The sequence below is a fragment of the Bacillus sp. IT-79MI2 genome (assembly GCF_949768135.1).
GTDB lineage: Bacteria > Bacillota > Bacilli > Bacillales > Bacillaceae_G > Bacillus_A > Bacillus_A pseudomycoides.
In genome coordinates this window covers 1-115343 of sequence record NZ_CATKPV010000033.1, presented here as the reverse complement: position 1 = coordinate 115343, position 115343 = coordinate 1, and the positions used below count along the sequence as shown (strand labels likewise).

105 protein-coding genes, 5 pseudogenes, 3 riboswitches and 1 other annotated feature (1 of these 114 running past the window's edge) are annotated in these 115343 nt (G+C 35.3%); of the genes and pseudogenes, 29 read left to right on the top strand and 81 right to left on the bottom strand.

The genetic code is table 11. The features are described 5' to 3' along the window. The 4 genes from pflB to nagE all read right to left on the bottom strand — a co-directional run. A protein-coding gene (gene pflB / locus ACM6HU_RS02615; protein WP_016132376.1) for a formate C-acetyltransferase crosses the window boundary here: on the bottom strand, positions 1 to 682 show its beginning. Its footprint begins 1568 nt before the window's first position; the window shows 682 of its 2250 coding nt (coding positions 1–682); its start codon is at positions 680 to 682; its stop codon lies beyond the left edge, outside the window. Between the two features lie 451 nt (positions 683 to 1133). After that, the gene (locus tag ACM6HU_RS02610; protein WP_016112975.1) at positions 1134 to 1949 is read right to left on the bottom strand and encodes a hypothetical protein; all 816 of its coding nucleotides are present in this window, start codon (positions 1947 to 1949) and stop codon (positions 1134 to 1136) included. Between the two features lie 92 nt (positions 1950 to 2041). Beyond that, a complete protein-coding gene (locus ACM6HU_RS02605; protein ID WP_414847977.1) occupies positions 2042 to 3265 on the bottom strand; it encodes a serine hydrolase in 1224 nt (407 codons plus the stop codon). A 260-nt stretch (positions 3266 to 3525) separates the two neighbouring features. Then, a complete protein-coding gene (gene nagE / locus ACM6HU_RS02600; RefSeq protein ID WP_016112973.1) occupies positions 3526 to 5019 on the bottom strand; it encodes an N-acetylglucosamine-specific PTS transporter subunit IIBC in 1494 nt (497 codons plus the stop codon). A gap of 501 nt (positions 5020 to 5520) precedes the next feature. Between nagE and glsA the strand changes: the two genes are divergently transcribed. Next, positions 5521 to 6450 (top strand): glutaminase A, encoded by a 930-nt coding sequence (gene glsA / locus ACM6HU_RS02595; RefSeq protein ID WP_016112972.1) that lies wholly within the window; start codon positions 5521 to 5523, stop codon positions 6448 to 6450. 176 nt (positions 6451 to 6626) lie between these two features. Next, on the top strand, positions 6627 to 6968 hold the full coding sequence (locus ACM6HU_RS02590) for a DUF3969 family protein (RefSeq protein WP_016112971.1): 342 nt from the start codon (positions 6627 to 6629) through the stop codon (positions 6966 to 6968). Positions 6969 to 6989: 21 nt separating this feature from the next. Here the strand turns inward: ACM6HU_RS02590 and ACM6HU_RS02585 are convergent, their stop codons facing one another. Together ACM6HU_RS02585 and ytaF are read right to left on the bottom strand one after the other, a co-directional pair. After that, complete coding sequence (locus ACM6HU_RS02585; protein WP_016112970.1) at positions 6990 to 7148, bottom strand: hypothetical protein; 159 nt, start codon at positions 7146 to 7148, stop codon at positions 6990 to 6992. 117 nt (positions 7149 to 7265) lie between these two features. Next, positions 7266 to 7874, bottom strand: a complete 609-nt coding sequence (gene ytaF, locus ACM6HU_RS02580) for a sporulation membrane protein YtaF (RefSeq protein ID WP_016132526.1) — start codon at positions 7872 to 7874, stop codon at positions 7266 to 7268. A 136-nt stretch (positions 7875 to 8010) separates the two neighbouring features. Here ytaF and ACM6HU_RS02575 point away from each other — a divergent pair, with 136 nt between their 5' ends. Continuing rightward, a complete protein-coding gene (locus ACM6HU_RS02575; RefSeq protein WP_414847976.1) occupies positions 8011 to 8664 on the top strand; it encodes a DUF1232 domain-containing protein in 654 nt (217 codons plus the stop codon). A gap of 174 nt (positions 8665 to 8838) precedes the next feature. Here the strand turns inward: ACM6HU_RS02575 and ACM6HU_RS02570 are convergent. The 3 genes and pseudogenes from ACM6HU_RS02570 to ACM6HU_RS02560 all read right to left on the bottom strand — a co-directional run. After that, positions 8839 to 9026 (bottom strand): annotated as a pseudogene (locus ACM6HU_RS02570) (acetylornithine deacetylase); the annotation flags it as partial. Positions 9027 to 9094: 68 nt separating this feature from the next. Continuing rightward, positions 9095 to 10516 (bottom strand): amino acid permease, encoded by a 1422-nt coding sequence (locus ACM6HU_RS02565; protein WP_414847975.1) that lies wholly within the window; start codon positions 10514 to 10516, stop codon positions 9095 to 9097. Between the two features lie 230 nt (positions 10517 to 10746). Beyond that, the gene (locus ACM6HU_RS02560; protein WP_003194859.1) at positions 10747 to 11001 is read right to left on the bottom strand and encodes a hypothetical protein; all 255 of its coding nucleotides are present in this window, start codon (positions 10999 to 11001) and stop codon (positions 10747 to 10749) included. A 280-nt stretch (positions 11002 to 11281) separates the two neighbouring features. On the opposite strand from ACM6HU_RS02560, the gene ACM6HU_RS02555 reads away from it, so the two are divergent. Further along, positions 11282 to 12697, top strand: coding sequence for a sigma-54 interaction domain-containing protein (locus ACM6HU_RS02555; protein ID WP_016132372.1), 1416 nt, complete (start codon positions 11282 to 11284; stop codon positions 12695 to 12697). 64 nt (positions 12698 to 12761) lie between these two features. Here the strand turns inward: ACM6HU_RS02555 and truA are convergent, their stop codons facing one another. The 3 genes and pseudogenes from truA to ACM6HU_RS02540 form a co-directional block, all read right to left on the bottom strand. Next, entirely contained in the window at positions 12762 to 13499 is a 738-nt protein-coding gene (gene truA / locus ACM6HU_RS02550; RefSeq protein WP_016112964.1) for a tRNA pseudouridine(38-40) synthase TruA, read from the bottom strand. Between the two features lie 224 nt (positions 13500 to 13723). Further along, a pseudogene (locus tag ACM6HU_RS02545) lies at positions 13724 to 13933 on the bottom strand (hypothetical protein); the annotation flags it as partial. Positions 13934 to 14047: 114 nt separating this feature from the next. After that, entirely contained in the window at positions 14048 to 14725 is a 678-nt protein-coding gene (locus ACM6HU_RS02540; RefSeq protein WP_414847974.1) for a DnaD domain protein, read from the bottom strand. Positions 14726 to 15597: 872 nt separating this feature from the next. Here ACM6HU_RS02540 and ACM6HU_RS02535 point away from each other — a divergent pair. Next, complete coding sequence (locus tag ACM6HU_RS02535) at positions 15598 to 17046, top strand: L,D-transpeptidase family protein (RefSeq protein ID WP_016112961.1); 1449 nt, start codon at positions 15598 to 15600, stop codon at positions 17044 to 17046. Positions 17047 to 17264: 218 nt separating this feature from the next. Here the strand turns inward: ACM6HU_RS02535 and ACM6HU_RS02530 are convergent, their stop codons facing one another. The 6 genes from ACM6HU_RS02530 to ACM6HU_RS02505 form a co-directional block, all read right to left on the bottom strand. Continuing rightward, complete coding sequence (locus ACM6HU_RS02530; RefSeq protein WP_077295047.1) at positions 17265 to 18731, bottom strand: WD40/YVTN/BNR-like repeat-containing protein; 1467 nt, start codon at positions 18729 to 18731, stop codon at positions 17265 to 17267. Positions 18732 to 19236: 505 nt separating this feature from the next. Beyond that, positions 19237 to 20622 carry a 23S rRNA (uracil(1939)-C(5))-methyltransferase RlmD gene (rlmD, locus tag ACM6HU_RS02525; protein WP_098116804.1) on the bottom strand — a complete coding sequence of 462 codons (1386 nt, stop codon included), beginning with the start codon at positions 20620 to 20622 and terminating at the stop codon, positions 19237 to 19239. 10 nt (positions 20623 to 20632) lie between these two features. Next, positions 20633 to 21496, bottom strand: coding sequence for a DNA-3-methyladenine glycosylase family protein (locus ACM6HU_RS02520; protein WP_077295044.1), 864 nt, complete (start codon positions 21494 to 21496; stop codon positions 20633 to 20635). A gap of 59 nt (positions 21497 to 21555) precedes the next feature. Beyond that, on the bottom strand, positions 21556 to 22338 hold the full coding sequence (pdaA, locus tag ACM6HU_RS02515; RefSeq protein WP_016112957.1) for a delta-lactam-biosynthetic de-N-acetylase: 783 nt from the start codon (positions 22336 to 22338) through the stop codon (positions 21556 to 21558). Between the two features lie 128 nt (positions 22339 to 22466). Next, positions 22467 to 23990, bottom strand: a complete 1524-nt coding sequence (gene fumA, locus ACM6HU_RS02510) for a class I fumarate hydratase (protein WP_016132368.1) — start codon at positions 23988 to 23990, stop codon at positions 22467 to 22469. Positions 23991 to 24235: 245 nt separating this feature from the next. Next, positions 24236 to 24418 carry an SE1561 family protein gene (locus tag ACM6HU_RS02505; RefSeq protein WP_002174720.1) on the bottom strand — a complete coding sequence of 61 codons (183 nt, stop codon included), beginning with the start codon at positions 24416 to 24418 and terminating at the stop codon, positions 24236 to 24238. 408 nt (positions 24419 to 24826) lie between these two features. On the opposite strand from ACM6HU_RS02505, the gene yfkAB reads away from it, so the two are divergent. After that, positions 24827 to 25954: a radical SAM/CxCxxxxC motif protein YfkAB gene (gene yfkAB / locus ACM6HU_RS02500; RefSeq protein WP_016112955.1), complete on the top strand. Its 1128-nt coding sequence runs from the start codon at positions 24827 to 24829 to the stop codon at positions 25952 to 25954. A 37-nt stretch (positions 25955 to 25991) separates the two neighbouring features. On the opposite strand, the gene ACM6HU_RS02495 is transcribed toward yfkAB, so the two are convergent. Both ACM6HU_RS02495 and cax read right to left on the bottom strand, forming a co-directional pair. Further along, entirely contained in the window at positions 25992 to 26789 is a 798-nt protein-coding gene (locus ACM6HU_RS02495; protein ID WP_077295042.1) for a YfkD famly protein, read from the bottom strand. Between the two features lie 295 nt (positions 26790 to 27084). After that, a complete protein-coding gene (cax, locus tag ACM6HU_RS02490) occupies positions 27085 to 28140 on the bottom strand; it encodes a calcium/proton exchanger (protein WP_016112953.1) in 1056 nt (351 codons plus the stop codon). A gap of 187 nt (positions 28141 to 28327) precedes the next feature. On the opposite strand from cax, the gene ACM6HU_RS02485 reads away from it, so the two are divergent. The 3 genes from ACM6HU_RS02485 to ACM6HU_RS02475 all read left to right on the top strand — a co-directional run bounded on the left by ACM6HU_RS02485 (position 28328) and on the right by ACM6HU_RS02475 (position 29611). Then, entirely contained in the window at positions 28328 to 28744 is a 417-nt protein-coding gene (locus ACM6HU_RS02485) for a pyridoxamine 5'-phosphate oxidase family protein (protein ID WP_016112952.1), read from the top strand. A gap of 152 nt (positions 28745 to 28896) precedes the next feature. Continuing rightward, the gene (locus tag ACM6HU_RS02480; RefSeq protein WP_026008701.1) at positions 28897 to 29043 is read left to right on the top strand and encodes a BH0509 family protein; all 147 of its coding nucleotides are present in this window, start codon (positions 28897 to 28899) and stop codon (positions 29041 to 29043) included. Positions 29044 to 29182: 139 nt separating this feature from the next. Then, on the top strand, positions 29183 to 29611 hold the full coding sequence (locus tag ACM6HU_RS02475) for an EamA family transporter (RefSeq protein ID WP_003194827.1): 429 nt from the start codon (positions 29183 to 29185) through the stop codon (positions 29609 to 29611). Positions 29612 to 29618: 7 nt separating this feature from the next. On the opposite strand, the gene ACM6HU_RS02470 is transcribed toward ACM6HU_RS02475, so the two are convergent. Next, positions 29619 to 30215 (bottom strand): DedA family protein, encoded by a 597-nt coding sequence (locus tag ACM6HU_RS02470; RefSeq protein WP_016132365.1) that lies wholly within the window; start codon positions 30213 to 30215, stop codon positions 29619 to 29621. Positions 30216 to 30648: 433 nt separating this feature from the next. Between ACM6HU_RS02470 and ACM6HU_RS02465 the strand changes: the two genes are divergently transcribed. Then, the gene (locus tag ACM6HU_RS02465) at positions 30649 to 33441 is read left to right on the top strand and encodes a dynamin family protein (RefSeq protein WP_016132364.1); all 2793 of its coding nucleotides are present in this window, start codon (positions 30649 to 30651) and stop codon (positions 33439 to 33441) included. A 60-nt stretch (positions 33442 to 33501) separates the two neighbouring features. On the opposite strand, the gene ACM6HU_RS02460 is transcribed toward ACM6HU_RS02465, so the two are convergent. The 4 genes from ACM6HU_RS02460 to ACM6HU_RS02445 all read right to left on the bottom strand — a co-directional run bounded on the left by ACM6HU_RS02460 (position 33502) and on the right by ACM6HU_RS02445 (position 36617). Next, complete coding sequence (locus ACM6HU_RS02460; RefSeq protein WP_016132363.1) at positions 33502 to 33924, bottom strand: hypothetical protein; 423 nt, start codon at positions 33922 to 33924, stop codon at positions 33502 to 33504. A gap of 14 nt (positions 33925 to 33938) precedes the next feature. Beyond that, complete coding sequence (lepB, locus tag ACM6HU_RS02455; protein ID WP_003194819.1) at positions 33939 to 34472, bottom strand: signal peptidase I; 534 nt, start codon at positions 34470 to 34472, stop codon at positions 33939 to 33941. A 370-nt stretch (positions 34473 to 34842) separates the two neighbouring features. Further along, positions 34843 to 35523, bottom strand: coding sequence for a lysoplasmalogenase (locus ACM6HU_RS02450; RefSeq protein ID WP_016112947.1), 681 nt, complete (start codon positions 35521 to 35523; stop codon positions 34843 to 34845). Positions 35524 to 35666: 143 nt separating this feature from the next. Beyond that, positions 35667 to 36617 carry a DMT family transporter gene (locus ACM6HU_RS02445; RefSeq protein WP_003194814.1) on the bottom strand — a complete coding sequence of 317 codons (951 nt, stop codon included), beginning with the start codon at positions 36615 to 36617 and terminating at the stop codon, positions 35667 to 35669. Positions 36618 to 36886: 269 nt separating this feature from the next. Between ACM6HU_RS02445 and ACM6HU_RS02440 the strand changes: the two genes are divergently transcribed. Beyond that, positions 36887 to 38812: a heavy metal translocating P-type ATPase gene (locus ACM6HU_RS02440; RefSeq protein WP_077295036.1), complete on the top strand. Its 1926-nt coding sequence runs from the start codon at positions 36887 to 36889 to the stop codon at positions 38810 to 38812. Positions 38813 to 38993: 181 nt separating this feature from the next. Here the strand turns inward: ACM6HU_RS02440 and ACM6HU_RS02435 are convergent, their stop codons facing one another. Genes ACM6HU_RS02435 through ACM6HU_RS02425 form a run of 3 tightly spaced genes read right to left on the bottom strand, consistent with a single transcriptional unit; the run spans position 38994 to position 40888 of the window. Then, a complete protein-coding gene (locus ACM6HU_RS02435; protein ID WP_016112944.1) occupies positions 38994 to 39863 on the bottom strand; it encodes a YihY/virulence factor BrkB family protein in 870 nt (289 codons plus the stop codon). Between the two features lie 6 nt (positions 39864 to 39869). Continuing rightward, complete coding sequence (locus ACM6HU_RS02430) at positions 39870 to 40370, bottom strand: DUF4075 domain-containing protein (protein WP_016112943.1); 501 nt, start codon at positions 40368 to 40370, stop codon at positions 39870 to 39872. Between the two features lie 53 nt (positions 40371 to 40423). Then, positions 40424 to 40888: a low molecular weight protein-tyrosine-phosphatase gene (locus ACM6HU_RS02425; RefSeq protein WP_016112942.1), complete on the bottom strand. Its 465-nt coding sequence runs from the start codon at positions 40886 to 40888 to the stop codon at positions 40424 to 40426. A 171-nt stretch (positions 40889 to 41059) separates the two neighbouring features. Between ACM6HU_RS02425 and ACM6HU_RS02420 the strand changes: the two genes are divergently transcribed. Together ACM6HU_RS02420 and ACM6HU_RS02415 are read left to right on the top strand one after the other, a co-directional pair. Next, on the top strand, positions 41060 to 41284 hold the full coding sequence (locus tag ACM6HU_RS02420) for a DUF1128 domain-containing protein (protein WP_003194805.1): 225 nt from the start codon (positions 41060 to 41062) through the stop codon (positions 41282 to 41284). A gap of 194 nt (positions 41285 to 41478) precedes the next feature. Then, positions 41479 to 44145, top strand: a complete 2667-nt coding sequence (locus tag ACM6HU_RS02415; RefSeq protein WP_016112941.1) for a cation-translocating P-type ATPase — start codon at positions 41479 to 41481, stop codon at positions 44143 to 44145. 35 nt (positions 44146 to 44180) lie between these two features. On the opposite strand, the gene ACM6HU_RS02410 is transcribed toward ACM6HU_RS02415, so the two are convergent. From ACM6HU_RS02410 to ACM6HU_RS02365, 10 genes are all read right to left on the bottom strand, one after another. Continuing rightward, positions 44181 to 45263, bottom strand: a complete 1083-nt coding sequence (locus ACM6HU_RS02410) for a toxic anion resistance protein (RefSeq protein ID WP_016112940.1) — start codon at positions 45261 to 45263, stop codon at positions 44181 to 44183. Between the two features lie 18 nt (positions 45264 to 45281). Continuing rightward, positions 45282 to 46913, bottom strand: a complete 1632-nt coding sequence (locus ACM6HU_RS02405) for a YceG family protein (protein WP_414847973.1) — start codon at positions 46911 to 46913, stop codon at positions 45282 to 45284. Between the two features lie 117 nt (positions 46914 to 47030). Beyond that, positions 47031 to 47819, bottom strand: a complete 789-nt coding sequence (locus ACM6HU_RS02400) for a TerC family protein (RefSeq protein WP_088093921.1) — start codon at positions 47817 to 47819, stop codon at positions 47031 to 47033. 72 nt (positions 47820 to 47891) lie between these two features. Further along, positions 47892 to 48470 (bottom strand): TerD family protein, encoded by a 579-nt coding sequence (locus tag ACM6HU_RS02395; RefSeq protein WP_016112937.1) that lies wholly within the window; start codon positions 48468 to 48470, stop codon positions 47892 to 47894. Between the two features lie 257 nt (positions 48471 to 48727). After that, positions 48728 to 49312: a TerD family protein gene (locus ACM6HU_RS02390; protein WP_016112936.1), complete on the bottom strand. Its 585-nt coding sequence runs from the start codon at positions 49310 to 49312 to the stop codon at positions 48728 to 48730. Between the two features lie 23 nt (positions 49313 to 49335). After that, positions 49336 to 49932: a TerD family protein gene (locus ACM6HU_RS02385; RefSeq protein WP_016112935.1), complete on the bottom strand. Its 597-nt coding sequence runs from the start codon at positions 49930 to 49932 to the stop codon at positions 49336 to 49338. Positions 49933 to 50060: 128 nt separating this feature from the next. Further along, a complete protein-coding gene (locus ACM6HU_RS02380; RefSeq protein ID WP_016112934.1) occupies positions 50061 to 50939 on the bottom strand; it encodes an ROK family protein in 879 nt (292 codons plus the stop codon). A 472-nt stretch (positions 50940 to 51411) separates the two neighbouring features. After that, positions 51412 to 52842, bottom strand: a complete 1431-nt coding sequence (proS, locus tag ACM6HU_RS02375) for a proline--tRNA ligase (RefSeq protein WP_016112933.1) — start codon at positions 52840 to 52842, stop codon at positions 51412 to 51414. Positions 52843 to 52886: 44 nt separating this feature from the next. After that, positions 52887 to 53096: a binding site (T-box leader), on the bottom strand. A gap of 104 nt (positions 53097 to 53200) precedes the next feature. After that, the gene (locus ACM6HU_RS02370) at positions 53201 to 53485 is read right to left on the bottom strand and encodes a YesK-like family protein (RefSeq protein ID WP_016112932.1); all 285 of its coding nucleotides are present in this window, start codon (positions 53483 to 53485) and stop codon (positions 53201 to 53203) included. A gap of 165 nt (positions 53486 to 53650) precedes the next feature. Further along, positions 53651 to 53929, bottom strand: a complete 279-nt coding sequence (locus tag ACM6HU_RS02365) for a YesK-like family protein (RefSeq protein ID WP_016112931.1) — start codon at positions 53927 to 53929, stop codon at positions 53651 to 53653. Between the two features lie 147 nt (positions 53930 to 54076). Between ACM6HU_RS02365 and ACM6HU_RS02360 the strand changes: the two genes are divergently transcribed. Both ACM6HU_RS02360 and ACM6HU_RS02355 read left to right on the top strand, forming a co-directional pair. Continuing rightward, positions 54077 to 55390, top strand: a complete 1314-nt coding sequence (locus tag ACM6HU_RS02360; protein WP_098116803.1) for an ectonucleotide pyrophosphatase/phosphodiesterase — start codon at positions 54077 to 54079, stop codon at positions 55388 to 55390. Positions 55391 to 55498: 108 nt separating this feature from the next. After that, the gene (locus tag ACM6HU_RS02355) at positions 55499 to 56782 is read left to right on the top strand and encodes an MFS transporter (RefSeq protein WP_098116802.1); all 1284 of its coding nucleotides are present in this window, start codon (positions 55499 to 55501) and stop codon (positions 56780 to 56782) included. Between the two features lie 268 nt (positions 56783 to 57050). Here ACM6HU_RS02355 and ACM6HU_RS02350 read toward each other — a convergent pair whose 3' ends face one another. From ACM6HU_RS02350 to ACM6HU_RS02310, 9 genes and pseudogenes are all read right to left on the bottom strand, one after another. Beyond that, a complete protein-coding gene (locus ACM6HU_RS02350) occupies positions 57051 to 57302 on the bottom strand; it encodes a helix-turn-helix transcriptional regulator (protein WP_077295032.1) in 252 nt (83 codons plus the stop codon). A gap of 215 nt (positions 57303 to 57517) precedes the next feature. Continuing rightward, positions 57518 to 58759: an MFS transporter gene (locus ACM6HU_RS02345; protein ID WP_016112927.1), complete on the bottom strand. Its 1242-nt coding sequence runs from the start codon at positions 58757 to 58759 to the stop codon at positions 57518 to 57520. A gap of 63 nt (positions 58760 to 58822) precedes the next feature. Further along, positions 58823 to 59407 carry a TetR/AcrR family transcriptional regulator gene (locus ACM6HU_RS02340; RefSeq protein WP_016112926.1) on the bottom strand — a complete coding sequence of 195 codons (585 nt, stop codon included), beginning with the start codon at positions 59405 to 59407 and terminating at the stop codon, positions 58823 to 58825. An 80-nt stretch (positions 59408 to 59487) separates the two neighbouring features. Next, entirely contained in the window at positions 59488 to 59631 is a 144-nt protein-coding gene (locus ACM6HU_RS02335; RefSeq protein WP_016112925.1) for a hypothetical protein, read from the bottom strand. Between the two features lie 102 nt (positions 59632 to 59733). Further along, positions 59734 to 59988, bottom strand: coding sequence for a hypothetical protein (locus ACM6HU_RS02330; RefSeq protein ID WP_016112924.1), 255 nt, complete (start codon positions 59986 to 59988; stop codon positions 59734 to 59736). A 13-nt stretch (positions 59989 to 60001) separates the two neighbouring features. Continuing rightward, positions 60002 to 60298 (bottom strand): annotated as a pseudogene (locus tag ACM6HU_RS02325) (thioredoxin family protein). A 204-nt stretch (positions 60299 to 60502) separates the two neighbouring features. Further along, positions 60503 to 61171 carry a methionine ABC transporter permease gene (locus ACM6HU_RS02320; protein ID WP_016112923.1) on the bottom strand — a complete coding sequence of 223 codons (669 nt, stop codon included), beginning with the start codon at positions 61169 to 61171 and terminating at the stop codon, positions 60503 to 60505. After that, positions 61146 to 62186 carry a methionine ABC transporter ATP-binding protein gene (locus ACM6HU_RS02315; protein WP_016112922.1) on the bottom strand — a complete coding sequence of 347 codons (1041 nt, stop codon included), beginning with the start codon at positions 62184 to 62186 and terminating at the stop codon, positions 61146 to 61148. Before ACM6HU_RS02315 ends, ACM6HU_RS02320 begins: the two co-directional genes overlap by 26 nt. A gap of 12 nt (positions 62187 to 62198) precedes the next feature. Continuing rightward, the gene (locus tag ACM6HU_RS02310; RefSeq protein ID WP_016112921.1) at positions 62199 to 63011 is read right to left on the bottom strand and encodes a MetQ/NlpA family ABC transporter substrate-binding protein; all 813 of its coding nucleotides are present in this window, start codon (positions 63009 to 63011) and stop codon (positions 62199 to 62201) included. A gap of 84 nt (positions 63012 to 63095) precedes the next feature. Continuing rightward, a riboswitch (SAM riboswitch) is annotated at positions 63096 to 63209 on the bottom strand. 239 nt (positions 63210 to 63448) lie between these two features. On the opposite strand from ACM6HU_RS02310, the gene ACM6HU_RS02305 reads away from it, so the two are divergent. Next, on the top strand, positions 63449 to 63766 hold the full coding sequence (locus ACM6HU_RS02305) for a hypothetical protein (RefSeq protein WP_016112920.1): 318 nt from the start codon (positions 63449 to 63451) through the stop codon (positions 63764 to 63766). 98 nt (positions 63767 to 63864) lie between these two features. Here the strand turns inward: ACM6HU_RS02305 and ACM6HU_RS02300 are convergent, their stop codons facing one another. The 5 genes from ACM6HU_RS02300 to ACM6HU_RS02280 form a co-directional block, all read right to left on the bottom strand. Continuing rightward, on the bottom strand, positions 63865 to 65406 hold the full coding sequence (locus ACM6HU_RS02300) for an ABC-F family ATP-binding cassette domain-containing protein (protein ID WP_414847972.1): 1542 nt from the start codon (positions 65404 to 65406) through the stop codon (positions 63865 to 63867). A gap of 496 nt (positions 65407 to 65902) precedes the next feature. Beyond that, on the bottom strand, positions 65903 to 66652 hold the full coding sequence (locus ACM6HU_RS02295; RefSeq protein ID WP_414847971.1) for an ABC transporter ATP-binding protein: 750 nt from the start codon (positions 66650 to 66652) through the stop codon (positions 65903 to 65905). Beyond that, the gene (locus ACM6HU_RS02290) at positions 66649 to 67647 is read right to left on the bottom strand and encodes an ABC transporter substrate-binding protein (RefSeq protein WP_414847970.1); all 999 of its coding nucleotides are present in this window, start codon (positions 67645 to 67647) and stop codon (positions 66649 to 66651) included. The genes ACM6HU_RS02295 and ACM6HU_RS02290 overlap by 4 nt, the downstream gene beginning before the upstream one ends. After that, positions 67644 to 68420 carry an ABC transporter permease gene (locus ACM6HU_RS02285; RefSeq protein ID WP_016112916.1) on the bottom strand — a complete coding sequence of 259 codons (777 nt, stop codon included), beginning with the start codon at positions 68418 to 68420 and terminating at the stop codon, positions 67644 to 67646. The genes ACM6HU_RS02290 and ACM6HU_RS02285 overlap by 4 nt, the downstream gene beginning before the upstream one ends. Further along, positions 68392 to 68712 (bottom strand): MTH1187 family thiamine-binding protein, encoded by a 321-nt coding sequence (locus tag ACM6HU_RS02280; RefSeq protein WP_006093425.1) that lies wholly within the window; start codon positions 68710 to 68712, stop codon positions 68392 to 68394. Before ACM6HU_RS02280 ends, ACM6HU_RS02285 begins: the two co-directional genes overlap by 29 nt. 104 nt (positions 68713 to 68816) lie before the next feature. Beyond that, a riboswitch (TPP riboswitch) is annotated at positions 68817 to 68918 on the bottom strand. Between the two features lie 131 nt (positions 68919 to 69049). Here ACM6HU_RS02280 and ACM6HU_RS02275 point away from each other — a divergent pair. Beyond that, the gene (locus tag ACM6HU_RS02275; RefSeq protein ID WP_016132342.1) at positions 69050 to 69424 is read left to right on the top strand and encodes a hypothetical protein; all 375 of its coding nucleotides are present in this window, start codon (positions 69050 to 69052) and stop codon (positions 69422 to 69424) included. Between the two features lie 277 nt (positions 69425 to 69701). Continuing rightward, on the top strand, positions 69702 to 71015 hold the full coding sequence (locus ACM6HU_RS02270) for an anaerobic C4-dicarboxylate transporter family protein (RefSeq protein ID WP_016132341.1): 1314 nt from the start codon (positions 69702 to 69704) through the stop codon (positions 71013 to 71015). Positions 71016 to 71087: 72 nt separating this feature from the next. On the opposite strand, the gene ilvA is transcribed toward ACM6HU_RS02270, so the two are convergent. The 3 genes from ilvA to thiM all read right to left on the bottom strand — a co-directional run bounded on the left by ilvA (position 71088) and on the right by thiM (position 73901). Next, complete coding sequence (ilvA, locus tag ACM6HU_RS02265) at positions 71088 to 72296, bottom strand: threonine ammonia-lyase (protein ID WP_016112913.1); 1209 nt, start codon at positions 72294 to 72296, stop codon at positions 71088 to 71090. A gap of 123 nt (positions 72297 to 72419) precedes the next feature. Next, positions 72420 to 73076, bottom strand: a complete 657-nt coding sequence (gene thiE, locus ACM6HU_RS02260; protein WP_016132340.1) for a thiamine phosphate synthase — start codon at positions 73074 to 73076, stop codon at positions 72420 to 72422. Between the two features lie 15 nt (positions 73077 to 73091). After that, positions 73092 to 73901 carry a hydroxyethylthiazole kinase gene (thiM, locus tag ACM6HU_RS02255; protein ID WP_016132339.1) on the bottom strand — a complete coding sequence of 270 codons (810 nt, stop codon included), beginning with the start codon at positions 73899 to 73901 and terminating at the stop codon, positions 73092 to 73094. A 69-nt stretch (positions 73902 to 73970) separates the two neighbouring features. Beyond that, positions 73971 to 74080: riboswitch (TPP riboswitch) on the bottom strand. Positions 74081 to 74617: 537 nt separating this feature from the next. Between thiM and ACM6HU_RS02250 the strand changes: the two genes are divergently transcribed. After that, complete coding sequence (locus ACM6HU_RS02250) at positions 74618 to 76810, top strand: DNA topoisomerase III (RefSeq protein ID WP_016132338.1); 2193 nt, start codon at positions 74618 to 74620, stop codon at positions 76808 to 76810. Between the two features lie 34 nt (positions 76811 to 76844). On the opposite strand, the gene ACM6HU_RS02245 is transcribed toward ACM6HU_RS02250, so the two are convergent. The 11 genes from ACM6HU_RS02245 to argR all read right to left on the bottom strand — a co-directional run bounded on the left by ACM6HU_RS02245 (position 76845) and on the right by argR (position 91952). Continuing rightward, the gene (locus ACM6HU_RS02245; RefSeq protein WP_016132337.1) at positions 76845 to 79703 is read right to left on the bottom strand and encodes a YhgE/Pip domain-containing protein; all 2859 of its coding nucleotides are present in this window, start codon (positions 79701 to 79703) and stop codon (positions 76845 to 76847) included. 308 nt (positions 79704 to 80011) lie between these two features. Beyond that, positions 80012 to 80803 (bottom strand): endonuclease/exonuclease/phosphatase family protein, encoded by a 792-nt coding sequence (locus ACM6HU_RS02240; RefSeq protein ID WP_016132336.1) that lies wholly within the window; start codon positions 80801 to 80803, stop codon positions 80012 to 80014. A gap of 3 nt (positions 80804 to 80806) precedes the next feature. Continuing rightward, entirely contained in the window at positions 80807 to 82444 is a 1638-nt protein-coding gene (locus tag ACM6HU_RS02235; protein WP_016112907.1) for a PTS transporter subunit IIBC, read from the bottom strand. A gap of 188 nt (positions 82445 to 82632) precedes the next feature. Next, a complete protein-coding gene (locus ACM6HU_RS02230) occupies positions 82633 to 84297 on the bottom strand; it encodes a glycoside hydrolase family 13 protein (protein WP_016112906.1) in 1665 nt (554 codons plus the stop codon). Between the two features lie 466 nt (positions 84298 to 84763). Further along, positions 84764 to 85426 carry a hypothetical protein gene (locus ACM6HU_RS02225; RefSeq protein WP_016112905.1) on the bottom strand — a complete coding sequence of 221 codons (663 nt, stop codon included), beginning with the start codon at positions 85424 to 85426 and terminating at the stop codon, positions 84764 to 84766. A gap of 138 nt (positions 85427 to 85564) precedes the next feature. Beyond that, positions 85565 to 86254, bottom strand: coding sequence for a Crp/Fnr family transcriptional regulator (locus ACM6HU_RS02220; protein WP_016112904.1), 690 nt, complete (start codon positions 86252 to 86254; stop codon positions 85565 to 85567). A 198-nt stretch (positions 86255 to 86452) separates the two neighbouring features. Further along, positions 86453 to 87415 carry a carbamate kinase gene (arcC, locus tag ACM6HU_RS02215; RefSeq protein ID WP_016132335.1) on the bottom strand — a complete coding sequence of 321 codons (963 nt, stop codon included), beginning with the start codon at positions 87413 to 87415 and terminating at the stop codon, positions 86453 to 86455. 37 nt (positions 87416 to 87452) lie between these two features. After that, positions 87453 to 88868, bottom strand: a complete 1416-nt coding sequence (arcD, locus tag ACM6HU_RS02210) for an arginine-ornithine antiporter (RefSeq protein WP_016132334.1) — start codon at positions 88866 to 88868, stop codon at positions 87453 to 87455. Positions 88869 to 88963: 95 nt separating this feature from the next. Continuing rightward, on the bottom strand, positions 88964 to 89962 hold the full coding sequence (gene argF, locus ACM6HU_RS02205; RefSeq protein WP_016112901.1) for an ornithine carbamoyltransferase: 999 nt from the start codon (positions 89960 to 89962) through the stop codon (positions 88964 to 88966). A gap of 30 nt (positions 89963 to 89992) precedes the next feature. Then, the gene (gene arcA / locus ACM6HU_RS02200) at positions 89993 to 91225 is read right to left on the bottom strand and encodes an arginine deiminase (RefSeq protein ID WP_016112900.1); all 1233 of its coding nucleotides are present in this window, start codon (positions 91223 to 91225) and stop codon (positions 89993 to 89995) included. A gap of 277 nt (positions 91226 to 91502) precedes the next feature. Continuing rightward, positions 91503 to 91952: an arginine repressor gene (gene argR, locus ACM6HU_RS02195; RefSeq protein WP_016112899.1), complete on the bottom strand. Its 450-nt coding sequence runs from the start codon at positions 91950 to 91952 to the stop codon at positions 91503 to 91505. A 396-nt stretch (positions 91953 to 92348) separates the two neighbouring features. Here argR and ACM6HU_RS02190 point away from each other — a divergent pair. From ACM6HU_RS02190 to ACM6HU_RS02170, 5 genes and pseudogenes are all read left to right on the top strand, one after another. Beyond that, positions 92349 to 92471, top strand: a pseudogene (locus ACM6HU_RS02190) (hypothetical protein); the annotation flags it as partial. After that, a complete protein-coding gene (locus ACM6HU_RS02185) occupies positions 92455 to 92532 on the top strand; it encodes a BBE domain-containing protein (protein ID WP_077295055.1) in 78 nt (25 codons plus the stop codon). The pseudogene ACM6HU_RS02190 and the gene ACM6HU_RS02185, both read left to right, overlap by 17 nt. Before the next feature lie 193 nt (positions 92533 to 92725). Then, positions 92726 to 93448, top strand: a complete 723-nt coding sequence (locus tag ACM6HU_RS02180) for an amino acid ABC transporter ATP-binding protein (RefSeq protein ID WP_016112896.1) — start codon at positions 92726 to 92728, stop codon at positions 93446 to 93448. Between the two features lie 146 nt (positions 93449 to 93594). After that, complete coding sequence (locus tag ACM6HU_RS02175) at positions 93595 to 94380, top strand: ABC transporter substrate-binding protein (RefSeq protein WP_016132515.1); 786 nt, start codon at positions 93595 to 93597, stop codon at positions 94378 to 94380. A gap of 115 nt (positions 94381 to 94495) precedes the next feature. After that, a complete protein-coding gene (locus ACM6HU_RS02170; RefSeq protein ID WP_016112894.1) occupies positions 94496 to 95188 on the top strand; it encodes an amino acid ABC transporter permease in 693 nt (230 codons plus the stop codon). Positions 95189 to 95352: 164 nt separating this feature from the next. On the opposite strand, the gene ACM6HU_RS02165 is transcribed toward ACM6HU_RS02170, so the two are convergent. After that, positions 95353 to 96438 (bottom strand): fatty acid desaturase family protein, encoded by a 1086-nt coding sequence (locus ACM6HU_RS02165; RefSeq protein WP_016112893.1) that lies wholly within the window; start codon positions 96436 to 96438, stop codon positions 95353 to 95355. A 623-nt stretch (positions 96439 to 97061) separates the two neighbouring features. Between ACM6HU_RS02165 and ACM6HU_RS02160 the strand changes: the two genes are divergently transcribed. Next, complete coding sequence (locus tag ACM6HU_RS02160) at positions 97062 to 98588, top strand: FAD-dependent oxidoreductase (protein ID WP_077295022.1); 1527 nt, start codon at positions 97062 to 97064, stop codon at positions 98586 to 98588. 28 nt (positions 98589 to 98616) lie between these two features. On the opposite strand, the gene ACM6HU_RS02155 is transcribed toward ACM6HU_RS02160, so the two are convergent. From ACM6HU_RS02155 to ACM6HU_RS02120, 8 genes and pseudogenes are all read right to left on the bottom strand, one after another. Beyond that, a complete protein-coding gene (locus ACM6HU_RS02155) occupies positions 98617 to 99399 on the bottom strand; it encodes a nucleotidyltransferase domain-containing protein (RefSeq protein WP_016112891.1) in 783 nt (260 codons plus the stop codon). Positions 99400 to 99572: 173 nt separating this feature from the next. Further along, positions 99573 to 100682 (bottom strand): PRK06851 family protein, encoded by a 1110-nt coding sequence (locus ACM6HU_RS02150; RefSeq protein WP_077295020.1) that lies wholly within the window; start codon positions 100680 to 100682, stop codon positions 99573 to 99575. 106 nt (positions 100683 to 100788) lie between these two features. Continuing rightward, entirely contained in the window at positions 100789 to 101169 is a 381-nt protein-coding gene (locus ACM6HU_RS02145; protein WP_003194716.1) for a hypothetical protein, read from the bottom strand. Positions 101170 to 101435: 266 nt separating this feature from the next. Beyond that, a pseudogene (locus tag ACM6HU_RS02140) lies at positions 101436 to 102016 on the bottom strand (ATP-binding protein); the annotation flags it as partial. Positions 102017 to 102300: 284 nt separating this feature from the next. Next, the gene (locus ACM6HU_RS02135; protein ID WP_077295016.1) at positions 102301 to 102969 is read right to left on the bottom strand and encodes a DUF2642 domain-containing protein; all 669 of its coding nucleotides are present in this window, start codon (positions 102967 to 102969) and stop codon (positions 102301 to 102303) included. Positions 102970 to 103196: 227 nt separating this feature from the next. Continuing rightward, the gene (locus ACM6HU_RS02130; RefSeq protein ID WP_016112886.1) at positions 103197 to 103652 is read right to left on the bottom strand and encodes a hypothetical protein; all 456 of its coding nucleotides are present in this window, start codon (positions 103650 to 103652) and stop codon (positions 103197 to 103199) included. Positions 103653 to 103674: 22 nt separating this feature from the next. Continuing rightward, positions 103675 to 104211 (bottom strand): hypothetical protein, encoded by a 537-nt coding sequence (locus ACM6HU_RS02125; RefSeq protein ID WP_016112885.1) that lies wholly within the window; start codon positions 104209 to 104211, stop codon positions 103675 to 103677. 485 nt (positions 104212 to 104696) lie between these two features. Further along, positions 104697 to 104936 carry a helix-turn-helix domain-containing protein gene (locus tag ACM6HU_RS02120; protein ID WP_077295014.1) on the bottom strand — a complete coding sequence of 80 codons (240 nt, stop codon included), beginning with the start codon at positions 104934 to 104936 and terminating at the stop codon, positions 104697 to 104699. A 178-nt stretch (positions 104937 to 105114) separates the two neighbouring features. Here ACM6HU_RS02120 and ACM6HU_RS02115 point away from each other — a divergent pair, with 178 nt between their 5' ends. Continuing rightward, positions 105115 to 105483 (top strand): hypothetical protein, encoded by a 369-nt coding sequence (locus ACM6HU_RS02115; protein WP_016112883.1) that lies wholly within the window; start codon positions 105115 to 105117, stop codon positions 105481 to 105483. A 306-nt stretch (positions 105484 to 105789) separates the two neighbouring features. Here the strand turns inward: ACM6HU_RS02115 and ACM6HU_RS02110 are convergent, their stop codons facing one another. Then, positions 105790 to 106839, bottom strand: a complete 1050-nt coding sequence (locus ACM6HU_RS02110) for an NAD(P)/FAD-dependent oxidoreductase (protein WP_016112882.1) — start codon at positions 106837 to 106839, stop codon at positions 105790 to 105792. A 322-nt stretch (positions 106840 to 107161) separates the two neighbouring features. Here ACM6HU_RS02110 and ACM6HU_RS02105 point away from each other — a divergent pair, with 322 nt between their 5' ends. The 3 genes from ACM6HU_RS02105 to ACM6HU_RS02095 are packed head-to-tail and all read left to right on the top strand — an operon-like array spanning position 107162 to position 110166. Beyond that, positions 107162 to 108085 (top strand): iron-hydroxamate ABC transporter substrate-binding protein, encoded by a 924-nt coding sequence (locus tag ACM6HU_RS02105; protein ID WP_016112881.1) that lies wholly within the window; start codon positions 107162 to 107164, stop codon positions 108083 to 108085. A 48-nt stretch (positions 108086 to 108133) separates the two neighbouring features. Continuing rightward, positions 108134 to 109168: a FecCD family ABC transporter permease gene (locus ACM6HU_RS02100; RefSeq protein WP_016132325.1), complete on the top strand. Its 1035-nt coding sequence runs from the start codon at positions 108134 to 108136 to the stop codon at positions 109166 to 109168. Then, on the top strand, positions 109165 to 110166 hold the full coding sequence (locus ACM6HU_RS02095) for a FecCD family ABC transporter permease (protein ID WP_016112879.1): 1002 nt from the start codon (positions 109165 to 109167) through the stop codon (positions 110164 to 110166). Before ACM6HU_RS02100 ends, ACM6HU_RS02095 begins: the two co-directional genes overlap by 4 nt. Before the next feature lie 57 nt (positions 110167 to 110223). On the opposite strand, the gene ACM6HU_RS02090 is transcribed toward ACM6HU_RS02095, so the two are convergent. The 5 genes from ACM6HU_RS02090 to ACM6HU_RS02070 all read right to left on the bottom strand — a co-directional run bounded on the left by ACM6HU_RS02090 (position 110224) and on the right by ACM6HU_RS02070 (position 114931). Next, positions 110224 to 110865, bottom strand: coding sequence for an L-fuculose-phosphate aldolase (locus ACM6HU_RS02090; protein WP_016112878.1), 642 nt, complete (start codon positions 110863 to 110865; stop codon positions 110224 to 110226). A 36-nt stretch (positions 110866 to 110901) separates the two neighbouring features. Beyond that, complete coding sequence (locus tag ACM6HU_RS02085; RefSeq protein WP_033670964.1) at positions 110902 to 111096, bottom strand: hypothetical protein; 195 nt, start codon at positions 111094 to 111096, stop codon at positions 110902 to 110904. A 577-nt stretch (positions 111097 to 111673) separates the two neighbouring features. Then, positions 111674 to 112714: an S-methyl-5-thioribose-1-phosphate isomerase gene (gene mtnA / locus ACM6HU_RS02080; protein ID WP_139350048.1), complete on the bottom strand. Its 1041-nt coding sequence runs from the start codon at positions 112712 to 112714 to the stop codon at positions 111674 to 111676. A 12-nt stretch (positions 112715 to 112726) separates the two neighbouring features. Continuing rightward, positions 112727 to 113956, bottom strand: a complete 1230-nt coding sequence (gene mtnK, locus ACM6HU_RS02075; RefSeq protein ID WP_016112875.1) for an S-methyl-5-thioribose kinase — start codon at positions 113954 to 113956, stop codon at positions 112727 to 112729. A gap of 366 nt (positions 113957 to 114322) precedes the next feature. Beyond that, a complete protein-coding gene (locus ACM6HU_RS02070) occupies positions 114323 to 114931 on the bottom strand; it encodes a class I SAM-dependent methyltransferase (protein WP_016112874.1) in 609 nt (202 codons plus the stop codon). Between the last annotated feature and the right edge of the window lie 412 nt (positions 114932 to 115343).

Here is a 115343-nt window from a genome sequence, read left to right as displayed (position 1 = left end):
CTTGAAGTGCACGCATTTGCTCAGATAACTCTTCACGTAAACGCATTGTCTCTTCGCTCATTACACCGCCAGTTAAATTTAAATCTTCTTTTTTCGCTTCAATTAAACGATCAACACCGTACAATGCAACGCGGCGATAGTCACCAATAATACGGCCACGGCCATATGCATCTGGAAGACCTGTAATAACGCCTGATTTACGAGCTGCTCTCATTTCAGGAGTATAAGCATCGAATACACCTTGGTTATGCGTTTTACGCCAATCTCTGAAAATACGGCTAAGTTCTTTATCCATTTCGTATCCATAAGCTTCACAAGCTTGCTCTGCCATGCGAATACCACCGTATGGTTGTAAAGAACGTTTAAATGGTTTGTCAGTTTGAAAACCAACTACTTTTTCAATATCTTTATTTAAATATCCTGGGTCATGCGATGTAATAGAAGAAACAATTTTTGTATCCATATCAAGGACGTCGCCATTTTCACGTTCTTGTTTTGTTAAATCCATAACTTGATCCCAAAGTTTCTTCGTTGCTTCTGTTGCTTCCTCTAAGAAAGTTTCATCACCTTCATAAATGTTTACATTATTTAAAATGAAATCGCGAACATCAATCTCTACTTTCCACTTTTCACCTTTAAAGTTTGTCCATGAATTTTTTGCATTTTCTAATACTTGAGTCATCCTAATCTCCTCCATTTTTTGATTAGTACAGGACTAAGATTTTTTATATAACAGCTTACACATTTAGAATACTACTTTTTTTTAAAAAGCGAATGAGATAGTTGTGACACGTTTGTGAAATATTGAACAAACCACTATACACATAGTGTTAACTTCATTTAAAGCTCTTTTAAATTAACTCTTTCCTTAATTGTATTTTTTTGGTATTCTTATAAACGAAGCCTATTCTGTAGTATAAAGGGTCATACCCATTTTAAACTGTAATACCCTTACCTCCTATTCTGTTATAGTTTTTTTAGAACAGAATAGAAAGAAGTGTACCTGTTTGGTACACTTCTTTTCATGATTAATTTCCCCTTTACGATCAAGTTGAAACAATTGTAGTTACAACGAAGTTTAATTGTCAACTCTATACTTTTCCAATAAAAGAGGCATCCTACTACGATGTCTTCTAATTTTTAAAGGTTATAATTGTTGTTACCGCATAGTATACCGCTTTTTCAAAATCCGCATGTTCAGATACCGATATCGAAACAAGTGACCCGCCACTTGCTGAAAAATATTGAACTGCTTCTAGTGGAATGCCGTCTTCTTTTACATCAATATAAGTTCCATCTTGCCACTTTCCCTTTTGCATCGTTGTCGATAAATCTCCTGTAATTTTCCCAACTTCCTGTCCATCCACTGATAAAAAACACCATTCCCATTTTGTTAAACTTAGCAATTGGTTCAATTCACCAATTTTCTCTCCCTTTATGCTATGAAATGAATACGAATTCCGTATGCCCCTTTTCTTCTTGACTATTAACAGCTCTTCTCCTAATTCATTACATAAATAAAATTGCTGCTCATGCATTCCTTTAAAGAAAAACGATAAGATACATTTCCATATCTTTTGAATCTGAGAATTATATCTTTCTTTGAGCACTCCTATTGTATTTCCATCTAATCCAAAGTATGTAACTGTCTTAAATATACCTGTTTCTCTACGGATAACAAATCTCCGCTGCTCCAACAATAAGGAGATTTCTTTGTCTTGAATTACCTGCTCTATCCCTTTTGCTCTACTTCTTTCTATCAAACCATAAATTAGTAGAATACATGCTGATAACATAATACTTATTGATTTTAGAGTATCCTTTTCCGAACTAAAAACTGTTCCTTTTCGATATTCCACTACAAATCCAATCGTAATAATAACCCATACAATAATAGCTACAAACAATGTTCGCCTCGCATTACGTGCATGATGCTTATAAATGCTCATAACATCCCCCTTTTTCCATTTTTTTCATTATCTCAATAAATATATCCCTTCTCAACTTACACGAAAAAAAGACTACCTCAAAAGATAGTCTCTTACACTTCAATATGCTGCAACATCGTATAAATATCATTATTAACCGTACCAAATGATTTAATATTATTTTGAATATTAGATAATAAAATAACATACGCATTACCACTTCTACTAAATCCATTTAAACAATTCCATCCCGGCATTACACCGTGATTAGAGTAACTTCCCGGATTTACATACCATCCAAATCCATAATCTTTTTTAAATGCTGTAAACATTTGATTGTAGCTTTCTTTGGATATTAGCTTCCCAGAAAATAGCGCTTCGTTAAATAAGTATAAATCATTTGCACTCGTATATATGTCGCCATTTCCATATAATTGTGACATGCTCGGGATAGCAGGTACTGTCATATTATTATTTACAATCTTGTAACCAGTAGAAGGATACTTTGTTTTCTCTAATTCAGTACCAAAGCCCGAATTTTTCATGCCTACAACATCAAAAATATGTTGTTTAATATATTCTTCTAACGGTTGTCCACTAACTTTCTCAACAATGTAACCAAGTATTGAATAATTGGAATCCGAATACTTCCATTTTTCACCTGGATTAAATAAAGGTTTTTGTTGTCCAATTCGCTTCAACAATTCCTCATGAGAAATATCATCTGCCCCTGCCTCATATTCAGGAATTCCAGATGTATGTGTCAATAGATGAACTAACTTAACTTTGCTACCTCTTGGAAAACTAGGAATATATTTCGCTATTGTATCCTCTGTTTGAATTTTATTTTGATCTTTTAACTGCATAATCGCTGTCGCTACGAATGCCTTTGAAATTGAGCCAATATAAAATGTTGTTTCTGAATTATTTGGTATTTGTTTCGCCTGATTTGCCAGCCCGTACCCTTTATTCAAAAGTACTTTTCCATTTTTCACAACAACTGCTGTTCCACTAAAATTTTTGCTCTTTAAATACTCATCTAATTTGGCATTCTCATTAATTTCTTGTGGTGGTCCTTGGACAGGTTGTTCCACTTCCTTAGCTTGCGGTGGCACTTCCGGAGGCTGTTCTGCTTGTTTTTGTTCTGCTTGTTTTTGTACCGTTTCTTTCTTTACTTCCCTAGTTGCTTTTAACGCATTCTCTTTCTTATTATGTGAAGTAATTTTTGTAAACACAAAATATACAAGCGAAAACAATACAATGAGAATGACCGTTCTTTTTATGTATGTAACCGGTCGACGGGCTTTCATACTGACGCTATCCTTTTCTTCATTCATGGTTCTTTTTTCCCCTTATTTATCAATAATTTAATCCATTCATAAAAAAGATACCCTCTAATTTCTCCTAACTAATGGAAGTTTTGTTTTATACCATCCCTACTTTATCATGTGACGAACGTATTACCAACAAATATGTACAAAAAAGAAAAAGAAAATTTTCAAAAGTAAGATTCCCGATAATATTTCTATAAAAAAAGAGGATGTCCTCAAAAAGATCAACTTTATCGACCTTTTTGAACATCCTCTTTTACAATTATTTATACATGTTTTTTCATATCATCAGCTACAGATTCAACGTTTGTACCTACGATAACCTGCACGCTTGTATTACTTAATTTCATAACACCTTTTGCACCGGCACGTTTTAATGCTGGCTCATTTACTAAGTTTGCATCTTTGACTTGTAGGCGTAAACGAGTCGCACAGTTATCAATAACGGTTAAGTTGTCTTTTCCGCCTAATGCTGCTACGTAAGTTTCACCGATAGATCCTGCAACTGGTGCTTCACCTTCTTCTACTAACTCCTCATCATCTTCACGACCTGGAGTTTTTAAGTTAAATTTCTTAATTAGGAAATAGAATACCACAAAGTAAATTGCTGCATAAATTAAACCAATTCCCGCTAATAATAACGGTTTTGTTGCAATACCTAAGTTTAAGAAATAATCAATCGCACCGGCACTAAATGAGAAACCATCGTGAATACCAAGTTTTGTTGTTACAAATAACGAAATACCTGTTAATACAGCATGAATACCATATAATACTGGAGATAAGAACATGAATGAGAATTCAATTGGTTCTGTAATACCAGTTAAGAACGATGTTAAAGCAAGACCAACTAACATTCCTGTAACCATTTTACGTTTTTCTGGTTTAGCAGCCGCAATCATTGCGAAACATGCTGCTGGTAAACCGAACATCATAATTGGGAAGAAACCAGTCATAAACATACCTGCTGATGGATCTTGCGCAAAGAAGCGTGCGATATCACCATGAACAATATCGCCTGCTGCATTTGTAAAGTCACCAAGTACAAACCAGAAATATGTGTTCATTACATGGTGTAAACCAATTGGAATTAATAGACGGTTTAATAAACCGAATAGACCAGCTCCGATTGCATCTAAGTTTACAATACCGTGTGCTACTGCATCAATACCGCTTTGAATTGTTGGCCAAACTTGACCGAATACTAATCCTAAAAGAAGCATGACAACAGAAGTAATAATTGGCACGAATCGTTTTCCTGCAAAGAATCCTAACCATTCTGGTAATTTAATCTTATGGAATTTGTTATATAATAAGCCAGCGACAACCCCGGCGATAATACCACCAAGTATAGCCATATTTATCTTCGGTGTTAAAGCCGATGCTTTTGAAACTTTTGTCATTGTATCCGCTAACTTACTTGGATCAACTGAACCGAGTAAGTCTTGAACACTTTTTAATTTATCATTTAATTCTGCTGTTGAATAACTAACACTTAAAGTATTAGTTGTATTCTTCATAACTAGATAACCAATCGCACCTGCAAGACCTGCGGCACCACTACCATCAACAGATAAACCGATTGCAACACCAATTGCAAAAATAAGTGCTAAGTTATCAAAGATTGCTGCACCGGCCTGTGCCATAACAGGAATATCAAATACGTCTGGTTGACCTAAACGAAGCAATAATCCTGCTGCTGGTAACACTGCGATTGGAAGCATTAACGCTTTACCAATACGTTGTAGAAACTGCAACATTGTAATTCCCCCTATTCAATTTATGAAATCGTTATCATTATAATTGCACCTTAGAAAACGCTTTCTATTACATAACCATATTAACATATAGTTGTATAGATGTGTAGCTTTTATTTGCAGGCTTTTTATGGATATATTCCCCATTTCCAAACTGTTATATAAAAGGGGAATTCTCCTTTTATTACCGACTAAAATGAAAGATACGGCAACTATACAGCCATTTTGATTTTCCAACATATAAGCCACGGCTATGAAGAACAAAAGGTGACCTGCCCTCGTTTTCTCTTTTTGTTTTACTTGGCATAGGGCAGGAAGAAGATCTGACCGCTTCTATGCATGGCCAGATCCTCTCTCCCAACTAAAAAAGGGGTTATATTGTTTTTTCAATTTTTATTCAAATAGAAGTTTCATTTTATCATTCCACTTTTTCATGTTATTATTTATTTCCAAGTTTATAGGGAACAGTAAACTTAGTGAAAAAGGAACAGGAGCGGTGGTATTATGCAGTGCATCGAAACAAATAACTTACAACAGCTGTTAGAACAAGTAAAGCCATATACAAAAAAAGGGAAACTTGCTACTTATATCCCCGAACTAGGAAATGCAAATCCAGACGATTTAGGGATTGCTATCTACCATAAAGAGACAGAATATATCCATGCTGGTAACTCACAAACACTCTTCACCCTTCAAAGCATTTCAAAAGTAATTACACTTGCACTTGCTCTTCTAGATCGCGGTGAAGAATATGTATTCTCTAAAGTTGGAATGGAGCCCACTGGTGACCCATTCAATTCTATTATTAAGCTAGAAACAACTAGCCCTTCTAAACCTCTTAATCCAATGATTAACGCTGGTGCGTTAGCTATTACAAGTATGCTTACAGGAGATAGTAACGAAGAGAAGATGGAACGAATTCTCCGCTTTGTACGTGATATTACAGACAATCCTACAATTAACTACTCTTCAAAAGTAGCCATCTCTGAACTAGAAACTGCTTACTTAAATCGGTCTCTTTGCTACTATATGAAGCAAAATGGCATCATTGATGGCAATATCGAGAAATTAATGGATTTATACACACGTCAATGTGCTATTGAAGTAAACTGTATTGATTTAGCACGTATTGGTTTAATCTTCGCAATGGATGGCTACGATCCATATAAGAAAAAACAAATTATTCCAAGACATATCACAAAAATTTGCAAAACATTTATGGTAACATGTGGCATGTACAACGAATCTGGTGAATTTGCAATCCGCGTTGGTATTCCCGCAAAAAGTGGGGTGGCCGGTGGTATTTTTGGCTGCGTAAAAGGCGAAATAGGAATCGGTATTTTCGGACCGGCTCTAGATGCAAATGGAAATAGTATCGCTGGATTTAAAATATTAGAGTTACTCTCCGCTCAGGAAAGTTGGAGTATTTTTTAAAAAGGTTTCTTAATGACAGTTTTCTTCATTACCTATACTTAAATTTCAAATTCCACCAAATAAAAAAGTTATCCTGCCCCACTTAAATAGGATAACTTTTTTTATTATGCATATTTGTTCCCCCCTCCCGAATAATATAGTACAACCTAACGCTATACGGTGGAGGTGTAAAAGAAATGAAACTTATTTTTCAAATGGAGGAACAGCCTGTCCTAGAAAAAACCATCCTTCTTTTTATACTCAGTATTGTAGAAAGCTTAAAATTAAAAGTTGTTTCCCCCGATGAGGCTTATCGGTACATATTCAATGTAGAAGTATTGGAATTATTAATGGATCGAAATATTGATGATCAAGTACTAGAGCTTATTCATTTTGGAATGGGACTTGAAGACATTCATCATGTCCTCCCCGAAGAACTTGAACCAAGTATTGAGGAATTAAAATGGCGTTGTATTCAAGTTCTAGGTGAATATGGCATGTATGAGGAATCACAACAATTAATTGAAGACATACGCTAAAAAAGCACCTACATAGGTGCTTTAATGTTTCTTTAAACTATTTTTATACGTTTCAATATTAACAGGTAATTCTTCCTCTTCTAATGTATGCTCATTTACATCTTTATGAATATAAGCACCTTTAGGCGGCTGATGATCATGACCTTTTTTCTTATGATCAAATGCTTTACCACGCCCCATACTCATCCCCCTTTCTTTAAAAGAAATCACTGTTAGTATGAAGAAAAACACGTCGATATATGCAGTACTTTGTTGTATTTCCAAGGAAATATTCGAATATTGTTCTCCCAGCTAAACTTACATCAATTGATCAATTCCAATAAGAATCAGTAACATGCCAGCAATAATTGTTGCCCATTTCCCTAAATATTCCGCTAAAAATCTCTTCCCTATATAGGAAAAACCTCTAATACAAATAAAACTAAATACACCTGAGATAATCGCAGTCCACCAAAGGTTCAAATTGGTTACTCCCGCATCAAATCCCCCTGCAATATTATTAATTGATAATGCAACACCTAGTACAAGTGCTTCAGAAAAACCGATTGTTTTAGAGTCATCAAAGTCAGCATTCTCCGGATTACGTAATATCCCCACCATACTTCCATCTTTCTCTAAAACCTCCTCTTGCTTACTAAGTAAGGGCTGACATAAAACAAACACCCCAATTAGTACAAGTACAAGTGCACCTATTAAATTTGCCATAAAATCTGAAATAAACAATGAAATCCAACTTCCAAAAAAGCCAGCCAATAGAGTAAATAAGAAACCAAAAAAGGCGATGATAAAATTATTAAACCAAGAAATTCGAATCTTGCAAATCCCATACGCAATACCTACACCTGCATTATCTAAATTAGAAGCAATTCCAATCAAAAAAATTGAAAATAAACCCGCCGTACTCATCAACATTCACTCCTTCTGTTCACTTTTCATTGCATATTATGCAAATGTTGAGCAACTGTGACTGTCAGCTTCATATACTTGTAATAAAAAGCTCCACATTTTTTCAACACCTTAGAAAAAAAGGAGTGCCAAAACTATGTCTATTCAAAATCCAAATGATAAACTTGGTACCTTATTAAAAAAATTGTTAAAAGAACGTGCCTTATCTATGCGCCAATTAGGAACACTTACAAGCATTGATCCCTCCACAATTTCAAGAATTATAAATGGTAAACAACAAGCAAAACAAAAACACCTGCAAAAATTTGCAGAATGTCTGCAAGTTCCTATGCAAGTTTTATATGATTCCATGCATACGGATTTTCCCTATGAAAAAAAAGAAAAGACGGATATGTACACATCCATAGATGCAATTCAACAAACATTACAATCATCTAACCTATTTGATTACGACTACACAACAACTCGTGTAAAACAGGAACTCGAAAGTTATGAGCGATACGCTCAAACAACAGAAGGACAAAAACGTATTCATGAAAGCTTCTCAACAAAACTGCAACAAATTGATAGCACAGGACCTTTCATTGAGCAATTAACAGATATGTATCATCAATTTTGCAAAGAATCCATTCCTTTCCAAGAACGTGCTATCATCGGGAGTGCCTTATTGTATTTCGTTTTATCAACAGACATTATCCCTGATTATATATTTCCAATTGGCTATTTAGATGATGCTATCGCAGTGGAATTAGCAAAAGAGAAGTTGGCTGAAATGAGAAAAAAAACGTAGAGGATTTCTTGGAGAACATATGGAACTATTTCGGAAGCTTAGCTTACCTAGATTTTGAAATAGTTCCTACTAAAAAAATCGTACAAACATAAAAGCTTGTACGATTCCACGACAGGTACCTTTCATATTACATAATGTACCTTATCTCTTTATTATGAAAACCTTAATTTTTTCTTATTTTTGTGTATGACACCACTCGTATATAAAAGCCACAATAACTTTCCTAAACTCAATTAACTGGCTAATTTCAACTTTCTCGTTTACAGAATGCGCTTCCTCTAAAGTCCCTGGTCCATAAATGACAGCCGGAATATTGAACTCACTAAACCCCCGCCATCTGTTACTGTTGCTGACATATCTAGAATTTCCCTACGGTTGATTTTGTATAACACTATTACTCATCTACATAAAAATCAAACCTAAAATTCCATCATAAACTTTTTACTTCTATTGTGTCCTTCTTTTCAATGTGTTCCATTGATTTTTTCTTATTTTTTGTAACACGGTAAAACAGTAAACAAACAATCATAAATGGAACACCACAATACAATGCCATACGTTGATCTGGAATAAAAGCCATGCCCACGATTACAGTCATATTTAATCCGAAACAAAGAAGTGGCACAAACGGATACAACGGCGTTTTAAATTTCAAATCCTTAATATCCCCGCCTTGCTTTACGTACATTCTTCTACTAAGAAAATTTGATAAACCAATCGATGCCCAGACTAGTATTCCACCGAATCCTGCAATAGAAAGAAGCCATAAATAAACTGTATCCTCTGCATATATACCAGATAATAAAGAAAGACAACCAAAAATTGTACTTGTAAGTAATGCATAAATAGGAACACCCTTTTTAGATAACTTCCCAAAAATCGGACTAATCATCCCTTGCTTCGACATAGACCAAAGCATACGAGAAGTTGCATATAAGCCCGAATTTGCTACTGATAACACCGCTGTAATAATAACAAAGTTCATAATATCTGCGGCATACGGAATCCCAATTTTATCAAATACAACTACGAATGGACTTTCTACTAATCCCGCTTTTTCCCATGGGAATAACCCAGCGAGTATAAACATAGAAAGTATAAAGAAAATGAATATACGCCAAGCTGTATTTCTAATTGCTTTCGGAATGGTTTTCTCCGGGTTTTCACTCTCACCGGCCGTAATCCCAACAATTTCGGTCCCCTGGAAGGAGAAATTAACGGCAATCATGGTAATTAGAATCGCTTTCAGTCCATTTGGGAACAGTCCCCCGTGATCAGTAAAGTTTGAAAGCATCGGTGCTGCGTCATTTCCTTTCATATGTAAAAATCCAAACATCGCTGCCCCGCCTAAAATAATAAATGCAATAATTATAATTACTTTAATGCCGGCAATCCAAAACTCAACCTCTGCAAAACTCCGTGAGGATAATGCATTAATCGAAAAAAGAAGGACTGCAAACACGACGCACCATATCCAAGATGGTACATGTGGAAACCAGCGCTTCATTAAAATACTTACTGCAATCAACTCAATCCCTATCGTAGCAGCCCAGTTTAACCATGACATCCAACCAACTACATAACCTACCGCAGGCGAAATATACTTTGTAGCATACATTTGATAAGATCCTGCATTCGGCATAGCAACAGCTAACTCTCCAAGACAAAGCATCGTTAAATACATAACAAAGCTCCCAACAAGATACGCTACAATCGCACCGCCTGGCCCTGCTTCATGAATTGTATAACCTGATCCTAAGAAAAGACCTGTGCCAATAACCCCTCCAAGTGCAATCATAAATATGTGTCGACTTTTTAGCTCTCGCTTTAACTCCTGATTTTGCTTTTCCATATGAGCCCCCTAGCAGAAATGTAAACGCTTTAAAAAATAATATAAAAAAATAAAGTGCATACTCATGATTACGATAGACTTGTAACAAGAGGGAGATTTTTCAAAAGAAAATCTCCCAATCCAAGGAAATACTATCACACGATAAATAGTTGTTACTAAAATTTTTTTATAATTTTCCACAATTGTTTAAAAGATCCTTAGAAAACGGTACATCATCCAGAAGGACTATATTAATCACTTCCTGTAATCAATAAATCATCCCTGACTGTTATTAATAATGTTTGCTCCGTGATAACTTGTCCTTCTTCTACTTCTAGCAATTCCACATAACCGCTGATTCCCACTTTAACTTCTACTTTCCGTTCATCCATTGTTTCAATTAAAGCTAATTTCTCCCACTCATATACGTAGGAACTTTCATTAATAAATAATTTTGTAACTCTGCCATAGCAAGGGCTGTACACGTTTTCTATTACTGTTTTCATCTTTTAAACCCCTCTTTCTTATTAAGTGCGCATGTAACTCTTTTCCCCACCTCCAAATTTATAAGATTCAACTACTATTCATGCAAGATATATACCAACCTAATTTCTTACTTAGGATTAAGAGATAGTACTGAAAAAATCTGAATTCCACGCAATATCTTTCTTCTCTTTTAAAGATTTTTCACCTTAAACACGCAAATTTTTTTTGCATACTCGCAAAAATTTTATTAAAATTAAGAAAAATCAGTCTTCATAAGGTATAACAAGGAGAAGATGAAACATGTATACAGAAGAAATCAATTTCAAAAAATTAGTTGAAATGAATATGCTATATGAAACTTTACTGAATGAAATTGATATTGGCATTCACATGATTAACGAAGAAGGTAAGACGATCATTTATAACCGCAAAATGATGGAGATTGAATCGATGGATCATAAAGATGTACTATATAAAAATCTTTTAGAAGTATTTGTTTTTGAAGAAAACCAGAATAGTACTCTTATAGGAGCATTAACACTTGGAAAAGCAAAGAAAAATATAAAACAGACTTATTTTAATAATAAGAGGCAAGAGATTACAACGATTAATGACACCTTCCCTATAGTGAAGAATGGAAAAATCAAGGGCGCTGTTGAAATCGTAAAAGAATTTCCTCCATTAAGGCAAACGAGTAAAGGAGGCGCGATTCGAGGGCATCATACGAAATTTACCTTCAATCATATAATAGGTAATTCAGGTGCGATTCAATCGGTTATTACAGAAGCAAAAAAAGTAACGCGTACCTCTTCCTCTATACTGATTGTGGGAGAAACAGGAACTGGAAAAGAACTATTTGCACAAAGTATTCATAATGAAAGTCAACGTGCTGGAAAACCTTTTATCTCACAAAATTGTGCTGCCATTCCTGAAACTTTAATGGAAAGCTTATTATTCGGTACGAATAAAGGAGCTTTTACAGGCGCAATCGATAAACCAGGCTTATTTGAAGAAGCCCATGGTGGAACTTTATTGTTAGATGAAATTAACTCGCTAAGCCCTGCACTTCAGGCCAAATTATTGCGGGCAATACAAGATAAAACAATACGAAGAATCGGCGGATCACAAGAAAAAGAAGTCGACGTTCGAATCATAACTACCATTAATGAAGATCCGATTGAAGCTATCACGCATAATCGCCTGCGAAAAGATTTATATTACAGACTAAGCGTCGTCACTTTATTTCTCCCACCTTTAAGACAGCGGAAAGAAGACATCTTACCGCTTCTTCATAGCTTTATTGAAAAATATAATATGCAGTTTGGTTTACGAGTACAAGGTGTGGATGACAGCGTAATAAATTTCTTCTATAAACACGATTGGCCCGGCAATATACGCGAATTAGAGCACATAATTGAAGGGGCTATGAACTTAATTGAAGATGAGGACGTTATTACAACATCCCATACCCCAGCTCGTTTTTATGAGCTAACAAAAAACGAATTCCCTATTCAACCTCCTCTAGCTAGATGGGAAACAGATAAATTAGATCATACATCGAAAACTTTAAAGAACACAATAAAAGAAATGGAAAGAGAATATATTATTCAAATTCTTAAAGAACATAATGGAAATATCTCGCAAGCCGCAAAATACTTAGGATTAAGTAGACAAAACTTGCAATATCGATTAAAAAAGTATGGGCTAAATACGTAATCTTAGAATGTTCTATAAGCACAAAAAATAAAGGCCGTTCCGAAAGGACGGTCTTTATTTTTTCCTAAAAATCAACCTTCTCCAAATACAACCCACTCGCATCCGCAAGACAATTAATTTGATTTCGTTGTTTCGCTTCTAAAATTTGTGGGATCACTTCAGCATCTAACTGACCTAATCCAACTTCTACTAACGCTCCAACGATTTTTCTCACCATATTGTGAAGAAATCCATTTCCGCTCACTCTAATTTGGATGAAACCTTCACTTTCCACGACATCGAGCATATATATTTCACGAACCATAGATTTTTTTTTAGATTTAGCATTAGAAAAAGCAGTAAAATCATGTGAACCAATTAAATATTGCGCTGCTTTTTGCATGTTTTCAATATTTAACTTTTTCCCAACATGCATGCTGTATTTACGCATAAATGGATTCGTATGTTCCTCATTCCAAATTTTATATAAATACGTCTTCGCTTTCGAATTGTAGCGAGCATGGAAACGTTCAGAGACTAACTCCACATCCTTAATACTAATATCGTTTGGTAAGTATTGATTTAAATACTTCTTAATTTTCGGTTCTGCTAATTTTTCATCGACCTTGAAGTTCGCTACTTGATTCAAAGCATGTACACCAGCATCTGTTCTGCTGCATCCCATGATTTCTATTTCGTGTCCAACCATTTCTGATAATACACTTTCGATTTTTCCTTGAATCGTATTATCATTATTTCCAAGACGTTGCCAGCCTTTATAGCGGCCGCCGTCATATTGAATTGTTAATTTGTAATTGTTCATTGTTTTCTGCTATTAAAAACATAGACATTTGCCTATTCATGTTTTTATTAACAGACTCACCGCCTTTCTTTTTCCGTTACATAAAACAAAAATTTTAAGCATTCTATGATATTTTTCGTAATCTTCTTTTCATAGTAACACAAGATAGCTCATTTAGTGTCTACTTCTGCCAATGTATTATGCGCATGAACTATACATATGAAATCAATAGTGTACAATCTAAGTCACGGACGCCACCCATGTTCCGTTAAAAACCTCCGTAGCTCTTCTTCAGACGGTACGTTTTTCTCCCATTCTTCACAATCATTTAGAAATTTCTCAGTATCATGGGCAACAGACAGTTCCTTCTTCCGAAACCTCACTGCTGCTTCCTCTACTTCACTAAGCCTCGTATATCCTTTTTCATGCCAGTCCCGTAAAATGCCCTTCACATAAAGTGAAACTTCCATCAGTGTGGGGGGGCTTTCCCCCCACTGATGGTTAGTTGAACCAATCGGGCTTTTACGGGCAGTTATCCCCCACCTACCTTCTTTGATTCTCTTTGAATCTTAAGGTGGGGTCTTACTGCCCGTTAATGCGGGATAAGCAAGCGTCCGCTTGTTATTTTCATAGACAATCTGGAGTGCTTTCAATACAAGTTCATCTGACAGATCATCCATCCACGCATTCAGTTCCTCCATCGTATGTGGTGACGAGCTATCAAAGTTTTGTTCATAAAACGTGAATACATTACCTCCCAAATCAATTTCCCCATCTGTTTCACAGCTTTCGGCATCATCTTGAGGAACAGCTTGAGACTCTTCAACCGGCATACCAAAATGCTCCAATAACAGCGGAATGCTCAGCCCTTCCTCCAAACATTTTTGAAGAAACATATGTAAAAACTTTTTGCTTTTCACAGTCTTTAGCTCACGCAACACACATTTCTCGATGTTCGTGTTCGTAACTGGGTTATAGCGCACCCAGTTCTGGATGTATAGCTCCTTCGTTTCTGCATCATATAATATTTTTCCATAGTCAATAAACCGCTGCAGTAGCTTCTCAACAGTCTCCCGGTTATAGCCTGTTTCCATCTCCGCCAAACGCTTCGGCAACGGATAAATGCCGCATTGCGTCGTTTTAGAGCATGTCAGCAAGTATATGTAAAAGTATCGTTCCTCCGGCGTTAAGTCCAATACAAAATCATCCTGCCAAAAATTCACCTGTACATTCCGGTATACTGCCATATTGATCCCTCCCACCTTTTACGGCAAATATGAAATTGCCGTTTCCTTAATAGATATAAAGACAAGTGAGGAAATTGGGTAATTTAATTTTATAAAAAATTACTACTACGTTTTTATTTCTTTCGGGGAGATTCTTGTAGTAGTAGTTTTTTGTTTTGTTTTTGTAATGATTTATTACTTGTAAGGGGCTTTTAAGGGGCTTTTAAGGGGCTTACAAGGGGGATGGAAGGGGCTATTCATTGTGAATCGAAAGAATTTAGCTATCATTTAAGAAGGATTTGGGGTATACAATTCTATATGTCATTCTCTATGTGCTACAAAATAAGCCTGTTATATGTAGGACTGTTGTGTACATTTTATTGCCTTTCTCCCTTTTTTTCCTATCGCTAGGTTACGTTTAACGAGGCTGCAAAGTTCACTTTCGGTTATTGTAATTTATCGCGTCATTTGACTTTCACATTGTCATCGTATTTCAAATTGAAACACCTCTTGTCTTACCAAGGAGGTGCTCTTTCTTTCCTCATCTTACTTACTCTTAAGATATATTTCTAATTGATTAATACTCCTCAAACTTGTATGGATAATATATCCTAATTATATAATATAACTGCCTAAAAAAAGGATTAAAGAAGATAAATTATGTGAAACTTTATAATCCCTTTGGTTTATCTACTGGTTATTAACACGTTCATTCTATGAACAAAAATTCAAATTTGACCAACTCAATACTGTAAAATTTGGTAAAAAAAAAGTGAAAATTTAAGAATAATAAGGTACACTAATCATTGGTTTTGTTTTGGATGCAAAAACACTAGTTTAAAGTCGGTTGACTTTGATACTGGGATTATATTAGGTATGTGGAGGAAATATTTATGAACAACAACACAATAAATGAATCGGTTGAAGAAGTTGATAGAAAACGGGTAAACTCAAGCAAGCGTTTTAAAAATTGGAAGTTTATCACAGCGGGTGGCGTCGTTATAATTGCACTTCTAATTGGGGGAATGAGTTATTATCAGGCAACCCGTTTCAATTCACATGTTACGATTAATGACACAAAAGTCGGCGGTCTGACTGCTGATCAGGCAATGCAGAAATTAAAAGCATCTGGATTAGAGAACAAAGTCTATGTCGGCCAACAACAAATTTTAGATGAAAAAGATACGCAAACGGAACTTACGGAAGAAGATTTGCCTAAAGTTAAGAAACTATTAAAAAGCCAATGGACATTTTCCCCTTCCTCAAAGGAAAAAAATTATTCGCTGCTACCAGAAAAGGCGGATCAGTATCGAAGTAAAACAATGAAAAAACTTGTAGAAGAAAAGCTCTTATCTATGAATAAAGATTTAAAAGCGCCTCAAGATGCTATGGCGAAGCTCGAACAGGGCAAAGTTGTTATCTCAAAAAGCATTGATGGAAAACAGTATGATGTCGTTAGTCTATTAAAGGATTACGACAAGCAGAAGTATAAAAGTGAAATCCATCTGAAGCCTGTATACATACAGCCTATTAAAGAAAACAATCCTATTGTAAAAAAAGAAGAGAAAGCACTACAGGATCTTCTTCAACAAACCATTGATTATAAGGTACAGAATGAAGTTTACTCTTTAAAAGCTAAAGATCTAATTAAAAATGCCTCTATGTCAAAGGATATGAAGGTTACAATCGACGCGAGCGACATTAAGAACAAGATTACTGAAATTAATAATTCTAAATCAACATTAAATAAAGACTTCACATTTAAAACCCATTCTGGTTCGGTCATATCAGTAAAAGGACAAGGCTATGGCTGGGCAATAGATGTTGCAAAAGAAGCAAAACGAATCCAAGAAGCCTTCGAAAAAGGGGAAAAATCGCTTTCCGCTTCTAATATTTACGGAAATGGCTGGAATAAAGAAGGCATCGGTTATGAAACAACAGCGAATAATGGCATTGGAGACACGTATGCGGAAGTGTCGATTGCAGAACAGCAAATTTGGATCTACAAAGATGGAAATTTGGCAGTCACAACGAATGTAGTGACAGGTAAACATAGTACGAGTGAAGATACATCACCGGGTGTGTGGTATATCCTCTATAAACGATCACCGTACACACTCAAAGGCAGCGCAGTAGGTAAACCTGATTATTCCGTTAAGGTAGATTACTGGGCTCCGTTCACAAACGGCGGACAAGGGTTCCACGATGCTGGCTGGCGGACAAACTGGGCAAATAATGCCTATTTAACGGGAGGTTCAGGCGGATGTGTCAACCTCTCTCCTAGTGTTGCGAAAACCGTGTATGATAATCTCAGTACTTATGAACCGGTTGTCGTGTACTAGCTAATAGCAGTCTCTCAAGTATTTTCTTTATAAAAACAAAGAAGCAGGAAATCCTAAGTGATTTTCTGCTTCTTTGTTTTTATTATTTATGCTCCGTACTTCTCCTGTGCGGGGTGGAAAAACAGTTATATACTTAAACCTATTTACTTATAGTATTGTTCACCGTTGCACCTGCAACGGAGGCCATTTTATTTATTCACCTTTAGTACTAACTCTAACTATTTTTCAACTTCCTTTATATATTCCCATGTTTCTCCTTTATCTTTTGATTGATAAAGTGCGCTACTATCGCCATTATAATCTCCGTCTGCTCCTTGTCCAACTAACATATTAAAAACTCCATCTTTCTCATAAGGCATACCTGGAGAATCAAAAGGACTTATTATAGACTGTGTATGATCTAATTTCACTTCATGAGGCGGATAATTTACTTTTTTAAAAGATAAGCCCCCATCATCTGTACGATATAACTCTCCCTCGTTACCAGAAGGTCTGACTGCTCCTAAAAATCCAAGTTTATCATTTATAAAGGTTATTCCTGATACACTACCAATTCCTCTGTTAAATGGGTCTGTATTTATAACCTCCCATGTTTTACCTCCATCAGTAGTCTTGCTTAGTGAATAAAAAGCACTACCTAATGCTTTCTCTGTCATATTTAGTTTATAACCAACTTCTTTTGATAGGTAAAACTGTTCCTTGCTATTCGTTAAATCTTGTTGCTTCTCTTTAGAACTCTTTTGATTTGGTTTACTCCAATTCGGGTCACCTATTAAGTTATATCTAGCCGGTACTAACTCTTTCTCTTTTCCAGGGACAAATATAGATACAGTGTATCCAATGATTTCAGAAGTTGCTTCTTTAAGATTATGCTCCGTACCATCCTCATTAATATTAATAATTCCCTCTGTATTGTATCCCCAATTCCTTTTTCCATAATAGACCAATTCATACTTACTTTCATTCCACTTACTAACTGTTTTCTTAACTGGAATAGCCTTAACCGTTTTAATTAGAGGTTCTACTAGTTTATCTTCATCATAATCAGGTTTTGCATATCCATTTCGTATTATAGTAATATCTTGTGACTTATTTTTATTATAAGTTATTAAGTAAGTTTCCTCTTTCCCATCAGCATTTTTCCCATAAACAAATGTATCAAACGCTGTGATTGTTCCATCTGAATGAAATGTAAGATCAAAATCAGTTGCCATATATAATTTCTTTGGCAAAGTATATTTTTTATTTATATCTTCAAAAATGCCTTCTACCCCATATTCATATATATTATTATGTTCAAATTTAACTGATCTTTCATTTTTTAATCTTTCTATAAACCATGCAAGTTTGCCTTCATAATTTGTTGCACTTTTATAAATCTTTACACCATAAAATGATGTGATTACAACAATAATGATAATAGAAATATATTTCCATGCATTTAAATTAATTAATTTTTTAGATTCATATTCTTTATCTTTTATAATTCTCATTGTCGTAAATGTAATTACAGATATAAAAAATACTATACATAATAATAAAATATAAATATTATAATTCATTCTTCCATACATACAGAATAAAGCTAACTCATAACAAAAAATCCAATATCCAATTATTAATATTGGGTTTGTTAATAATGATATAAGTATCCTTTTTGCATTTTGCTTAAATATAAAAATCACTCCTAATTAAATCAATTATATTTATCTATATTGAGTATACTTTGTTTTACCCAATATTTGTATAATCCTTTAATCATCATATTATTTAATTACATACGAATTAAAGTTAAAGTAATCAGAGTTGATATAGTAATAAAAAACAAATAAAACAGCACTCCATCATACAAAGATCAGTGCTAATTTCTTAATTCTAATTTTTATCCCGCTATTTTAGGACAGTAACACTCCCACCTCAAAATTCAGCGAAAGCAAAGACGTTAGGTGGGAGATGAACTGTCCGTAAAAGCCCGATTCGTTCAACTAATAATCAGTGGGGGATGAAGAAAACCCCCACTGATTAAAGTTTCACTTTATTAAAATTATTCCGATAGACCTAAAATAAACAATTCACTTTTAAAATCAAATCACTATCGGTTACTTATAATGCGGTTCAGGGTAATTCATCCTAAATAAAAATTAGGCCTTATCGATTTTTCGATAAGACCTATCTCTCACTGCCACACCTTTAATTTTCTTTTCTAACAAGCTTTACTACATTTTCCACATGCGCCGTATGCGGGAACATATCAACCGGTTGTACATATTCCACTTCATAACTCTTCATTAATGCTTTCACATCACGCGCTAATGATGAAGGATTGCAAGAAACATAAACAACTTGCTTTGGTTGTACTTTTAAAATTGTTTCAAGCAACTTATCGTCACAACCTGTACGAGGAGGGTCAACTACGATTACATCTGGGCGCCAGCCTTCTTTCACCCATTTCGGTAGCCATTGTTCTGCTTTTCCAGCTTCGTACCTTGTATTTGTAAATCCGTGACGCTTTGCATTTGTCTTTGCATCTTCAATCGCTTCTGGAATGACATCCATACCGCGCACTTCTGCTGCATCATTTGCTAGCCAAAGTCCAATTGTACCAACGCCACAATATGCATCAACGATTTTTTCTTTTCCTGTTAACGCAGCAGCTTTTTTCGCTTCGTTGTAAAGGACAACAGTTTGTTCTGGATTCAACTGGAAGAATGCACGTGCTGATAATTCAAATGATAAATCACCGAGTGTTTCTTGAATGACTTCTTTTCCAGCTAAGTTGAATGTTTTGTCACCGAAAATAACAGATGTTTTACGCCAGTTCACATTTTGCATAATCGATTTGACTGTTGGCATTTGTTTTTGTACTTCTGCGATAAATTGCTCTTTATTTGGTAATTCTTCTTTTGTTGTAATTAATGTGACTTGTACTTCCCCTGTTTGAACTGCAGCACGTGTCACAATTGTACGCACTAGACCTTTTTGTTTTTTCTCGTTGTAAATAGAAATGTTCAATTTTTCTAATATACGTCGTACAACTTTTGTCGCTTCGTTTGTTGCTTTATGCTGAATCATGCAGTGAGAAATATCAATTAATTGATGTGAGTTCTGTTTATATAATCCTGTAATCACTTTTTCATCTTTACGTCCTACTTGTAATTGACTCTTATTACGATAATGCCATGGGTTGCCCATACCAAGTGTTGGACGAATGTCAGCTTCCATGCTTCCGTTCATATACTTTTCAAAGGCTTGTACAACAATATCTCGCTTTTGATTCAACTGTTCTTTATAATCTAAATGCTGCAATTGACAACCACCGCATTCATCATATACTGGGCATGGCGGTTTTACGCGATGCGGTGATGCTTTACGAATTTTTTTCACTTTCGCTTCAGCAAAGCCACGCTGAATTTTCGTTGTTTCCGCAACAACTTCTTCTCCTGGTAATGCTCCTGGAATGAAAACAACTTGTCTCTTAAAATAACCAACGCCTTCTCCGTTAATCCCTAGACGCTTAATTGTCACAGGAAACGTTTGACCAACTTCTAACTTACTCTCATGTTGCTTTTGTACCATTGTTACACCTCTACTCTATACTTTTCCATAAATACAACGCTGCATAACTGCAGTATGGTTCACACTCTTGTTTCATTTTTTCTAAAAATGCATCATCTGGTTTATTCTCTAATTGAAATATACCTTGAAGTGCACGCTGAATCCCAATATCTGCTTTCGGGAACATATTTTTCCGTCCGAGCCCAAACAGTAAAAAGTTTTGCACCGTCCATGCACCAATACCTCGCACTGGTAACAATTGTGCTGCTACTACTTCTTCTGTTTGTTTTTCTAGCTCCACTAAATTTAACTTACCTTCCACAATATGTTTTGCTAGTCCTACCATATATTCAGCTTTTCGTTGACTAAATTTCTGATTTCTGAGCTCTTCTATTGAAATATTCGCTACCCTTTCTGGTGTTGGGAAAAAGAAAACGCCATTCTTCTCTGTTCCATATCGCTTTACAAATTGTTCTGTAAGAGAAGTAGCAAATTTCAAATGAACTTGTTGATGAATAATACAACGAAGAAGACAAGCAAAATAATCAAACTCTAAAACAAGTGGTGTATAGGCATATGTTTCAAAAAGTGGACGTAATGATGTGTTTCTAAAATGGGTTTGTATATCTTGAAAAGATTCATTCCATTGAAAAATGGAATAGATGCGTTTCATAACCTTCTCTTGTTTACCTGTCTGACTTGAAACCCAAAATTGTGGGTTTTGAAGTGTACCAATTCCTTGTACGCGGACAACAATTTGTTCTTCATCCATAAGAAGTGGGACATAAACTATTTTCTCTTCTAATTGAACAACATTGAGTGGATCAAAAGACAAACGCCTGAGTACCTCTTCAAAATGGTACGAATCCTTTAACGTAACATGTTCGCTCCACATACGTTTCCCCATCCTTTTTACACATCATTATAGCATGAGAAAACCGTAAGCATACATGCTTACGGCTGATTGCTTTTTACTAAATCATCCAGGCTTTTAAAATGATACCCTTTCTCGCGCAAATCATCAATGATTTTCGCAAGCGCTTCTGCATTATCTTTTGATATAGCATGAAGTAATATAATGGATCCTGGATGAATCATATTCATTACATTATTATGGGCATATTGCCATCCTCTTTGCTGATCTACTTTCCAATCTAAAAATGCAAGCGACCAAAATACGTTATAATATCCCATTTCTTTCGCAAGAGCTAGCGTACGCTCACTAAAAATCCCACGGGGAGGACGTACATATTTCACTTCTTTTTGTCCAGCTACTTTTTTAATTTCATCTGTTACACTTTGTAATTCTTCACGAAGTTTCTCATCATTTACAGTTGTAAAATCAGGATGGCTTCGAGAGTGGTTTCCAATAATGTGACCTTCATTTTTCATCCTTAATAATAACTCTTTTTGCGTCTTTATATAATGACCCGTTACAAAAAATGTTGCTGGCACTTTCTTTTCTTTTAGCACATCCAAAATTTTTCCAGTATACCCATTTTCATATCCATTATCAAATGTTAAATATATATCTTTTTTCTTCGTGTCGCCTAAATAAAAACCACCATTACCCCGGAGTAGATCAGTAAATTTTTTCCCTGCATCTGGCGGAGTCTCATTTTTTGCTCGCGGAATCCCCCAGTGATTTGGTGCGTTCGTATACGCGAAAGCAGAAACTGGAACAAGTGTCATTATAATTGAAAAAATGAGACCTATATATAACCATCTATGCTTCATAAATAGTCTCCTTTCCATATATCATCGTACCTGTAGTTTCTGTTTTCAATATTTCTTTCATTCTAAACAAATTTTTCTATATGTACCAAAAAAATGCACCTCGAATGATTCGAGATGCATTTTTCCACTTACTTAAATACCGGTTCTTTAAAGCTTGCTAATTTTTCAAATGATGTTTTATCTACATCTGCATGTAGGCTATTACCATGAGAGTCCATTGTTACAACAGCTTTAAAGCCGTCAATACGTATGTGCCACATTGCTTCTGGAATACCAAATTGTAAGAAGTCGACATCTTTCACTTCTTTAATACATTCTGCATAATACTGCGCAGCACCACCGATTGCATTTAAATATACACCACCATGTTCTGCTAGTGCCGCTAATGTTTTTGCTCCCATGCCGCCTTTACCGATGACAGCACGAATACCAAACTTCTTCATAATGTCGCCTTGATATGGCTCTTCACGAATACTTGTCGTTGGACCTGCCGCTTTAATTTTCCAATTGTCATTTTCATCTTTCACTACAACTGGACCACAGTGATAAATGATTTGTCCATTTAAATCTACCGGGCAATCGTTATCCATTAAATGCTTATGAATTGCATCACGGCCTGTGTACATCATCCCGTTAATGGTAACGACATCTCCAACGCGAAGTTCACGAATTTGCTCCTCGGTAATTGGTGCCTGCAGTACAATTTCACGCTGCTCACTTTTTGCGTGCTCCGCTTCTTGTTGAAGTGTATTTTCACCTTCTTGATATAACCAATCGATAATCTCACCTGTTTCAGGATGAATTGTTACACCAAGGCGACGATACGCCCAGCAATTATATGCAACAGACACATAGAAACTAGCTGGCAGACGATTGTATACTCCAATTTTACAACCAAGTAAAGTTGTTTCTCCACCAAATCCCATCGTACCAATGCCAAGCTTGTTCGCATTCTCTAATACGTATTCTTCAAGCTTCTGTAATTCAGGAATTGGATTCACATCATCTAATGTGCGAAATAGCTGATTTTTTGCCAACTCATAACCTGACGTACGGTCTCCCCCGATACCAACACCGATTACTCCTGCACTACACCCTTGTCCTTGTGCTTGATATACCGCATGAAGAAGGCATTTACGAATCCCTTCTAAATCACGACCTGCTCGTCCAAGTCCTTCTAATTCACAAGGTAAGCTATACTGAATATTTTTATTTTCACAGCCGCCCCCTTTTAAAATTAAACGAGCATCAATATAATCTTTCTCCCACTGCTCAAACTTAATCACAGGTGTACCTGGTCCTAAGTTATTACCGCTATTATCTCCGAAAAGAGAATCAACAGAATTCGGACGAAGTTTCCCGTCCTGTGTCGCCCGCTCAAGCGCACTGTAAATTGCTTCTTTTATTTGTAATTGATTTACGCCAACTGGTGTATAAATTTTGAAGGTTGGCATCCCTGTATCTTGGCAAATTGGAGAGATGTTTTCATCTGCCATTTTAATGTTATTTGTAATGGTGCCAAGCGCCATTGCAGAACGAGTCCCTGCATTTTCTCGTTCTTTTGCTCGTTGAATTGCACGACGAACATCTTTCGGTAAATTCGTTGATGTTTCAACAATCAGTTGATACATACTTTCTTGAAGCTTTTCCATTGTTACTTCCCCCTCAATTGTGAACGCTACCAAAACGCTACGAGATGAAATTTTTACCCTTAAGTCTCTAGAGTCTTTGTTTTTATTTTATGACTCTTAAGATCAAACGAAATTTTTCACAACTTGATTATACCCTTTTTTCCATAGTCCTTCTATTTAATCGGGCAGGAAATCTATATATTTTCTAATAAAACAGCGCATTTACAGAAAACGGCTACCAATATATAATTGGCAGCCGTTTTATATTATTCGTCTTTTTTAAATTGCTCACATTTCAGTTCTAATTCATCTAACATCGCAAGAAGACGATCTACATCTTCTAATTCTACCTCTTCTGGTTCAATTGTATCAATTACTTCGATGAACATATTTAAACGTTCTTTTAAATATACTAATTGTGAATCTTTATCTTGAATTGCTTTTCCCACAAAGGCACTCTCCTTTTTATTCGAGTTACTCTTATTATACCGCAAAAATGATTATCACGAACATGAATTTTCATCATTTTTGCCACAATACTTGATTACATACAAGCAGACATTTAATTTACTTCCTCCATCACTTGAAGTGAAATCAACAGATGAAGAATTCTTGTTACAAAAAGTTTCACTTTACCCCGCATTAACGGGCAGTAAGACCCCCGCCTTAAAACTCAGCAAAAACAAAGAAATTAGTTTGGGGATCAACTGCCCATAAAAGCCCGATTGGTTCAACTAATTCTCAGTGGCGGATGAAGAACCCCCCACTGAAAAAAGTTTCACTTTATAAAACGTCCATATTCTTCTATTATAGAGGATGGACAAATTGTTATTTCAACAGTCAAAGGAGTATTTCAGATGAGTATATCACAAACAATGAAGCCGATTACTCCTTCTTACGATCCATGGGAAGCGTATATGGACCTTGAAGAGTACGGCAAACTACTATTAACAAACGTTGAATTTACAACGACAACGTTATGCAATATGCGCTGTGAGCATTGTGCTGTTGGTTATACATTACAGCCAAAAGATCCAAATCCGCTTCCAATGGAACTTTTATTAAAACGATTAGATGAGATTCCTCATTTACGTTCTTTAAGTATTACAGGCGGAGAACCAATGCTCTCAAAAAAATCCGTCGACAACTATGTAACACCACTCTTAAAATATGCCCATGAACGAGGCGTTCGCACTCAAATCAACTCAAACTTAACTATAGATTTAGCCCGTTATGAACAAATTATTCCTTATTTAGATGTGTTGCATATTTCACATAACTGGGGAACAATTGATGATTTCGTTGAAGGTGGATTTGCAATGATGGAGCGCAAACCTACTTATGAACAACGTGCTAAACTATTTGAACGAATGATTACAAATAGTAAAGCTTTATCAGATGCAGGTGTTCTCGTGTCAGCAGAAACAATGTTAAATAAACGTACCCTGCCACATATTGAACACATTCATCGTCAAATCGTCGAAGAAATGGGCTGTAAGCGCCATGAAGTACACCCTATGTACCCAAGTGATTTTGCTAGCAACCTTGAAATTTTAACAAAAGATGAAATTCGAAGTGCAATCGAGCATTTATTAGATATTCGTGATGAAAATATATGGATGTTATTTGGCACACTACCTTTCTACGCATGTAGTAATGATGAACGTGACTTAGCTACATTAAGAAAATTACATTTAAGCAAAAACGTGACGGTTCGTAACGATCCAGATGGGCGTTCTCGCTTAAATGTAAATATTTTTGATGGCAACATTATCGTAACAGACTTTGGTGATATTCCACTGCTTGGTAACATTCAAACAAACACATTACAAGAAGCCTACGACAGATGGTGTAGTTCGAAAACAGCGAAATCACTAAGCTGTCACTGCCCTGCTGTAAAATGCCTTGGGCCAAATATTCTTGTGAAAAACAGCTATTATCCAACCGAGGATTTCTTAACAAAAGAAACAAATATTACACTGTAGCAAAAAAACGTCAGCATATTTAGCTGACGTTTTTTTGCTATTGTGGATAAGGCGAAGAAATAAATTTAAAGGATACATAATCTTGTATAGGAATAGATGCCCCAATTCCTTGTGAAGTAATATTTTTAATGACAAGCCTCTTCTGATTTCCTTTTAAAACAAGATATACTTCTCCAAATGTAACTTTTCCTTTTTCATTTACCGCTGGTGTATATGCATATAAATACCCAAGTTGTTTTGGGCTGATATTATATACACGCCCATTCCCAGTACCATAACCAATTGTTGTTTTAAAAGAAAGGGGAAGCTGCACCTTCTCCATCGCCTTTAAAAGAATCATCTTTTTCACATCATCTGTATCTTTAATATAGGCTGTTAAACCACCTTCTATCGTTTTTTGCGATTCTTGTTTGTACCGAAGCGGATATAACCGCTCCACACCACGGTTATCATATACATTACGATTTACTTGCTTATATTCCCAATTTATCGTTGTATCTGTTGATTCATAATTTAACGGCCATTGACCTAAATAAATTTTCGCCCTATAGCCAACTGCAAGAGGTGCATTTGAAATCGACGTTTCATTAAACATCCGAATTAAATCTGGGTTTTCGATTCGAATGGTCGATGTTTTCAGTAATTCTTTCGCTAGTTCACTTGGCTGCAAACGCGGTAAATCTTGCACTTCATTTGGATACGTATTGTCCTTTGAAATATTCAAAACAGATGAAGGCATCTTTACGTTTATTGTTGTCTTTGCAGAGCTACTATAAGGAAATAATAAAATAAACGAGACCATAGTTGAAAGACATATGCTGTACACTCGTTTCACCTACTTTACCCCTTCCTAATTTAAGAGTGTATAAATCATTTAAATAGCTATTAAATACAAATTGAAAAACCGACATAAAATCTTTCTTTTTAGGTGGGAGAGAGCATCTGGTCATGCATAAAAGCGGTCAGATCCTCTTCCTGTCCCCCCATGCCAAATGAAAACAAAGAGGGAAAACAAGTGCAGGTCACCTTTTGTTCTTCGTAGCAGCGACTTATATGCCTGCAAATCAAAATGGATTTATATATTAACTATCTCTATTATTTTCTCTCCGTAATATTGTTATCCCAATTTTTTATAACAAGTAAAAGCCAATTCCCATAATGAGATAAGCGGCTAATAATGTTCCTCCTTCAAACCAGTTCGTATCTCCATCATTTGAAATTGCAATTGTTAAAAAGACCGCTGTAATCATGGACACAAGTTCCGGCATTGTAAATACAAGGGGCATTTTCACCGTAAAAAACATCGAAAGTATGATGAGAACAGGGGCAACGAACATGGCAACCTGCAAGGTTGAACCGACTGCAATTTCAACTGCAATATTCACTTTATTTTTATAAGCCATAATAATTGCAGAGGCATGCTCCGCGGCGTTACCAACAATCGCAACAATGATAACCCCGATAAATAATTCCGACCATCCAAATGATTTTGCTACCGTTTCAAATGTATGAACAAGCGCCTCGGATACATAAGCAACAGCCGCTGTTGCAATCGCTAAAATAAGTAATGCTTTCCCTTTTGACCATTCAGGCTCTTCCTCATGTTCTACTTCATCGCTTTTATGCTGATACACACCACGATGCGTAACCAGTTTAAAGAATAGTGCGGCTAAATACATGACAATCATGATGATTGAAACCCCAATACTTAATTGATATGTTTTGTCTATACTCATCTTCATTGAAAAAACTTCTGGAATAACAAATGCTACAACAACTGCAAATATTAGTAAGGCCGAATTATGCCTTGCATCATAAACATTAAAACTTTGTCTTTTATACTTGAGCCCTCCTACAAAAAAAGAAAGACCTCCAACTAACAATAAGTTTCCAAGAACGGAACCAGTTAGTGAAGCAAGTACGACTTCAGTTAGCCCTGCTTGTAATGCAAAAACTGAAATGATAAGTTCAACCGCATTCCCGAAGGTTGCATTTAATAGCCCACCAATTCTTGGTCCAGAAACAATAGCTAAACTTTCTGTCGCTCTTCCCATAAAAGCAGCGAGAGCAATAATTGTAATGCAATACACAGCAAACATAATTGTTTGTGGCCAATGCAACGTATTTCCAAGAATAGAAAGCGGTACACCAGCAAGTGCAAGTATTAAGAAAATTTTATTAAACATATTTTCCATCCTTCCATCGTATGTATTTCCCCCACTATTATCATTATTCTTCTCCTAACTTGTCCCATTTCATCACAAATACGTTTAAAAAATACGATTGAAGAAAAAGGTATAAAAGAGTGTAAAAAATTTTAAGCAACAAGTTTTCACAGAATACAATTACGGATAACAGAAAGGGGCTCAAAAAATGAATTTAAAAGAAAAAATTGCAACTATTATTGAAGGACAAAGAACAGGTGTATTAGCTACCATGCGTGAAAATAAGCCACATAGCTGTTTTATGATGTTTTTTCATGAAGACTTTGTATTATATGTCGCAACAGATCGTAATTCCAAAAAGCTAGTAGATATCGAACAAAATTCAAATGTACATGTGCTACTCGGAAGAGAAGGGAAGAAATGGGATGAAGATTATATCGAAGTAGAAGGCACCGCTTCAATTGAAGAAGAGCAAACATTAAAAAATAAATTTTGGAACAACAACTTAAAACGCTGGTTACTCGGCCCTGAAGATCCTAACTATGTACTTATAAAGATCAATCCAAATACAATTTACTACATCGATAGTGCTGGTACGACTCAACCAGAGTTTTTACGACTATAATTCGAAAACAAGCCCTTTAAAAGGGCTTGTTTTGTCGAAAAGTTCTTATCAAAAAAAAGATAAAAAAGATGGAACTTTCTAAAGATTCTGTTATATAATAGTATCAACTTAAATAAACTGTATTAAAACAGATTGGGGGGAAAAATAAAATGATGAAAAGAGAAGAACGGAAAAATATGATTGAGTTTATTGAAAAGAAAAAGGGAATTGAGCGTGAAGAGCTTTTATTTATGACAGATGATGAAGTAGAACACATTTATAATGTAACGTACTTTTTATATGAAGAAATTGCAGAATAATAGTAAAGGCCCATCTAACATAAAGATGTTAGATGGGCCTTTACTATTTTCATAGTTATATTCAAAACATCCTCTTGCTATCCGTTATACTTGAGAATGATTTTCATGTATAATAATACAAGACTGGAGGAATTTTACTATGAGTTCATGGCTATTATTCGCATTATTATCAGCAATTGCTGCAGCACTTGTATCCATTTTTGGAAAATTTGGTTTAGAAGGAATCGATGCCAATGTGGCAACAACTATCCGTTCAATCATCATGGCACTATTTATGATAGGCGTAATTATGATACAAGGAAAATTTCAAAATATTGGTGACGTTCTAATGAATAAAAAAGCACTGCTATTTATCACTTTAAGTGGTATAGCTGGTGCCTCATCATGGCTGTTTTATTTTCTCGCCTTAAAAACAGGAAAAGTTTCACAAGTTGCTCCTGTAGATAAATTAAGTGTTGTATTTTCAATTATTCTTGCAATAATTATATTAGGCGAAAAATTAAACTTCATGACTGGAATGGGTGTTGTATGTATTACAGCAGGTGTTCTCTTCATTGCTTTCAGCTAAAACCCGCTTAACTAGCGGTTTTTTTTCTTCTTATGTAGAGCCACACAATAAGTACAACTACTACTGAGATAATTAAAATCCACATTCCATAATGATGCAAACTATATTCAACAAAGCGCCACTTCTCTCCAAGTTTCCATCCAAGTCCAATAAAAACGCTAATCCAGATGAAAGCACCACCGTATGCGTATAGACAAAATCTCCAAAACGTTAAATTCGACATACCAGCAAAATATGCAGTTAAATGACGAACTCCTGGTATAAAATATCCAATCATTATTAAAAAAGGACCATATTTTTCAAACAAAACATGCGTTTTTTCAATTTGCTTTTCTTTAATTCCTATCTTTGGACCATATTTTTGTAATACAGGCAGTCCAAGTTTTAAGCCAAGTATGTAACTTAAAGTAATTCCAAGTACCGCACCAGCCATTCCACTAAAAAAAGCAGCTGTCCCTGACATAGTTCCTTTCGAAATATTATAACCAACAAACGTCAGCAAAAACTCATCTGGTATTGGCAGACCTACTATTCCACCCGCAAGAGCTATAATAATTCCAAAATACCCATAATGTGAGATTAACTCACCAATATGTTGTTCCATTTGGATGACACATCCTATGCACAATCGTTATTCCATATTGTACCCTCTCTATCTTTTAAGCAAACATGGTATACATATTCACTATACATCGTTTTTATAATGAACTCTACTCCTATTCATCTTACCTGTAATGAAACTTTTTACTACTTTTAATCTTCATTTTTCGGAACCTTGAGGTGTGAATGCATATTGTTCACGAATAGCGTGATAAATCCATACTTCACTTCATAATTATAAGAAAATCCGACTTCACAAGCGTGATTTTTGTTACAATAAAGAAAAGTTACATTTAGCATCGGTTTGACTCTCAAGAAAAATGATATAGGCAGTAAACATATATTTAAAAAGATTACATGCATCTTCCATCCGTGTAGAGTACTATGCATCCTTTTACATAAAAATCATTTTTCTAAATTATACAGGGGGAAAAAACATGACCATAGAAAAACAATTGATTCAAAAGGTATACTATGAAACATTCTTAACTGAACAGGATTCTGTTCAATCTCCTCAAGTACTTGGGGAAGCATATGTAAATGAAGCTGAAAATGAATTTTCCAATATCGCTAACATTCGTTTCGCGCAAGGAGAAGTTTATTATCATCATAAAGATTTCGAAACAGCCATCTTCAAGTGGGAGAAAGTAAACAATGATCTCTCTCTATGGGCAAAAAAAAATATAGCAGACGCTTATTTTGAATTAGGATTGCTTTCAATGGCAGAAGAAATCTATACATCGATTCAAACAGAAGACACAACACTGACAATGGAAGTTTCATTGCAACTTCTTTCTCTGTACATCGAACAAAATCGTTTGGGACTTGCTTTTAAGGTCATTAGTGAAGCAGTTTCATTCCAACCAGACTATCCAAATATCACTGCCATTGCTCGTTCCTTTTATGAGAAGCAGCAGGATTGGAACAATGCTCTTGACCTTGCTGTTCAAGAAGGAATTCGAACGAAATCATTACATTGGTTTGAGATTTTAACAAGTTATGTGAATCAAGGATTCACAAAACAAATGAAACCAAAATATTTTTATGAAGCATTAAAAGTTTTATATACAATCGATTCCGTTCAATTTAAGCAACTTGTCTCATCACTTTGGAAAATCTATCAAGATGAGTCAACCTACTTATTATGGATTCAAACAATCAATCACCTTTTTTTACACGTCGAGGTAGATTCTTACGACTCATGGGATGAAATTGTTACTCTTTATCAAGACACCTACTGTGAATTAATTACAGGACAATACTTGATGCATGAACTACAGGAACTTATTCCAGACTTGTTAACAAATTGGTTTAGCTTAACAAAAGCAGAACATTCTCTATTTGTTTCTGCTGCAACGTTAGCATGGAATGAGATTTCACCTAAAAGCCTTGATACATTACTTGTAAAAAGCGCTGAAACACTCCTTTCTAGTTCAAAAATAGATAACACAGTTGATCTAGACAAGGTTTCAAACTTATTTGAAACTATTGTCGTATGGGCAGAAAAAAATGATGTAGACTTAGGTCATTCTTTCACATGGCTTGTTCGAGAACTTTCCGACCTAAATGTACAACAAGTTGTCGTTACAGGTACGAATGATGATAGTAAATCATCCTTTATCAATTCTATATTAGGGGAAAGTATACTAAAAAATTCTCCTGGAGCCGCTATCATATTTAAAGATAATGCGCAGACAGAAATTACAGAACTCACAGATTTAACAATAAAAACTACTTCCAATTTGGATGAATTTTACGAAATGATGGCTGTTCCTCCAAAATCAGAATCTGAGCAGAAATGTATTGAGTTTAAATTACCATGTAGGTTTTTACGAAAAAATAAATTCTCATTTATCGTTACACCAGGTTTTGATGGAAATGGCAATAAAGAAAATACAAATCTTGAATACTTACATGCAACCGATAATCTATTATATGTTCTTAATACCTCTTCGCCTTTACTTGATGAAGAAATCGATACACTACTGTACATACGAGAACAAATACCGACTTTACAAGTTCATTTTGTTTTAAATACAATCGATACAATTTTTAGTGATGAAACAGCAAATACAATGCTAAATAAAACCGAGTCTAAAATACGTGTACATTTTCCAAATGCACGAGTATTCCCTTACTCATCTTTAGAGGAGAGCAGCGGGCAACTAAGTGATTTAACAGAATCCATTACTTCAAACTTTAATAATAGAAATATAGAAACCGAACGCACGGAAAAACTATTATGGTTTATTCAAAAGACCATCACGTATCTCTTAAATGAACGCGTACAATTAGAAAATACGTTAGTAAGGTCAATCCGTTGGAATAAACACATTTTAGTGAAATTAAATGGCTTCATTAATAACCTGACTGCTATTGAAAAAGATAAGACTCGCTCTATTACAGACTCATATCGTTTAACGAAAGATGAAATTATACATGATCTTCATGATCAAATTCCTGAATTATTGCAGAGCTGTTCCGATTTAGTTCATGAAGATAGTGACTTTAAACAAGTTCCTGAAGAATTAAATGCAGCAATGAATGAAAGAATTCAAAAACATTTACAACAAATGATATTACCTAAGTTTACTCAATCTATTCAAGAATGGATTGAAAAAGTCCATAATGAATTTATTCAAAGTCAATCTTATTTAGATGAAATGAGTGAAACATTTAATAAATTATACGAAGAAGAACGTATGAAACTACCATGCGATTTCCAACTACTTGATGATTGGCGCCGCGATGTTGCAAGGATGACAAACCGAATCAAAGTTGATGATGTAAATATTTTACTACGCTTTACACCAACACAATTTCTATTAAAAAGTGCTGGAAAGCTATTCGGTAACATGCAGAAAAATCAATCCATGCTTTACAACAAATATAAAAATTATATCGAGACCGAAGACTATACAGATGTAACAACAACTATTTCTGAACAGTTCTTCCTTCAATTTGAATTATTCGAAAGTGCATTAGAACGTGATATTATGATGTTCTTTAAAGAACCTCTTAGCATATTAAAGCAAACTGTGGAAGCTGCACATCTCGAAATAAATGAGGATGAAAATGCATTAACGAAACTAAGAACAAATCCAGAAACATATCATGATCCTTTAACACTGTTTAAATTACAGTTATTGCAGTACAAATTCATGCTAAATGAAAAAAACGATGAAGCCCCTTCTTTGAAAATAGCAACGAACGAGGCACCTACAATTTAGGTAAATACAAAAAACCAAGCAAATTGTAACAATTGCTTGGTTTTTTACTTATATTCTATTTCACATATCCCAAATAACATCATTAACCTTTGCATCAATTTTCACACGCTTAATAAATTTCTTTCTTTCATCTTCTTTATGAATTAACTTATGTATATAACGACGTTTGCTTAATACATCCCTGCATGCTTTATTATAATTTAAAATTTCCTGGCAGCGCTTATCCTCATATAAAACCTTGAACCATGTATACCGCTTCAGTTTTTCTATGTGTCGCTGCACTCTTTTCTTTTTCCGTTCTTCTCGTTCCGCTAATCTTTCTAATGCATGCTCTACCACTTCATCTAACATAAAGTCTCCAGCGACTCTTATAATACTAACAGTCCCTCTTACAATCCCTTTACCTGCATCAACACATATTTCACCTAATGCAATTGCTGCGCGACCAACTCCTACTAGAATGTGTCCAATAATATCCTCCATATTGTCCCTTCTTTCTAGTTCACAATTTTCATATGATCAAACGGATAATAGATTGCAGTTAATGTGCCAAGCACTTCTGTTTTATGAATCAGTCCTAAGCCGTTACGGCTATCTCTACTCACTAAACGATTATCTCCCATGACAAAAATTTTATTTTTCGGAATCGTAATAGGACCAAAGTCTTCAGTTAAATTAATAAGAAGTTGTTTCGCTTGTTTTTTATTTTTATCTAAATAAGGTTCACTTTGCACTTGATGATTTACGTATAATTGATCATTTTTCATCTCAATTACATCTCCTGGCAACCCAATAATTCTCTTTACATAAAAATTATCAGTCTTTACTACAATAATATCTTCACGCTCATAGGTTTCAAATCTCTTTGCTAACTTATTAATAATTACTTTATCCCCATCTTGCAATGTTGGCCTCATAGATGCTCCCTGCACAGTTGTTGGAAAAAACACAAAAATTTTCACTAAAAAAAACAACAAACACGCAATAGCTAGTATTTCAAAAAGCTCACGAAAGCGACTTTTCTTTTTCATTTTCCATCTCTCATTCCTCTCCCTTTGTTACATTTATTATAGATAGTTTCTACTATTAATTTCCACAAAATTCCGAAAGAATAAGATAAAACCTATAAAATTTTCTAAAGTGAAACTTTAATCAGTGGGGATTGAAAATGGTTTTTAATTATCTTAATTGCAAGTGCTTTTACATTCGGATTTTCTAATTTAGTTTTCTGCTTTATTTATAACAAAATATACATTAATGAGCTATTATCTCAAGGTTATAAAGCGGCTGACGAATATAGTCTTTCCGCTTTACAGCAAAAGAACATCGTAGCATAATATATAATCAAAAAAGAGGATATCCCAAAAGTAGCTAAATAGCTACTTTTAGAGATATCCTCTTTTATATTCCAACATATACAATACACATCTGTGCAGCAACATATGTTACCCAGATCCAAAGTGGATCATACTTTACTTTGCGACCACCAATATCCGTTACACCAATAATAAAATCAGAAATCACAAATAACAATCCACCAAGCGCTGGAATCCACCACATTTCGTTGTTTGCATAGTATAATGCAAATGCAAAACACGCCATTCCCCCAACCCATAAACCATATACGAGCGCACCAATTGTAAACAGCCTATCTTGTTTTTGATTGCGAATAAAAAAGAACCAACCAATTATTAAAAATAAACCGTATGCTACTAACCCAATCCAGAACCCATTCCATGAGATACCTGTTTGCAAAAATGCTGTTACATAAAAACAATGCGCAATTGCAAAGGTAACCATACCGCCGATTAACCGATGTCCAAATGGAATGATTCCTGCCATAAATAAATCACCAAGCGTAGATAAAGTCATACCAATTGCAGCCCACTGACGATACTCTACAGATGGATCTTGTAACCAAATCCAGATCGCACCACCAGTTAAAGAAAAACTAAGAATAAGACGAATCAATAATGGTAAAGGCTCATTTTCTCCCGTTTGCTTTGTCTGTGCTATTGCATAAACCGCACCTACAACAAATACAATGACCTGTCCAATTAATAATATATAAATTTCATTCATAACATGTTCTCCTCAATAAATGGATATTAATATTTCTTCGTGATATAACCTATTTTCTCCTGTTTTTATCATATAAAATTTCAAAAGAAGAGGAACACTCCTATCCTTTTTTCTAAAACTAAAAGAAATTAATCCTACTCTTTTTATGCCGCTTGTTTCTCTTGCTCCGTTTTTTGCATATTTGGTGTCCGATTTACTACGATAATACCCGCTGCTACACATGCTAATCCAAATAAAACAAATGAATGAATTGCTTCCCCTAAAATCATGCTGGATAATAAGACTCCAAATACTGGTATAAAGAACATATACATCGATACTTTTCCGACCTTGTTATACTTCATAACTGTATTCCATATACAGAACCCCGCCGCTGATAAGAAGGATAAATAAAGTAACATAGATAGTGCTTTCATATTGAATACAAAAGGCATAAATCCAACTTGAAAAATACCAATACATAATAATCCGATAGATCCAAAAATCATCTGATATGCTGTCATGTACCCAACATCTAATGTTTTACTTCCTTCTTTTGCCAATATATTTCCATATGAATACATCATCGCGGCCCCAAGAAGCAATAATTCACCAATTCCAAAATGAAACGCCATACTTCCATCACTTGGAACATTCACAAGAATCACACCACAAAAACCGATAGACACGCCGATCACTTTTCGAATATTTAATGCATCATCTTTATACAAAAAATGCGCAATTAAAATTTGAAAAAAAGATGATGTACCAGAAATAATAGCACCTTCAATTCCAGAACTGTAACTCATACCAATATAAAAACATACATATTGTAGAAATGTTTGAAATAAACCAATTTGCACTAATTGCTTCCCTGTTTCTTTTTTGAAATGCATATCTTTTCCTATTGCTTTAAAAAAGAATAAGAGCATCACACCAGATAAGAAAAAGCGATAACCAGCAAATAATATTTGCTCGCCAACTTCATGTGGCTGAATTCCGAGTTCAGCATAACTTAGTTTAATAAAAGGAAATGCGCTTCCCCATAGAAATGTCGCTGCTAGCGCTGCAGCAAACACACCAATTGGATGGGTAAAAAATTTCTCTGTCTTCACTTATTGTCTTCCTCTCCGACCTTTTTACGAACAACATTCATATATACCAAAGGAAAAGAAAAAAAACAAGTTTTTCAATTTGATATATAAACAAAAACATATTCTCAAGTAAAAACATATGATATAATATAGAATAATTACAAGATAATAACTGATAAAATTTTTCAATAGAAATGCTGCTATCCGTATGGATGGCAGCTTTCGTCGTTTTATGGGGATTTCGATTTTGATTCTTTTTCTCAATAAGAATTTGGAAGGAGCGAGTAATAATGAACTCAGAAGTAAAAGCATTACCATCAAAAAAGAATATGTCTAACCCATCTTGGATTCAATCATTCCAAAAGCATTATGAACTTATCTTTGCAATCCTATCTGGTGTTTTCATTTTATCCGGTTGGTTATTCACAAAAAACGAAGCAACAACTGCTGGGATAGTTTTTTATATCCTCGCCTATATAATTGGAGGATATGCGAAAGCGAAAGAAGGCATCGAAGATACAATAGAAGAAAAAGAATTGAATGTAGAAATGTTAATGCTCTTCGCTGCCATTGGTGCCGCTATTATCGGATACTGGGCAGAAGGTGCCATCTTAATATTTATCTTTGCACTAAGCGGTGCAATGGAAGCTTATACATTAAGTAAAAGCCAAAAAGAAATTTCAGCACTGCTAGATTTACAACCTGAAGAAGCCTTGCTCATTTCACATGGAACAGAAGAACGTATTCCAGTAGCTCAGTTAGAAATTGATGACATCATTTTAATTAAGCCAGGTGAACGCGTACCTGCAGATGGTACAATTCATAGCGGTGAAACAAATATCGATGAAGCTGCTATCACTGGGGAGCCTATCCCAAATGAGAAAAAATTTGGTGATGAAGTATTCGCTGGAACCGTGAACCTACGCGGGGCTATTGAAGTTAAAATTACAAAAAGAAGCGACCAAACATTGTTTCAAAAAATTATCCGTCTCGTTCAAAACGCGCAAAGTGAAAAATCACCATCGCAACTTTTTATCGAAAAATTTGAAGGAACATATGTAAAAGGTGTACTTATCATCGTTGCTCTAATGATGTTTGTTCCTCATTTCCTACTAGATTGGAGCTGGAACGAAACATTTTATCGTGCCATGATTTTACTCGTTGTTGCTTCTCCATGTGCACTTGTCGCATCGATTACACCAGCGACATTATCTGCTATTTCTAACGGCGCACGAAGCGGTATTTTATTTAAAGGTGGTATTCATTTAGAACGCCTTGCCTCAGTGAAGGCAATTGCCTTTGATAAAACAGGAACATTAACTCAAGGAAAACCGACTGTAACAGATGTTTACGTACGTGATGAAATAACAGAAAAAGATGTGTTGTATATTACAGCTTCTATCGAAAGTCATTCCACACACCCACTCGCAGAATCTATCGTCAAGTACGCAAAACATGCATATGACATTACATTAACGAAACCCGAAAGTGTAGAAGATGTCACTGGATTTGGCTTAAAAGGAATTTTAGAAAATACAGCTTATAAGATTGGAAAGGCCGATTTTATTGGCGAAGAAACAAAAACTTTTCATAATGGTATCGCTACGACACTCGAACAAGAAGGAAAAACTGTTGTCTATATTAGTAATGAAAAAGGAATTCTTGGACTTATTGCTTTAAAAGATACACTTCGCCAGGAAACAATTGCTGCTATTCGTGATTTACAAAGCATTGGTGTTGAAGCTATCATGATCACTGGTGATAACGAACAGACGGCTAAAGCAATTGCGACTGAAAGCAACATAAAAGAATACTACGCATCATGCTTACCAGAAACAAAAGTTGAAACGGTGAAACAACTAAAAGAAAAATACGGTACAGTGGCAATGGTTGGCGACGGTATTAACGATGCTCCTGCACTCGCTACATCAAGTATTGGCGTTGCTATGGGCGAAGGGACAGATGTTGCCTTAGAAACAGCAGATGTCGTTCTAATGAAAAATGAACTCTCTCGCCTTGCACAGGCCATTCGTTTATCAAAACGAATGAACCGCATTGTAAAACAAAATGTTATTTTTTCATTAGCAGTAATCGCAATGCTCATTTGCTCTAATTTCCTACAATTTTTAGCTCTTCCATTTGGCGTTATTGGCCACGAAGGAAGTACAATCCTTGTAATTTTAAACGGCTTACGTTTATTAAAAAGAAATAACTAAACGGGTCCCCAGAGGGAACCCGTTTTTTTAATGATAGCTATTATGTCCATTGGCACTGCTACTCGTTTTATGTTTTGGATGTGAGCTACTATTTTTTTTACCTTGGTTTTTATTATTGTGATTTTTTTTATTATTACTCATTTTGAATCCCCCCTGTTCCTCTTTATTATGGAACAGAAAATTATTTTTCATCACGGAAATTATTGTCACTTGTTCGATAAAAATGTAGTAATCCATTAATTTCTCCGCCAAGTAAAATGACCCAAGCCGTTAAATAGAACCATAACATTAAAATGATAATACCACCAAGACCACCGTATGTATTCGCATAATTTGCAAATTTATCCACGTAATAGGCAAATGAGTACGATACCACAATCCACCCAACCGTTGCAAATAATGCCCCTGATATAACTTCTCTTCTCTTTAACTTTCGATCAGGTGCAAATGTGTATAAAAAGCTAAATAAGGCAAATAACACTAAGAAGCTGGCTACTAGCCGTATAATACTCCATACGAAAGAAAAGCTTTCTGATAAACCAATTGCTTTAAAAACAGCTGCTCCAATTACCTGTCCAAAAACAGGAACAATTAACGCGAAGACAATCATAAAAATCATCGCTAGTGTAAGCACAATAGACAAAGCTCTCGTCGCGATAAAAGAGCGCGTTTCCTTTACATCATAGGCTCGGTTAAATGCATTCATAACTGCGTTTACACCATTTGATGCAAACCATAACGTTGATAATAAACCAAACGATAATAAACCACCATTTTGTTCATTTACTACTTTATCTACGTTCACTTCAATTAAGTTCATTGCATCTTCTGGCACATAAGCCTCTAATAAACTGAGCACATCCTCTGTTTGAATTGGAATAAATCCAAGAAGCGTAATTAAAAAAACAAGTCCAGGAAAAATAGCAAGCAAGAAGAAATAAGCGAGCTGTGCTGCTAGGCCCGCTACGTCATCTCGCATCGTTCGGTCATATAGATCTTTCCCAAACGAATAGACACGATTTCCCCTTGCTTTCTCTAGAAATTTTTTCATATTTCTCTAAACGCTTTTCTTCTCTTCTTTATCTTGCTTTAACTCAATGTATGCTTCTGTTTTTTTTTCTTCTGCATTAGAGTCCTTCATAAATAATTCACGCGCTTCTTTCATACCACCATCTTCAGCTACTACCGGTTCTTCTTCTGCTTTTGGAGACACAGCTTGAATTTCAATTGTTTCTGGCTTTTCCTCTCGTTCAATCTTTTTCTTACTAAAGATTTCTTTTGTTTCCTTTAACGTACCAACAACAGCTGGCGTTAGCTTCTTTATTTCCGCTACCTTCGCCTTTACTACATTAAAATCTGCAAGTTCGCGTCCTTTATCTGTAACAGTTTGCACTTTTTCTTTTATTTTTGCATTCTCGCCAATTTCAATCATTTTTGATTTTGCTTTTTCTGCTGTATTTTTCACTTTTTCACGATTTTCTTTCTTAAGCATAGAAACAGCTACACCTGCTGCTACACCAATTGCAATGTTTCGAGCTATATTATTCTTCTTTGCCATATTCCTTCACCCTTTCATTTCTTATGTTAGAAAGTATTTCTTTCTAAGCTTTCTCATATTCCTTGCTCATTTCGAATGAATGCTAACAATTTTGCACACCCTTCTGTTACAAGGTCATATACTTCTTGAAAGTTCCCTGTAAAATAAGGGTCAGGAACATCCGTCCAGCCACCGTCTGGAACAAAATCGGACAGTCTACCAATATAGCCTCCAGATTTACCTAAACTTTCTAAATCTGCTATATTCTTGTTGTCCATGGCAATAATATAATCAAACTTTGTTAAGTCTTCTTTTTCTACTTGCCGTGCTTTAATTCCTTCAAAAGAGACTTCATTTTCTTTTAAAATTTTTTGTGTTCCTTCATGAGGTGGATGACCAATATGCCAATCGCCTGTTCCAGCAGAATCAATTTGAATTTTATCTTCTAATCCTTCTTGCACGACAAAATCACGAAAAATCGCTTCTGCCATCGGTGAACGACAAATGTTCCCAAGACAAACAAACAATACTTGAATCATATTTGTTTCTTCCCTTCTTGGCTCATTTCTTATATATACATATAGTATAAACAACCAATTATTAATTATAAAGGAAATCCCTACTAATTTAATAGGGTTGAAAAGTTTCATTAACGAAAATGATAAAAAATGTTAAGATATCTTTATGTTATTTCAAAGGGGGACACTTCGGTGGATTTATCCGTAAAATCGCAAGAAAATGTTGAATATATGGTAGAAGCTATTAAAGAAAAGTTACGCATGGTAAACGCAGGAGCAATGAGAGCTGAAAGCTTTAACCAAGAAATGTACGAAGATTTGCGAGACATTTACGACCATGTAATGAAACGTGAAACATTCAGCATTAGTGAAATGCAGGCTATTACTGAAGAATTAGGTACGCTAATTAAAAAATAATGAAAAGTCCCTTATACAAAGGGACTTTTTTATTTCCAACAAATTAATGACACCCTTCCACTTTTCTACATCTATTTTCCAAATGCTGTACAATAAAAGGAGAACTTCACCATAGACCTTCCTTTTCACCAAACTCTTTTTTTAATATTTATCTTATTACCATTGCTAACTGCTTTTACCGGAGGTGTTTATCTATGAGCAATTGGTACAGTAAAACGAAAGATCAAGCAATACTTGCACTTGAAACAAATGAACAACATGGTCTAACAGACGAAATGGTGCAAATTCGATTAAAAAAATATGGACGAAACGAACTCACTACAAAACAAAAACGGACTTTATGGCAACGTATTTTTTCCCAAATTAATGATGTTCTCGTCTATGTTCTTTTAATTGCCGCTCTTATTTCTGCCTTTGTTGGTGAATGGGCCGATGCGAGCATTATTGCTCTCGTTGTTGTTTTAAATGCTGTAATTGGTGTCATTCAAGAATCGAAAGCAGAACAAGCTTTAGAAGCATTAAAAAAGATGGCAACGCCAAAAGCAATTGTAAAACGGGATGGTGAACTAAAAGAAATTCCGTCCGAAGATGTTGTTCCAGGAGATATCGTTATGCTTGATGCTGGACGTTATATTCCGTGTGACTTACGGCTTATTGAAACCGCCAATTTAAAAATTGAAGAATCTGCTTTAACAGGAGAATCCGTTCCTGTTGATAAAGATTCACTTTATCATCCTTCTCTTCAAAATGAAGAACAAATACCACTCGGTGATCAAAAAAATATGGCCTTTATGTCAACACTTGTCACTTACGGACGAGGTGTTGGTGTTGCTGTTGAAACGGGAATGAAGTCTCAAATTGGAAAAATCGCAACTCTCTTACATGAAGCGGATGATGATGCAACACCACTTCAAAAAAGCTTAGCGCAAGTAGGGAAATATTTAGGCTTTGTAGCTGTAGCAATTTGCATCATTATGTTCTTCATCGGGTATTTCCAAGGCCGAGACACGTTAGAAATGTTCATGACTGCCATTAGCTTAGCGGTTGCAGCAATTCCCGAAGGATTACCAGCTATTGTCTCTATCGTTCTCGCAATTGGTGTACAGCGTATGATTAAACAAAACGTCATCATTCGTAAACTTCCAGCCGTCGAAGCACTCGGTTCTGTTACAATTATTTGTTCAGATAAAACAGGAACATTAACACAAAATAAAATGACGGTTACTCATTTCTATAGTGATCGTACATACGATAAACTAGAAAACTTAAACATAAACAATGATGCTCAGCGCTTATTATTAGAAAATATGATTTTATGCAACGATGCATCTTATAAGGCTGAATCACAAACTGGTGACCCAACAGAAATTGCCCTTCTTATTGCCGGCAGCACCTTTCATCTTCAAAAAGATACTTTAGAAGATCAACATAGACGCGTGAACGAATTACCATTTGACTCCGAACGCAAAATGATGTCAACACTGCATGAGTATGATAAAAACTATTACAGCATGACAAAAGGAGCAATTGATAAACTTTTATCTCGTTGCACTCATATTTTTATAAATGGTGCAATTCAGCCATTAACTGAAACAGATAAAAAAGAAATATTAGAAGTTGCTCAAATGATGTCTCAAAAAGCTTTACGCGTACTATCATTCGCTTTCAAACAGTATGATACACAAAACGTTACCACCGATCACATGGAAGAAAGTCTTATATTCATAGGACTTGTCGGTATGATCGATCCACCGCGAACAGAAGTAAAAGCGTCTATTGCAGAATGTAAAAAGGCGGGCATTCGTACCGTTATGATTACAGGAGATCATAAAGATACCGCTTTTGCTATTGCAAAAGAACTAGGTATTGCTGAAAAAGAATCTGAAGTCATGATTGGAACAGAATTAGATCGTATTTCGGACGAAAAACTAGCAAATGAAATTAATCATTTAAATGTATTTGCGCGTGTTTCTCCTGAACATAAAGTTAAAATTGTAGGAGCATTACGTGCAAAAGGAAATATTGTTTCGATGACTGGGGATGGTGTAAATGATGCTCCATCTTTGAAACAAGCAGATATTGGGGTCGCAATGGGGATTACAGGAACAGATGTTGCTAAAGGTGCGGCTGACATGGTTTTAACAGATGATAACTTCTCATCTATTGTAAAAGCTGTTGAGGAAGGAAGAAATATTTATCGCAACATTAAAAAATCAATTCTTTTCTTACTCTCTTGCAACTTTGGGGAGATTATTGCACTCTTCTTAGCTATTTTACTCGGCTGGGCTACCCCACTTCGTCCGATTCACATTTTGTGGGTGAATTTAATCACAGATACGCTCCCAGCTTTGTCACTTGGTGTTGATCCAGAAGACCCGGATGTGATGAAAGAAAAGCCGCGTGATGCAAAAAAAAGCTTGTTTCATGGTGGCGTTTCTTTTCTTATTTTAAACGGGATTATAATTGGATTCATCACGTTAATCGCCTTTATTGTTGGGGCAAAATTATATACAGGAGATACAAATATCTTCCCTCTTTTCCCATCTCAAATTGATGATGATGCTTTATTACATGCCCAAACGATGGCGTTTGTCGTACTCAGTTTTTCACAGCTTGTTCATTCATTCAATTTACGATCAAGTACAAAATCAATCTTTTCAATCGGAGTATTCACAAATAAATACTTAGTTTTCTCCCTACTTATCGGTGTACTCATGCAAATATGTATTATCTCAATTCCACCGATTGCTAATATATTTGGCGTACATGCTTTAACTTTAAAAGATTGGGGATTTGTTATATTACTAAGTATTATTCCACTTGTTATAAACGAAATGATAAAAGTGTTTAAGAAAAATTAAAAGGCAATGAGGGAGCTCCTCATTGCCTTTTTACATTATCCTTGTAATTCTTTTTTTATATTCTCTGTAAGTTCCGCCATACGCTTGCGGCTTTCTTCACGTTCACGTTTGTTTTGTTCTTCAATTTGCTGTGTTTCTTGCATACCTCTTGAAATAATATTCCATGTTTCTTCAAGTGTTTCCATTTTAATACTAGAAGAACCAGAAATTCTCGCTACCTCTACACTTTGCGTTGCAATATTTTGTGCATTTTTCTTAAGTAGTTCATTGGTACGACGGTCAAGCTCAGCCATAGAATCCGCAACAAGCTTTTGACGTTTTGCATTCACAGCCTGAATAATTCCATTTTTAAAGATAGGAATTGTTGTAATAAACGCTGTATTAATTTTACCGATTAATTTGTTATTACCACGCTGAATCATGCGAATTTGTGGTGCTGTTAATAACGCAACCATACGAGCCTTCTCTAAATCATCAATGCGTTGCTCTAAAATTTCGACAGAGTTTCTTAAAGATTCTAATTCAATACCTGCCAATTGATCATTGTTACGAACGCGTTCTTCATACATTGGAACTAGTTCTGTGTTTAGACGCTCTAGTAACATTTCTCCTGCTACTACATATTTCTCTAAGTCTAAATAATATTTTAAGTTTTGTTCATATAAGCCATCTAACGTACCAATTGATTTTTTCATTTCATCTTGGTATTTCGTAATTTCCACGTACACTTTGTCCATTTCACGGCCCATCGTTTGATACTTACTAAAGATTTGTTCAATCATCTTATCTGCCTTTTTGAACATACGAGAGAAAAAGCCACTTTTTTCTTCCGCGAAATCTTTACTATCAAATCTATCCATAATTTTACCAAGTTGCTTTAGCAACTCACCAGAATCCTCTATCTTAGATAAAGACATTGTATGTAAAATTTGATCTGCAAAACGGGAAATTTCCATGGATGGTTCTTTTCCAAGCTCAATTAATTCTAGCTGATCTTTAACATCCACTCCATTATAAATACGTTGCACTTCAGCATCTTGCCTTAGCTGCAAACGAACATCTTGTGCGGTTTGCTCATTTAATTCTGTTTTCGAATCTAGTACGACTGGATTATTCATGTGTTATTCTCCCTTTCCTTATAAAAATGGACGAAATAGCCCTTTTATTGTTTGAGATAAATTTTTATACGCTGACGGGCCGTGAAATTCAAGATCAAAGTTCACTTCCTCAAGCCAATGTGAATCAAATGCTGCTCCTTCAATATACGGTTCAATATCATTTCTTCCTGTTGGATTGAAGTGCAATACATCAATTCCAATTTGATTTAAAAATAATAATAAGACCGCATCAGAACGAGTTAATTCTCCACTCTTTTCATTGTTAAATATAACAATTGTCGGTACTTCTTGCGAATAATCAAATTTCTCAAGTAACTCTAAAATATGAGGTGGGATTTGAGAAAGCTGCGCAAAAACATACAGTGATACATCTTGTTTTGTTTCTTTTCCAACTGGTTTACACAGTTCACTTTCACACGTATGAATGATAGCTTCTGCAATCCCATGCTGCAAACCTTCAGGTAAGCGCTTATGTGGCCACCAATGACTATTCATAATTTGATCTGGATGCAGTTTCCCAGCACGGTCTAATGCATCTCGATAATGAAATTGAAAGTTTGCTTTTTGTTCTTTTGTAAATGGAAATGTATTAATTAATAAGCTGTTATCGAATGATGTGACAGCCTTCAAACGCTGGAAATATTCTTTATCATTTTTTGAAATACCAGATACTTTTGCAAATAAAGATGGAATATAAATATGTTTATTTTCCACAAAGAATGTCGGGCGTATAAATGCTTTTTCTTTCGTAATTATAAAGAGTTCATCGTATGTTGTCTTCAGCGTACGTGCTACAGGCGTGTACGTACGAAATTGCCACGGCTTGTATAATAATGAATTATCATGATGAAGCACCTGTTCAATTTCTTTCGATGCTTGATACGCTACCGTTGCAACACGCTCACGACGCCGATCAGGGAATGGCTCTAATGAAACGCGACCTGGATGAGAAACGACAAAAGTCCTAGCCTCATCATCAATGCTTTCAAAACCATCTTTTCCTTCTGGATGATAATAGAGAACATCACATCCGAGCATAATAAGAAAATATAAGAAATAAATCTGACTCTCTTTCGCATCACCGTACCAAACGATACGCGGCATTTGTTTCTTATAATTAATTGCAGAAAACCATTTTGCTACGTAATTTTCACTTAATTTAATGATATCAATTAAGAAACGACGAAAACCTTCTGTTTTTAAAGATTGATTATGTTGTTTCTCATACAATTTCAATACAGTGATAAATGTTGTATGTATATAGTGTTGTAAATCGGGATTATCTACTTTCGGCAACAATTGTTTTCCTGATAAATGTGCAACAAGTCTGTTTACAGTAAGCCCATTTGGTGCCTCTTGATGCAGTGTGAATATTTCTTGAATGTGACGAAGTTTTTCAGAATCAATCACTTTATTCAAATTTTGTTCATATAGTACATGAATTCCTTTTGCTTCACTATAATCAAATAGTTCATTAAAATATTCATCTACATCATTTGGAACGCCAAGAACCCGACAAGCTATATAGCTAAATTTCATCTCATTCTCTGTTAATTCATACTGTGGGCGCTTTTCTAAAATCATTTCGAATTGTTTTAAGTCAGCTTCTTCTTTTAATGCATATGGATGAAGTGTAAAACGCGAAAACACGGCAGTTCACCTCCAGAAACATTTACTTTTTTAAAGAAATAATATCTTATCTTTTTATTATAAACTATTTTAAGTTATAAAAAATGGGCGCTCGCATAACGAGCAAACCCATTTCAATTATTTATCTTCTTTCTTAGTAGCTGCAATCTCTTCTCGGGCTTGTCCAGAATTTCGCATATAATGCAAAATGAATGTTGCACCAAATGCGATAACTAAAATCATAAAGAATAGCCAGTGTGGCACTTCAATATGAATAACAGATAGTAACATCTTCGCTGCAATAATTAAAATTAAAATATACGCCGTTGATTCAAGCTCTGGAATACGTTCTAGTAATCTTAAGAATACACCTGCAATACCACGCATCATTAAAATACCAAGCATTCCGCCCAGAAGCAGAATCCATACTTCATTGGATACACCAAACGCTGCCAGAACGCTATCTACTGAAAATGCAATATCCATTAATTCAACCATGACAACTGTTCCCCAGAATACACCAAATATTCTAAAAAGAATACCGTTTTGGTTCAGGCCATGTTCTTCTTCTTCACTATTTTCTTTTCGTTTATCAATGAAATATTTAATAGAAAGCCATGCAAGGTACAATGCTCCTAATACTTTTACCCACCATAATTTAATTAAGAACATACCGATTCCAATTGCAATAAAACGGAATGCATATGCACCAATTAGCCCATAAAATAATGCCTTTTTGCGTTTTTCTTCTGGTAAATGTTTTACCATTACCGCTAACACAAGGGCGTTATCGGCAGATAGTAAGCCTTCAAGTACAACAAGTGTACCAATTAATCCCCAAGATACAGGATCTTGTAATACTTTAATCCACATGTCCAAGTCAAAAAATTGGGCATACGTATCAAGGATTCCCTGTAAAATGCTCATCTTACTGTTTTCCCCTATTCTTTGCTAGATTTATAGAAAGGTCAAAAAAAGGAAACGAAGTTCGTTTCCTTCTTATGCATCCAAGCCATACGCTCTTACAAGCGCACCTAATCCGCCTTGGAATCCACTTCCTACTGCATTAAACTTCCACTGTCCATTATGACGGTATAATTCACAAAAGACAACTGCTGTTTCAATGGAGAAATCTTCTCCTAAATCAAAACGAAGAACTTCTTCATTTGTCTCTTCATTTGCTAAACGAACAAATGCATTTGCAACTTGTCCAAAGTTTTGATTACGCCCTTCTGCATCATAAATTGTAACTGTAATTGCAATTTTATGAACATCTGCTGGAACTTTACTTAAATCGACAACAAGTTGCTCATCGTCACCTTCGCCTTCACCTGTACGGTTATCACCTGTATGTAAAACCGATCCACATGGAGATTGTAAGTTGTTATAGAAAATAAAATCTGTTTCTTTCGTACATTTTCCATTCGCATCTAATAAAAAAGCGGATGCGTCTAAATCATAATCAGATCCGCCATCATATGATTTAATATCCCAACCAAGGCCGATAACTGCTTTTGTAAGACCTGGACTTGTCTTACCTAAATCAATCTTCTGTCCTTTTTGTAATTGAATAACCATTTATATTCACCTCTTATACTATGATTCTAAAAAGTATATACATGAGTAAAGTACATGTTCACTCATATATATACTTTTTGATGTTTCAACATTTAAGTTGCTGCTGTGAAAAAACAAAAGTGACCTGCACTTTGTTTTCACTTGGCATGAGGCAGGAAGAGAATCTGACCGCTTCTATTCATGGCCAGATGCTCTCTCCCACCTAAAAAGAAAGCTTTTATGCTGGTTTTTCAATTTGTATTTATATATTTTTCTTATTACTCTACATCTAAACCAAAGTTGCTACACAAAGCACCTAATCCGCCTTGGAATCCACTTCCGATTGCATTAAACTTCCAATCCCCAGCATGACGATATAACTCACCGACTACTACTGCTGTTTCAATAGAGAAGTCCTCACCAAGATCATAACGAATTAGCTCTGCACCTTTTTCTTCATCTACAATACGTACGAAAGAATTAGATACTTGCCCGAAGTTTTGGCTACGGCTTTCTCCATCATAAATTGTAATTGTAAAACAAATACGTTCAATATGTGCTGGGACATTCTTTAAATCTACTTTAATTGCTTCGTCATCGCCTGCGCCTTCACCAGTACGATTATCTCCTAGATGCTCTACAGAACCGTTTGCTCCCTTTGGATTATTATAAAAAACAAAGTCTTCTGAGCCTGATACTTTTCCGTTTGCACCTACTAAGAAAATACTAACGTCTAAATCAAAATCATTTTGTCCATCATAGCGGTTTGTATCCCAGCCAAGACCTACAAGAACGTTAGAAAGACCTGGATTTGTTTTTGTTAAATCTACTTTCTGTCCTTTTTTTAACGAAATCGATGCCATATATTATTCCTCCTTAAATTGTATTACTGATAACGTGATACAATCTCACTTAAATTCTTATGTTGTGTACCTTCTCCAACTGCAGAAAATTTCCATTCATTACCATCCCGGTGCATTTCGCCTACAACTAACGTTGTTTTCCCGCCGTAATTTTCCGATAAATTATAACGAGCTAATTCTTCACGCGTTTGCGGATTTTGAATACGAATATACGCATTTTGAATCATACCAAAATCTTGATGACGGTTAACACAATCATAAATATTTACAACAAATACTAAACGATTAATACGACTCGGAACTTTATGTAATTCCACGAAAATTGTTTCATCATCGCCAGAACCTTCACCTGTTAAATTATCACCTGAATGAATAATGCTTCCACAAGCAGATAGCTTATTTCCAAAGTAAACAAGGTCATTTTTATTTAAAAAACGATCCTTTTCTAGCATAACCACTGATGCATCACAATCGATGTTTGGTTTGCTTCCAAATAACGAAGATAGAAATCCGCCTGATTGTCCAATTGGATCCCATCCTAAGCCAACCTGTAATTTTGCTACTCTTGGTTGTCCCTTCGTTAAATCAATCTTCTGTCCTTTTTCTAAAATAATAGGCATGAAGTTTCTTCCTTTCTACAAGGTATTTTCCAAATGGGAAAATATTGTATTCTCCTTCTATATTGTAGCATTATTTGTCGATTGAGAAAAAGAATAAATTTTCAATTATACGAAAATATCTGTATCATTTATTCATAGGGATGTAATAAGTGGTAAATTGAACCAATCATTCCCGCATGATTGCGATTTTGCGCTAAACTAATCTCACATGTATGATAAATTTCTTGATGCAAATATTTCTGTACTTCTTCTTTCACTTCATCTAATAACTTAGTACCTCTTGCCGTAATACCACCACCAATAATAATCGTTTGTGGATTAAAGATATAAGCAAGATTACTAATTCCAATCGCTAAATGTTTAAAGAATACTTGAACTGCTTGAACAATCTCCTCATCTTTTTCATCATATAGATTAAAGATTGTTTTACCGTCCCAGTTTCCTTCTCCTTTATATTGCCTTACGAGATGAATTAATCCTGAAATAGATGCAACTTCTTCAAATGGCTTTCCTTCTATTAGCATGCTTCCCCATTCACCTGCACTAAATGAATGTCCTCTATATAGTTGCTTATTGATAACAACTGCTCCACCAATTCCTGTTCCAAGAGTAAGCATAATAAAGTTTTGTTTCTTTTTTCCCACACCTCTCCATCTCTCTCCTAGAGCTGCACAATTCACATCATTTTCAACCGTAATAGGAACCTTCAGTGCGATTTTTAATCTATCAATAATAGGAATACCGGCATAGCGTGGAATATGCTCCACGCCGCCAGTTATCATCCCTTTACTAATATCAACAATTCCTGCTGTACTAATACCAATACCAGAAATGGCATGTTGATTCATTAACTCTTGAGACAAGCAAATTAGCTTTTGAACAATTTGTTCACCACCTAAATGTGCCTCTGTAGAAACCGTTTGATGCTCTAATAATGTTCCTATTTCTGAAACAATTCCATACTTAATTTGCGTTCCACCAATATCAAATGCAATATACTTTTTCACTCTGTCACTTCCTTCTAACAGTATGACTCTATTTTGCTAAATTGATAAAATGCAAGACTTTCCTCTACTTTAATAAGAATTTACTAGATTCACTGATCCAGTCTTCACATAAACACTATTATACGCCTTATTATCTGAAACAATTTCATAATATGACCCCTGCGGAGTGTGGATCATATTTTTTTATGATTTGTTTTGTTGTTCGCTTCATCTATTCATTAGAATATAAACAAGGTTATACTCTTCAATCCTCCCTTGCCAAAATCAAATTACCATTTAATTTATTCTTAACACATCCGCCATCGTTCCTTTTCGGTATTGTTCTATTGGTTCATAGGAAACAAATGAAATAATTAAAACAAAATAACTCCATCCCCAAAATACATACTGTAAATTTAAACAAACATATAAATAGACCTTTATCTCGAATTTTATAAGTTCGAGATAAAGGTCTATTTTAAAACTTACATAATTAATACGCCTTGCCCCAATACACCATATGCTCTGCTTTCTTCCCACAGCATACACATTCTTGTACTAATTCTTCTTGCTCAAATGGTATACAACGCGATGATACTCCTGCTTCTTCTTTTAATTTTTCTTCACAAGCCAGCTCACCACACCACATTGCTTTGATAAACCCTTGCTTTTCATCAGCCGCTTGCTTCATTTCTTCAAAGGCCGTAACACTATATGTGTTTTCATCGCGAAATGCCTTTGCTTTATTGAATAGAGAATCGTGAATCTCATCAAGTAATGATGTGATACGCTCTTCTAATTGATCCATTGATACGAACTCTTTTTCCTTCGTATCGCGTCTGACAAGTACCACTTGATTCTTCTCTATATCTTTTGGACCAACTTCTAATCGAATTGGAACACCCTTCATTTCATACTCGTTAAATTTCCAACCTGGCGTTTTATTACTAGCATCTATTTTCACGCGCGCAACTTTTTGAATACGTCCTTGTAGCTGGGTTGCCTTTTCTAACACACCTTCTTTATGCTGAGCAATTGGTACAATAACAACTTGTACTGGTGCTACTTTTGGCGGCATCACTAGACCGTTATTATCACTATGAACCATAATAAGTCCACCGATCATTCTTGTTGATACGCCCCAAGATGTTTGATGTACATATTGCCATTTTCCATTACGATCTAAAAATTTAATATCAAACGCTTCAGAGAAATTAGTCCCAAAGTTATGAGATGTTCCTGTTTGAAGCGCTTTTCCATCATGCATTAAACTTTCAATCGTATATGTTGCTTTCGCCCCTGCAAATTTTTCTTTTTCCGTTTTCTGTCCTTTAATTACTGGAATTGCTAAGTAATCTTCACAGAAAGAGGCATACAGGTTTAAAATGTTTAACGTTTCTTCTTGAGATTCTTCTGCCGTTTCATGAATTGTATGACCTTCTTGCCATAAAAACTCAGTTGTACGAAGAAATGGTCTCGTCGTTTTTTCCCAACGGACAACCGAACACCACTGATTATATAATTTAGGTAAATCATTATAAGACTGGACAATTTTTGAAAAATGCTCACAAAATAAAGTTTCAGATGTCGGACGAACGCAGAGTCGTTCTGCTAACTTCTCGTTTCCTCCATGTGTAACCCATGCTACTTCAGGTGCGAATCCTTCCACATGATCCTTCTCTTTTTGTAGTAAGCTCTCTGGGATAAACATTGGCATATACACATTTTCATGACCGGATTCTTTTAATTTTCCATCCATCACTTTCTGCATATTTTCCCATAACGCGTATCCATACGGACGTAAAATCATACATCCTTTTACACTTGAATAATCAACTAACTCAGCTTTTTTCACAATATCGGTATACCACTGAGCAAAGTCTTCTTCCATTTTTGTAATGGCTTGTACTTGTTCTTTTGCCATATTCTTTTCCTCCTTTAGAAAATAAAAAAAGCCCGTGTCCCCTAAATAGGGACCGAGCTTTTGCCGGCGTTACCACCCTGATTCATGCACAAATAAATTGTACATGCTCTCTTTTTGATAACGGGAACTTCCCGCTGCATATGCAGAACGCAAAGGTAGGTTCCATATCGCCTTTTTAAGAATCTTCCAGCCAAACGGATTCTCTCTCTAGAAAAAAGGTGGGACATGTACTAATCCTTTTTCATCGTTATAACGAAATAAATTTGTTGAATATCATAATATAAATTCTATTTTAAAACAATAGCTAATTTTCTTATTTTTATATATTCTTTTCGTTTTTTTCTGTTTTATACTGAATTTACACATAATTTTTCCGAAAGAGTTTTACAAATTGATGAGTAATCATACCGATGATTGTTCCCACTAAAACAAAGAAACATGCAATACCATAACCCATTCCATCCCATCCTCCAATAGCGAAGATAGTAAAAGGAAAGAAAGCTAAACAAAGGAGAATTAAAATAAGTGCAAATATAATATCAAACGGTCTCTTTGGAAATTGCTTCTTTAATAAAAATGAACCCGCAAATACAATGAGAATTGTTACAGCTCCAATTATAAAAAACACTTCAAATCCATTCATTCCATTTCCTCCTTCCATCAATTTTCTTATAATTATTATATGTTTTAAAATTCAAAAAATAAACATTAAACCTTCCTCATGGATGATTTTTTATAATCAGATATTAATAGTGATATACAATACTAAGTATCATAAGATTTGCAGGGATCTACTAAATGTCCCTTATCAATGTTTTATTTTCGACCTAAACAATTTTACAATTTGATGAAGTAACATTCCAACAACTGTTCCAATTAGTATAAAGAAACATAAGAAACCATATGCCATACCTTCAAATCCACCAATAAAAAATAACGTGATTAGAAAACAAATTAGACAAATTATAATGATAATAAGACCAAACGTAATATCAAATGAGCGATTCGGAAAGCTTTTTCGTAACATGAACGACACAAAGAAAACAACAATTACTGCTAGGACACTAATTATTAAAAAGGTTTCCATCTTTCTTCCCCTTGATTTCTTCTTACGCACATTATACTCTTATCAGTCTGAATATATAAAAAATACTTTCTTCTCCGAAAGATATTTTTATTACCAGGTATTAATAGTAATATATAATAATAGGTTATATAACAGGAGGTATACACAATGGGCAAACCATTAACAAATCGTGTAATTGTTTTATCTTTTGACTGTTTATCAGCTTTAGATTTTCCTATATTACAAGAACTTCCTCATTTTCGGTCTTTAATCGAACAAGGTGCAATTGCAAAAAAAGTAGAAGCTATTTATCCTTCTGTAACATATCCAAGTCACGCCACTATTGTAACTGGTAACTACCCTAACAAACATGGTGTTGTAAGCAATACATTACTTCAGCCTGGCAGGGAATCACCAGATTGGCATTGGTACCGCCGTTCTATTAAAGGAACGACATTATATGACGAGGCACGAAAAGCGAATTTAACAACGGCTGCACTTCTATGGCCTGTTACAGGAAGAGCAAAAATTGACTACAACTTACCTGAAATTTTTCCAAACAGACCGTGGCAAAATCAAGTTCTTGTTTCATTATTTAGTGGAAGCCCGTTGTATCAGCTAGATTTAAATCGTCGTTTTGGCCATATTAGAAAAGGGGTGTCACAGCCCGAACTTGATGATTTTGTCCTCGCCTCAGCCGTACATACCATACAAACGAAAAAACCGAACGTCATGTTTGTTCACTTTACAGATTTAGATACACAAAGGCATTATCATGGATTTTCTTCTACAGAAACAACAGCTGCTATTCAGCGGCACGATGAGAGACTGGGGAAGATTATTAAAGCATTAAAAGAAACTGGTATATACGAATCAAGTACAATTATTGCCCTCGGTGATCATAGTGCTCTAAGTGAGAATAAGGCTATTCAATTAAATGTTCTTTTCCATCAAAAAGGACTCATTTCAGTAAATCAAGATGGAAAATTAACAAATTGGAAAGCTTATTGCCAAAGCTGTGATGGCTCTGCTTACGTACATGTAAAGGATAAAAATGATATCCAAACTATACAAGTTGTCCAACACCTTCTTGAAGAACTCCTTCAAGATAAACAAAATGGAATCGAATTTATCCTTCATGATGAAGGCGCAAAAGAGCGCGGTGCTGATGGAAACTGCCTTTTTATGCTTGAAGCAAGAGAAGGCTATTACTTCACCCAAAACTACACAGGAGAGTTTATAAAAAAAATCTCGGAAAAAGATGTAACTCCCAGTAAAAAATACACGTTCGGTACGCATGGCTATTCTCCAACAAAACCAAACTATGAGACCATCTTCATCGCCGCTGGAAAAGGCATTCGCCAAGGGGCAATTATTCCTTATATGCGTCTCATTGACGAAGGACCGACCATTGCACGTTTGCTCGGATTATACCTTGGTGAAACTGACGGAACTATAATAGAGGATTTACTTCAATTGTAAAGAAATGTGTATATATGTAAAAAATACGTAAAATTTACCTCTGTTTCTCTTTTTCCTATTTCTATTTTTGTACACTAATGTTAGAACGACTATAAGGAGGAACATTCTATGAAAAAAATGTCCAGACAAGAAAAAAGCTGGATATTGTATGACTGGGCAAACTCGGTATACTCGCTCGTCATTACAACTGCATTATTTCCTATTTATTTCAAAGCTGCTGCAAAAGAAGCAGGTCTATCTGGAGCAACTTCAACAGCTTATTGGGGATATGCAAATTCTTTCTCAACACTTTTAATTTCTATTCTCGCTCCTATTCTCGGTACAATTGCCGATTATAAAGGCTTTAAAAAACGCTTTTTCACATTCTTTTTTGGACTCGGTATTATATTTACAAGTATGCTAACTGTTGTTCCAACATCACAGTGGTATTTACTACTAGGCTGCTATATGCTCGCTTTAGTTGGATTTGCTGGAGCAAACATTTTCTATGATGCATTTTTAGTAGATATCACAACAGAAGATCGAATGACCCGAATTTCAACTCGTGGTTTTGCACTAGGCTATATCGGAAGTGCAATTCCATTTATTGGATGTCTCACTCTGATTATCCTTGCCCAAAAAGGAACAATCCCATTATCAGTTGGTATCGCCAGTCAAATTTCCTTTGCAATTACAGCTCTTTGGTGGGGATTATTTACGATTCCGATGCTCAAAAATGTGGAACAAACGCATTATATTGAACGGCACCCAAAACCGATCAAAATGAGTTTTAAGCGCTTAGCTAATACATTTAAAAATATCCGTCAATATCGCACTGTATTTTTGTTCTTGCTTGCTTATTTCTTCTACATTGATGGCGTCGATACAATTATTACAATGTCCACAGCTTATGGCACAGACCTTGGTATTAGTGCGACAAACTTACTTATTATTTTATTTGTAACACAAATTGTCGCTTGTCCATTCGCCTTGCTGTATGGGAAACTATCTGAAACGTTCAAAGACAAGAAAATGCTATATGTCGGTGTTATTATTTATATCATTATTTGTGCATACGCTTATTTCTTAAAAACAACACTCGACTTTTGGATTTTGGCAATGCTTGTTGCAACTTCTCAAGGCGGAATTCAGGCGCTCAGCCGCTCATATTTTGCAAAGTTGGTACCGAAAGAATCTGCAAATGAATTCTTCGGATTCTATAATATTTTCGGTAAGTTCGCAGCTATTATGGGACCCGTATTAGTCGGTGTAACAACTCAGCTAACAGGAAGCACAAATGCTGGTGTACTAAGCATTATCGTTTTATTTATAATCGGCGGATTCATACTAACACGAGTACCGGAAAATGCGACTTCTGTTACACCACCTGCTCCAAAATCGGAAACACTATAATAGAAAATGTCCCTTTCTGCATGCAGAAAGGGACATTTTCTATTATTCTATCGATACCTCTAACTACCATATATATCCATTTTAATTTCCCGACATCTAAGTCGTGGTTATGAAAACAAAAGAAGTTCTCCACTCGTTTTCTCCTTCTGTTTTCACATGACATGGGGTAAAAAAGACACCGACCGCTCCTACCCATGGGCGGATGCTCTCTCCCACCTAAAAGGAATGGTTTTATGTCTGTCTTTCAATCCGTATTTATATAAAAACTCTACTGCTTATACAAAAATAATTTATCAACCGTTGTCCCTAATACTTCAGCTAAACGAAATGCCAGAGCTAAACTTGGATCATATTTATTATTTTCAATTGCATTTATCGTCTGTCTCGATACTTTACATTTATCTGCTAATGCACCTTGTGAAATATTATTTTCAGTGCGCAATGTGTAAATTTGGTTTTTCACATCTTTTCTCCTAACCTGTAAAATTATTTTTACAACATCAGTATATATTTGGTACATATAGTTGTCAAAAATTCCCCATATAAAGTGAAACTTTAATCAGTGGGGGTTTTCTTCATCCCCCACTGATTATTAGTTGAACCAATCGGGCTTTTACGGGCAGTTCATCCCCCACCTAACTTCTTTGCTTTTGCCAAATTTTGAGGTGGGGGTCTTACTGCCCGTTAATGCGGGATAAAAAAGGAGCATGAATCGCTCCTGTTCTAGTAGAATTCCTACACCAAAGAATCCGTAACCCCCTTTTGATTTGCATCCTCTTTTTTATTTCTGGCTTCTTCATTTATTCTCATACGTAAAATTGGTAAAATCGCGAGTAAAATAAGTGACATCGCTATACAAAATACAATAATAAGTGAGGTTGCTTCTTTTAATCCCCCAGCTAGTGAATTTCCAATTAGCATAGTTCCCATAAAAAGCGGTAAAATTGTACCATTTACACGTCCTACCATATTCTCCGGTACAAGCTGAATCATAAGCGTTCCAACAACAATGTTCACACAAGCTAAACAAATTCCCGTTCCAAACCGCATCAAACTAGTAATCCAAAATGATGTAGACAGTCCTTCTACAAGAAAAGACATAGCCAAAACACCCATACCAAACACAAACATTTTTTTCGGATGTACTTTCGAAGCAAAAACTGCCGCAACGACACCACCAATGAGCATACCTATTCCATCAGCAGCTGCTAAATATTGAACAGCCTCCTTTTCCATTCCTAACCGTTCAATAACAAGAAATATTTCTAATGGATTTGTTAATCCTACCGCTAACCCCATAATCGCAAAAGTAATGGTAATCATACATAAATTTTTTGTTTGAAGGACATACCTCCATCCCTCTTTTATATCATTCCATAATGAGATACTCTCAGGTTTCTCTTTTTCTATCCATCTTGGTAAAAACGAAAGAGTAATAGCCGATAACACAAACAATCCAATTAAGCTATATAGTGAAATAAACAACCCAAGCTGTGTATAAACAATCGATCCTACAACTGGCCCCAAAATCATAAATAGTGACTGTAGCGTTTGGTTTACTGCAATTGCATTTGCAACATGTTTTTCTTCTACGTAGCGTTTAAATATACGTGACGATGAAGGCTGAGAAAATTGCCCAACAATTGCTGAAACAAGAGTTGCAAAAAATATAGCCTGCCAATAATCCATTTTTAACAAGAAAACAATCCCAATAATAGATAATATACTTAGCATATCTCCTACTACCATCGTTCTCTTCGGATTCCAGCGATCTGCTAGCGCACCACCAATAAATGAAAAAATAAAAATAGGTGCATATTCCATAACCGATAATAATGAAACTGAAACAGGATCATTATTTGTTCGCTCCATAACGAAATACAACAATGCCATATTTCGAATCCAAATCGCAAACTGCTGTAAAATATCAGACGCCATAACAAGCATAAATGCTCGATTTTTAAATAAAGATTTCATACTATCTCCCCCTTTACAAACCGACCGTTCAGTCTAATTTGGTATGAAAGAAAAGCTGCTGATTTAAGATTCAGCTGCCATTCCTTGTAGCAGTACATCTATTGCCTTCTTGTAAATGCGTTTCATTTCTGTAGAGTCTAGCTCATAGTAAAGTACCCCAAGCCCTGATAATAAGCCATTTACAATGTACATAAGATCCCTGGTATCTCCTTGACGGAATTCTCCAGATTTTATACCTTCTTCAATTAATTTTTCAAAAACACCATATGATGCCCTTGCTAAAACCAGCATTTCATCCAGAGTTTCTTTGCTCACAATTTGACTTGTAGAAAACTCTTCCACGGCACTAAAAATAGGCTGTTGTATATCTTCCACGTGGTACTCTGCAAGCCCATATAATTTTTCGGTACTCGTATGATAATGCTTTTCTTTTTCATTCCACTTTTCAAGCCAATCATACGTATGTTGTTTTACTACAAATAAAAATAATTCTTCCTTGCTTTTAAAATGATAATAAATGCTACCTTTACTACGTTCAGTAATTTCACAAATATCTTCCATAGATGTTGCAGCGTATCCTTTTTGTGAAAATAACTCTTCCGCTTGGTACGCTATTTCTTTTTTTATCTCTTCTGCATTCTTCCTCATGTTCACACCTCACCAAACCGACCGTTCAGTCTAATATTAACAAATATAAAACCTCTTTTACAAGAGGTCATATTCCTTATTTAGGAAAAAATATTCTCAAACCATGTTCGAAGTGTATGAATAGCTCCAACCTTCAAACCAAGTTTAAAAATAAATACTCCTCCTGCAACTAATAAAAATAAAGCTACCTTCCCTTTATTTTTAACTTTCGGCTTCTTCTCCATGTTCATTCCCCTTGTAACATCATATATTCCTTATGTATTAATACACTGCATTTAAACAAACGTTTGTTTAAAAAGAAGTACGCCCATAAAGAGCGTATTTTTTTAATCCCCACCGCCGCCACAGCTGCCGCCATCACCACCTGAAAAACCGCTATCTCCTCCAAACGAACTTCCACAATCATGTGAATTATCGCTATCAGATCCTGCAAAGAACAATGGTGTAGAAGTAGCCGTAGTGGATGTACTATCACCAGTACCTGATTTATAAAGATTTACTTTCCGTTTATTTGATCTAATTGATTTTACAATCATTCCAATTAAAACTAAAAACAATAATGCCGCTATTACAAATCCCATATGAAATCCCCCTTTATTTTCCGAACATTTTTAATGTTCGTTCTGTATTCTCTAAGGAAATAAATCGTGACTCACGAAGTATTTCTTTTCCTTGATGAAATAATAAAACTGTTGGTGCTGTAAATACTAAATACTTCGCTGAAATTTCTTTCATATCCTCCAACGAAACGACAATATTTTCCACATTTTTATATTGCTTTAACTAACGATTTACCTTCTCTAACATCACATCACACACACCACAATTTTCGGCTTTTATGAATAAAAGTAATCGTCCTTGTTCTTCAATATATGCTATTAATTCTTCTATTACATATTTTTACTATTATTTTACATGAAAAATTTAAATGATACCACGATATGGTATCTAAAAAAATTAGGTTTCAATTTTATTTATACCTATATTCCAAAAATTGAACTCCCCCCCACCTTCACTTCGTTTAGAGGAGGGGGTCTTCTCGGTTAAAATGATAAAAAAGTGCGATACCTCTTATATTAGAGCTACCGCACTTTTTCAATCTTTCTTTAATTTTCTCGCAATCCCGTTCCCTAGAGATTGTAATCCTTGAACAAGAATAATTAGGATAAAGACTGTTGCATACATCACTTCTGGCTCATAACGCAAATGACCAAATCGATATGCTAAATCTCCAAGACCACCTGCTCCTACAAGTCCAGCCATCGCAGTTGCACCGATTAATCCAATCGTTGCGATGGTCAAGCCGAGCACAAGCGATGGACGCGCTTCTCTAACCATAACGTGCCAAATAATTTTTATAGTAGAAACTCCCATCGCTTGATACGCCTCAATTACACCACGATCCACTTCTAATAAAGCTGTTTCCATTAAACGTGCAATATAAGGAGCTGTAAATACAACAAGCGGTACAATCACACCTTTCACACCAATTGAAGTTCCCATAAGCAGTTTTGTAAACGGTAGAATGAAGAATAATAGAATAATAAATGGAATAGAACGAATGACATTAATAATTGTATTAGAAATAGGGTATACGATTTTATTCTCTAGTTGACCACCAGGCCTTGTTAAAACAAGTGTTACTCCTAGTGGCAATGCAATAATAATTGATATAAGTAGTGAAATTGATGTCATTTGAAACGTTTGAATCGTTGCTTCCCATATCACTTTACTCCATTCATCCAAAAAGGACTTGTTTCCCATACTCTTCCCTACCTCCTTCTACGATGATTCCTTGTTCCTGTAAAAATGCTAAAGCTCTATGTACCTCGTTTTCTTCACCTTGCATATGAACAACGAGTTTACCGTACGCTTCATGCTTTAATTGTGCAACATTACCAGATAAAATATTGGGATACACTTGGAATCGTTTTGTAGCAACAGCCAATGCTGGTTCTCCTGAAGAGTTCCCTATAAACGAAAGCGTTACAATCTCCCCAGTGTTTTTTAGCTCTTTCTGTACTTCTTCCGGAATTTTAGCTGCAAAAGCGCTGTTTACAAATTTTTTCGTGGTTACATGTTGCGGATTTGTAAAAACATCCTTTACTGTGCCACTCTCAACCACAGCCCCATTCTCCATTACAGCAACTCGATCACATATACGCTGGATTACATTCATTTCGTGTGTAATTAGCAAAATCGTAATACCTATTTTCTCATTGATCTCTAGTAGCAAATCTAAAATAGAATCCGTTGTTTCTGGGTCTAATGCACTTGTTGCTTCATCACTTAGCAAAACTTCTGGTTCATAGGATAGTGCACGCGCAATCGCAACACGTTGTTTTTGACCACCAGAAAGCTCACTTGGATATGCATCTTTTCTATCAAAAAGGTCAACAATACGTAAATATTTTTCTACTCTTTTTTCAATTTCAGTTTTTGGAATCCCAGCTAGACGTAAAGGTAATGCAATATTTTCATAAACATTGACTGTTTTTAATAAGTTAAATCCTTGAAAAATCATCCCGATTTTTTGTCTCGCCTTAGCTAACTCTTTTGTAGATAAAGTTGTTAAATCTTTTTCATTTACAATTATATTTCCTGTTGTTGGTTTTTCTAATAAATTTACACAACGGATTAATGTACTTTTACCAGCGCCACTATATCCGATGATTCCAAATACTTCTCCTTTTTCTATTTTAAGAGAAGTTGGTTTAAGAGCTTCAACCTTACCTTTTTTTGTTGTAAATACTTTGGATATATTTTTCAGTTCAATCATTATAGTCAGCTCCTACCAAGACGGCAAAACAGAACCATCGAATTTTTTCTCGATAAACTCTTTCACTTCTTTAGATTGATAAGCTTTCTTCAATTTTCTTACAGCTGCATCATCCTTATTTCCCGTACGAACAACCACCCAGTTTACATATGGTGAATCTTTTCCTTCACGGAAAATAGAATCTTTAGCTGGATTTAGTTTTGCACCTAATGCAAAATTCGTATTAATCGCCGCTGCTTTCACTTCATCTAGCTGCGTTGGTAATTGTGACGCCTCTAATTCAACAATTTTTAAATTCTTCGGATTCTCAATCACATCTTTTGCTGTTGCTTTCTCGGTTGCTTTTGGATCAACCTTTAAAACACCTGCTTTTTCAAATAATTTTAATGCCCGAAGTTCATTCGTTGGATCATTGGGTACAGCAATTGCATCTCCATCTTTTAACTCTTTTACAGCTTTCAGTTTTTTAGAATATACTCCCATTGGGAACGTTACCGTTGAAAATACTTCTGTCAATTTCATATTGCGTTCTGCTTTAAATACATCTAAATAGGATTTCGTTTGATAGCTATTCACATCAATGTCGTTTTCGTCTAACGATACATTTGGTGCTACATAATCATTAAATACCTTTAAATCAACTTGTAGACCATCTTTTGCCGCCACTTCTTTTACTTTTTCAAAAATCTGTTCATGTGGTCCACCCGTTACACCAACTGTAATCTTTTTCTCATCTAGCGCTTTTGCTTCCTTCCCCGAATCAGCACTGCATGCGCCTAATAACAATACCGTTCCACTTACAATACTTAGCAACAACTTTTTCATATACAATTCCCCCTTATATATCTGTTCTTAAACAAAAAACACCTCTCAAATAAGAGAGGTGTCGAATAGACAAAATAGGCTCCTCTCTTATCTTCCAAAACGAAAATCGTTTTGCAGGAATTAGCACCTTAGCTTATAATTCATAAGCTCGGTTGCTGGGCATCATAGGGCCAGTCCCTCCGCCTCTCTGGATAAGAGTATTGGTATTAAATTTTTCAAAAACTATGGTACTAATAGTAAATCTTACAAAAAATTTTGTCAATAGGATTTTTCTGAATATACTTTATTTACGAATGAGGAATAGATTTCTTTCTTCTAATTATCTATTTGGTACTCTCTAGACGGAATGAGCAATAGCTATGTACAAAGTATCCCTATCGTTAATATACTAGAACAGCAAATACTTTATATAAACAAACGAAAAGAGGTTATACTGTATGCAAGATAAACATGCTATACAAACCCTACTATTATCTCAGATAGAAAAACTCTCTCAATCCTTTCATTATGATTTTTTATATGAAGAAGCACAACAAGGAACACTATGCCAAATACTTTTACGAGATGATAACGGCTCCATCGTAGCAACGCCACTTAGTTTTCATATGTTGATAAACGAAGCTGCTGGTAAAGGAGAACTTATTTTTTATAACGAACATGGTGAATTTCATCGACAAAAATTTGATATTTATATGGAAGACAGTATTGTTAAATTACTATTATTCATTCAAGAGCGACTACAAGTAAATCAATAAATAATATGAAAGCAGCTACGTAACATGTAGCTGCTTCATGATTTTCATACTAAAATATTTTATGCCTTACCCATTACACTCCTAAATAAACGGCTCTATTATTTTTTAGTAACGTTCATTTCCTCCAGATTCCAAACTCGCGTCACCCAAGATTCATAAAAAGAAGGTTCATGAGAAACAAGTAAAATTGTTCCTTGATAGTGTTCTAAAGCTTCTCTCAATGCCTCTTTCGCCTGTACATCTAAATGATTCGTCGGCTCATCTAGAATTAAAACATTACTCCGCATTAACATAAGTTCACATAAACGTACCTTCGTTTGTTCTCCACCACTTAAAATGCAAAGAGACTGCCGAATATGTTCTTCCTTTAAACCACATCTTGCTAAAGATTGACGAATTTCTTTTTGCGTCATATCCGGACGTCCTGACCATACTTGTTCAAGCGGTGTAGTTTCTGCACTAAATTCTTCTTGCGCAAAATATGCAGGTTGTACCCGCTCTCCAATATGAACTCTCCCGCTTAATGGTTCTAATTGTCCTAACAACGTTTTTAGCATTGTTGTTTTTCCAATTCCATTATGACCCACAATTGCAATCTTTTCGCGCCTTTTCACTTGTAAATTAAGGGATGGAAACAATGGCTCCACATAACCAATTTGAATTTGCTGTGCTTGTAATATGCGGCTCACAGGCTCAGTGTGAATCTGAAAATGAAAACGCGGCCGTGGTACATCGTTATGTTTTTCAATTTTTTTCATTTTCTCCAATACCTTTTCACGGCTTTTTGCCTGCTTTGCTTTTCGAATTTTATTTTTTTGAATAAAACTCTCTAAATTTGCAATTTCCTTTTGTTGTCTCGTATAAGCCACTTGTAATTGCTGTTTCTGCAAGCGATAACTTTCTAAAAACCTCTCATAATTTCCTGTATAGCGCTTAATTGTTTGCCCCTCTAAATGATAAATAACATTCGTAATATTGTTTAAAAATGATTCGTCATGTGAAACAACAATATAAGCATGCTCATACACTTGTAAATATGCTCTTAGCCAATCTATATGAACTGTGTCTAAATAGTTTGTTGGCTCATCTAATAGTAAAACATGCGGTTTCTCTAAAAGAAGCTTCCCAAGTAATAACTTTGTACGCTGGCCACCACTTAATTTTGAAACATCTTTTTTCATACCTAAGTCTAACAAACCTAAACCAGCTGCTACTTCTTCTATTTTGGTATGAATTTGATAAAAATCTGAGCCCTCTAATACATTTTGTAACTCCCCATATCGTACTAATAGCTTCTCTAAATCCGTTCCCTTTGCCATCTTTTCAGCAATAGCTATCATTTCACGTTCAATCGTATATAGATGAGAAAATGCACCTCGCAAGTATTCCTCAATTGTCATTCCTTCTTGTAAATCAATATGCTGCTCTAAAACCCCCACCTTTACATGTGGAAGCCATTCAATCATCCCCCCATCAGGCAAGACTTCTCCTATTAAAAGCCGAAGCAATGTTGACTTCCCTGCACCATTACTTCCGACAAGCCCCACATGTTCACCTTGTAATAATCGAAAACAAGCATTATATAAAATGGTTTTATCTCCATACGTATGTGTAAGATTTTCTACTGTTAATACGCTCATTTTTGTTCTCTCCTTTTCTTTATAACTAACAAGCCAAATAGAGAGAACAGCAAAATAAAGATCTTATTTAATTGTGTACAAAAAATGGGTAAGGTGAACACACCTTACCCATTACAAATTATTATTGTAAAAAAGGATCAAGGTTCTTTACCTGCTGTCTTCAATTTGGCTTAAACTTTAAAAATGGGCAGACTTCTCCCATATCAAGCTAAAACCATTTGAAGAACAGTTGATAAAGTCATCTTATCCTTTCACTCCTTTATAAATCATTATTGTCTTATAATAAGCATACACCATGCTCTTATATTTTATTCGTTATGAATCTGTTTGTTCCTCTTTTTCTTTAAAAATTTCTTTGGACATTTTCTCCATTGCATACAGACTTGTAAAATCTAAAATGAGTGAATCCACTCTTTGTTCAATCATTTAACCCACTGTTTCTCCCTCTAAAACAAAAAGCTTCTTAACAGTCACAAAAACTGTTAAGAAGCTTTCATTACTTCCGCATATAAGGAGCCAATATCCCTAAAATCTCGGCCTTATCTTCTTTTAACTCAAGAGATGTCAACATATCCATCGTACGAGGACGTGGTAAATTCACATGCACTTCACCAACAATCGTAGCTGGCCTTTGTGACATAATGAATACACGATCAGATAATAGAATTGCTTCATCCAAGTCATGCGTTACCATCACAATCGTTTGTTTCTCTTGATGCCAAGAATCCAAAAGCCAACGATGCACTTCCATTTTTGTAAATGCGTCGAGCTTCCCAAACGGTTCATCAAGCAACATAATAGATTTTTCACATAAATAAGTACGAAGGAAGCTAATACGCTGACGCATACCACCGGATAATGCATCTGGATAATGATTTGCGTATTCAGCTAGACCAAATTGTTGTAAGGCTTCCATTCCTTCTGTAAGTCGCTCTTTCTTTGGCTTCCCATCAATTTCTAATGGAAGAACAATATTTTGTAGTGCTGAACGCCACGGGAGCAACAAATCTTGTTGCGGCATATAACTTACAATATCCTGTTTTTGAACAAGGGTATCGTTATAGATTACCTCACCACTAGTTGCCTCTTCAACACTCGCAATCAGATTTAATAACGTACTTTTTCCGCAACCACTTGGGCCTACAAACGAGACAAACTCACCTTCTTGTATAGAAGCACTAATCTTTTCTAGTACATTTTTCCCATCAAATGCTTTCACAACATCTTTTATTTGTAATCCGTTCATTTTTCGCTTGGAAGGAACTCGTTTGTAAAGGCATCTTTTACATCAATTTTCTTTTTAATAACTTTGTTATCGTGTAAGAAATTCATGTAATTTGTCCAAACCTCTTCCTTCTGTACTCCCCACGCTTTCGCATCGTCTTGATACTTCGTACTTAACCATTTTTGGCTCTCTTGTACTAACTCTTTATTAATGTCCGGTACATTTTTAATTAAAATATCAGCCGCTTCTTTTGGCTCTTTAATTGCAAAGTTATATCCTTCTGCCGTTGCGTTCATGAATTTTTTCACAAAATCTTTATCTTGCTTTGTATGCTTTTCACTTGTAATAATGACAGGGCTATAGAAATCTAGTGCTGGATCTAAATCTTTTACCATGATTGTATTTAATTCTTTTCCTTGTCGTTTCGCTTCAATGCCATCCCAGCCATAATAAATCCATTCAAAATCTGCATCTTTACCAATCGATTTAAAGAAATCTGTTTGTCCAAGAACAACCTTTTCTACTTTACTAAAATCAGCTTGATGCTTATCCATAATTGTTTTTAACGTCGCTTCTTCTGCTGGCGCTCCCCAGCCTCCATAACGTTTTCCTTCAAAATCTTTCGGAGAAGTAATATTATCTTTTTTCAACGACGCAAATGCAGATGTATTATGTTGAATAATTGCTCCAATTGAAACGACTGGGATTCCTTCAACACGAGCTGATGTTACATTTTCTTGATAACTTACACCGAAATCAGCTTTTCCTGAAGCAATCATTTGCTCTGCTGACACATTATCACCTGGTTGAATAATTTCTACATCTAAGCCTTGCTTTTTATAGTAATCTTTTGTCTTCGCTACATATAAACCAGTGTGGTTTGTGTTTGGAAACCAATCTAAAACAACTTTTACTTTCTTCCCTTTCTCTGTACTCTCTTCTTTCTTCGCCGCATTACAACCGACCACGCCTACCGCTAGCAACGCTGCTAGCATAACTTTTAAGCCTTTTTTCATTTTCTGTCGTCCTTTCTGTATATCCATGGTGCTGTTAGTCTTGCCATAAATTCTACGATAAAATACAAGAGCAATGTCACCATTACGATAATTGCTGCGATACCAAATACACGCGCTGTTAAAAAGGATTTTGTTGCACGCGTAAGCATAACACCTAACCCTTCACTCGCACCAAGCCATTCCCCAATAATCGCTCCCATTACGCTATATGTAACCGCAATTTTCAGCCCAGAGAAAAAGTATGGAAGCACGGCTGGGAATTTTACCTTCTGATAGATTTGCCATTTTGTCGCGCGCATTGTTTGTAATAACTTAAGCATGTTCTTATCTACTGTTTGGAAACCTTCTAAAATACTCAAGGCAATCGGAAAGAAGCAAACAAGAATCACGACCATCACTTTCGGCAGCATCCCATACCCAAACCAAATAATGAATAAAGGTGCTAGCACAACAATCGGTATCGTTTGTGATATTACGAGTAACGGATTAATTAAAATGCGAAATAACGGAATAACGTCCATAATAATTGCAATACTCGTTCCAAGTAAAATCGCAAAGAATAATCCGATGATAACTTCTTGTAGTGTTTGCATTGTATTTGGCAACAATAAATCTTTCATTCCAATGAGTTCCTGTACAATAGTAGAAGGCTTGGGTAAAATCCACGGTTCAATTCGGAATAATGAAACAGATCCTTCCCATATAGCAATGAGAAGGATAAGCCAAATCGTTGTAATTGTTATGTTAGATCGTTTCCGGTTTTTCATATTCATCACGGTACTTCCAAACTTTCTCATCAATCGTTACACCTGTACTTGGACGATAATGAATTTTAATAGAAGTAATAACCTCTTCTGCTCCAGCATCGACACAAGCTTGTTGTGCACGCTTAATGACATCAAGAAGCACGTCTAATTCTCCTTCTAGTGTTGTTTCCATCGCACCTACTTCATAACGAACACCCGATTGTTGTACAACTTCAATTGCTTTATCAACAACGGCATACACATCTTTCGTTTTTGCTTGTGGTACGACTGAAAATGAAATTGTAACTTGTTGTGACATCCGAAAATCCCCCTTGCAAAATATGTTTTGTAAAAAGAAAAGGCTTTCCTACAAACTACGCAGGAAAGCCTTGTATGCAAGTTATTATACAATAACATCTGCTTACATCACTTTAAGTAACTCCCTACGCTGGCATTATCCAGATCAGGTTGAGGGTCGATGTTTACTTACATCCTCTCAGCCAATTGGCTCCCCGGTCTTAATTCGTTTTCATTGTAGCATGATTTATTTTTTCAAACAAACAAATCCACATTTTTTTATAATATGATACTGCTCATAATCTATTGGTCATATATTTTATTGTAGCAAACATACAAGTATATTAAGGGGGCTAAAAATGGGAATTCGTTTCATTAAAATCTCTTCTATTTATTTTGTCATCGGTGTTTGTATGGGGTTATTCATGTCAATTTCAGCTAATTACAAATTGACCGCCGTTCATGTACATGTTTTATTATTAGGTTGGACTTCTATGATGTTAGCAGGTATTTTATATTATATTTTCAAAGAAGCTGGTGCCTCGAAACTTGGTAAATGGCATTTTTGGCTCTTACATATCGGGCTACCGATTATGATGATTGCACTCGCTTTTGAGATTTATGGCTATCATGCAGTTATACCTTTTGTTGCCGGTGGAAGTATTCTTGTTGTTCTTGCCATTATCATTTTTGCTATTAATATTTTCACACAAATTAAAGAATCTCTAAAATAAGTCTCTTTCATAAGAAAAAAGCAGAAACGGATGAATTCGTTTCTGCTTTTTTCTTTGCAACACATTTACTATACGTCCATTATTTCTTATTTGTATATTAAATTAAAGTAATTGCTTTTCCGAAATAATGTCACGAAATATAGTGAATGTTACATTTTATGTGTTATATAATAAAAAGGTTGATTTGACAGGTCTTTATTTGTTTAATTTAATAATCGGCATTCAAATTAAATTATTCAAAAATATCTTACCATATGGATTTTGGAGGTAGTTTATCATGTTTTGGCTACAATTTATTACCTTATTACTCTGCATTTTTATCGGCGCACGCCTTGGTGGAGTTGGACTAGGGGTAATGGGTGGAGTTGGTATGGCAATCCTCGTATTCATATTCCATTTACAACCTACAGCTCCTCCTATTGACGTTATGCTGATGATTTTAGCAGTCATTACAGCTGCAGGTGCCTTACAAGCTGCAGGTGGAATGGATTACCTTGTTCATCTTGCAGAAAAAGCACTTCGTAAAAACCCGAAGCGCATTACATTTTTCGCACCTATTGTGACATATTTATTTACATTGTGCGCTGGAACTGGACATGTTGCCTATTCCGTACTTCCCGTTATTGCAGAGGTATCACGTGAATCAGGAATTAGACCTGAACGCCCGATGTCAATTGCCGTAATCGCTTCGCAACAAGCAATTACAGCAAGTCCAATCTCTGCTGCAACTGTGGCCCTGTTAGCAATGCTAGCTGATTATAAAATTACATTGTTAGATATTTTAAAAGTAAGTATTCCTTCTACTTTTATCGCTTGTATGTTAGCAGCTTTCGTTGCGAGCAAAATGGGTAAAGAGTTAAATGAAGACCCTGAATACTTAAAACGATTGAAAGAAGGCATGATTCCTAAACTTGAAGAAAAGAAAGAATTTATCGGTGCAAAAGGTGCCAAGTTATCTGTTGTTCTCTTCTTATTTGCAACTATTTTTGTTGTTCTTCTTGGTTCATTCGAAACACTTCGTCCAGGATGGATGATAGATGGAAAATTAGTTCGTCTTTCAATGCCAAATACAATTGAAATGGTCATGCTTACAATTGCTGCTCTTATTATTATCTTCTGTAAACCAAATGTAGAAAGCATTGTATCTGGAAATGTCTTCAAAGCCGGTGCTACAGCCGTTGTTGCAATCTTCGGTATCGCTTGGATGGGAGACACATTCTTTAACGGAAACTTAAGTACGATTCAAGGATCGATTCAACACTTAGTAACAAGCGCACCATGGTTATTCGCTATTGCATTATTTATTCTATCTATTTTACTGTATAGCCAGGCAGCAACAGTACGTGCGTTAGTGCCACTCGGATTATCACTTGGTATTTCACCAGCACTTCTTATTGCGATGTTCCCTGCAGTAAACGGATATTTCTTCATTCCGAACTACGGAACAATTGTTGCTGCGATCAACTTTGACCGTACAGGAACAACACGTATTGGTAAATATGTATTAAATCATAGCTTTATGATTCCTGGTCTGGTCGCAACATTTGCTTCCATTGGAATTGGGATGCTCTTAATTTCAATTATGTTTTAACGAACAAAAAGCACAAACTTTTTCTAAATAAAGTTTGTGCTTTTTATTTAATCAAACGTTTGTTTAAATTCTTTATTCAATAACTTCTACATTATATCCTTTTTTCTCTATCCCACTTAGCACTTCTTCAATATGGTTTTTATCTTTCGTTTCTAATGATAAATGGAGCTGCGCATACCCAGGAAACACTTTTGTTCCAATCCGCTCTAAATGAATATGTAATACATTTGCTTCAAAACTTGTTACAATTTCGAGTAAATGTTGCAAATGTCCTGGTTTATCTTTAATCATTGTTGCAATATGAACAAAGCGGCCGGCTTCAACCATCCCATGTTCAATAATACGAGTAATGAAGTTAACATCAACATTTCCACCACTTAAAATCGACACAACTTTTTTCTCTTTCACAGGAATTTTTTGATATAGTAGCGCCGCTAATGAACTAGCACCGGACCCCTCTACTAATAATTTATTGCGTTCAAGTAGCATTAGCATCGTTCGTGCAATTTCCATTTCATCCACACAAAAAATATCATCTACATATCGCTCTACAAGCTGAAATGTAAGTTCTCCCGGTCTTTTCACTGCAATTCCATCTGCCATAGTTGGTGAAGATTCCACAGTAATAACTTTCTTTCCCTCTAAGGATTGCTTCATCCCCGGACAAGCAAGCGCTTGTACACCATATATTTTCACCGACGGTTTTTGTTCTTTAATCGCCATCGCAACACCTGCAATTAAGCCGCCACCACCAACAGGACAAATAACTGCTTCGACGTCATCAAGCTGCTGCAATATTTCTAAACCTACCGTCCCTTGACCAGAGATTACAGCCTCATCATCAAATGGATGTACAAACTTTGCTCCTGTTTGTTCTTTCAAATCTAGCGCATACGCTAATGCATCATCAAATACATCACCTTGCAACTCTACATGTGCACCATATCGCTTAGTCGCAAGCACTTTACTAAGCGGTGCACCTTTTGGCATCACAATCGTACAGGGAATATCGAGCATATTACTAGAATAGGCGACACCTTGTGCATGATTTCCAGCAGACGCTGCAACAACCCCATTTTCTAATTCACCTTTATCAAGAGAAACCATCTTATTATAAGAACCACGTACTTTAAAAGAACCCGTCTTTTGTAAATTTTCGAGTTTCAAATATACTTCATTATGCGATAGTTCACTAAATGTACTTGAATAATCTAGTGGTGTCATATGGACAATGCCTTTCATCTTCTCATGAGCAGCTATAATATCCTGTAATGAAATCATATTGTACCTCCGAAACGATATATGTTCATACATATTAGTTTGAGCCGCACACTTTGTTTTATACGACAAAAAAACCATTTCTTCACATTAGAAATGGTTCTTCCCATATATCAACGATTTTCACTATTTATCATTAAAAATACCTGTCAGTAAAGACGTACTTTCATAAGGCGAATCTGCTAAACTAATTGCAGAAATAACAGAAACTCCATCAGCCCCTGCCTCTATAACAGAAGCAGCATTTTTAAGTGTAATTCCTCCAATACCAACAATCGGGATTGTAATTCCCTCTTCTCTAAAATAACGCAACCCTTTCGTTCCTTGCACCGCTTTTGTATCTTTCTTCGTACTCGTCGGAAAAATAGGTCCTACTCCTAAATAATCCGCCCCATTTGCAATTGCAAAACGAGCTTCCTCTATCGTATGAGCAGATACCCCGACAATTTTATCTCCCATTTTTTCACGAACGGATGTAATTCCTTCGTCATCTTGTCCAACATGAACACCGTCTGCACCCAATTCAATTGCTAATTCTACATCATCATTCACGATAAAAGGTACATCATATTCTTTACAAAGCATTTGTAGCCGCTTAGCAAAACGCACTCGTTCTTCCCCAGCTAAAGCTCCTTCACCTTTTTCACGAAATTGGAAAAGCGTTACTCCGCCATCTAACGCTTCTTTCATTACTTGTAATGGATCTCTTTCACAGTTATTACTTCCCATAATAAAATACACTTGCAATAACTTGGACATTTGTTGTTGATCAATACTTGCCATTTCTTTTACCCCTTCTTATTGCACCTCTTGGATATTTCCATATTGTACAATCTCATTTGCAGTAGTGTTTGCTAACTGATTTAAAAATTCAATTTGGAAACTTCCTGGTCCTTGCTCTACTGTTTTACTTGCAGCTATTTCCGCTGCTACACCATAAAACGTTAATGCAGCAACTGCCGCTTTGACATAATCTTTTTCAACCGCTGCAAATGCCCCCATTACAGAAGTTAATAGACAACCTGTACCTGTCACTTTCGTTAAAATTGGATGTCCATTGCGAATAATGATTGTTCGCTCACCATCTGTTACAACGTCTTCTTTTCCAGTAATCACCGCAATTGTATCTAGTTCATCTGCTGCTTGTTTCGCAATTCCTACAACATCACCGTTTCCAGCCCCAGCATTGACACCTTTAATCTCCCACTTTTCATTGATAACATTAGCAATTTCCGCTGCATTCCCGCGAATCATCGCTAATTTCACTTCACTCGGAATATGTCTTGCAACTTCTGCTCGATAAGACGTTGCCCCTGCACCAACTGGATCAAATAACACAGGTACATGATGTGCATTCGCAGACTTCCCGGCAATTAACATCGCTTCTACTTCTTCAGGACGAAGTGTACCCATATTTAAAACAAGTGCTCCGGCAATGCTAGCCATTTCTGCCACTTCTTCTTTTGCATATGCCATAACTGGTGAAGCTCCTAATGCAAGTAAACCATTGGCCGTAAAGTTTGTTACAACGACATTTGTAATATTATGCACAAGAGGATTAGCCGCTCTCACTGTCTCCACTACTTTTGCGATTTCTTTTATATTCATTCTTTTCATCTCCTAACTTTATAATGGGAGATACACAAAAAGACACTTCGCGTATGCAAAGTGCCTGAACATGTGCTGTTACACTCTCCCTACGCTGGCATTATCCAACAGGTTCTAATGGTCAACGACAGATTAGTCGTACTCTCAGTCTGCATCCGCAAACTCCCATGTGTTTTCTTATTCATCTAATTCAGAGTCTACTCTTATTCTCTTAAAATAACAAGTTACACGTTTTTGTCATCTTAATATATAAGTACAAATTGAAAAAACGATAAAAACCCTTTTTTAGGTGGGAGAGAGCATCCGGCCATGCATAGAAGCGGTCAGGTCCTTTTTTAGCCCCATGCCAAGTTCAAACAAAGTGAGAAAATGAGAGCAGTTCCCTTTTTTCTTTTGAACCAAATTTCAATTTTGCCAAAGCTTCCGCTAACGCAGGATTACGCGGCTCATCATCTTGATTTTATTGTTTCATATACTTCGCAACATCGCGTTTTGATACTTTTTCGCCTTGTGAAATAATGGTTTGTCCTTTTAAAAAAGGACAAAGATATCCTACTATTTTGTTATATCCGAAATACTAAAATTTCCCCCTCTTAACTAGTCAAAGATATAGAGTATTTAATTAATAACAAAAGGTTAGAATCTTCGGCATAACTGAATCCGCAAAGGATCTATGCTATATTTAACTTACGGAAACTTGAAAGGATGTTTTAAATATGGCAAAAAGTGTTGTAATTGCTGAGAAACCTTCTGTTGCACGTGATATTGCACGTGTATTGAAGTGTGATAAAAAAGGAAATGGTTATCTTGAAGGTAATAAATATATCGTTACTTGGGCTTTAGGGCATCTTGTTACATTAGCAGACCCAGAAAGCTATGATATAAAATATAAAAAGTGGAATCTAGAAGATTTACCAATGCTACCTGAACGTTTGAAATTGACAGTGATTAAGCAAACTGGCAAACAGTTTAATGCCGTTAAAAGTCAACTGATTAGAAAAGATGTTACTGAAATAATAGTGGCTACAGACGCTGGAAGAGAGGGAGAATTAGTCGCGCGTTGGATTATTGATAAAGTTAGAATTAATAAACCTATTAAACGCCTATGGATCTCATCTGTTACCGATAAAGCAATCAAAGATGGCTTCGCAAACTTAAAGCCAGGTAAAGCATATGAAAATTTATACGCTTCAGCTGTCGCACGTTCGGAGGCTGACTGGTATATCGGGCTTAATGCAACACGTGCATTAACTACTCGATTTAATGCTCAACTAAACTGTGGTCGTGTACAAACACCTACTGTGGCTATCATTGCAGGTCGTGAGGACGAAATTAAAAACTTCAAAGCACAAACATACTACGGCATTGAAGCTCAAACAACAGAAAAGTTAAAATTGACTTGGCAAGACGCTAGAGGGAATGGTCGCAGTTTTGATAAAGCAAAAATCGATACCATTGTGACAAAACTGGATAAACAAAATGCAACTGTGGTAGAAATCGATAAAAAGGTGAAAAAATCATTTGCTCCTGGTCTTTATGACTTAACAGAGCTACAACGTGATGCAAATAAAATCTTTGGTTATTCTGCAAAAGAAACGTTAAATATTATGCAAAAATTGTATGAGCAACATAAAGTACTCACTTACCCTCGTACAGATTCGCGCTATATTTCATCTGATATCGTCGGAACACTTCCAGAGCGTCTAAAAGCGTGTGGAGTAGGAGAATATCGTCCTTTAGCTCATAAAATTTTAAATAAGCCTATAAAATCCACTAAAGCATTTGTTGATGATAGTAAAGTAAGCGATCATCACGCAATCATCCCAACGGAAAGCTATGTGAATTTCTCAGCTTTCACAGATAAAGAACGCAAAATTTATGATTTAGTGGTAAAACGTTTCTTAGCAGTCTTATTCCCAGCCTTTGAATATGAACAACTAACATTACGCACGAAAATTGGTGATGAAACGTTTGTTGCACGTGGCAAAACGATTTTACATTCTGGTTGGAAAGAAGTATATGAAAACCGCTTTGAAGATGACGATGCAGTTGAAGATTTAAAAGAGCAAATTTTACCTCGCATTGAAAAAGGCGATACATTAAGCGTAAAACTAATTGCTCAAACATCAGGTCAAACAAAACCACCTGCACGCTTTAATGAAGCAACGTTACTTTCAGCAATGGAAAACCCTACAAAATACATGGATACGCAAAATAAACAACTTGCTGATACGTTAAAATCAACTGGTGGATTAGGTACTGTGGCTACACGAGCTGACATTATTGACAAACTATTTAATTCATTCTTGATTGAAAAACGTGGTAAAGATATTCACATTACATCAAAAGGTCGTCAGTTACTTGATTTAGTACCGGAAGAACTAAAATCTCCTACACTAACTGCTGAATGGGAACAAAAACTTGAAGCTATCGCAAAAGGTAAATTAAAAAAAGAAATTTTCATTTCCGAGATGAAAAACTATACAAAAGAAATCGTTGCTGAAATTAAATCAAACGATAAAAAGTATAAGCATGAAAACATTTCAACAAAAACTTGTCCAGACTGTGGCAAACCGATGCTTGAAGTAAACGGCAAAAAAGGTAAAATGCTTGTATGCCAAGACCGCGAATGTGGTCATCGTAAAAATGTATCCCGTACGACAAATGCAAGATGCCCTCAATGTAAGAAAAAACTAGAACTTCGCGGTGAAGGAGATGGGCAAATCTTCGCATGTAAATGTGGATATCGCGAGAAGCTTTCTACATTCCAAGAGCGCCGCAAGAAAGAATCAGGAAATAAAGCAGATAAACGCTACGTTCAAAAATATATGAAGCAGCAACAAAAAGAAGAAGAAGAGCCATTAAATAACGCACTAGCAGAAGCATTAAAAAAGTTAAAATTTGAATAAAAAAAGTTCCTACCGCTCTCGGTAGGAACTTTTTTTAATGAATAATTTTACTTCCTTTTGCATTCTCAACAAATTTCTCACTCGACTTGTTAATCGGTGTTTTCAGTACCAATGCAAGTACAAGCATGATTACCACAAAGACACTTAACACGAGAAGATCTCTTATCACAATATCCCAAAGCATTCCGCCCACTGTTTCACGAATCACGCTAATTGCATATGTGAACGGTAAGAACGGATATATCAATTGGAAGAATTTTGGAAGCATTTGAATTGGGAATGTTCCGCCTGATCCAGCTACTTGTAGTACGAGTAAAATGATTGCCATCGATTTCCCAATGTTTCCGAAAACAGAAACGAGTGAATACACGATACAAACAAAGACTCCACCAATGAATAAGCTGAATAGAACAAACCAAAACTTATCAACTACATACGTACCAAGTAAGAAAATATCTCCCATCGATACGATAAACGCCTGTGCAAGACCTATCGTTAAGAATGTTAAAAAGCGTCCGAAGTAAATCTCATGACTCTTATAATTTGCCTCTGGCTCATGTACTTCTACTGTTAATAATGAAACCATTAAAAGTGCCCCTACCCATAATGCAAGCACTGTATAGAATGGTGACATCCCCGAACCGTAGTTTGGCATCGCAAATAATTTATTTTCTTTTAAATTTACTGGATTTGCAAAGTAATCACTTTGCTGTTCAACATCATTTTTCAATAACTTGATGACATCTTTTATATCTTCTTCCGATTCAAATTTACGAATTTTATCTGCTAATTCTTTAATCTTTTTCTCAGCAGCTGGCATTTCTGCTTTAATATCTTCCACTTTCTTTGTGCCTTCTACTAGGCCTTTAGATGAATCTTCTAGCAGTTTTTTTACATCTGGAAGCTTTTTATCTGCGTCGTTTAAGATCTTAGATGTATTTTTAGACATCTCTTTTGTACGAGCAATTGCTGCATTGAAGTTCGGAACGATTTCTGAATCGTAGCTTGCTAAGAAGTCTCCCAATTGTGCTGAACCATTTTTCGATGCTTCATTAATGCTTTCAATTACATCTTTTGTAGGTTGTTGCCCATTGTTAATAAGTGTGATTCCTTTATTGGTTGCATCGGCACCCTTTTGAAGAGCGTCTTTTGCTTTATTTAATTTTGCAATCCCATTATCAAGGTTTTTATCACTATTTACATCAGCTAAAACCTTATTCGCACTTTCTAGTACAGGAATCATATCATCAATCATACTAATACCTGCTTGGAATTGGCCATTTAAGCTGTTTAAAGCTACTTTCGTTGAATCCAAGCCATTTACACCTTTATTTTGCAGGTCTTCCATTGCTTTTTGAGCATCAGATTTAGCATTCTCAATACCATCTCTTACTTTATTATATTCAGTCTTTGCTTTCTCATAATCCTCATTTATCTTGTTTTCTGTTTGTTCTTTAAACTGAACTGCTTTTTTGTAATCTGCTACAAAAGTTTCATTATAATCTTTTTCAGCTTGATCAATTAAGCCATTCACTGCATTTAATTTTTGATTAACAGCATCTCTCACATCTTGTTTTACTTCTTGACCTGTACCAATAATATTTACAAGATCTTTAATACCATTGTTTGCATTCTCCATACCATTTTTTAAATTAGTTAAATGATCTATCCCCTTTTGGAAAAACGCTTCTCCCTTATTTGGTTCCGCTTCTTTAAGCTTAGTCAACATATCAATAAGATAAGAAACACCGTCAGTATGGCCTTGCAGATTATCGGAAGCCTGATTGAGTTCTTGCTTCGCTCTCGCTGGATCAAACTTTCCATTTTGCAAGCCATTCATAACGCCTTGTGCATATGCAGTTCCCGTACGTGCTGAACTCAACACATTGTTTACCGTTTGATTAATATTTCTGGCAATATTTTTATATCCTTCATCATTAAACTGTGGAAGTCCAGAAAGTGATGGAAACTCAGGAAGTGGAGGTATCTTAGATATATCAGGAAGATTCAAATCAATACCTGGATGCATTAAAAAATTAGTAACAGCTGTTGCCTTATCCATGCCATCTTTCACCACAGTTAAGTCGTTTCGTATCGCTCCAGGAGCGTCTTTTAACCTTTGGTCATTGTTTGCAAAGAACTTATCTAAGTTCCCCAGCGTTTCCTGCCCATCGTTAATCACACTTTCCACAACCGGTAAATCTTCTTGTGCAACTTTCACAAGATCTTGCGCTCTAGTCGCATCATCTAACGCTGTATTCACAAGTGTATACATTTCCGGGAACTGTGCTTCTAACTTGAATACAAGATCTTTTACTTTTTCGATACTTGGTAAGTTTGTTTCTAAATCGATTCCAAGATCATTAAAGATTTGAAAAATCTCACCGTTTGCTGTTTTAACAAAGTTTTTACTAATTTCTTCTGTTATACCTGATGCACCTTTTGCTGTAATTTTCGGTGCAATGGCATTGACCTTCTCATTCACAAAATAATCAAGTTCTGGCTTTTGCGGGTTATCGCTAATTACCGTTGCAATTTTTTCAGAGAAATCTTTCGGGATCGTAATACTTGCATAATAATCCCCGTGTTCTACTCCATAAATTGCTTGCTTTTCATCAACGAATTTCCATCCCATATTTTTATTCTTTTTGAGCGAATCTATAATTTCATTCCCGATGTTAATATCTTTTCCTCGTAAATTTGATCCAGCATCTTGGTTAGAAACTGCAATTGGAACATCTTTCGTGTTCCCATATGGATCCCAGGAAGCTTTAATGTTAAACCATGCATATAACGATGGCAAAATCATAAGTCCTAATACAATTACAATCGCAGCCCAATGTTTGGCTACGTTCCGTAAGTCTGTCGTATAAATACGCCATATCTGTTTCATATAAGCTATCACCTAATTATATATTTTTCCTTCTTTAGAAAATGATGCAGGCATTTTGCAATTATATCATTTTCCTCATCGTGGATTAAACGAAAATGTACTATTTTCCCAAAATCTTTTACTTACTTCATTATATAACGAAGTCGATAAAATATTCATACAAAATGACCAAATCGGTTTTACATTCAGTAATAACAAATATATAGGAAATGTCATAAAAAATACAAGTATTTTATCTTGGAAATACTTGTATTCACAAAAAAAAAATCCTCATAGCGCTTACATTGCTATGAGGATTTCTTCTATTATTATATATCCAATTGAACTTCTACTCCGAAATGATCTGAAATAATATTTCGATTTATACCATTGAAAATGACTTTTGAAGAAATAACTGTTTTTGGTTTGTTACTTAAAATAAGATCAATTCGTAAATTTTGCTTATTTTCATCCCAACCAGCAATTTTTCCTTGTACAGTTGTTCCTTCATCTTTTTCCAAAGCTAGCTCATATGTGTCATAAAGCCCTTTTTGCATGAGATAATCGTATCCTTCTCCTTGTAAACGGGCATTATTATTAAAATCGCCCATTAAAATTGAAAGTTCGTTTTCATTCATATGCTTTATTAAACAATCGACTTGTCGTTGAAACGATTCTTCTTCATCATTCCACCAACCAAGATGACAAGAATAAAAGGTTATATTTTTACCTTTATAAGAGATTGTTACGCTAACAATTTTACGCGCTTTCCAATAAGAGATATCCTTACTTTCTGATACAAAGAAAGAATCTTGTTTCACAATAGAATGTTTCGTTATGATAGCTGAACCTTCTTCATATATGTCATAACCAATATGCGAGTAATCCCAAACAATGTTGTAATTTCCTAAACCTAGCTTCTCAAGCTCTGCAAGTAATACAAGGCCAAAGTTATCCTTTTTCTTGTTATCGCATACATTTTGAGCTTTTATAGACTGACTAACTTCTTGCAAGGCAATAACATCGTAATCTTCCTCTTGAATCGTTTTAGCAAGATGTCTTATTTTTTCTATTTGATTCTCTTCTTGCCAAGAATGACAGTTTAAAGTGAGTAACTTCATTTATTATGCACCTAACATATCTTGAATGTCTGATTTCAACACATCAGCTTTCGGACCGTATACCGCTTGAACACCTTTGTCTTTTACAATGAGACCTAAAGCACCGTTTTGCTTCCACTGTGCTTCTGGTGCAACAGCTTCTAAATTTTTCACTGTTACACGTAAACGTGTCATACAAGCATCTACATCCGCAATATTATCTTTTCCACCTAACAAATCAATAACCTTCATTGCTAAAGAACCATCTTTTACATTTGCTGTTCCTTCTGAAGATTCATCTTCATTATCAATATAGTTACCCGCACGTCCTGGCGTTGGTAAATTGAATTTTTTAATTAAGAAATTAAATACTGTAAAGTTTAAACCGAAGAATACCGCTGACACAACAACAAAGTTAATTAAGTCTCTTGTTAATCCTGCATTAATCATCATTGGTGTACGTGTAATTAACTCAATAAAACCAAAAGCATGGACACGTAAGTGAATAAGATCCGCCAACGCAAATGCAAGTCCTGTTATAATTGCATATACAATATATAATACTGGTGCAATGAACATGAACATAAATTCAATTGGTTCCGTTACACCTGTTAAAAATACTGCTAATGCTGCAGATAAGAACATTGGTTTATATTTTGCACGTTTATCTTTATCGACATTACGGAACATCGCAAATGCAATACCAATTAATGATGCAGTTGAACCAATAACTTGCCCAACTTTGAAACGAGCTGGCACAACATTATTTAATAAATCGTTATATGCTTTGGTATCCCCTTTTGCTAACAAGTTATTTAAATCAGTAATCCATGCAAGCCATAATGGATCTTGTCCCGCAACAACCTGACCAACTTTTGCTCCAGTTAACATCGTATATGTTCCACCAAGCTCCGTATAGTTCATCGGAATCGTTAACATATGATGTAATCCGAACGGTAATAGTAAACGCTCTAATGTTCCGTATACAAATGGTGCAACAATTGGTGCACTATCTTTTGATGCTGCGATCCAGCGACCAAACTCATTTAATCCGCTTTGGATAAATGGCCATAAAAGTGATAAAGCAATCGCAGTAACTGTAGACCATACAATTACAACAAATGGTACAAATCGTTTTCCGTTAAAGAACGCTAATGCTTGTGGTAATTTATTATAATTATAGTATTTGTTATATAAGGTAGCTCCTAAGAACCCTGTAATAATCCCTACGAAAACTCCCATGTTCAATGCTGGTGCACCAAGTACTGAAGTGAAATAATCTTTAACAATTAAATCACCTGCTAATAATGAGGAAACTTTCGCTTTTGAATCCGTTAACATTTCAGCGTTAACACCAAATATAGCTCCTGTAATTCGGTTCGTTAAGACGAATGCTAACAGCGCTGCGAATGCACCACCTGCCCGATCTTTCGCCCAAGATCCCCCAATCGCTACAGCAAATAAAATATGTAAGTTTGTAATAATTGCCCAACCGATGTCTTCCATTACTCTAGCAATTGTATGTACTGCATTTACATCCCCAGCAGACATACCAATTAGCTTACCGATGGAAATCATTAAGCCAGCAGCTGGCATAACAGCTACAACAACTAGCAATGCTTTCCCGAACTTCTGCCAAAAATCAAAAGACGTAATTTTCATCTGTTTTTTCCTCCTCTTTATTTATAAAATCCCTACTAATATAGATAATAATTTCTTTTTGCCTACGAAAACGATACCTTTTTAACGCAAACGTTTTCATAAATCTATTTTAATAAAAGCGTTTTCACATTGCAATATAAATTTATTATTTTTCATAAAAAAAGATGCTACGAGAGCATCTTTTTTTATCAATAAATACGATAAACCCTTGTTTCATAAGGCTTTAAAGTAATTGTAGTACATTTATTATGTTCCACTACTTCATAGTTATTTAAAAGCAAACGTTTGCGTTCTAAAGAGAATGTATCCTCATTATACACAGCATTTTCTTTAGATATATTACTAATCACAACAACTTTTTCATCATTCAACGTACGCGTATACGCATAAATCTGCGGATCATTCTCTAAAATCAAATCATATGTGCCATAATTAAATACATCATGCTCTTTTTTAAGTGCAATCATCTTTTTATAGAAATTAAAAATAGAACTAGCCTCTACTTGCTGCTTTTGAACATTAATTTCTTTATAATTTGGGTTCATTCCAAACCACGGTTTCCCTGTTGTAAAACCAGCGTTTTCTTCATCATTCCATTGCATTGGTGTACGTGAATTATCACGACAAGATGCCCAAATAATTTCCATCATCTCTTGATGTGATACGCCTTCTTCAATTTTCTCGCGATATAAATTCTTAATTGCTACGTCATCATAATCTTCAATATTTGGGAATTGAACATTTGTCATACCAATTTCTTGTCCTTGATAAATAAACGGTGTTCCGTGCATAAAGAAGTACATTGCTCCTAAAGCTGTTGCACTTTCACGCCAATACTGTTTATCATCTCCCCACGTAGAAACAATCCGTGGTTTATCATGATTTTCAATATACAACGCATTCCATCCCTTATTTTCTAAACCTTTTTGCCACTTCGTTAACACCTTTTTCAGTTCCACAACATCAAGTTCCTTTTTCTTTTCTGCATCCCATAAACTTAAATGCTCAAACTGAAATACCATATTAAATTTACCGTTTTCTTCTCCAACCCAAAGATCAGCATCTTCAACTTTGACACCATTGGCTTCCCCAACAGTCATAATATCGTATTTTGAAAATGTATTCTCCTTCAACTCTTCTAAAAGTGGCTGAATTCCATTTACATTCATATGTTTATCAAAAGAAGGCACATACTTTAACCCTTTCGGATTTGCCATGTCTTTTAGGCCTTCTTCTTTTTTGATATGACTGATTGCATCTACACGGAAACCATCAATTCCTTTATCTAGCCACCAGTTTACAGTATCATATAAAACTTCACGGACCTGTGCATTCTCCCAGTTTAAATCTGGTTGTTTACGTGAGAATATGTGTAAGAAATATTGATCTGTTACTTCATCATATTCCCAAGCAGAACCGCTAAAAATACTTTCCCAATTATTTGGTTCTTCTCCATCCTTACCATCGCGCCAAATATACCAATCACGTTTTGGATTATCTTTAGACGAACGCGATTCAATAAACCAAGGATGTTCATCACTCGTGTGATTAATAACTAAATCAATAATGAGCTTCATACCACGTTTATGCACTTCATCTAGTAATTCATCAAAATCAGCCATCGTACCAAACTCATCCATAATGTCTTGATAATCACTAATATCATAGCCATTATCATCATTCGGCGATTTATACATTGGACAAATCCAAATTACATCTATTCCTAAATCCTTTAAATAATCAAGCTTTGCAATAATACCTTGTAAATCCCCAATACCATCACCGTTGGAATCCATAAAGCTACGCGGATAAATTTGATAAGCGACAGCTTCTTTCCACCATGTTTTATTCATAATAATTCTCTCCTTTTGCATCTATTTGAAAATTTATGCAAACGTTTTCGTAACACTATCATAACAAAATATGGAGAGTTTGCAATGAGAATTTTCATCTTATTACTAAATATCTACTTTTCTTTAAGAAACAATACCTCATTTCATTAACCTTACATATTTTTTATGGTGTACATACTTGGTGGGAATTTCTCACTCCCCTTTATCATTAATAAAGTGAAACTTTAATCAGTGGGGATTCTTCATCCCCCACTGATTATTAGCCCTCACCAATCGGGCTTTTACGGACAGTTGGTTCCCTAAATTTTGATATGTGGGTCTTAATTACAAATAAAAAATCATCCAATTTATGCCCGATTATTCGCAACATTTTGGATGACTAAAGTTTATTTTTCTTTTTCATTTCTAATTCTTTCTCTTAATAACAAACCTCATTTTCATAAACTAATTATCTGTCTTATGATTTTCATTTTAATGACCGCAATTTAATATTTGGTGCTTTATTTTTCACTACGATGTCATCATAAACAACTGGAACTTGAAACTCAAATTGCTTTGTTTCATGTCGCTGTAAGTAAAAAGGTGTTGGTACCTGATAACTCTTTAATTTTTGATTTGCATCTTGATATAAAACAAGTTGTAATGCTTGTGAATGATTGCGATAATTTTTTAAAGTGACGACGCAATTTTGTTCAAAATTATCTCCCTTTTTCTCCATCGTACATTGGCTATCCTCTTTTTTGTATTCAATTGCCTCTAGTCCTTTTTTCCCTGTGTAATGCCATGTTTTATCAAGAGTTTGAAGTATTTCATTTAAAGTAAACGGCATTATGATAATCAAGACACTCATACACACTACTTTTATGTTATTTAGCTTTTTTAACCAATTAGAATCCTTCTTTTCTAACCACTTTATAAGAAATAGAAAAGAAATTGCTTGTAATGCAAAAGAACAAATCCAGATATTCGAAATCTTATACCCCATATAAATATATGTATCTACTGGAATCCCGTATGCGTGAAATAATTTTTCTCCAATTAATTCATTATCATTTGGCATTTTTATTAATAGTAATACTCCGACACTGTAAAAAATGGCTACTAATCGATCATATTCAATCCGAATCATTCTTTCTCCCTTCTCCTTTGTTTTTTATTATCGATTTTAGCTAAAATTATCGGAATATACAATCTTTTTATAGGGAATAACATAAAAAAGTTCCTTATAAATATATAAAGAACTTTATTAATATACAATATGAAGTTTTCACATCGAAATTTCCTCAAAGTACGTTGGATCATGTATGGTAATTTTTTTACCTAGAACCGTAACAATACTATCATTTTTTAATTGTTTTAATACACCGCTAACAGTCTCTCGAGATGTTCCAGATATCTTTGAAATTTCAATTGTTGTAAGTGGACATGCGATTACAATTTCCTTACCATCTTGTTCTCCTAAATCATTCATTAAATAATTTAATGTCTGGATAACACGATCTTGTGCATTTGGGATTGTAATATTTTGCACCCGATTTTCGTTAATTTTTAATATAGAGGATAACTGCTGAACAACGTACATTAGCTGTGTCCGACTTGCTTTTACCATATCTTCAAAAATCACTGTAGGAATATAGTAAGCATCCACATCTGTCATTGCTTCCGCTGTATAATTATATGCATTGTCTGTAAACATACCACCATAAGGAAAAATAGAAAGTCGCTTTACATAGTCTTCATATAATAAATTCCCGTTTTGATTTACTCGCTCTAACTTTACAAAACCATCTAGCACAAAATAAATTCTTTCTCTTGAATCACCTTCTAAAAATAAAAACTGACCTTTCTTATAAGTTCGCCAATAAACAAACTCTGATAGGCTTTTTAATTTTGTATCTGTTACATGAGAAAATAATTCAAACTGCTTCAAGTCTTTAACTACGTTCCGTCTGTCCATAAAATTCCTTCTCTCTTGCTATATATCGGAGTGAAACATCGAGAAAGCGTATTCATTTTTATTTTATCACACTTAACCTACACAGCTTTTGCTTATCATGAATACTTTATGAACATTTTTCCTAAAAATTAACAAACAAAAAGAATGAAGTTACTAACCTCATTCTTTTTGAAATTACTAGTAATAGAAGAGCTATGTTTATACACAAACCCATACTTCCTGCTTAGAAATAATAGTACCTGCTTTTTCTTCTAATGCTTCATATACCTTCTCTAAAGAAGTAATAATTGTTTTTCGTTTTGAATCTGCATTTGCAAAACTAATAGCAGCTTCAATTTTTGGAAGCATGCTCCCTGCTGCAAATTGATTCTCCTGTATATACCCTTCTAATTCATTAACTGTAACAGCCTCTAATCTCTTTTGATTAGGTTGATTAAAATTCACATAAACATAATCAACTGCAGTTAAAATAACAAGCGTATCAGCATTTACTAATTCCGCTAACTTTTGAGCTGCGAAATCCTTATCAATGACAGCTTCAGTACCTTTTAAACCTTCCTCAGAGTCAATAACCGGGATTCCACCACCTCCAACAGCAATTACTATATTTCCATCTTCCACTAATGAATTGATTATTTTATGTTCATGAATACTCACAGGCTTTGGTGATGGCACAACGCGTCTCCATCCTCTTCCTGCATCCTCTTTAAATACAGCTTTTGTTTCTTCCATTAACTTTCTTGCTTCTTCTTCTGTATAGAAAGGACCAATTGGTTTTGTTGGATTTTGGAATGCCTCATCCTTTTCATCCACGACAACACGTGTTATAACCGTGGCTACTTCTTTTTTTATTTTACGCTTTTTCAAAGCCTTCTCAATTGCATTTTCCATCCAATATCCGATCATCCCTTGGCTCATTGCACCACAAGTATCTAACGGCATTGCCGGTGTTTTTTCCGTATCTGCTGCTTTTTGTTGCAATAAAATATTACCTACTTGCGGGCCATTTCCATGTGCAATAACAATATCAACGTTATTTTCCATAATTTTAACAAGTTGTTCTGCTGTTCTTTCTAATGCTTCTTGCTGCGCCTCGGCAGTGGCTTTTCCAGATTGTATAGCATTTCCCCCTAGTGCAACTACGATCTTTCTTCGTTTCATATTTCAACCCTCCAATTGATTTCATTTTCACAAAATTTTATAAAGTGATACTCCCTGTAATTAATCCGTAAATCGCAAAAAATGCTAAGGCACCAATAGCTACAGAAGATGCCAGTTCCACACGTGTAAATATTTGTTTTGGATTCGTTTGCTTTTGAACATTGTAAAAGATGAAAATACCTGGTGCATATAATGTCATTGTTAGTAATAAGTAGTCTAAACCAGCTGCATAAACTAACCAAATTCCATAGATACTTGCTACCAAACCAATGATTATATTTTTTGTTCGATCCTTGTCTTCAGATTGTAAACTGTGCTTAAATTGATAGAATGCTGAAAAAGCATACGGAATTAAAATTGCAGAGGAAGCGAGAGAAAATGCAAAATGATATGCTTGATCTGAAACAACAAATGTTAATAAGAAAACTTGAATTAAACCATTTGTTATCCATAATGAATTTACAGGAGCTTTGTTCTTATTTTCTTTCGCAAACCACTTTGGAAATACTCCGTCTTTAGCAGCTAAATATGGAATTTCAGATGCGAGTAGCGTCCATCCTAACCAAGCACCTAATACAGAAATGACTAAACCTAAGTTAATAAAAATAGCGCCCCATTTTCCAACAACGCTTTCAAATAAATACGCCATAGCTGGGCTTTTCAAATTAGCAACATCAGCTTGTTGCATAAGACCAAGAGATAATAATGTAAGCAGGATATAAATGATGAGTGTGCCGATTAATCCAATGACAGTTGCTTTCCCAATATCACTTCTATTTTTTGCACGACTTGATAGAACAACAGCTCCCTCTACACCAATAAATACCCAAAGAGTTACAAGCATTGTGCTCTTAACTTGACTACCTACCGCTCCCCAAGAAAAGGAACCAGCTTGTCCCCAAAATCCATCTAAGAAAATATCAATATGAAAGGCGAAAATTCCTACAACAATAAATACAAATACAGGTACTAACTTTGCAATTGTAGTTACTAAATTTACAAGTGCAGCTGATTGTACACCGCGTAAAATTAACATGTGAACACACCACAGTAATATGCTTGCTCCAATAATCGATGCTATATTTTGTCCACCTTCAAAAACTGGGAAGAAATAGCCTAATGAAGAAAATAGCAATGTACCGTAAGCTACATTCCCAAGCCAAGCAGATAGCCAATATCCCCACGCACTATTAAACCCCATAAAATTACCAAATCCTGCTTTTGCATAACTAAAAATACCACCATCTAAATCTGGTCTTTTTACAGTTAAATTTTGAAATGATAATCCAAGAGCAATCATTCCAATTCCCGTTATAACCCAACCGATAATAATAGCCCCGGCACCAGCACCTTTTGACATGTCACTTGCTAAGTTAAATGCGCCACCACCGATCATAGAGCCAACTACAAGGGCTGTTAAAGTAAGTAATCCTAATTTCTTTTCTTCACCCATTACACTCACCTCTCTTTAATTGCAATAAGAATAAAACAACAATAGTGAATGATAGTGTCTAAAGGAGGAGAAAGAAGGAGGATTAACCCCCTTCTTTATTCCATATTTCCTAAAGTAGCTGCCATAACTGCTTTAATTGTATGCATTCTATTTTCTGCTTGATCAAATACTTTTGAATGCTTACTACGGAAGACTTCGTCACTTACTTCCATTTCTTTTATTCCATATTTTTCATAAATCTCTTCCCCGTACAATGTTTCCACATCATGGAATGCAGGTAAACAATGTAAGAACATAACATTATCATTTCCAGTTCCTTTAATCATTTGCATATTTACTTGATATGGTTTCAGTAGTTCAATACGTTCAGCAAATTTATCTTCTTCTCCCATGGATACCCATACATCCGTATAAATTACATCTGCACCTGCAACAGCTTCTTCCACACTACTTGTTACCATTACACGGTCATTGTATTTTTTCGCTAAATCAATCACTTCTTGTGCTGGCCATAATGATTCTGGTGTACAAATACGGACTTCCATTCCAACAATTGCACCGCCGACTAATAAGCTATTTGCTACATTGTTCCGCCCGTCTCCAACATAAACGAGCTTAACGTCTTTTAAACGTCCCACATGCTCTCTTATTGTTAATAAATCTGCAAGTGTTTGTGTTGGATGCCACATATCTGTTAAACCATTCCATACTGGCACACCTGAATTTTCTGCTAAAGATTCTACTGTTGCATGAGCGAAGCCACGGAACTCAATTCCATCGAACATACGCCCTAGAACTTTTGCTGTATCTTCAACAGATTCTTTTTTTCCAAGCTGAATATCACCTTTACCTAAATATTCAGGGTTTGCACCTAAATCTGTACAAGCTACTGTAAATGCACACCGTGTACGAGTTGAAGTTTTTTCGAATAAGAGTGCTACATTTTTACCTTCTAAATAATGATGCGGGATACCATTTTTCTTTTTCTCTTTTAATTCTGCTGCTAAATCTAGAAAGTATAATAATTCTTCTTCCGTAAAATCTTTTTCAGCAAGAAAACTTCTTCCTTTTAAGTTTGGTTTAGTCATTAACATGATTCATCCCTACTTTCTCCGTTATTTATACTAAATATCTTTTCGAACAATCGGCATACTCATGCAACGTGGACCCCCACGACCGCGAGATAATTCCGAACTGAGTACTTCAATAACTTCTATACCATGCTCACGTAATAAAGCATTGGAGACATAGTTGCGATCATATGTAACAACTACTCCTGGCGCAATTGCCAATGTATTAGATCCATCGTTCCATTGTTCACGAGCAGAAGCGATTACATCTCCTCCTCCGCAAGGGATAAGTACTAATTCACTTAATCCTAATACTTCTTTTAAAGCTTCAGTTAAAGATGTACGATGGGTAATTTTAAGAGTTTCTTCATCCTTTCCTTTTTCTAATATATATATATTCATATTTCCTTTTGGTCCTTGAATAGCCGGGTGAATTGTAAATTTATCGTAATCGACCATTGTAAATACTGTATCTAAATGCATAAACGCTCGACATTTTGGAATTTCTATCGCCACTACTTTCTTAATTTTATTTTGACGACTAAATAAATTTTTAGCTAAACGCTCAATCGCTTTAGCTGAAGTACGAGCAGATACGCCAATTGCAATTGTTTCCTCATTTAAAATCAGTTCGTCGCCACCTTCAATCGGAAATTTATAATCACGATCTAACCAAACTGGCACATCATGACTTGCAAATCGTGGATGATGTTTAATGATATATTCCATAAACAATGATTCACGTCTCCGTGCCGGTTCTCTCATTTTGTTAATTGTTAAACCGTCACCTATACTAGCTGCTGGATCACGAGTAAAATATAAATTTGGCATTGGATCTAAATAAAATGGATAATGATCTTCCATTAATTCATACAGATGCGTTTTTTTACTCGTTTCAATTTCGTTTTTCCGCACGCCACCCATAATTTTTTGAATCAATTCTTCATTTGAAAAGGAAAGTAAATATTCTTTTAAAGTTTGATGTGCAACATTTACGTCAGTCTGTCCTTCTTTTAAAATACGATCAACAAATTCTTCACGAAGTTTTTTATCAACTAACGCCTCAGCTGCTAGTTTTTCTAAATAAAGAACTTCAACACCCCGATTGCGTAATGTTTGTGCAAAATAATCATGTTCTTTTTGAATAATTGGTAAATATGGGATATCGTCAAATAATAATTGTTGCAAATAATCTGGCGTTAAATTTTCCACTTCTTTACCAGGACGTTTTAATAAAACCGTTTGTAATTCCCCAATTTCTGAAGTAACATGTATCGGATGTTTCATTTGTTGTACCTCCTTTTAAATTTGTTTGATGTCTACAAGTACATAATAAACGGTACGTGCTTCCTCCTTTGTGAAAACGCTAACATTATTAAGTGGAATATTTCACAAGTTATTTTTTAAAATAATATATATTTGTATTTTTATAAGTTTTTTTATCCCATATTTCACAAAACAGCTATATATTACGTATATATAATGAATAACCCTTTATTAATTCATATTAAAATTTCAAAAAAAAAATCCTATTTCTAATAAAAATTAGAAATAGGATCTTCACTTACATAATCAATTTCAATCTTTCTTCTAGAACCTTCCTATCCGATTGTGATCGAGAAATCACAAGGCACGTATCATTTCCACATATACATCCTACTTTTTCTTTCCAATCTAAAGAATCCAATAATACACCAATAACATGGGCATTTCCCGGTAATGTTTTAATGATTGTTAATTGCTCTACACAATCAATTTTCACAACAACTTCTTTTAGTTTTTTCTTTAATTTCATATCCGTTTGTAAACTGTCTTCTGAAAAAACCTTATATATTGTTAATCCACTTGCAGAGGCTACCTTTATTAAATTTAATTCACGAATATCTCGTGAAATCGTTGCTTGTGTAACTACTACACCATGTTCTTCTAACAATTCTACTAATTTCTCTTGTGTATCTATTTCACACTCTCTTATCAATTGTTTAATTAGCCGTTGTCTTTTCTCCTTTTTCATAAAAGACATCCTTTCGAATATTATAACTTTATTATATCTTGCTATAATTTCCATTCGAAAGAGATAAAGGTAAATGTTGCGGAAACGTTCATAGTTTTTAATTATCCCTCTTATATGATTTCATCCTGGACTATGTCCTGCACGTGCTTGAGAAAGGGGACTTCTGTTGGAGTACTGCTAAAAATTTCTATAGTATCTAGTATGGCAACACTAAATACATACTGCCGAATACACATCCATACGTTTCCATTTTTACTTAAATCCTCTAAAAAATATACTAACATTTTAATCACCCTATTCATTCTTCATATACATACAATTTATGATTCAAACACTCTCAAACAAGCTTTCTCATACAATAATAAGAACCAATCTCATATGGAAAGGAACAATATAATGAAAAAAACAAAATTAACAGGGCGCATTGTAACTCCAGAAGATCCTGAATATAATGTAGCTCGCATAAACTTAAATTTAAGTCTTCCAAAGCTCCCCTGCATAATTGTCTTCTGTCAAAACAGTATATGACCCTTGTAATGTTTTTCGATTCCCACAAAGCATCCCTCCCTTCCATAAATAAAATATAAATTTCTCTCACTTTTTTATTTTTTTCAAAGCCTCTTTTTATCACCTTACTAACCGTAATCATCTTCCTAATTTCACGTCCCCTAGACAATGTTTTTCGCAAAAAATAAAGGGTTTTGGCACTTTATGACTAATAACAAAAATAAGGGGAAACATTTGTAAAATACAAGTTTGACTGGGGGATTGGTATGATTCAAGTTCAAAATCTAGTAAAGTCATTTGGTTCATTAGACGTTTTAAAAGGGATCAATTTAGAAGTAAAAGAAAAAGAAGTTGTTGTTTTAATTGGCGCGAGCGGTTCAGGAAAAAGCACTTTACTTCGTTGTCTCAACTTTTTAGAAATGTACGATGAAGGAGAAATTCACTTACAAGGGAAACGAATTAATCCTAAAAGTACAAACTTAAACAAAGTCCGCGAAAATGTTGGAATGGTATTTCAACATTTTAACCTCTTTCCACATATGACCTCATTAGAAAACATCATAGAAGCACCTATTCATGTAAAAAAAATGGACAAAACAAAAGCGAAAGAAATTGGAACCGACCTATTACAAAAGGTTGGATTACAAGACAAAGCAAACGTGACACCTCACCTTTTATCTGGTGGACAAAAACAACGTGTTGCGATCGCACGCGCACTTGCAATGAATCCTAAAATCATGCTATTTGATGAACCTACATCTGCTCTTGATCCTGAACTTGTTGGAGAAGTACTCCAAGTTATGAAAGAGCTTGCTGGTGAAGGAATGACAATGGTAATCGTCACCCATGAAATGAACTTTGCACGAGATGTAGCAGATCGCGTCATTTTTATGGATGATGGACAAATTGTAGAGGATGCACCACCAGAACAATTTTTTTCAGCACCGTCAAATGAGAGAGCAAAACAGTTTTTACGAAACATTTTATAGAGAGGGATTTTACTCTTCATGCATGTTTAAACACTTAAAACTCATACGGGTAGCATAACCGCCTCATCTATAGAAACTTTCTATAGCATATAAAAAAACGTGGCTATACTGCCCATATGTGTAGGATAAATCATAGGAGGGGTTTTATGAGAAAGAAAATACTTACTGTTTTTGCAGCAATTACACTATGTATATCCTTCGTCCTTGGAGCCTGTAGTAAGGAAACTTCAACAAATGAAGGGAAAGAGTTTCGCTACGCAATGAGCGGCTTATATAAACCTTTTAATTTCAAAGAAAATGACGGAAAACTAGTTGGTTTTGATGTCGAAATTGGTGAGGCACTCGCAAAAAAAATGGGAATGAAGCCTGTTCCAGTTACAAATCCTTGGGAAACATTGATTCAAGGTCTAAAAGCAAAAAAATATGACGTCATATTAGGAAGTATGGCAATTACAGAAGACCGCCTAAAAGCCGTTAATTTTACGAATCCATACTATCGCTCTGGTGCACAAATTTTCGTAGCTAAAAAGAACAATTCCATTTCTTCAGTAGAAGACTTAAAAGGAAAAAAAATCGGTGTTGTAAAAGCTAGTACATTTAAAACACTTGTGGAAAAACATACAGATCAAATCACAGAATACGACAGTGACATTACAGCTCTTATGGATTTAGAACCAGGCCGAGTAGATGCTGTTATTACGGATCAAATGGTTGGTCTTCGCATGATAAAAGAAGGGAAATCAAATATAAAAGAAGCTGGCAAACCATTAAATCTTGAGGAAATGGGAATTGCAATTCGCAAAGATGATAAAGAAATGGTGAAGAAAGTAAACAAAGCATTGGAGGAAATTATTAAAGATGGCACATATGAAAAAATCAGTAAAAAATGGTTTGGAAAAAATATTCTTGGAGAAGAGGAAAAGACAAAATAAAATGATTTACCCTTCTAAAAAACAAATCATTTTTAATCCATAAGCGATGCCCCACCTCAGCCGTGGGGTATTTGCATCTATTTCCTAAAATAAATTCTATATTGAGGTGAAATTAATGTTTGAAATTTTCATATCTACGTACCCTACACTTCTAAAGGCTGTTGGCATAACATTACAATTAACATTAACTTCCTTACTACTCGGTTCATTAATCGGACTACTATTTGCCTTCTTTCGTATTTCTAATAATAAAGTATTAAATAGTATTGCACATGTTTACATTGCTATTATCCGTGGTACACCTTTAATCGTACAAATTGCCATTCTTTACTTCGGGATTACATCTATCATTGTCTTCACACCTTTTTGGGCGGGGGCAATCGCTTTAGCTATTCATAACGGAGCATATATTACAGAAATTTTCCGCGGATCTATTCAATCCGTCGATCGTGGACAATTAGAGGCTGCCCGTTCCCTTGGGATGTCTTATCCACTGGCTATGCGACGCATTATCTTACCACAAGCATTTCGTCTCTCTATTCCGCCCCTAGGAAACCAATTTATTATCGGGTTAAAGGATTCTTCACTTGTTGCCTATGTAGGTATGCCAGAATTATGGGGCTCTGGTCTTTCTATAGCGGCTGGGAATTTCCAACAATTAGAAACATATATTGTTGTTGGTATATATTATCTTGCACTCGTCCTTTTATTTACCTATCTCGTAAACCTCTTAGAAAAAAGACTTCAGCGTAAACAGAGTAATTCTTTACAAGTAAATAAAGAGAAAGAAAAAGCAGTCTCTTTATAGGAAGAATTGTAGCAACCCTTTCATCTATTAGATTGAAAAAGGGATCAATGAAAAGTTACTATTACATGCAAAAAAACAATCAAAATACAAAATAAAAAAAGCAAGCTACTTTTTAGGTAGCTTGCTTTTTATAGTTAAAGGGTTCTAAATAATCTATTCCAGAATCATGGATTCACTTTTTTGATAGTTTCCTGCTCTTTTATATGCTCCTCACGATATGCAATATTATTAGGGTCTAACCCATTCCCTAAAGAACCATAGAAATGTTCCCTATGAGGATCAACTAATTCACTGCCTTGATAATATACGCGAGGTGTGTTCCAAAGTGCTGCCATTGCTTTCGTCATCGGCATTTCATGATAACGCTCCGGCCACATTTCTTTAATTTTTTCTTTTACTAATGGGTAATACTTAGAACTCATAGCAGGGAACAAATGATGTTCCGTATGATATGAGAAGTTAAAATGCAAAACATCAACCCAGCGCGGCACTGTTACAGATAAACAGTTAGCTAATGGATCATTTACAGGAACAATTGGATTTAAGCGGTGATTGGTTGCAATATAGCCCATTACAATAAAGTTTGCAATTAATAATGGAATCACATAAGCAAACAACCACTTCGTAGGCCCCATAATAAATAGCAAACTAATCCAAACCGTCCATGGCAAAAGAAGTTGAAGCCATACAGACTTCTGATTCGATGACTTAAATTCTTTTATAAAATGAAAGAACATACGAGTTGAATGTATTGTAAATTGAATTGTTAGTGACAGAAAACTGAAGAAAGAACGTACATGCAAGGGCATACGATACACCCATCTTAAAAATTTACTCTTCTTCATCTTTTCAAGTGTTGGCCACGCATCAGGGTCATGTTCTTCATGCTGTGTATGAACATGGTGCGTCGCATTGTGCCATTTTCTCCACAATTTCGGTCCTGTAGATAATGGCATAAATGCAATTGCCCCTAAAAAATCACGAAGCCATGCTTTCCTTACAACTGTTCCGTGCAAAATTTCATGTCCTAAAAACCCAAGTGAAGCAAAACATAATCCTAGAACAATTGCAATTCCAAGATTTGCCCACACATTCAAATCGAATAAACCAATCGCTATTAACCCAGCTACCGCCACAAGTAAATAAGCCAGTCCACCAAACAAACGAGTTGGAACTGGTTTAAATGCTTTTTTTGGCAAATGCGGCGATACACGTGCTGCATACCATCCAAACGTATGAAGCTCCTTCATCCTTTTGCCCCTTTCTTATGCCGCGCTTACGCAACTTGCATAAATCAATTCTTGTTTCCAGATTGATAATACTAGTTAATTACAAAAAGCATTTATAATAAGTAAATCATACTCACTCTATCGTCACTCATTTTCGCTTTTATTATCAATGAAAAACATTTCTCTTTTTACTCTTTATCAACCTTTCCACATGATGAATCATATCAATAGACTTTCTACATTGTCAATAGCTTTTATGACCTAGTAATAAAATGTGGTTATATTTTCATAATAATATTTTATTTCACCAAAGGAAAAGCATAGGTTTTATAAGCTTTTATCCATTATATATATATAAATACTTTCACATATAAGAAAGTCTGCTTCACTCAAGAACAGCTTATATATGAACATCAATAATTCTTTATAGAATCGACTGTCATTTAAAATAACCTTATAAAGGAATACTCATTTTTATTATATTAGAATAATATTTATGTTTTGTAAATATTTAAAACTTATTCTTAATTTCTTCTGTTCACTGTACATTATCTCCTTCTCCTAGATTGAAAATAATCTACATGAATTTTATATAAATTGGAAAAAATAAGTAGTAAATTATTTTAAAACAGGAGGGACATACGATGACAAACAATTCATTTCCCCAATTTCCAGAACCGTACTGGCGTGACTCTACTTCATTCCCTATTTTCCCCAAGCTATCAGAAAATATAAAAGCAGAAGTTGCAATTATCGGTGCTGGAATTACAGGCATCACAACTGCTTATTTACTTGCAAAAGAGGGCATGAAAGTTGTTTTAATCGATTCCGGAAATATTTTAAATGGAACGACAGGCCATACGACCGCAAAAATTACTGCGCAACACGACCTTATTTATGATGAGCTCATTGATCATTTTGGAGCTGATCAAGCACGCCTATACTATGAGGCAAACGAAAAAGCATTGCGATTTATAAAAGAAACAGTCCGAACAAATAACATTGATTGTGACTTTACTGAAGAAGACGCCTACTTATATACAACTTGCAATGACGGATTACGGAAATTAACAAAAGAATATGAAGCTTATAAAAAGCTAAATATTCCTTGTGACTATGTAGAGTCCATTCCACTTCCTATCTCAGTTCAGGGAGCACTTGTTATGAAAAAACAAGCACAGTTCCACCCTCTTCATTATTTAAAAAATCTTATTGAACAGTTCATTGAAGCAGGTGGAACAATCTATGAGCAAACCACTGCAATCGATATCGAGAAAGGATTCTATCCGCAAGTCATTACAAAAGATGGCCATCGTATTACATGTGGATATGTCGTCTCCTGTTCTCATTTTCCTTTCTATGATGCAAATAGCTTTTTCTTCACAAGAATGTATGCAGAACGTTCCTACGTTCTAGCTATAAAAGCAAAAAAAGATTATCCCGGAGGCATGTATTTAAGCATAGACACTCCTACACGCTCCTTACGTTACACAACAGTAAATGGAGAAAAAATTATTCTTGTTGGGGGTGAAAGTCATAAAACAGGACAAGGAATCAATACAATGCTTCATTATGAAGCATTGTACTCTTTCGCAGAAGAAACATTTGAAATAGATGCAATCCCTTACAGATGGTCAACACAAGACTTAATTACCCTAGATAAACTACCTTACATCGGCCATATTAATGAAAATAATCCAAATATATTCGTTGCAACAGGTTATCGAAAATGGGGGATGACAACAGGAACTGCTGCAGCCCAGCTACTAAAGGACTCTATTACAAAAATAGATAACCCGTATAAAGAACTCTTTGCCCCATCACGATTCCATGCAGATCCAGATATAAAAACATTTGTTTCTCAAAACCTTGATGTAGCAAAACATCTGATTGAAGGCAAGTTAGAATTTGCTCTGCGTAAACCAGAAGATCTTGAAAATGGTGAAGGTGCCGTTGTAAGAGTACATGGAAAACGTGCAGGCGCTTATAAAGACAACGAAGGAAAATTGCATATTGTTGATACGACCTGTACACACCTTGGCTGTGAAGTAGAATGGAATAGCGGTGATTGTACGTGGGATTGTCCTTGTCATGGATCACGCTTTTCAATTGAAGGGGATGTAATTGAGGGGCCGGCGGATGAACCTTTGAAACGGGTTGATGGAGAATAAAATCTGCTAACAGAAACAGAGCACCAAATTATCGGTGCTCTGTTTCCATTACTTCAAATAACATATCGCGAAATAAACCATTCAACTTCTCAACTTCAATGCCCTTCCCTTTTTCAATTCTTTTCACATATTCTTGATAATAGGCAATCTGCTCTTCCAAAAATTCATTTAATAATGTAATGTTCAGACCAATATCCAGCTCAATACCATCTTTTTTCTTTATTAGTAAATCATTAATCTCAGCTAAAATATTTTGTTTTAACACTAGTTCAGTAATTAACTTCTCAAACTCTACAGGCGGCAATGTCCCTTTCTCTTCTAACCATTTGCAAGCTAAAATAGGACGCAATACATAGAAGTACTTTTTCAACTTCACGCTCTCTCCTTGTAGAAATTCACGATAGTTTTTTGAAGCCATATGTAAGTAGTGATAAATCGTTGCTTTAGGATCAAAATCATTTCCGCTCATTTTCTGTAGACGCTCTGGAAGATCAGAGTTCTTAGAATAAAAGATTGGCGAACGAATCCATTCTAATAATGCAGGATTTGATTTTGCAAATAGCTGCAGAGCTTTTCTAATATCCCAACCACTTATGTCTAAAGCATCACTAATTGGATATTCAATAACATCACATTTTTCACTTATAGATAAATACCAATCTACTGGATGAATGTATACAAATCTAACATCATAATCACTATCTTTCGACGGGAATCCCCATGCACGACTTCCAGATTCCACCGCAAATAAAACCTTCACATTATTCGCTTTCTCAATTCTCCTTAATTCCAATTGAATTTTGTCTCTCATATGTATCATCCTCATTTTCTGATCATTTACCTGGAAATTCGACAAATATAATCTACTTATTATTGGCGTGTTATTCTACTTTCAACATCAATATCTCAGTAACTCTATAGTATGTAACATAACTAAATTTAAAAGGAAGCTGCTAGGCCTTCCCTGGCAGCTCTATAAACATTTCATTTTTGTTGCTCGCTAACAAGCTTTGCAATTCGCTCAAACTCACCCTGAATTTCATTTTTATACATATCTACTTTTGTAAAATCCATCGCAGCAATATAAATCCGTTCTAATTTATCTCGAACTGCTTTTGCCTTCGCTAAGAACGACATTGCTTCACTCATTTTTGTTTTATATTGAATGGAAACATCCCGAATTTCTGTTGCATATTTTTCATCCGTTCCTGGCGTAACAATGAGATCATACATATCAATAATCTCATCACCTTCTCGCTCTGGAAAATATTCATGTGGCGCGGTGCTGTCAAAGATCGCAAAACCTAATTCTCTTACAATAATCATATCTAGGCTATTTGGATCAAAGCCGCAATGATATACTTCAACTTCAAATCCTTTCTCTTCCGCTGCCCCTGCTAATTTTTTTAACATCGTTGATTTTCCTGAACCCGGGCGTCCTTTTATAAAATAACGATGCGGGATATCTTCTGTTAAATTTGGAACGAAATCAACCGCCCCTTTTGGTGTTGCTGCCCCTAAGAAACGGTGCTTTACCACCGCTTGTTTTCCTTTGTTATCTGCAAATAGCTTTTGTATAAGCTGCTTTGTTAATTCATTCGCTTTTTGAAAATCAATATTATCAATATAAATTCTCTCCCAATCATCATGTATAGCTAACGCCTCTTTAAAACAAGCATACGCTGATTGAAATGCACCACTTGCTTCAGAAATATAATGTATAATTTCACCTTTATGTTTTCGTAATTTCTCTGAATCCCATGCAACTCCTAAGTTCACGTATTCCTCTACAACTCCAGGTGTTTTTGGCTCAATGACATGTGGTGCTGTTCCATCTACAATTCCTACTTTTAATTTTGGAATAATAACACCATCGATGGATTTATTATCAGAAGAACAATGCAACAGTTCAATATCATATCCTTTTCCAACCCACTCACGCCCAATTGCTTTCATCAATGAGGATTTCCCTGTCCCTGGACCACCTTTCAAAATGAAAAGTCTTTCCAATCCCCTTACATTTTCCTCATATAAACTATAAAAACCTCTCGCGGTATTTCCTCCAGCATAATAATTTAAAATTTTCCCTGTCACTGCCCTCACTCCTTTATAGCAGTCTACTTACATAAGTTACAATATGCTTGAGGCTTTAATTGGGTGAATACCTAATTTCATTCTTGCAACAAAAAAGCAGAGATCATCATTGACCTCTGCTTCGATATTTTCGATTTAAATTAAGAAAAAACTGTTCAATCCGAGGACGAACCCATGCAAAATAATCTTTATCTTTCTTTTTCTTACAAATAATTTCTTTTCCATCAACCATTCCGACAAGCTCTAGTTCTAACAATTGCCTCGTAAATTCTAGAATATTCACTTCTTCTTTTGGATACTCTTCCTTTAGCTTTTCTTCAATTTCTCCCAATAAAAATCCGTCACGCATCATTGCAAGTGCATCAATCCAAAGTGGCGGCATTTCATATTTTTCTCCTGTAATTGTATCCTTTACAATATAATTCTTTTGATCTTTTCGAAATTGAATCGTGTGTAAACATACGGTCGAATTTAATGTTAGTTCCATCGTACCACCTCTGTCATAATATCAGCATAGAAAAAAGGATGCATGTGCACCCCTCTTTTTTAATTCACATAAAACCCAATTCAATATAAACATTCATACAAGTAAAAACTACAAACCGGTACATGAGTAATAAAACTACATGTCGATATTTTCCTCCATTATAAACTAAGTTTTTTATAAAAAAAAGCATTCTTGAAGCTTTTTATAAAATGTTTATATTTACATAACAAGAGCACTTTTCTGAAAAGTACTCTTGTCTTTAAATTCTATATAGTTGGCAATGTTACTTCTACTTTTGTCCCTGTGCCAATGTTACTTTTGAATTGAATCATCCCTTGATGCTCTTCAATAATTTTATGTGTAATGATTAAACCAAGACCTGTTCCATTCTCCTTTGTCGTGTAAACAACTTTTCCAAGTCTCTCTATTCTTTCGCTATCCATACCGCATCCCTGATCTTGAATACAAATAAACAATTTTTTTCTATTGTTTTATAGACAGTAATTTTCAAACTCCCACCATGCATCATCGATTCAATCCCATTTTTTACAAGGTTTAATAAGACTTGCTTTAATTGTTTTTCATCACCCTTTATATCAGGTAAAGCCTCATCTACTTGCATATGAATTTTCACAGCGTACTGCATTGCATAACTTTCCATCAAATGAACAACATATAACAGAACTTTTCGCATATCACATAATTGATACATTGTTGGTTTCGGTTTTCCAAGTAACATTAACTCACTAACAAATCCATCGATTCTCTCAATTTCCTGCAGCATAATATCATAACTAGCATTATCAGCTAGATTGCGCTCTTTTTGAATTTGAGTAAAGCCCTTTAAAGTCATTCCTATCTAACTTTTACGTCATGTGAAATTTCTAGTAATATTATCCTATATTAAATAGCTATACTATTTTTATTCTAACTCCCTTTCATACCACAACACTAAAAAAGAGAGTGAACAAACTCCCCCTGTTAACAATTACATAAAATGAAACCTTAATTAGTGGCGGCCTCATTCCACACTGATAGTTAGCCCTCACCAATCGGGCTTTTAGGGGATAAAAATAGGCTCGACCTTTTCTTTTACACCCATAAAAGAAAAAGCAAGCCTTCTTAACAAACTTACGGAAAATGAACCGATTTTACATGTTGAATATTTAAATATACTTTTTCATCACGCGCCTTGATCAATTCAATATGACCATCTTCAATTTTCGTCATCTTCCCAATTTTATTTGAATGTTCGCCTAAATCAAACACCATAATTTTTCCTGCCATTTTGATTAGTTGTTCTTCAAATGTTCTAGCTAGTGTAATATTTAATGGATTAACGGGAAGCTCATTTTTATTGAGGGAATACGGAATTTGATTTTCTTGGTAGGGGATTAACCATTTTAGATGTTTTAAAGAAATATATACTGTTTTGTACACAGGGCTATAGAATACTAAATAATCATTCATAACACTTGCAACATAACCATGAATAGGATAACCACCAGCTACATAAATCTCCGTAAAAATCCCTTTAGATGTGCTCAGTACTTTTCGAAGGGAAATTGACGGTGACTCTCTTTTAATAGCAGAATCTGTTTCTGGCTTTTGTATTTCGGTCACAAGACTCGCCATAAATTTATAATGTTGAATATGATATAAGGAAATATAGATGTAGTCTTTCCCATCATAAATAACAACAATATCATTGCCTACATCAATTAATAATCCTTTAAACCTTTTCTCGCCAATTAATTTAACATAGATATATTCTCCAATATTTTTGCTTAGTTCGTTCATCTGTATCCTCCTTTCTCCAAAGCGTAACTTCCTCTTTATCTCTCATTCACATGTAGCTAAAAAAGAATAATAGGGGGCTAAAACATGTATGCAAAGTGATACAATGCTCTCTTTCTATCTGTATGAATAGTAGAGGGGGACATTTAGACTATAGTAAAATAATAGCAATTGAACAAAAAACATTCGCCACTACCTATTCCATACTGCCCCCTCTTATTTATCAAACATTACTCTTCTTCATCTTTATTGGTTTTAACGATTTGATTGACGTTTTTAATGTGAAAGTTAATAACGTAAATTACCTCATCGCGGTTCACTAATGTAACGTATTCTTCATTTACATCACTTAATAAACCTTCTACGCTTTCTGGACCACCGCGATTAATTTTGACCCATTTATACTTAAGACTACCTAGTATCTCTTGAAACGTTGCACCATCCGCATAGGATTGCTCAATAAAATAAGGATTTAACTCTATCTCTTTTGCTTTTTTTACAACACCCTTTACATGCTTCTGTTGATAATAAATGACCTCTCCTGTATTTCCTTGCAGAACGAGATAATCATCACCTACTGCCAGCAACACACCTGTACGGCTTTCTGGTCCACCAAGGTTTACTTTTACACCTTGATAAACCAAGCTTTTTATTTGATTTTCAGGAAATATATTTTCCAATTTCATCCCTCCTTCCCCTCTTTTGTTATTATTTGGATCGATTATATCGACTTGATTGTTTTGTTGCTCTTGCTCTTGAATATTGAACATATGCTGTCTGATCGGATTGTTGGTTATTTGACTGATAGTCATCTTCTTCTAGTGCTTGCAGACCATAATTCATACTTTTAATATGGAAATGTGGAATCTGTACAACTTCCTCTTTTACAATTAATGTCACATATTCATAAGAAACATCTTGTAGAATTCCTTCAATCTTTTCTGGGCCGCCGCGGTTAATTTTCACCCAACGATACTTTAAATTTTGAAGCAAACCTTGAAAATCTTCACCTTGTGCAAATGTTGGTAAAACTCCAATGTCTGCAGCAACATCTTTCGCATTTTTTGTAATACTTTTTAGATGTTGAAACTGATAATAGTAAAACGTTCTGTTTTCACTCAATAAAATAAAATGATCCGAATACACTGCGACCACTGTACCTTTTTGAGACTCTGGTCCACCTCGATTCACTCTAACACTCTCTCCAATCAATCCATACAACAAATCACTACTAATCGTGCTCATGAGAAAACCCCTTTCATTGTTTTATAAGTCGTTTGCACTGATAGTATATGTATCTGTACAGGTTACGTTCTCTATGACTGTCCCATTATATAAAAATATGTTTTTAACACGGGGGTACATCTATCCAATATGTATATCTCTGATGTACAAAAGACTAACATGGCTTCTATCAATACCCAGCATGTCATTAGCCGCCATTTATGCACACAATTTTACTATTTCATCATAAAAAAATACCGCTTCAAGATACTTATCCTACAGATCTTGAAACAGTATTTATAAAGTGAAACTTTACTTAGTAGAGGATTTTTCATCCTCCACTAGTATTAGCCCTCACCAATCGGGCTTTTACGGGCAGTTTATTCTCCACCTAGCTTCTTTACTTTTGTTGAAATTAAAGTGGGAATATTACTGCCCACAAATAGCAGGATAAAAATGATTCTGTATCATTTTTCATAGAGTACTACGCTATAGGCCCATGAGTTTTAATCTTCGTCTTTTACATCCATATCCTCTGGAATTGGCTCATTTAATATTTCTTCTACTAACTGTTTATATTTTTCCATTTGCTCTAAATGCGTATTGAACTGTTCTTTATTCAGCAAATATTGCTCACCGTCATACACGGCACGAATTCGTTTTTGCTGAACCAATTCTTCAATGTAAGATTCCGGAAGATTTAAATATTCTGCTGCTTCTTTTACCGTTATATACAATTGTTTCATTCCCTTATTATTTTTTATGTCTACATTATTATAAAAGATTTTTATAAATAAAATAAAAAGATTTTGTAAATACAAATCAAAAAGCAGGTAGATGCATTCCATATATTGTATAATAATATAGTAAGTATTAAAAAATATAGATGGCATTTATCCATTTACACAAAGGAGAGTTAAACATATGGCTACTCGTCACATCATTACAATGTTAGAGCAATCATTACAAACTGAAACAACAAATACTGCTTCTCAGCTTTCTAAAGCTTTACCAAAAAGAATCATTGAACAAACAAAGGCTGCAAATGAAAGCGTAAACTATAATACAATTGGAGAATGGTATAAACATCATTTCATATTTCAACAAGACGATTTTCTTTGGGCTAAATATGCTTACTATGATGCATACTGTGAAGCGTTACAAAACCAGGGGCATCTTACAAAACGTGTACGTCACATACTAGAATCTTTGGCTAGAAAACACGGGAAACAATATATTGCCTCTGTGCAAAATAAGCACTTTCCTGATCAGTACGCACAAGGAACAGCATAATTTTCCTTGTCTATAAAAAATATAAACCCCCAAAAAAGATTTACAAGTCAAATGTTCACGTCTTTTACATGTATTCTCTTCTCAAAATACATGTAAAAGACGTGAACTGAAGAAACCGGTGTAATACAAATCAGAAAAAAGATAGTAACAGATAAACACCCAGCCTACTTCCTTACTTAATAAAGATGGGAAAGTAACTGGGTGTTTATCTATTAAAAAGATACTTATTTCAAATCTCTCATAATTCATTTACATATTCTTCTCTATTTATTTCTTTCCACTCTTTAAACTTCTCAACACTACCCATTATTTCATCATTTGCTTAATAAGTTCTCGGTTACGTTGTTTGAAAACATCATTATGAGAAGAGACCATTCCATATTCACTCGCATCTGGTTGGATAAATTGTTTTGCTTTATTTACAGCGTTTCCAGCATCTTGGAAAGCACCAGCTATTAAGTGCAATTTGCCCTCATGCTTTAAAATATCTCCAGCAGCATATAGCCCTTCTATTGAAGATTCACTGTTCGCACTCCCGGCAATAAAATAATTATCAACGATTTCAACATTTAGTTCACTATTTTCCAATAATGTCATATCACGTTCATACCCATGATTAATAATGACTTCGTCAATAGGTAAATGAGAAACTTCACTTGTTTCATGATTCGTTAACTCAATATATTCAATTGCTTCGTGATTATCATCAGCCATCAACTTTGTAATCGACGTATTAAAGAGACAATCCACTGAACTATTCATAAGCTGAGTAACTTGTGCTTCATGACCAGCTAAGGTATCTTTTCTATATGTTAAATAAACCTTTTTCGCAATGGGCTCTAATTCATTTGCCCAATCGATCGCTGAGTTTCCTCCACCTGAAATAATTACAGTCTTATCTTTAAAACTCTTTAAAGATTTGACAGTATAATTTAAATTTGATACTTCAAACCTCTCTGCACCTTCAATTGCTAACTTTTGTGGTTTTAATATTCCACTTCCAGTAGCTACAATAACTGTTTTTGAAAAATGCTTTTGACCAGAGAAAATTGTTAGCACAAAAACTCCCTCTTCATTCCGAGTGATTGACTCTATCTTTTCATTCAACACTACTTCTGGATGAAATGTTAACCCTTGCTCCACAAGCTGCTCAATTAACTGCGCTCCAGTAACTGGCGGCAGTCCCCCGATATCCCAAATCATTTTTTCTGGATAAACGTGTATCTTTCCACCTAACTGTGGTTGAAATTCAATTATTTTTGTTTTCATCTCTCTTAGTCCACTATAAAACGCTGAATAAAGCCCTGCCGGACCTCCTCCAATCACGGTCACATCAAATAATTCTTCTGGATTCATTTATGTTCACTCCCCAGCTATCAAATACAATTGATTATCATTCTCAATAAAATATAACCTTTTTCCTTCAGGTTTTCAATCAAAATAACTATTGACAATAAAAAAATATAAAATTATATTATTAAAGAATCGATATTGATAATCATTATCGTTTTGTAAACTATTAACAAATTTGTAGGGGAAATAGCGGCTCGTTTATTTATAGATCACTCAAGTATTTTATTATAATAAATCTCGATATCAAGATTTATAAGATTCCTTAACTACTAAGTGCACGACATCTATCCCGTTAGAAAGCTATATAAAAAAGGAGAAAGAAAAAATGAAAAAGTTATTCATTTCACTTACAGTTCTATTCGTACTCGTTATGAGTGCTTGTAGCAACGGTTCGACAGATCAGAAAAACGATTCAAATGCAAAGGGAAGCAAATCAGAAACAATTACATACCAATCTGAGAATGGTAAAGTTGAAGTTCCTGCAAATCCAAAACGCGTTGTTGTACTATCATCATTCGCAGGTAACGTAATGTCTTTAGGTGTAAACCTTGTTGGTGTAGATTCATGGTCTAAAATGAATCCGCGTTTTGAGAATAAATTAAAAGATGTTACAGAAGTATCTGATGAAAATGTTGAAAAAATTATCGAATTAAATCCAGATTTAATCATTGGTTTATCAAACATTAAAAATATCGATAAGTTAAAGAAAATCGCTCCTACTGTAACATTCACATATGGAAAAGTTGACTACTTAACACAACATTTAGAAATCGGTAAACTACTAAATAAAGAAAAAGAAGCAAAAGCTTGGGTTGATGATTTCAAAAAACGTGCTGCTGCTGCAGGAAAAGATATTAAAGCAAAAATTGGTGAAGATACAACCGTTTCTGTTATTGAAAACTTTGACAAACAAATCTATGTATTCGGCGATAACTGGGGCCGTGGAACAGAAATCCTGTATCAAGAAATGAAATTAAAAATGCCGGAAAAAGTAAAAGAAAAAGCGTTAAAAGATGGCTACTATGCATTATCTGCTGAAGTTCTACCTGAGTATGCTGGGGATTACTTAATTATAAGTAAAAACAACGATACGAATAATTCATTCCAAGAAACAGAATCGTACAAAAACATTCCAGCTGTTAAAAACAATAAAGCATTTGAAATAAACGCGAAAGAATTCTATTTTAATGATCCAATCACATTAGATTTCCAACTAGATTTCTTCAAGAAAAGCTTTCTTGGTAAATAACACAACAATGAGGAATTCTTATTTAAAGAATTCCTCTTCCTTTATTCTATGAAAAGAAAAGATGTGAAACTAATGACAAAAGACAATCTACGTTCCACTTCCTTTGTATACAAGCTCATTTTAGGAACCATTGTGTTCTTTATTATATTTATGGCTGCCATGGTATTTGGCGCAGCAGATACCACTATAAAGGATGTATGGATAGCGCTTACTTCTAATGCTAATGGAGAAAAGTTCTCCATTATCCGTGAACTTCGCTTACCACGTGAAATTGCAGCCATTTTTGTTGGAGCTGGGCTCGCTGTTTCTGGTGCGATTATGCAAGGTATAACGCGAAATCCACTCGCTGATCCAGGATTACTCGGGCTAACTGGTGGTGCCAACGCTGCCTTGGCAATTACACTTGCCCTTATTCCTTCTGTAAACTATTTTTATATAATGATTGCTTGTTTTATCGGTGCTGCTATCGGCGCCATTATGGTTTTCGGAATTGGTATGATGAAAAAAGGTGGGCTTTCTCCTCTTCGTATCGTACTTGCTGGTGCCGCGGTTTCAGCATTTTTAGTCGCGATTTCAGAAGGCATCGGGATTTATTTTAAAATCTCACAAGATGTATCCATGTGGACTGCCGGGGGCATAATCGGAACATCATGGAGCCAATTACAGGTCATTGTTCCAGTTATTTCAATCAGTATATTCATTGCAATCTTATTTTCAAAGAAATTGACGATTCTTAGCTTAAGCGAAGAAGTAGCAATAGGACTCGGTCAAAAAATCATCGTCATTAAAATCATTCTTTTTATTGTCATCATTTTACTCGCTGGTGCTTCTGTCGCACTTGTTGGAAACATGGCATTTATCGGTTTAATGATACCTCATATGGTCCGCCCTATTGTCGGACCTGACTATCGATTTGTTATACCGATGTCTGCTATTGCGGGTGCTTCTTTTATGCTATTAGCTGACACACTTGGACGCACAATTAACGCTCCTTATGAAACACCAATAGCTGCCATTGTCGCAATCGTAGGCTTACCATTCTTCCTATTCATCGTACGTAAAGGAGGAAGGTCGTTCTCATGATTCAACAAGCTAAAAAACAACGAGTAATCGTACTTGCCTTACTCCTGCTTATTGCAGCAACCATTACAATTGGAATGGGCTTAGGAGCAGCTTCATTGTCCTATGATAGACTGCTACCTACACTTTTTGGCCAAGGTACATTTAAAGAAGAATTTATTTTATTTTCTCTTCGATTACCACGAATTGTGATTACACTATTAGCTGGTATGGCACTTGCCTTATCAGGAGCTATACTACAAGGTATAACGCGTAATGATCTAGCCGAGCCTGGTATTATCGGTATTAACTCAGGGGCAGGCGTTGCAGTTGCCCTTTTCTTTTTATATTTTCCAATAGACGCAGGCTCATTTGTTTACTTCCTGCCAATTGTGGGATTTATCGGTGCCTTTCTTACAGCTTGTCTCATCTATGTATTTTCATATAGTAAAACTGCTGGGCTTCAGCCAATAAGATTGACACTAACAGGAATTGGATTTGCATTCGCACTTTCTGGAACGATGATTGTTCTCATTTCATCTGCTGAACGTGCAAAAGTAGACTTTATCGCAAAATGGATTGCCGGAAACATTTGGGGAGATGACTGGGTTTTTGTTCTCGCCCTTCTTCCATGGTTAGCTGTACTCATTCCATTTACTCTCTATAAAGCAAATCGCTTAAATCTCCTTGCTTTAAACGAGCATGTAGCAATTGGTGTTGGTGTCGCACTCGAAAAAGAACGCCGCTCACTCCTTATAGTAGCCGTTGCATTAGCAGCTTCTGCCGTTTCAGTCACAGGAGGAATTGCCTTTATCGGACTTATGGCTCCTCACATCGCAAAATCTTTAGTCGGGCCGAGGCATCAATTATTTCTTCCTGTTGCCATTTTAATTGGGGGATGGCTATTGTTACTTGCAGATACAATTGGTCGTCATATTGTAGAGCCAAGTGGAATTCCAGCGGGGATCATGGTTGCTTTGATTGGTGCTCCTTATTTTATGTATTTGTTACTTAAGAAATAAAAATAAAATCCCTTGAGAATCGATTTGTTCTCGAGGGACTTTTTCTATTTATTAATTCTATTGTTGCCCATACCCATCAAACTTCTTCGCCAATCTTGCCATCTCTTCCTCTGGCAACAATTTTGGCTCTCCAATGCACTTCGTTTGATAATAAATTTGCGCGCAAAATTCAATTTCCTCCGCAACAGTAAACGCCATTTTTATATTGTTCCCACCGGCCATTAAGCCGTGATTAGCAAGTAAAACCGCACGGCGATCAATCATTCCTTCAAAAGCCGCTTCTGCTAGTTCCTTTGTTCCGAATGTTTCATACGGCGCACAACGTACATTCGGCCCTGCGAAAGCAATTAAGTAAGATACTGCGGGAAGTTCCCATCCTAATGATGCTATTGTTTTTGCGTAAGGGGAGTGCGTGTGAACAAGTGCGTTGATGTCCTCACGCTTTCTATAATAAATAAGATGCATATCTAGTTCACTAGAAGGCTTTCTATCACCTTCCACAATTTCACCATCTAAATTCAATATAGCTACATCTTCAGGCACTGTTTCAAAATAATCTAAACCACTTGGACTTATTGCAATAAGACCTTGTTCACGATTAAAAATACTAATATTACCCCCAGTCCCCTTTGTTAATCCGCTAGCGATCATTTTCTTTCCATACGCTACAATCTCTTCTCTTTCTTTTTGTAGTAACATATATATACATCCCCCTTGGTGTGAACCTTGTGACGACTAGTTTGCTAGAATAATGGGTGTACCATATTCTTTATAGCTGTTAATACATTCTTGCTGCAGTGGTGTCAACGGTATGAGCTCATCTGTAATAATTTTTGTAATACCCTGTTTATCACAAACCTTATAGAAAGCAACCTTTCCGAGCTTCGTATGATCTGCTAAAACAATGACTTCATTCGATTTACTAAGCATCGCTTAAATATGAAACATCCACGTGCTCCCTTTGTTCAAGCATCTCAATGATTTTATTTCTTCTCTCTACCGGTGAATTAGACATGATAATCGGTCCTCTTTTTAGTTATTTTCTTATATGTCTAATATACATAAGCAATTTTCTATATAAACCCATCCTGATTTTTCAACATATAAGTCGCTACTACGAAGAACAAAAGATGATCGCTACTTGTTTTCTCTCTGTTTTCACTTGGCATGGGGCAGGAAGAGGACCTGACCGCTTCTATGCATGGACAGGCGCTCTCTCCCACCTAAAAAGAAAGGTTTTAAATCGTTTTTCCAATTTGTACTTATATAAAGTGAAATTTCCATTTCCTATCGTGTTTTTTAGGGATAACTCCTTTTTGGTTTTCACATATAAGTTACTGCTATGAAAACAACACATGATCTGCACTCGTTTTCTCTCCCTGTTTTAACTTGGTATGGGGCAGAATGAGGCTCTGGCCGCTTCTATGCATGGACGGACGCTCTCCCCCATCTAAAAAGAAAGGTTTTATATCAGTTTTTCAATTTGTACTTATATATTTCATAATTACTAAAATAACTTTCTTAAATTCTCGGTAAATGGAGCCCTAACAATTCCCTTTTCCGTAATAATTGCTGTTACATTCTCATGCGGTGTTACATCAAACGCTGGATTATATACTTTACTTTCTTTTGGAGCTGAATATTGCCCAAAGCGGTTAATCACTTCAGAAGCATCACGCTCCTCGATTGGAATCTCCTTACCTGTTGGTGTTTTTACATCAATTGTCGGAGTCGGTGCTGCAACATAAAATGGAATGTTATAATATTTCGCTAAAATGGATACACCAAGCGTTCCAATTTTATTTGCCACATCACCGTTTGCCGCTACACGATCGCAGCCAACAATAACTGCATCAATTTTTCCTTGTGACATAACCATTGCCGCCATATTATCCGTAATGACTGTTACATCAATCCCAGCTCGCTGAAGTTCTAGTGCTGTTAACGTAGATCCTTGTAATCTAGGACGTGTCTCATCAGAATAAATCTTTAAATCCCATCCCTTTTCTTTCGCTAGGTACATCGGCGCTGTTGCAGTACCATATTTCGTTGTTGCTAACGCACCTGCATTACAATGCGTTAGTACACCCATGCCATCTTGGAACAATGTTAATGCATATTCCCCAATTTGGCGGTTAATCTCTTCATCTTCTTTATGAATTCCTTTTGCTTCCTCTAATAACCTATTTTTCAAATCAGCGATAGATAAATGGGAATGTTCTTTTGCCGCATTTTCCATTCTCTCAAGTGCCCAAAATAAGTTCACCGCTGTCGGTCGAGATGTCGCTAAGTACGTGTAGACTTTATTTACTTCTTCTATAAATGACTCCACTGAATCTTCGGATGTCTCTTTTACACCTAAATACACACCGTAAGCTGCTGAAACACCAATCGCCGGTGCCCCGCGTACTTTCATTACTTGAATGGCATCCCATACACCCTCAGCTGTTGTAAAAGATTCATAGACTACCTCATTCGGTAATAGAGTTTGATCTAATAAAACTAAAGCATCATCTTTCCACTGAATTGGTATTAATTGCTCTGTCATCATCTTCTCTCCTTACTTTGCACTATGGACAGACTGCTCTTTTAACGTTTGTAAAAAACTAGCGCCTGTTTTATATTCATTTGCTCGTAAAATAAACTTCTTCGCTGCCTGTAAACAAATCCGTTCTGCTCTCGCCCGAGCTTCATCACTTGAAATCGATGTAATATCTTTCACCTTTGCTAATCCAACAATGCGGCGAATCAACTCTAAACCCGTCACAACCGCTGTATCCACTAACACAGATTGCAAATACCAACAATCAAAGCCAGTTTCCTTTGCCATAATCTCTGTTACATGCGTGCTCCACGCTTCTAAAAACTTCTTCTTAAACAAGTCGATTACATCTATAATCGTAGACTCCAGCCAACTCATATAGGTATCTTTTTCCACTCCATCAACCATCGCTACATCTGCATTCACCCAAGCAAATATTAAATTTGCCATCACATTCCCAACGTCATATCCCATCGGACCATAGAAAGCAAATTCTGGATCAATGACCTTTGTAGAATCCTTTCGTACAAACACAGAGCCAGTATGTAAATCACCATGAAGTAGTGCCTGCGCATTCGTCATAAACGAAAACTTAAGCTTCGCTACTTCCATACGAAGTGCTTCATCTCCATATATATGCTCCCGAATCCAACCTTCATTTAACGAAAACAACTCATTGCGCTTGTTATGATCTGTAAATGGCTCCGAGTACACAAGATCCTCTGTAATCTCACATAACTCTGGATTGATATAATTCTTCACAAGTTCCTTTTTCTCCTTATGATTCATCACTACATCAGATGTTAATAAAAGCGTGTTTACCATGAAAGTAGTTAAATCATCCGCAAGCTTTGGAAACATTTGATGGTTAATCAGTGCCGTCCGTAAAATTGTATGGTCTGATAAATCTTCCATCACACAGCAATTCATCATGCTATCAAATAAATATACATCTGGTACAAGCTCAGGTGCCAGCTTCCCCTCTAACTGTAAAACGTTTGATTCAATGCGAATTCGATTCGTAGACAACTTAAACTCATCTGAAATACGCGCCGTATCTCCGGCTTGCTTCACAATGACAGAAGTTCCTTTCCCCTTATCCCAAACACGAAACACATAATTTAAATTGCCATCCCCAATTTCCTTGCACTGCAAATCTTTTGCGTTTTCAAACATTGGTAACTTCTCTTTCACATACTCAATAACATTATTAGCTTCCATTAAAAAATACTCTGTGAACTTAGACATGGTTTCTCCCTCCACACTAAATGTAAGCGTTTTCTAAAAGCCGCAAAAATAATAGATTGAAAGTATTTTTTCAATCTATGTTATATGTTCTTTTTGTATCATATTTTGTTTGAACCGAACATCTAGTTTTTATTATAGCTTGTTGGGGATGGGAGTCAATGTTTTCCTATATGAAAACGAGAAGCTACTTTTGTATTTTAAGAGCTTCTTGCTTCCTTTTTATTTAATACGCTTTATCCCCTATCAATCTTACATAATGAGCAAAGTTCAAATATCCTGTACTTCATTATGTTTTATTTATGATACGATTCACCGTATTTAATTCTAAATACTCACTGACATTTACTATTTATCTTTTTACTCCTTCTAGCTTCTCAATCCATAAATCAAAAACCTCTCGTTCCCATTCCGCTCATACACCCCAGGCAATCTAACTTCCTCTTTCAATTCAAATGCCGTTTGATTCTCTAAGAAAAAGATATAATCTTCCGATGGATAATATAAAATAATCTCTATTTCTCTCTCTACTTCCTCCACCGAAAGCAATATATTATTGATTACATTCATAAACACTTGCACTGAAAATGGATTAAAGAAATAAAATCGATTGTCACGCGGATCAATCTCATATTCTTGCGCTAAGCAGCATTGAAATTGAATTTTATCTTTACTATTTCTCGATTTCTTTGCATAACGTTCTAAATTTCCCATTGCTTCTTTGTAGAACATCTCGTTCATTTCTATTCCAACAGCTGACGCACCACATGCATGATGAATATAGAAATTCAGCCGGCCTTTTCCGCATCCAAAATCAACAACTCGCTCACTGCTGCTTAGTTCATATTGATTAAATAATGTTTCCAATGCGCTATATGGCGTCGGTTCATAACGGTGGTAGTGCAACGACTTGTTGAATCCCTTTTGTTCTCCTACTGTTTTTATATTTAGTACTGCATCATAATATTGTTCGTTCATGTATTCACCCTACTCTCTACAAAAAGAATTTTGATACAATCCAGACTCTTTTCGATTTTCCGTCTTTTATTTTCTACGGAAATGTTCAAAATTACATGCGATCCAATTTTATCATATGAATCAATTTCATAATTTCCAATTCTAATATACCAAGGGTTTTGAGGACACAAAAAGGAGTACCATTCCAAATTCTTGTATAATGCGAATAACGACACCAACCAAAAACAAGAAAAGCAGTTAACTCCCTCTATGCCTATTATATGATTTAGAGCTAATAAGACGATTCCAAACGATTTTTTCTATCTTGACCATCGAACCCCCTATTGAAAGTACTTCAAAATCTTATCTTGATGGCGATGCTATGATCCTTCTAATAGTAAAAGTTATACAAAGAAAAAAGCCTTATCTTAAA

Bases quoted from the DNA above. Each gene is read 5' to 3' on its own strand.
- ACM6HU_RS02610 (WP_016112975.1), bottom strand. From the start codon at position 1,949: ATGAGCATTTATAAGCATCATGCACGTAATGCGAGGCGAACATTGTTT.
- ACM6HU_RS02605 (WP_414847977.1), bottom strand. From the start codon at position 3,265: ATGAATGAAGAAAAGGATAGCGTCAGTATGAAAGCCCGTCGACCGGTT.
- nagE (WP_016112973.1), bottom strand. From the start codon at position 5,019: ATGTTGCAGTTTCTACAACGTATTGGTAAAGCGTTAATGCTTCCAATC.
- glsA (WP_016112972.1), top strand. From the start codon at position 5,521: ATGCAGTGCATCGAAACAAATAACTTACAACAGCTGTTAGAACAAGTA.
- ACM6HU_RS02590 (WP_016112971.1), top strand. From the start codon at position 6,627: ATGAAACTTATTTTTCAAATGGAGGAACAGCCTGTCCTAGAAAAAACC.
- ACM6HU_RS02585 (WP_016112970.1), bottom strand. From the start codon at position 7,148: ATGGGGCGTGGTAAAGCATTTGATCATAAGAAAAAAGGTCATGATCAT.
- ytaF (WP_016132526.1), bottom strand. From the start codon at position 7,874: ATGAGTACGGCGGGTTTATTTTCAATTTTTTTGATTGGAATTGCTTCT.
- ACM6HU_RS02575 (WP_414847976.1), top strand. From the start codon at position 8,011: ATGTCTATTCAAAATCCAAATGATAAACTTGGTACCTTATTAAAAAAA.
- ACM6HU_RS02565 (WP_414847975.1), bottom strand. From the start codon at position 10,516: ATGGAAAAGCAAAATCAGGAGTTAAAGCGAGAGCTAAAAAGTCGACAC.
- ACM6HU_RS02560 (WP_003194859.1), bottom strand. From the start codon at position 11,001: ATGAAAACAGTAATAGAAAACGTGTACAGCCCTTGCTATGGCAGAGTT.
- ACM6HU_RS02555 (WP_016132372.1), top strand. From the start codon at position 11,282: ATGTATACAGAAGAAATCAATTTCAAAAAATTAGTTGAAATGAATATG.
- truA (WP_016112964.1), bottom strand. From the start codon at position 13,499: ATGAACAATTACAAATTAACAATTCAATATGACGGCGGCCGCTATAAA.
- ACM6HU_RS02540 (WP_414847974.1), bottom strand. From the start codon at position 14,725: ATGGCAGTATACCGGAATGTACAGGTGAATTTTTGGCAGGATGATTTT.
- ACM6HU_RS02535 (WP_016112961.1), top strand. From the start codon at position 15,598: ATGAACAACAACACAATAAATGAATCGGTTGAAGAAGTTGATAGAAAA.
- rlmD (WP_098116804.1), bottom strand. From the start codon at position 20,622: ATGGTACAAAAGCAACATGAGAGTAAGTTAGAAGTTGGTCAAACGTTT.
- ACM6HU_RS02520 (WP_077295044.1), bottom strand. From the start codon at position 21,496: ATGTGGAGCGAACATGTTACGTTAAAGGATTCGTACCATTTTGAAGAG.
- pdaA (WP_016112957.1), bottom strand. From the start codon at position 22,338: ATGAAGCATAGATGGTTATATATAGGTCTCATTTTTTCAATTATAATG.
- fumA (WP_016132368.1), bottom strand. From the start codon at position 23,990: ATGGAAAAGCTTCAAGAAAGTATGTATCAACTGATTGTTGAAACATCA.
- yfkAB (WP_016112955.1), top strand. From the start codon at position 24,827: ATGAGTATATCACAAACAATGAAGCCGATTACTCCTTCTTACGATCCA.
- cax (WP_016112953.1), bottom strand. From the start codon at position 28,140: ATGTTTAATAAAATTTTCTTAATACTTGCACTTGCTGGTGTACCGCTT.
- ACM6HU_RS02485 (WP_016112952.1), top strand. From the start codon at position 28,328: ATGAATTTAAAAGAAAAAATTGCAACTATTATTGAAGGACAAAGAACA.
- ACM6HU_RS02480 (WP_026008701.1), top strand. From the start codon at position 28,897: ATGAAAAGAGAAGAACGGAAAAATATGATTGAGTTTATTGAAAAGAAA.
- ACM6HU_RS02475 (WP_003194827.1), top strand. From the start codon at position 29,183: ATGAGTTCATGGCTATTATTCGCATTATTATCAGCAATTGCTGCAGCA.
- ACM6HU_RS02470 (WP_016132365.1), bottom strand. From the start codon at position 30,215: ATGGAACAACATATTGGTGAGTTAATCTCACATTATGGGTATTTTGGA.
- ACM6HU_RS02465 (WP_016132364.1), top strand. From the start codon at position 30,649: ATGACCATAGAAAAACAATTGATTCAAAAGGTATACTATGAAACATTC.
- ACM6HU_RS02460 (WP_016132363.1), bottom strand. From the start codon at position 33,924: ATGGAGGATATTATTGGACACATTCTAGTAGGAGTTGGTCGCGCAGCA.
- lepB (WP_003194819.1), bottom strand. From the start codon at position 34,472: ATGAAAAAGAAAAGTCGCTTTCGTGAGCTTTTTGAAATACTAGCTATT.
- ACM6HU_RS02450 (WP_016112947.1), bottom strand. From the start codon at position 35,523: ATGAATGAAATTTATATATTATTAATTGGACAGGTCATTGTATTTGTT.
- ACM6HU_RS02440 (WP_077295036.1), top strand. From the start codon at position 36,887: ATGAACTCAGAAGTAAAAGCATTACCATCAAAAAAGAATATGTCTAAC.
- ACM6HU_RS02435 (WP_016112944.1), bottom strand. From the start codon at position 39,863: ATGAAAAAATTTCTAGAGAAAGCAAGGGGAAATCGTGTCTATTCGTTT.
- ACM6HU_RS02430 (WP_016112943.1), bottom strand. From the start codon at position 40,370: ATGGCAAAGAAGAATAATATAGCTCGAAACATTGCAATTGGTGTAGCA.
- ACM6HU_RS02425 (WP_016112942.1), bottom strand. From the start codon at position 40,888: ATGATTCAAGTATTGTTTGTTTGTCTTGGGAACATTTGTCGTTCACCG.
- ACM6HU_RS02415 (WP_016112941.1), top strand. From the start codon at position 41,479: ATGAGCAATTGGTACAGTAAAACGAAAGATCAAGCAATACTTGCACTT.
- ACM6HU_RS02410 (WP_016112940.1), bottom strand. From the start codon at position 45,263: ATGAATAATCCAGTCGTACTAGATTCGAAAACAGAATTAAATGAGCAA.
- ACM6HU_RS02400 (WP_088093921.1), bottom strand. From the start codon at position 47,819: ATGAGCATTTTACAGGGAATCCTTGATACGTATGCCCAATTTTTTGAC.
- ACM6HU_RS02395 (WP_016112937.1), bottom strand. From the start codon at position 48,470: ATGGTTATTCAATTACAAAAAGGACAGAAGATTGATTTAGGTAAGACA.
- ACM6HU_RS02390 (WP_016112936.1), bottom strand. From the start codon at position 49,312: ATGGCATCGATTTCGTTAAAAAAAGGACAGAAAGTAGATTTAACAAAA.
- ACM6HU_RS02385 (WP_016112935.1), bottom strand. From the start codon at position 49,932: ATGCCTATTATTTTAGAAAAAGGACAGAAGATTGATTTAACGAAGGGA.
- proS (WP_016112933.1), bottom strand. From the start codon at position 52,842: ATGGCAAAAGAACAAGTACAAGCCATTACAAAAATGGAAGAAGACTTT.
- ACM6HU_RS02370 (WP_016112932.1), bottom strand. From the start codon at position 53,485: ATGAATGGATTTGAAGTGTTTTTTATAATTGGAGCTGTAACAATTCTC.
- ACM6HU_RS02365 (WP_016112931.1), bottom strand. From the start codon at position 53,929: ATGGAAACCTTTTTAATAATTAGTGTCCTAGCAGTAATTGTTGTTTTC.
- ACM6HU_RS02360 (WP_098116803.1), top strand. From the start codon at position 54,077: ATGGGCAAACCATTAACAAATCGTGTAATTGTTTTATCTTTTGACTGT.
- ACM6HU_RS02355 (WP_098116802.1), top strand. From the start codon at position 55,499: ATGAAAAAAATGTCCAGACAAGAAAAAAGCTGGATATTGTATGACTGG.
- ACM6HU_RS02350 (WP_077295032.1), bottom strand. From the start codon at position 57,302: ATGTACCAAATATATACTGATGTTGTAAAAATAATTTTACAGGTTAGG.
- ACM6HU_RS02345 (WP_016112927.1), bottom strand. From the start codon at position 58,759: ATGAAATCTTTATTTAAAAATCGAGCATTTATGCTTGTTATGGCGTCT.
- ACM6HU_RS02340 (WP_016112926.1), bottom strand. From the start codon at position 59,407: ATGAGGAAGAATGCAGAAGAGATAAAAAAAGAAATAGCGTACCAAGCG.
- ACM6HU_RS02335 (WP_016112925.1), bottom strand. From the start codon at position 59,631: ATGGAGAAGAAGCCGAAAGTTAAAAATAAAGGGAAGGTAGCTTTATTT.
- ACM6HU_RS02330 (WP_016112924.1), bottom strand. From the start codon at position 59,988: ATGGGATTTGTAATAGCGGCATTATTGTTTTTAGTTTTAATTGGAATG.
- ACM6HU_RS02320 (WP_016112923.1), bottom strand. From the start codon at position 61,171: ATGGGAAACAAGTCCTTTTTGGATGAATGGAGTAAAGTGATATGGGAA.
- ACM6HU_RS02315 (WP_016112922.1), bottom strand. From the start codon at position 62,186: ATGATTGAACTGAAAAATATATCCAAAGTATTTACAACAAAAAAAGGT.
- ACM6HU_RS02310 (WP_016112921.1), bottom strand. From the start codon at position 63,011: ATGAAAAAGTTGTTGCTAAGTATTGTAAGTGGAACGGTATTGTTATTA.
- ACM6HU_RS02305 (WP_016112920.1), top strand. From the start codon at position 63,449: ATGCAAGATAAACATGCTATACAAACCCTACTATTATCTCAGATAGAA.
- ACM6HU_RS02300 (WP_414847972.1), bottom strand. From the start codon at position 65,406: ATGAGCGTATTAACAGTAGAAAATCTTACACATACGTATGGAGATAAA.
- ACM6HU_RS02295 (WP_414847971.1), bottom strand. From the start codon at position 66,652: ATGAACGGATTACAAATAAAAGATGTTGTGAAAGCATTTGATGGGAAA.
- ACM6HU_RS02290 (WP_414847970.1), bottom strand. From the start codon at position 67,647: ATGAAAAAAGGCTTAAAAGTTATGCTAGCAGCGTTGCTAGCGGTAGGC.
- ACM6HU_RS02285 (WP_016112916.1), bottom strand. From the start codon at position 68,420: ATGAATATGAAAAACCGGAAACGATCTAACATAACAATTACAACGATT.
- ACM6HU_RS02280 (WP_006093425.1), bottom strand. From the start codon at position 68,712: ATGTCACAACAAGTTACAATTTCATTTTCAGTCGTACCACAAGCAAAA.
- ACM6HU_RS02275 (WP_016132342.1), top strand. From the start codon at position 69,050: ATGGGAATTCGTTTCATTAAAATCTCTTCTATTTATTTTGTCATCGGT.
- ACM6HU_RS02270 (WP_016132341.1), top strand. From the start codon at position 69,702: ATGTTTTGGCTACAATTTATTACCTTATTACTCTGCATTTTTATCGGC.
- ilvA (WP_016112913.1), bottom strand. From the start codon at position 72,296: ATGATTTCATTACAGGATATTATAGCTGCTCATGAGAAGATGAAAGGC.
- thiE (WP_016132340.1), bottom strand. From the start codon at position 73,076: ATGGCAAGTATTGATCAACAACAAATGTCCAAGTTATTGCAAGTGTAT.
- thiM (WP_016132339.1), bottom strand. From the start codon at position 73,901: ATGAATATAAAAGAAATCGCAAAAGTAGTGGAGACAGTGAGAGCGGCT.
- ACM6HU_RS02250 (WP_016132338.1), top strand. From the start codon at position 74,618: ATGGCAAAAAGTGTTGTAATTGCTGAGAAACCTTCTGTTGCACGTGAT.
- ACM6HU_RS02245 (WP_016132337.1), bottom strand. From the start codon at position 79,703: ATGAAACAGATATGGCGTATTTATACGACAGACTTACGGAACGTAGCC.
- ACM6HU_RS02240 (WP_016132336.1), bottom strand. From the start codon at position 80,803: ATGAAGTTACTCACTTTAAACTGTCATTCTTGGCAAGAAGAGAATCAA.
- ACM6HU_RS02235 (WP_016112907.1), bottom strand. From the start codon at position 82,444: ATGAAAATTACGTCTTTTGATTTTTGGCAGAAGTTCGGGAAAGCATTG.
- ACM6HU_RS02230 (WP_016112906.1), bottom strand. From the start codon at position 84,297: ATGAATAAAACATGGTGGAAAGAAGCTGTCGCTTATCAAATTTATCCG.
- ACM6HU_RS02225 (WP_016112905.1), bottom strand. From the start codon at position 85,426: ATGATTCGGATTGAATATGATCGATTAGTAGCCATTTTTTACAGTGTC.
- ACM6HU_RS02220 (WP_016112904.1), bottom strand. From the start codon at position 86,254: ATGGACAGACGGAACGTAGTTAAAGACTTGAAGCAGTTTGAATTATTT.
- arcC (WP_016132335.1), bottom strand. From the start codon at position 87,415: ATGAAACGAAGAAAGATCGTAGTTGCACTAGGGGGAAATGCTATACAA.
- arcD (WP_016132334.1), bottom strand. From the start codon at position 88,868: ATGGGTGAAGAAAAGAAATTAGGATTACTTACTTTAACAGCCCTTGTA.
- argF (WP_016112901.1), bottom strand. From the start codon at position 89,962: ATGTTAATGACTAAACCAAACTTAAAAGGAAGAAGTTTTCTTGCTGAA.
- arcA (WP_016112900.1), bottom strand. From the start codon at position 91,225: ATGAAACATCCGATACATGTTACTTCAGAAATTGGGGAATTACAAACG.
- argR (WP_016112899.1), bottom strand. From the start codon at position 91,952: ATGAAAAAGGAGAAAAGACAACGGCTAATTAAACAATTGATAAGAGAG.
- ACM6HU_RS02180 (WP_016112896.1), top strand. From the start codon at position 92,726: ATGATTCAAGTTCAAAATCTAGTAAAGTCATTTGGTTCATTAGACGTT.
- ACM6HU_RS02175 (WP_016132515.1), top strand. From the start codon at position 93,595: ATGAGAAAGAAAATACTTACTGTTTTTGCAGCAATTACACTATGTATA.
- ACM6HU_RS02170 (WP_016112894.1), top strand. From the start codon at position 94,496: ATGTTTGAAATTTTCATATCTACGTACCCTACACTTCTAAAGGCTGTT.
- ACM6HU_RS02165 (WP_016112893.1), bottom strand. From the start codon at position 96,438: ATGAAGGAGCTTCATACGTTTGGATGGTATGCAGCACGTGTATCGCCG.
- ACM6HU_RS02160 (WP_077295022.1), top strand. From the start codon at position 97,062: ATGACAAACAATTCATTTCCCCAATTTCCAGAACCGTACTGGCGTGAC.
- ACM6HU_RS02155 (WP_016112891.1), bottom strand. From the start codon at position 99,399: ATGAGAGACAAAATTCAATTGGAATTAAGGAGAATTGAGAAAGCGAAT.
- ACM6HU_RS02145 (WP_003194716.1), bottom strand. From the start codon at position 101,169: ATGGAACTAACATTAAATTCGACCGTATGTTTACACACGATTCAATTT.
- ACM6HU_RS02135 (WP_077295016.1), bottom strand. From the start codon at position 102,969: ATGAACGAACTAAGCAAAAATATTGGAGAATATATCTATGTTAAATTA.
- ACM6HU_RS02130 (WP_016112886.1), bottom strand. From the start codon at position 103,652: ATGAAATTGGAAAATATATTTCCTGAAAATCAAATAAAAAGCTTGGTT.
- ACM6HU_RS02125 (WP_016112885.1), bottom strand. From the start codon at position 104,211: ATGAGCACGATTAGTAGTGATTTGTTGTATGGATTGATTGGAGAGAGT.
- ACM6HU_RS02120 (WP_077295014.1), bottom strand. From the start codon at position 104,936: ATGAAACAATTGTATATAACGGTAAAAGAAGCAGCAGAATATTTAAAT.
- ACM6HU_RS02115 (WP_016112883.1), top strand. From the start codon at position 105,115: ATGGCTACTCGTCACATCATTACAATGTTAGAGCAATCATTACAAACT.
- ACM6HU_RS02110 (WP_016112882.1), bottom strand. From the start codon at position 106,839: ATGAATCCAGAAGAATTATTTGATGTGACCGTGATTGGAGGAGGTCCG.
- ACM6HU_RS02105 (WP_016112881.1), top strand. From the start codon at position 107,162: ATGAAAAAGTTATTCATTTCACTTACAGTTCTATTCGTACTCGTTATG.
- ACM6HU_RS02100 (WP_016132325.1), top strand. From the start codon at position 108,134: ATGAAAAGAAAAGATGTGAAACTAATGACAAAAGACAATCTACGTTCC.
- ACM6HU_RS02095 (WP_016112879.1), top strand. From the start codon at position 109,165: ATGATTCAACAAGCTAAAAAACAACGAGTAATCGTACTTGCCTTACTC.
- ACM6HU_RS02090 (WP_016112878.1), bottom strand. From the start codon at position 110,865: ATGTTACTACAAAAAGAAAGAGAAGAGATTGTAGCGTATGGAAAGAAA.
- ACM6HU_RS02085 (WP_033670964.1), bottom strand. From the start codon at position 111,096: ATGCTTAGTAAATCGAATGAAGTCATTGTTTTAGCAGATCATACGAAG.
- mtnA (WP_139350048.1), bottom strand. From the start codon at position 112,714: ATGACAGAGCAATTAATACCAATTCAGTGGAAAGATGATGCTTTAGTT.
- mtnK (WP_016112875.1), bottom strand. From the start codon at position 113,956: ATGTCTAAGTTCACAGAGTATTTTTTAATGGAAGCTAATAATGTTATT.
- ACM6HU_RS02070 (WP_016112874.1), bottom strand. From the start codon at position 114,931: ATGAACGAACAATATTATGATGCAGTACTAAATATAAAAACAGTAGGA.